This is a genomic window from Kitasatospora sp. NPDC033851 (assembly GCF_055576085.1).
In genome coordinates, this window is record NZ_JBVIRL010000006.1 from 224,117 (window position 1) to 335,202 (window position 111,086).

Below are 111,086 nucleotides of genomic sequence, written 5' to 3' on the forward strand. Positions count from 1 at the left end.
CATCTCGATGGACTGGCCGTCCGAGGACAGCACCTCCACGTTGAGGCAGAGCGACTGCATTTCCTTGATGAGGACCTTGAAGGACTCGGGAATGCCGGGCTCGGGGATGTTCTCGCCCTTGACGATGGCCTCGTAGACCTTCACGCGGCCGAGGACGTCGTCGGACTTGATGGTGAGGAGCTCCTGCAGCGCGTAGGCCGCGCCGTACGCCTCGAGGGCCCACACCTCCATCTCACCGAAGCGCTGACCACCGAACTGCGCCTTACCACCGAGCGGCTGCTGGGTGATCATCGAGTACGGGCCGGTCGAGCGGGCGTGCAGCTTGTCGTCGACCAGGTGGTGCAGCTTGAGGATGTACATGTAGCCGACCGAGACCGGCATCGGGAACGGCTCGCCGGAGCGGCCGTCGAACAGCCGGGCCTTGCCGGTGGAGTTCACCAGGCGCTCACCGTCACGGGTGAGGGTGGTGTTGTCCAGCAGGCCGGTGATCTCGTCCTCGCGGGCGCCGTCGAAGACCGGGGTGGCGAGGTTGGTGCCGCCCTGGACGGTGTCGGCGCCGATCGCCTGCAGGCGCTGGGCCCACTCGTCGGCGAGGCCGGAGACGTCCCAGCCCTGCTTGGCGAGCCACCCGAGGTGAATCTCCAGGACCTGCCCGGGGTTCATTCGGGACGGGACGCCCAGCGGGTTGAGGATGATGTCGACCGGGGTGCCGTCCTCCAGGAACGGCATGTCCTCGACCGGCAGGATCTTGGAGATGACACCCTTGTTGCCGTGACGGCCGGCGAGCTTGTCACCGTTGGTGATCTTGCGCTTCTGGGCCACGTAGACGCGGACCAGCTGGTTCACGCCCGGGGGCAGCTCGTCGCCCTCTTCGCGGTCGAAGACGCGGACGCCGATGACCTTGCCGGACTCACCGTGCGGCACCTTCAGCGAGGTGTCGCGGACCTCACGGGCCTTCTCACCGAAGATCGCGCGGAGCAGGCGCTCCTCCGGGGTCAGCTCGGTCTCGCCCTTCGGGGTGACCTTGCCGACGAGGATGTCGCCGGTGACGACGTCGGCGCCGATGCGGATGATGCCGCGCTCGTCGAGGTCGGCGAGGACCTCCTCGGAGACGTTCGGGATGTCCCGGGTGATCTCCTCGGGGCCCAGCTTGGTGTCACGGGCGTCGACCTCGTGCTCCTCGATGTGGATCGAGGAGAGGACGTCGTCCTGCACGAGGCGCTGCGACAGGATGATCGCGTCCTCGTAGTTGTGACCCTCCCAGGACATGAACGCCACGAGGAGGTTCTTGCCGAGGGCCATCTCGCCCTCGTCGGTGCAGGGGCCGTCGGCCAGCACCTGGTTGACCTCGACGCGGGCGCCCTCGTCCACGAGCACCTTCTGGTTGAAGGCGGTGCCCTGGTTGGAGCGGGTGAACTTGGCGGCGCGGTACGTGGTGTACGTGCCGTCGTCGTTGGCCACGGTGACGTAGTCGGCCGAGACCTCCTGGACGACACCGGCCTTCTCGGCGGTGATGACGTCCGCGGCGTCGACGGCGCAGCGGTACTCCATGCCGGTACCGACCAGCGGAGCCTCGCTCTTCAGCAGCGGCACCGCCTGGCGCATCATGTTCGAGCCCATGAGTGCGCGGTTGGCGTCGTCGTGCTCGAGGAACGGGATCATGGCGGTCGCGACCGACACCATCTGGCGCGGCGAGACATCCATGTAGTCGATCTCGGTGCCGGGGATGTAGTCGATCTCGCCGCCACGGCGGCGGACCAGGACGCGCGGCTCGGCGAAGGTCAGCTCCGCCGTCAGCGGGGCGTTGGCCTGCGCGATGACGTAGCGGTCCTCCTCGTCGGCCGTGAGGTAGTCGACCTGCTCGGTGACGACACCCTCGATGACCTTGCGGTACGGGGTCTCGATGAAGCCGAAGGCGTTGACCCGGCCGTACGAGGCCAGCGACCCGATCAGACCGATGTTCGGGCCTTCGGGGGTCTCGATCGGACACATGCGGCCGTAGTGCGAGGGGTGCACGTCACGGACCTCGAAGCCGGCGCGCTCACGGGAGAGACCGCCGGGGCCGAGCGCGGACAGACGACGCTTGTGGGTCAGGCCCGACAGCGGGTTCGTCTGGTCCATGAACTGCGACAGCTGGCTGGTGCCGAAGAACTCCTTGATGGAGGCGACGACCGGCCGGATGTTGATCAGGGTCTGCGGCGTGATCGCCTCGACGTCCTGGGTGGTCATGCGCTCGCGCACGACGCGCTCCATACGGGCGAGACCCGTACGGACCTGGTTCTGGATGAGCTCGCCGACGTTGCGCAGGCGGCGGTTGCCGAAGTGGTCGATGTCGTCGACCTCGACCACGATGTCGCGGCCCTCGCCGTCACGCCACTCGGTCTCGCCCGCGTGCAGCTTCACCAGGTACTTGATCGCACCGATGATGTCGGGCTCGGTGAGCACGCCGGAGTCCAGCGACTCGGCGTTGCCCAGCTTGCGGTTGACCTTGTAACGGCCGACCTTCGCGAGGTCGTAGCGCTTCGGGTTGAAGTACAGGTTCTCCAGAAGCGTCTGCGCGGCCTCGCGCGTCGGCGGCTCGCCCGGACGCAGCTTGCGGTAGATGTCCAGGAGCGCGTCGTCCTGGCCCTGGGTGTGGTCCTTCTCCAGGGTGTTGCGCATCGACTCGTACTCGCCGAACTCCTCGAGAATCATCTCGTTGGTCCAGCCGAGGGCCTTCAGCAGCACGGTGACGGACTGCTTGCGCTTGCGGTCGATGCGGACGCCGACCATGTCGCGCTTGTCGATCTCCATCTCCAGCCAGGCACCACGCGAGGGGATGACCTTGCAGGAGTAGATGTCCTTGTCGGAGACCTTGTCCAGGGTGGAGTCGAAGTACACACCCGGGGAACGGACCAGCTGCGACACGACGACACGCTCGGTGCCGTTGATCACGAACGTGCCCTTGTGGGTCATGAGCGGGAAGTCGCCCATGAAGACCGTCTGAGACTTGATCTCACCGGTCTCGTTGTTGGTGAACTCGGCCGTGACGAAGAGCGGAGCCGCGAACGTGAAGTCGCGGTCCTTGCACTCGTCAATGGAGTTCTTCGGCGGCTCGAAACGGTGGTCGCGGAAGGTCAGCGACATCGACCCACTGAAGTCCTCGATCGGGGAGATCTCCTCGAAGATCTCCTCCAGACCGGACTTGGTGGGGACGTCCAGACCGTTCTCCAGCGCCTTCTCGACCCTGGACTTCCAGGCCGCGTTGCCGAGCAGCCAGTCAAAGCTCTCGGTCTGCAGGGCCAGGAGGTTCGGGACCTCGAGGGGCTCCTTGATCTTCGCGAACGAGACGCGGAGAGGAGCGGTGGATGCGGCGGAATTGTTCGAGGCGTTGCGCGGCGCGGCCAAGAGGGGGGTCCTTCCGAGGGCTCGGAGCTCACTACGCGCGTACCAGCCGGGCCTAATTGGGCTTGGACCCGCCTCCTCGCCACTGGCCTCCGCCGGGGTCGAAACCCCAGGTCAGAGCCGCTTTGCGGAGGCGATGCCAGACCCCTTCAGGGCAACGCAAACTCCGGGCGACGAGTCACGGAGCAGCTAACAGGCAGCGCAAAGGGACAGTGTAGCCAAAGGCCACACTGCTGTCCAGCTCTGATTCGGAGACCGAATCGGAGACTCCTCCCGGTAGCCGGCGGACGCGAACGCCTGCCGGGTACTGCTCTAACTCACGTGGAGTCATTTCCCGCCGGAGCCACTGGTTATGCATCCAGCAGCGAACCAACCGGGCGGACTCGCGCCTTGAGAATCGCGCGCCGCGCCAGGGTTCGTCAAGGGCCCGCCGACGGGGCGGACCTCGCCCCGTCCATCGGTCCGGACCCCTCCCGCGTTACAGACGCCGTGGTGGGGGCCGCCCCTGACGACGGTGATCACCTTACCGCTCGCCACCGACGGTGCCGAGTGAGCGGTGGGCCACACCGGTGGGCCGCGCCGGCCCGGACGGGAAAACGGGGCCGGGCACCGCCCGGTACCCCGGGAACGCAAAAAGCCGGGCCGACCACCCGCAAGGGTGATCGGCCCGGCCGTACGCCCCCTCAGAGGGGGCGCATGATCACTTGACGGTGACCTTGGCGCCGGCACCCTCGAGGGCGGCCTTGGCCTTCTCGGCAACGTCCTTGGCAACCTTCTCCAGGACCTTGGCACCAGCGGTGTCAACGAGGTCCTTGGCCTCCTTCAGGCCGAGGGAGGTCAGGGTGCGCACCTCCTTGATGACCTGGATCTTCTTGTCGCCGGCACCGTCGAGGATGACGTCGAACTCGTCCTGCTCCTCAGCGGCCTCGGCGGCCGGGCCGGCAACGCCGGCGGCGGCAACGGCGACCGGAGCGGCAGCGGTGACGTCGAACTTCTCCTCGAAGGCCTTCACGAAGGCAGCGAGCTCGATGAGGGTGAGCTCCTCGAACTGCGCGAGCAGCTCGTCCTGGGTCAGCTTCGCCATGATGGCGTCCTTCCACTAAATCGGCAGGTGGTGCCGTATGTACGGGTTTGGCGGGCACGGGCCCGCAGCGAGGCGTGAGCCTGCCGAACTACTCGGCGGCAGCGTCCTCGGCGGCGGGAGCCGGCGTACCGGCACCGCCCTGCTCGACCTTGTCGCGCAGCGCGTCCACGGTGCGGACGAGCTTCGACGGCAGGGCCTGGAAGAGCGCGGCAGCCTGGGACTGCTTGGCCTTCAGGGCACCCGCCAGCTTGGCGAGCAGCACCTCGCGGGACTCGAGGTCCGCGAGCTTCTTGATCTCATCGGCGGACAGCGCCTTACCGTCAAGGACACCGCCCTTGATGATGAGAGCGGGGTTCTCCTTGGCGAAGTCACGCAGAGCCTTCGCCGACTCCACCGGGTCACCGGTGACGAAGGCAACAGCCGTCGGACCGTTGAACAGGTCGTCGAGCTCCGTGATCCCGACCTCATTGGCCGCGATCTTGGTCAGCGTGTTCTTCACCACGGCGTACTCGGCGTTGTCGCCGAGCGAGCGACGCAGGGTCTTGACCTGCTTCACCGAGAGACCGCGGTACTCGGTCAGCAGCGCCGCGGAGGAGCCACGGAACTTGTCCGTGATCTCGGCAACGGCAGCAGCCTTGTCGGGCCTGGCCATAGGCTTACGCCTCCTTCCGTGATGTCGAAGTCGGGCCGACCGCGAAAGTCGACCTAGGTCGCCGCGGACCGACCGGACGGAAGGAAAGCTCCTGCGAAATGCAAGGAGCCCCGGTGCGCAGGCGCACGGGGCTCGTGACGACCTCGACGGGCGTCCACGCGAGCGCGGTACCCGGAAGTCGAAGCTCCAGACACACCTGCGCGGGCTGCCTGCGACGAATCGCAGATCCTTCGGCCACCGGCTCCCTGACGGGGCGCGGCGACAACCAGCGGTCTTTGGCTTCGGTAACAGTAACGGCACCGCGCCGTCCGGGGCAAATCGCCCGGACCCCGCCCGTCCCGGGGCTCAGCGGGCCAGTGGGGAGACCGTCCGGACGCCGGTGTCCACGGTGTCCGTCTCGGCGGGCGCCTGCGCCGAGAGCAGGGCCCCGGCGAGGTCGGTGTAGAGCACCGAGTCGTCCGCCCGGCCGCTGTCCCCGTTTCCGGTGCGCTGGATCCGGACCAGCTGGTCCTTGTCGTTGAGCCAGAGGTCCAGGGTGAGCGAGAGCGAGCCGCCGGGCGCGAGCGCGGCCCGCAGGCCGTCCCGGCGGGCCTGGGTCAGCTGGGTCTGGGCGGCCGCGTACTTCTCGGCGGTGGTGGTGACCCGGTAGTGCTCGACGGTCGAGTCCTCGTACTTCTCCTCGCCGACGAAGGCGGCGTCCGTCCCGTCGGCGGTGGCCGCGGCCAGCGCCTCGACCGGGTTCAGCAGGTCGATCAGCCCGGCGTAGGGGATCTCCTTGTGGCCGTCCGGGTCCGGCGGGACGGTGAAGCGCTCCCAGTGCCTGCCGCCGTGCCGGGCCGCGGTGGCGGCGTCGCCGCCCTGGTAGGCGACGGTGTCCACGACGATCAGCTGCTCGGCGTCGCCCGGGGTGGAGCGTTTGACCTGCAGTGCCGTCTTGGGCTGCCAGAACAGCGGGCCGGATCCGGCGTCCGCACTGAGCCGGTAGCTGACCTTGGCCCGGCGGGCGGTCTGCATGGCCAGCTGGGCGGAGAGCAGCACCCCGTGCGGCGAGCGGTCGGTCGGCTTGGCCGGCCCGGTCGAGGAGGCGCCGGCCGGCGAGGCGCTGGTCGTGCTCGGGCTGCCGGACGGCGTCGCGCGCGCGTCGTCTCCCCCGCCGCATCCGCTCAGCCCGCTCGCCAGCAGGGCGACGACGACCACCGCCGCCAACCGCTGCCGTCCCGCCACGTCCGTTCCCTCCTCGCCCGGCCCCCGTCCGACGGCGGCCCTCCTCCGGCCACCATGCCACCCGCCACCGGCTCGGTCGGTGGCGGCCCCCTCGTCGGGCCGCGCGGCCCGGGCGGATCCACCGGGTCGGCCGAGTCGGGACGCGGAACGGGGAGCCGACGGCGTCGGCTCCCCGTCCGCCCGGGTCAGCTGGTGGCGTCGTCCTTCATGTACTGGTCCAGGTCGCCGAAGTCGATGAAGTCGGCCGGCTCGGACGCGATGACCGGGGTCCCGTAGTCCGAGTACGTCACGGAGACGTTCAGCGGGCCGGCCTTGGTCTCGGACCGCTCGGTCCGCTTGACCACGAGCTGGTCGGCATCGACCCAGACGTCGACCTGGTCGCTGGTGATGCCGGCCCCGGTCAGCTTCTGCTTGATCTGGTCGAGCTGGTCCGCGGTCACTCCCTGACCGCTCGCCTTGGCCATGTCGGCGACGCTGAGCGTGCCCGAGTAGTGGGTGGTGGCCTTGCCGTTCACCGTTTCCGGACCGACCTCCGCGACCTTGCCACTGGCGATCAGCGTCCGGACGCCCTGCACCGGGTCCGCGTTCTGGAGCTGGTCGGTCGAGCCGCCGGTCGCCTTGGCCATGTCGGCCTTGTCGAAGCGCACCCAGTGCGGGCCCCCACCGCTCTGGACCATCTGTCCGCCCAGGCGCATGTACATCGCGTCCTTGGTGTACAGGTACCGCACGCTGGGCCCTCCGGTCACCGGCTCCAGGACCTTGGCCATCGGCGAGCCCGACAGGTCCATCGTCAGGTCGGCTTCGAGGCCGTCGGACCAGCCGACCGCGCCCTTGCCCTTGATGGTGACCGCGCCCACCGTGATCACCTCGTCGATCTTCGCCGACTTGGCCGCGCCGGTCTTCTGGGTGACCTGCTCCAGGTAGACCGCCGGCGTCACCTTGGTCGGCTTCGAGGCGGCCTCCGACGAGGCTGCGGACGACGGCGCGCCAGCCTGCGCGCCGGCCGTGGTCGGCGCGGCCGGGGCGGCCGGGGCGGCGTTCCTGCCGTCGCCGTTGCTGTCGTTGCAAGCGGTCGCGGTCAGTGCCACAGCGGCAAGGACGACGGCGACGGCGGTCTTGCGGGTTCCAGCCATGGTTCCCCCCTTGAGAACCCCCGGGCGCGAGGTGCGCCCGGGGCGGTAGCCGGTCGTGCGGGTGGAGCCCCACGGGCTCCGGTTCACCGGCCCGGCCGGATCAGCCGAGCAGCTTGAGCAGGTCGGTCGCGTCGCCGAGGTCGGCGGCGGCGGGCGCCGTGATCGCGGAGGCCTTGCCGAGGTCCGAGTACTTGACGGTGACGGCCTGCTTCTGGCCGTTCGTGTCGCCGTACTCCTGGTACTGGACGAGCTCCTGCTTGCCGTTGAGCCAGAAGTCGAAGGTGAGGGTCTTGCCGTCCTCCTCCAGCGTCTTCTGGACGGCCTTGCGCTGGCCCTCGGGGAGCGCCGACATCCCGGCCACCAGGACGGAGGTGTCCTCGACCGCCCGCAGGTGGGTGGTCTGGACGCCGCCCAGGCTCTCCTGGCCGACCTTGGACAGCTTGCCGCCCTGGGCCGCGACGGTGAGCACGACGACCGGGTTCAGCATCTGGCCCGCCGCCACGAAGCCGTCACCGGCCTCGTTGCCGGCGGGCAGCTTGACCCAGTGCTTGCCGCCCAGGGCCGCGGCCGCGTCGCCGCCGCCGAGGTAGGCGTCCGCCCCGATCACCCGGAAACTGAGCTTCTTGCCCCCCATGTCGCCGGTCAGGTCCGCGGCGGCCTTGGCCGGGTCCTTCCAGTCGGCGTCACCGGAGCCGCCGCCCTTGGCGTCGTCCGGGGCGATCATGGTGACCTTGCCGTTGCCGGCCTTCTGCATGACCAGTGCGGAGGCGGCCAGCGCCGCCTTCGGGTCTCCGGTCAGCGCCGCCGCGATCGGGTCGCCGCCCTTGGCGTCACCGCTCTTGGCGTCGTTGCCGCCCTTGCTGCCACTGCTGCAGGCGGTGACCGCACCGAGCAGGACGGCCGTCGTCGCGACGGCCGAGGCGAGGCGCACAGCGCGCATGGAGTACCCCCGTGAGGTCCGATTCGATCCATGGAAGAGCTGATATTCAGGTCTTCTCAGGACTTTTCCCAGGCGGACTCTAACGGATGGCCCGAGCCGCCACGCACCGGATGTCCCCCTCCCGTCAGCCGCCCGCGGTAGGCGTCGCGTCTTCCGTTCCGGAGGAGGGGACATCCGTGGTGGTCACGGTGGTTCCGGCACTGCCCCGCACCGTCTCACGCAGCCTCAGCAGCCGCTCGCCGGGTCCGACCCAGACGTCGAAACCGATCGCCGTCACCCCCTGCTGCCGGCACCAGTCGACCGTCGCGGTCCGCCGCTGCGGGCTCAACTCCTCGTCCTTGCCGAAGAATTCGTCCACCGACACGGAGCCCTGGTAGTGCGCGACGGCCATCCCGTCCAGTTGCTCGCCACCGAGCGAGCCGAGTGCGACGTGCTGGGCGATCGCGTACGCGCGGCTGCCCGGTCCGGTGATCAGCGCGGTCGTCCAGCCTCCCGCGTAGCCGTCCGGATCAGGGCCGGCCGTCGGGTCCAGCGACTCGGCGCCGGCCCGGTCGGCGTGCTTGGCCGCACCGCCCTGGTACGCGAGGTCGACCGCACCGTTGCGCAGCGCCAGCTGCCCGGTGCCCGCCTCGTCGGTGACGGTCAGCTCGGCCTCGTCCCGGGGGCCCCAGACCAGGGTGCCGCTCGCGGTGCGCCGGCCGGCCGGGCCCTCCCGTACCACCTCGATCCGGGCGCCGCCGGCGTCGTCCAGTGCCTGCGCGGCCGAGAGCACCACCTGCTTGGGCGGCACGGCCGCGGGGGTGCCGGGCCTCCGGGTGTCCGGGGTGGCCAGCAGGCTGCAGCCGGTGCAGGCGCCGAGCAGCAGGAGAGCCGCCACCAGGGCGGCGGAGCGGGGGGCTGTCGGCACGGGACACTCCGTCGGTCACAGGCTCTCCACATGATCTGACCGGCAGAGCGTACGACGTCTCGGGCATCCGTTCCCATCCGAGCCGGTCCCGATCCCGCAACCGTTCCGATCGCGGCCCCGGCTCCCCGAAGGACCACGGCCCCGGAAACGACGACGGCCCCGGAAACGACGGCGGGCCCGCACCCCCGGTGAAGGGGGTACGGGCCCGCCGTACGGACTGCTCTAGAGCACTGGGGCTCAGACCGCGGCCGGGTCCTCCTCGGTGAGGAGGTTGCGGGTGCGGTTCGGGTCCACCTGGATGCCGGGGCCCATGGTGGTCGAGAACGCGGTCTTCTTGATGTAGCGGCCCTTGGCGGCGGACGGCTTGGCGCGGAGCACCTCGTCCAGCGCGGCGGCGTAGTTCTCGACCAGCTGCTCGTCGGTGAAGGAGGCCTTACCGATGATGAAGTGCAGGTTCGAGTGCTTGTCGACGCGGAACTCGATCTTGCCGCCCTTGATCTCGTTCACGGCCTTGGCCACGTCCGGGGTCACGGTGCCGGTCTTCGGGTTCGGCATCAGACCACGGGGACCGAGCACGCGGCCGAGGCGGCCGACCTTGCCCATGAGGTCCGGGGTGGCGACGACGGCGTCGAAGTCGAGGCGGCCCTTGGCGACCTCGTCGATGAGCTCGTCGGAACCGACGATGTCGGCACCCGCAGCACGCGCGGCCTCGGCACGCTCGCCGGTCGCGAAGACCAGGACCCGAGCGGTCTTACCGGTGCCGTGCGGGAGGATCACGGTGCTGCGGACCATCTGGTCGGCCTTGCGCGGGTCGACGCCCAGACGCATGGCGACCTCGACGGTGCCGTCGAACTTGGTGGTGCTGGTCGCCTTGGCGAGGCGGACGGCCTCGAGGGGGGCGTAAAGGCGCTCGCGGTCGACCTGGGCGTCCGCGGCCTTCAGGGCCTTGCTGCGCTTCATAGCTGCTCCTGAATGGTGATGGGAGTTGTGGTGTCACGGGCCTGCGCGGGCCCTACCACAAGGGACGAGAAGGGTTTCAGCCCTCGACGGTGATGCCCATCGACCGGGCGGTGCCGGCGATGATCTTCTCCGCGGCGTCCAGGTCGTTGGCGTTCAGGTCGGGCATCTTGGTGGTGGCGATGTCGCGGACCTGGGCGCTGGTGAGCTTCGCGACCTTGGTCTTGTGCGGCTCGCTGGAGCCCTTCTCGACACCCGCGGCCTTCAGGATGAGGCGCGCGGCCGGCGGCGTCTTCGTGATGAAGGTGAAGGAACGGTCCTCGTAGACCGTGATCTCCACCGGCACGATCATGCCGCGCTGCGACTCGGTCGCAGCGTTGTAGGCCTTGCAGAACTCCATGATGTTGACGCCGTGCTGGCCCAGCGCGGGGCCGACCGGCGGCGCCGGGTTGGCCGCACCGGCGTTGATCTGGAGCTTGATAAGCCCCGTGACCTTCTTCTTCTTGGGAGGCATGTCTCTCCGGGTCCTTCCGAGAGGTGATTGCTGGTGCGTGCGGAACCGGGGCGACACCCGGCCGGGAGCACACACATCGAACCAGGCTAACGCGTTCGCGCCGCTGGACCAAAACGGATCCGGGGCAGGGCGCTCGGCCCCACCCCGGATCCGAAGACCGTATGACTAGTTCTTCTGGATCTGGTCGAAGGAGAGCTCGACCGGGGTCTCCCGGCCGAAGATCTCGACCAGGCCCTTGACCTTCTTCGAGTCGGGGTTGATCTCGTTGATGGTCGCCTGCAGGGTCGCGAACGGACCGTCGGTGACGGTGACCGAGTCGCCGACCTCGAAGTCCAGCACCTGGATCTCGCTCGGCTTGATCGGCGAGGGCTTGCCGGCCTCCTTGGCCGCCTGGCGCTCGACGTCCGGGGCGAGCATCTTGACGACCTCGTCCAGGGTCAGCGGGTACGGGTCGTAGGCGTTGCCGACGAAGCCGGTGACACCCGGGGTGTTGCGCACGACGCCCCAGGACTCCGGGGTGAGGTCCATGCGCACCAGGACGTAGCCGGGGAGCTTGTTCTGGCGGATGGTCTTGCGGTCGCCGTTCTTGATCTGGACGACCTCCTCCTGCGGCACCTCGGCCTGGAAGATGTACTCCTCGACGTTCAGCGAGACGGCGCGCTGCTCCAGGTTCTGCTTCACCCGGTTCTCGTAGCCCGCGTAGGTGTGGATCACGTACCACTCGCCCGGCATGAAGCGCAGGTCCTCGCGGAACTTGGCGACCGGGTCGACCTCCTCGGCCTCCTCGGCCTCCTCGGCCTCCTCGGCGGCGGCCTCGTCGGCCTCGACCTCGTCAGCCTCAGCCTCGCCGGCCTCGGCCTCGTCGGCGGCGGCCTCGACGTCGCCCTCCACGTGCAGCGCGGCCTCCTCGGCGGGCTCACCGGCCTCGGCCTCGTCGTACGCCTCGACCTCGTCCTCGTCGCTGTCCGCGGCGTCCACGATCTGCTCGGCGGACTCTGCGTCGTCAGCCAGCTCGGCCGCGTCCAGCTCGGCGGCGACATCCGCCTCGCGGACGGTCTCGTCGGCGTCGTACAGGGGGGACTCAGACACGGTGGCTGCTTCTTTCCTGGAGATGGTGAAGGTGGCGCGCTCCGAAACCCGACCCGGCACGCTGCCGCTCGCGCGGGCGCCTGGAGAGGTCTCGGAGACTTCAACAGTACCGAGTCAACGGTAATGGCGCGTACGTCCGCCGCAGACAGCTCGACCCGGGCCGAAGGTCGGCCCGGGTCGGAAAGCTGTTTCGAAGGTGGTCGGCCGCGTCAGCCGAAGATCCAGAGGCTCATCTTGGAGAAGCCGTAGTCCAGGCCGGCCACGAAGGCCATCACGACCACGACGAACACGACCACGACGGTGGTGTAGTTGGTGAGCTCGCTCCGGGTGGGCCAGACGACCTTGCGCAGTTCGGCGATGATCTGGCGGTAGAACAGCCCCATACGGGCGAACAGGCCCTTCTTGGCCCGCTTGCCGGACTTCTTGTCGCCGGAGCGGTTGGCCCGCTTGCGGTCGCGGCGCGAGAGCGCCTTCTCCTCGCCCTCGGCAGGCGTGGTCTCGGCAGCGCCGTCGGCACCCTCGGGGTTGCCGCTCTCAGGCGTTGCGGTGGAGCCCGTGGTCTCCGTCACTCGTCCTCACCTGAATCCGGGTCCTGCCGAATCCGTCGCCGCGCACCCGATGGAGCGCGACCGGCCGGCTTAGCGGTGCTGATCGGTGCCATCTCCGCATCAAGCCCGCTCGCTCTGTGGAGCGAACGGGCTGACAACGGATCAAGCAGCAGGGCAAGAGGGACTCGAACCCCCAACCGCCGGTTTTGGAGACCGGTGCTCTACCAATTGAGCTATTGCCCTACGGTGCCTCGCGGCTCCGGTGGCGACCAACCTACCGCATCTCTCCCCGCTGTCTGCACAGACGGTGAAAGCTCCGGTCTTTTTCGGCGGGCCGTCGAGGAGCGAGTGTACGTGGTCGAGGGGTGTTTGGTCGAACCTCTTCTTCCGGGAGGACCGATCGCCCGGCGGATGTCCGGTCCGACGGGGCGCCCGCCGACGGATCGTCGGGCGCCGCGATGCGGACGGAGCCGTACGGATACTGGAACCTCGATGCCCGGTCCGTCCCGGTTCTGCGACGATGCAGGCATGAGCGCTTCCACCCCGCAGCCCGACCAGTCCATTCGCCCCGCCGACCGCCGGGTCTCCGCCCGGATCGGCGCGATCGCCGAGTCCGCGACCCTCGCCGTGGACGCCAAGGCCAAGGCCCTCAAGGCCGCCGGCCGCCCGGTCATCGGCTTCGGTGCCGGCGAGCCCGACTTCCCGACGCCGGACTACATCGTCGAGGCGGCCGTCGAGGCCTGCCGCGACCCGAAGAACCACCGGTACACGCCGGCGGGTGGCCTGCCCGAGCTGAAGGCCGCGATCGCCGCCAAGACGCTGCGCGACTCCGGCTACGAGGTGGACGCCTCCCAGGTACTGGTCACCAACGGCGGCAAGCAGGCGATCTACGAGGCCTTCGCGGCGATCCTGGACCCGGGCGACGAGGTCATCATCCCGGCCCCGTACTGGACCACCTACCCCGAGTCGGTCCAGCTGGCCGGCGGTGTCCCGGTGGAGGTCGTGTCCGACGAGACCACCGGCTACAAGGTCTCGGTCGAGCAGCTGGAGGCCGCCCGCACCGAGAACACCAAGGTGGTGCTGTTCGTCTCGCCGTCCAACCCGACCGGCGCGGTGTACACCGAGGCCGAGGCCGAGGCGATCGGCCGCTGGGCGCTGGAGCACGGCCTGTGGGTGCTCACCGACGAGATCTACGAGCACCTGGTGTACGGCGACGCCACCTTCACCTCGCTGCCGGCCCTGCTGCCCGAGCTGGCCGACAAGTGCGTCGTCGTCAACGGTGTCGCCAAGACCTACGCGATGACCGGCTGGCGGGTGGGCTGGGTGATTGGCCCCAAGGACGTCATCAAGGCCGCGACCAACCTGCAGTCGCACGCCACCTCGAACGTCTCCAACGTCGCGCAGCGCGCCGCCCTGGCCGCCGTCGCCGGCGACCTGGACGCCGTCGCCGAGATGCGCACCGCCTTCGACCGCCGCCGCAAGACGATCGTGCGGATGCTCAACGAGATCGAGGGCGTCTACTGCCCCGAGCCCGAGGGCGCCTTCTACGTCTACCCGTCGGTGAAGGGCCTGCTGGGCAAGGAGATCCGCGGCACGCGCCCGCAGACCTCCGGCGAGCTGGCGACCCTGATCCTGGACGAGGCCGAGGTCGCGGTCGTCCCCGGCGAGGCCTTCGGCACCCCCGGCTACCTGCGGCTCTCCTACGCGCTCGGCGACGCCGACCTGGCCGAGGGTGTCAGCCGGATCCAGAAGCTGCTCGGCGAGGCCCGCGACTGACGTCGGCCCGACATTCGGGATTCACCCGGTACACCGCCCTCTTTCACCCCTTCGGGGGAGGGAAAGAGGGCGGTTCCCGTTTGGGGGTCCCATACGGCAGTATCGGTGAATGGAACGCCTGTTGAACCCGCGAGACGTCAGGGGCCTCCCGAAGGCCCACCTGCACCTGCACTTCACCGGCTCGATGCGCCCCGCCACGCTGCTGGAGCTGGCCGACAAGCACGGCGTCCGGCTGCCGGAGGCGCTCAGCTCCGGTGAGCCGCCGAAACTGCGGGCCACCGACGAGCGCGGCTGGTTCCGCTTCCAGCGCCTCTACGACACCGCCCGCTCGGTGCTGCGGGACGAGGCGGACATCCGCCGGCTGGTCCTGGAGACCGCGCAGGACGAGCGGCAGGACGGCTCCCGCTGGCTGGAGATCCAGGTCGACCCGACCTCGTACGCGCCCCGGCTGGGCGGACTGATCCCCGCGCTGGAGCTGATCCTGGACGCGGTGGAGAACGCCGCCCGGGCCACCGGGGTGGGCATCCGGGTGCTGGTCGCGGCCAACCGGATGAAGTCCCCGATGGACGCCCGGACGCTGGCCCGGCTGGCCGTCCGCTACGCCGACCACGGGGTGGTCGGCTTCGGCCTCTCCAACGACGAGCGCCGCGGCTTCGCCCGGGACTTCGACCGGGCCTTCGCGATCGCCCGCAACGGCGGCCTGCTGGCCGCCCCGCACGGCGGCGAGCTGGCCGGCCCGGAGTCCGTCCGGGACTGCCTGGACGACCTGGACGCCGGCCGGATCGGCCACGGCGTGCGGGCCGCCGAGGACCCCCGGCTGATGGAGCGGCTGGCGGCCCGGCAGATCACCTGCGAGGTGTGCCCGTCCTCCAACGTCTCGCTCGGCGTCTACGAGAGCCCCGAGGAGGTCCCGCTGCGCAAGCTCTTCGACGCCGGGGTGCCGCTGGCGCTGGGCGCGGACGACCCGCTGCTGTTCGGCAGCCGGCTGGCCGACCAGTACGACCTGGCCCGGGACGTCCTGGGCTTCGGCGACGCCGAACTCGCCGAGCTGGCACGGCAGTCGGTGCGCGGCTCGGTCGCCCCGGAGGCCGTCCGCAAGGAGCTGCTGGCGGACATCGACGCCTGGCTGGCGAACGGGCACGCCCCCGCGGACGCGCCCGCCACCGCCGCCGCGACCTCGACCTCGACCTCGACCGCCTAGAGCGCGACGCCCACCATCACCGGCTCGTTCACCAGCTCCACCCCGAAGGCCTCGCGGACCCCGTCCCGGATCTCCCGGGCCAGGGCCAGCAGGTCCTCGGCGGTGGCCGAGCCGCGGTTGGTGAGCGCCAGGGTGTGCTTGGTGGAGAGGGTCGCCGGGCCGCTGCCGTAGCCCTTGCCGAAGCCCGCCTTGTCGATCAGCCAGGCCGCAGAGGTCTTGGTGCAGCCCTCCGGGGCCGGGTAGGCGGGGGCGTTCTCGGCGCCCGGGCGGGTGCGGAAGGACTCGTACTGCGCGGCCGTGAGCACCGGGTTGGTGAAGAAGGAGCCCGCCGACCAGGTGTCGTGGTCCGCCGGGTCCAGCACCATGCCCTTGCCGGCCCGCAGCTTCAGCACCGCCTCGAACGCCTCGGCCAGCGGCACCCGCTCGTCCTGCCCGACGCCGAAGTGCTTGGCCACCTCGGCGTACTTGACCGGGCTGGAGAGCCCGGCGTGGTCCGCCAGGGCGAACCGGACCCGCAGCACCACGTAGCGGTCCGGCTCGGCCTTGAACCGGCTGTGCCGGTAGGAGAACGCGCACTCGGCGTTCGAAAGCGTGACCGCCTCGCCGGTGGCGCGGTCGTACGCGACCACCTCGGTGATCGTCTGGGCGACCTCCTGGCCGTACGCGCCGACGTTCTGCACCGGGGTGGCGCCGGCCGAGCCGGGGATGCCGGCCAGGAACTCGATGCCGGCCAGGCCGTGCTCGCACACCGCCCGGGCGACCGCCTCCGACCACACCTCGCCGGCGGCCAGCTCCAGCACGGCGCCGTCCAGGACGAAGCCGGTGGTGGCGATCCGCAGCACGGTGCCGGAGAAGCCGGCGTCGCCGATCACCAGGTTGGAGCCGCCACCGAGGACCAGCAGCGGCTCGCCCGCCGCGTCGGCCTCGCGGACGGCGGCGATCACCTCGTCGTCGGTGTGGGCCGTCACCAGGCGGCGGGCCGGGCCGCCGAGCCGGAGCGTGGTCAGCGGGGCGAGGGGGGCGTCGTTTTCTACCAGCACGCCCACCAGCGTACGGGGGGAAAGCGGGCAGTTAATCGCCCGCTCACCTCCGGCCGCCCTTCCGCCGCACCGGCTCAGGCGCGGGCGGCCTCGGCCCGGTCCGCCACCGGCTGCCCGGTGGCAGCCGCAGCCGGGGCTGCGGACTTGCGCCGGCGCGGGATGAGCACCGCGGCGAGTGCTCCGGCCGCGACGGCCGCCGCGCCGACGTAGAGCGCGGGCACCAGCCCGTCCGCGAAGGCCTGCGCCGACTGGTAGCCGCCCTGCGCCGAGAACACGGCCGAGAGCACGGCGACCCCGAGCGCCCCGCCGACCTCGCGCAGCGCGTTGTTGGCGCCGGAGGCGATCCCCTGCTCCTGCGGCCGGACGCCGGCCATCACCAGTTGGGCGGTCGGGCCGAAGTAGAGGGACATGCCGATCCCGCAGATCACGATGGCGGGGACCTGCGTGAGGTAGTCGTACCCGGTGCTCCCGTCGACGACCAGGGCGAACAGCCCCAGGCCGGCGGCCTGGAGCGCCAGCCCGGCGGCCACGATCGGCCGGCCGCCGATCCGGTCGGAGACGATGCCCGCGATCGGCGAGATCAGCAACGGCATCGCGGTCCACGGCAGCATCCGGATGCCGGCCTCCTGCGGGCTGTAGTGGCCGACCCCCTGGAGGTACTGGCTGATCAGGAAGATCGAGCCGAACATCCCGAGGTACATCAGCAGGCTGGCGGCGTTGACGGCGGAGAAGGCGCGGCTGCGGAAGAGCCGCATCGGCAGCATCGGGTGGGCGGCCACGCGCTGCTCGTACCAGACGAAGGCGGCGAGCAGCACGGCGCCGCCGATCAGGGAGCCGAGGACCAGCGGGCTGGTCCAGCCGTCCGGGTTGCCGCGGATCAGGCCGAGCACCACTCCGAACATCCCGAGGCTGACCAGCACGGTGCCGGGCACGTCCAGGGCCCGGTCCGCGCCCCGGCTCTCGCCGAGCCGGAGGAAGGCCAGCGGCAGCAGGACGAGTCCGACCGGGACGTTCACCCAGAAGATCCACTGCCAGGAGAAGTGCTCGGTCAGCGAGCCGCCGATCAGCGGTCCGGCGGCGACGGCGAGGCCGCTGACGCCCGACCAGATGCCGAAGGCCAGCCCCCGCTTGGCCTCGGGCACGGCGGCGGTGAGCAGGGTGAGGGTGAGCGGCATCATCACCGCGGCGCCGACGCCCTGGACCGCCCGGGCGGCGATCAGCTCGCCGATCTCCGGGGAGAGCGCGGCCCCGGCGGAGCCGGCGGTGAAGATCGCCAGGCCGATCAGGAACATCCTGCGGCGGCCGAAGCGGTCGCCGAGGGCGGCGCCGAACATCAGCAGCACGGCGAAGCTCAGGGTGTAGGCGCTGACCGTCCATTCGAGGTCGGACAGCCCGCCGCCGAGTTCCTCGCGGATCGACGGCAGTGCGGTGGTGACCACCAGGTTGTCCAGGGCGGCCATGAAGCTGGCCGCGCTGACGATCACCAGGGTCCAGATCGCGGTCCTGCCGAGGGCCGGTTTCTCCGTCATGACTTCCCCCAGGTTTCTCTAGGTTTCCCTAGGTAGTTATTGATCAATAACTTTCATGCCCCGAAAAGAGGCCGCACGGACACCGCCGTGCGACCCGCCTACTCGGCCCCTTCGCACCCGTCGAGGCCGGTCCACATCCGGTGGTCCGGCGGGTAGCCCAGCGCCACCAGCGTGTTGATCAGCATCCCGTGGGCGAAGAACCGCGTGGCGTCCTTCATGTCGCCGCCGATCCGGATCCTGACGCGATCGAACAGGCCCTCCCACAGCCGCCGGGCGCTCTCCCCGATCTCCTCCTCGCCGGCCGCCCGGGCCGCGGACACCGAGACGTAGAGCTGCATCTGCATCATGAGCTGGTCACGGTCCTCGACCAGGCCCATGTACGCCTCGGACATCGCCTCGGCGGCCGCCTCGCCGGTCAGGCCGGCCGAGGCCTCGTCGAAGACGCGCCAGGTCTCCTCGACGCAGCGCTCGGCGGCCGCCTCGAAGATGGCCTGCTTGCCGGGGAACAGCCGGAACAGGTACGGCTGGGAGACGCCCACCCGGCGGGCGATCGCCTCGGTGGAGGTGCCCCGGTAGCCACCCCGGGCGAACTCGATCACCGCGGCACGGACGACGCTCTCGCGCCGCTCCTCCGCGCTCATCCGCATGCTCGACCTCGCCATGAGTCTCAAGTTAGTGGCCAATCACTATCTACGCAAGGCCCGCGACCGCGACCGGGATTCCGCCGTACGGCCCCGGTCACGGCCAGGTCGGTTGATCGGCCGACCAGTCGAGCCGATCATTCGGGCCGGCCCGGTCGGCCGGCCCGTCGACCCCGCCGGTCTCAGCCGAGCCGGACGATCGCCCGGGACATCCCGAGGACCTTCTGCCCGCCCGTGGTCGCCAGCAGGTCGACCTGCACCCTGCGGTCGTCCAACTTCTTGGCGACCTTGGCCGAGACCTCGATCACCGCCCCGACCCCGTCGTTCGGCACCGGCACCGGACGGGTGAACCGCACGCCGTACTCGACCACCGCGGCCGGGTCGCCGACCCAGTCGGTGACCACCCGGATCGCCTCGGCCATGGTGAACATGCCGTGCGCGATGACATCGGGCAGGCCGACCTCCAGGGCGAACTTCTCGTTCCAGTGGATCGGGTTGAAGTCACCCGAGGCGCCCGCGTAGCGCACCAGTGTGGCGCGGGTCACCGGGAAGGACTGGGCCGGCAGCTCGGTGCCGACCTCGACCTCGTCGTAGCTGATCGCCATCGCGTTCACTCCCCCGCCTCGTCGGCGGCCCGGGCCACCAGGGTCATGACCGCCGTCAGCACGTGCTCGCCGGTCCCGTCCAGCACCTCGCCACGCACGGTGAGCACGTCGTTGCCCGCCAGCGACTTGATGTTGTCGATGGTCACAACGACCGAGAGCCGGTCGCCGGCCCGCACCGGGCGGGTGTAGGCGAACTTCTGGTCGCCGTGCACGACCCGGTTGAAGTCCAGGCCCAGCTCCGGATCCCCGACCACCTGGCCGGCCGCACTGTAGGTGACCACGAACGGGAAGGTCGGCGGGGCGATCACGTCCGGGTGGCCCAGTGCCTTCGCCGCCTCCGCGTCGGTGTACGCCGGGTTGGCGTCGCCGATCGCGATCGCGAACTCGCGGATCTTCTCCCGGCCGACCTCGTACGGCTCGGTGGGCGGGTAACTCCGCCCGATGAAGGAGGGGTCGAGCGCCATGGCAGCTCCTCGGAACGCGGATGGATACGAAGCGGTCGGATACGAAAATGACTCCGGGCCACACCCCCCATGAGGGATGCGGCCCGGAGTCGAGACCTGATTCACACAGGCCCGATGCCCTACAACGAGGTCAGCGGGTCTCGCGGTGCGCGGTGTGCGAGTTGCAGCGGGGGCAGTGCTTCTTCATCTCAAGACGGTCCGGGTCGTTACGCCGGTTCTTCTTGGTGATGTAGTTCCGCTCCTTGCACTCCACGCAGGCCAGCGTGATCTTCGGGCGGACATCGGTGGCAGCCACGGGAGTGCCTTCCTTGGACAACGAATAAGAACACGACAAGAGTAGCCGACCGGGAGTGCGATCTCCCGACCGACTACGCGGGGTAGCGGTGACCGGACTTGAACCGGTGACACAGCGATTATGAGCCGCTTGCTCTACCAACTGAGCTACACCGCCACAGTGATCCGCAGCACAGCCGAAACTGACCGCTTCTCACCAGAGCCCCCATGCGGAATCGAACCGCAGACCTTCTCCTTACCATGGAGACGCTCTACCGACTGAGCTATAGGGGCGAACGAGGAAGAGATTACACGTTTCGCGCCCGGAGGTGAAATCCGTATCCCGCGGCGAAGACCGCAGGTGGGCGAGGTGCACGGACGAGCGATCCAAGGTCGGGCGTTCGATCGGCCGGTGAGGAGTGCGGCCCGACCCGATACGACTATTGCCCGCCTCCCGGCTCCCCGCCCCTGCGCGCCATAGGCTCGACGCTCATTGATCGGAATCGACTGGCCGACCGTACGGGCCGGCGCGAGAAGGAGCCGGCGATGGACAGCGCAGCCGCCGACGGGCCACACCACGGGCCCGGCCCGGCGGCCAACCCGCTCGGGCACGGCCCGGTCCTGCTGCTCACCGGCGCCCGACTGGCCGACGGGCGAGTGGTGGACGTCCGGATCAGCGGCGACCGGATCCAGGCCGTCGGCACCGTCGGCAGCCTCGGCCCGCTGCCCGCCCTGCCCGGCGCGCCCACCGTGACCACCGGCGCCCGGATCGACCTCAAGGGCTACCTGCTACTCCCGGCCCCCGCCGAGGCGCACGCCCACTACGACACGGCCTTCTCCGCCGCCCTGCCCACCCCGCCGCCGGACACCCCGGCCGACCTCACCCGCCGGGTCACCGAGGCCGCGCTCACCTCGCTCGGCTACGGCGCCACCGCCCAGCGCACCCACGTCCGGATCGGCGACGTGCACGGGCTGCGCCCGCTGGAGGCGGTGCTCACCGCCCGGCAGGCCCTGCGCGGGCTCGCCGACCTCCAGGCGGTCGCGATGCCCCGGCTGCTCACCGGCCGGGCCGGCGCGGACGGCCGGGCGCAGCTGTGCGAGGCGCTCAAACTGGGCGCCACGGCGGCTGGCGGCTGCCCGGAGCTGGACCCGGACCCGGCCGGGTACGTGCAGCTGCTGCTGGAGGCCGCCCGGGAGGCGGACTGCCCGGTGGACCTGCACACCACCGCCGCCGACGCGGCCCAACTCGCCCGGCTGGCGGGCGCCCTGGCGCCGCTGCGGCCGCGGGTGACGCTCGGGCCATGCGGCGCGCTGCCCCACGGCGCGTCGACGGTGCTGGCGACCAGCGGGGTGCGGGTGGTCTGCCTGCCGCAGAACGGCGGCTGCACCGGCCTGGAGGGCCGGGCGGCGGGCCTGCGGCCGGGCCTGCTGCGGGAGTTGACGGCGGCCCGGGTGCCGCTGGCGGCGGGCAGCGGGGCACTGCGCGACCCGTCCAACCCGGTCGGCCGGGCGGATCCGCTGGAGGCGGCGTACCTGCTGGCGGCGGGCGGGGAGTTGGAGCCGGAGGCGGCGTACGACGCGGTGGCGAACCAGGCCCGGGCGGCGCTCGGGCTGCCGCCGGTCCGGGTGGACGCCGGGTTCCCCGCGGAGCTGCTGGCGGTGCGCGGGGACAGCCTGGCCGGGGCGCTGGCGGGCGGGCACAGCCGACTGGTGGTGCACAGCGGCCGGGTGGTCAGCCGGACCAGCGCGGTACGGGAGTTCGCGGACACCGTGGCGCTGGCGCTGCCCCGGCAGTCCGGGAGCACGGAGGACTGAGGGGCGGCCGGGGCCGGGGCTCGGGGCGACCGGCTCCGAGGGCGGCCTGACCCGCAAAAGGGGCGCGCGACGGTTTGTCGCGCGCCCCTCCCCCACCTACCGGCCGTCCTTCGACGGCGGCGTGAGCGGCCCCTGGCCTCCCCCACACGGAGCAGGTCCCGCTCGCCTCGGCACCGACGCTACGCCCACGGAGCACCACCGCCGACCGGCCTTGACGCCCCCCTGTCGCCCCGCGGCCCGCTCTTGACGCCCCGTTGACACCCGGACGGCGGGACGGGCGCGCTACGGCACGTACCGGTACCCGATCCCCGGCTCGGTGAGCAGGTGCCGCGGCCGGGCCGGGTCGCGCTCCAGCTTGCGGCGCAGCCCGGCCAGGTAGACCCGCAGGTAGTTGCCGCGCCCCTCCTGGGCCGGGCCCCACACCTCGCGCAGGATCTGCCGTCCGGGCACCAGCCGGCCGGGGCTGGCGAGCAGCAGGGTGAGGATCCGCCACTCGGTCGGGGTGAGCCGCACCGGGCCGTTCGGGCCGTTCACCGCGGTGGCCGCGAGGTCCACGGTGTGGTCGCCGATCACCGGCCGGGCCGGCGGGACACCGCCCAGCGGACGGCGCAGCACCGCGCGCAGCCGGGCCAGCAGTTCGTCCATCAGGAACGGCTTGGTGAGGTAGTCGTCGGCGCCCGCGTCGAGGGCCCCGACCTTGTCGGCGGCGTCGCTGCGGCCGGAGAGCACGATGATCGGCATCGCGCTGTGGGTGCGCAGGCCGCGCAGCACGTCCATCCCGTCGAGGTCGGGCAGGCCGAGGTCGAGCAGGACGGCGTCCGGGAGCGAGTGGGCGGCGCGGTCGAGCGCCTCGCCGCCGCTGGCGGCGGTGCGGACGGCGTACTGCCGGGCGCTCAGGTTGATCCGTAAGGTGCGCAGCAGGGCCGGTTCGTCGTCGACGACCAGAATCTCACTCATACGGTGGCTCCTCCCCAGGGGCGACGGGCTCGGTGGCGACGGGCTCGGTGGCGACGGGCTCGGTGGCGACGGGCTCGGTGGCGTGCGCAGTGGCGGGATACGCGGTGGCGGCGGGCTCGGTGGCGTGCGCGGTGGCGGGGTGCGCGGTGGCGGCGGGCAGGGTGAGCAGCATGGTGGTGCCGCCGCCGGGGGTGTCCTCGACCTCCAGGCTGCCGCCCATGGCCTCGGCGAGGCCGCGGGAGAGAGCAAGCCCCAGGCCGACGCCGGTGGTGTTGTCGGTGTCGCCGAGGCGCTGGAAGGGCAGGAAGACCCGGTCGCGGTCCTCGGGGGCGATGCCGGGGCCGCGGTCGATCACCCGGAGCTCGACCTGGTCGGCGTGGTGGCTGGCGGTGACCAGGACGGGCGCGCCGGGGGCGTTGTACCGCAGCGCGTTGGTGATCACGTTGGCGAGCACGCGTTCCAGCAGCGGCGGGTCGGCGAGCACCGCCGGGGCCGTGTCCAGGTCCAGCGGCTGGACCGGCGCGTACGGATCGGGGAGGCTGTCGAGCGCCCGGGGCAGGATCTCGTCCAGGTGGGTCTCGGTGAGGTGCAGGGTGAGCGCGCCGGCCTGGAGGCGGCTCATGTCGAGCAGGTTGTCGACCAGCCGGGTGAGCTTGACCAGGGACTCGTCCGCGGTGGCGAGGAGTTCGGCCTGGTCCTCGGGCGAGAACTCGACGTCGGGGCTGCGCAGCGAGCCGACCGAGGCCAGGGCGGCGGCGAGCGGGGTGCGCAGGTCGTGGCTGACGGCGGCGAGCAGGGCGGTGCGCATCCGGTCGGCGGCCTTGATGGGTTCAACCTCGGCGGCAACCACGGCGAGCCGGTCGCGTTCCAGGGCGGCGGCGACGTGGGCGGCGAAGGCGGTGAGCACGCGCTGGTCGGCGGCGGGCAGCCGGCGGCCGGTGAGCACCAGGACGGCGTCCGCGCCGACCGGGACCTCGGTGGTCTCCTGCGGGCCGTCGTCGTCCTGGTGCTCTCCCGCGCAGTGCGCGAGCACCTCGCCGTCGGCCCGGGAGAGTAGGGCGACCGCCCGCATGCCGAAGGCCGTCCGGGACTTCTCCAGCAGGGCGGGCAGCGCGTCGGCGCCGCGCAGCACGCTGCCGGCCAGGGTGGAGAGGGTCTCGGCCTCGGCGGTGGCGCGGGCGGCCCTGCTGGTGAGCCGGCCGGCGTGGTCGACCACGGTGGAGACGGTGAGCGCGATGGCGGCGAAGACCACCAGGGAGACGATGTTGTTGGTCTCGCCGATGGTCAGGCTGTGGATCGGCGGGATGAAGTAGTAGTTCAGCAGGACCGAGGCGATCAGCGCGGCCACCAGGGCGGACATAGCGCCGCCGAGCAGGGCGACGGTGACCACGCCGAGCTGGAAGATCAGCGCGTCGGTGGTGAGGTTGATCCGGCCGTCGGCCTGGGAGAGCACGGCGGTGAGCAGCCAGGGCAGTACGAAGCCCGCCACGTAGCCGACCAGGGTGCGGCGCCGGGAGTGGCGGCGGCCGAGCGCGGGCAGTCGGCCGCGGCCGGTGAACTCGTGGGTGACCATGTGGACGTCGATGTCCTCGGAGGCGTCCACGGTGGTCTGCCCGGTGCCGGGGCCGGTCAGGAAGCGGTTGATCCGGCCGCGGCGGCTGGTGCCGAGTACCAGCTGGGTGGCGTCGTGGGCGCGGGCGAAGGCGAGCAGCGCGGTGGGGACGTCGTCGCCGACGACCACGTGGTAGCTGCCGCCGAGGGTCTCCACCAGCTGCCGCTGCTGGGCGAGCGCGCCGGAGGAGGCGCCGGCCAGGCCGTCGCTGCGGGAGACGTGGACGGCCAGCAGCTCGCCGCCGGCGGTGCGGTCGGCGATCCGGGCGGCGCGGCGGATCAGGGTCTCGCCCTCGGGGCCGCCGGTCAGCGCCACAACGACGCGTTCGCGGGTCTCCCAGACCCGGTCGATCCTGTGGCTGGCGCGGTAGTCGCGCAGGCCCTCGTCCACCCGCCCGGCGACCCACAGCAGGGCGAGTTCGCGCAGGGCGGTGAGGTTGCCGACCCGGAAGTAGTTGGAGAGCGCGGCGTCCACCTTCTCCGCCTTGTAGACGTTGCCGTGGGCCATCCGGCGGCGCAGCGCCTGCGGGGCCATGTCGACGAGTTCGATCTGGTCGGCCCGGCGGACCACCTCGTCCGGGACGGTCTCGCGCTGCGGAATGCCGGTGATCTTCTGGACGACGTCGTTCAGCGATTCCAGATGCTGGATGTTGACGGTGGTGATGACGTCGATCCCGGCGGCGAGTAGTTCCTCGACGTCCTGCCAGCGCTTGGCGTGCCGGCCGCCGGGGATGTTGGTGTGCGCCAGCTCGTCGACCAGGACGACGGACGGGCGGCGGGCGAGCGCGGCGTCGAGGTCCATCTCCTCGAACTCGGCCCCCCGGTAGGAGCGCTGGACCCGCGGCAGGATCTCCAGGCCCGCCAGCATGCCCTCGGTGTGACGCCGGCCGTGGCACTCGATGTAGCCGACCACGACGTCGGCCCCGCGCTCCTGTCTGCGCCGGGCCTCGTCCAGCATCCGGTAGGTCTTGCCGACCCCCGGCGCGGAGCCGAGGTACACCCTCAGCCGGCCGCCGCGGATGGCGGAGCCGGTGGTGAGGTCGCGGGCCATGGGCACTGCTCTTTCCGTCGAGGATCCGACAGTTGGGATGGTGCGGGCGTGGTCGTGGTTGTGAGTGCGGGTGCGGGCCTGGGTGTGGGTGTGGCGCGGCCGGCCCGGCCACGGGAGAGGTTCTCCCATGACCGGGCCGGCCAGGTCACGCAGACTTCTGACGTAGCGTCATTTCTGCTCGCCCAGAGCCTTGTTGAGTAGCACGATGTTGACCGCCTCGCTGCCGAGGAAGCCGAGCGAGCGGCTCTCGGTGTAGGTGTCGACCAGCCGGTTCAGCTTGTCGGCCGGGAGGTTGCGCTCCTTGGCGACCCGGTTGACCTGCTCCTTGGCGTAGGCCACGGAGATGTGCGGGTCGAGGCCGGAGCCGGAGGCGGTCAGCGCGTCGGCCGGGACGCTCGCCGGGTCGACGCCGTCGAACGCGGCGACGGCGGCGCGGCGGTCGTTGACGGCCTTCAGCAGGTCCTCGCTGTTCGGGCCCTGGTTGGAGGCGCCCGAGTTGTCGCCGGCGTAGCCGTTGGCGGCGGGGCGCGGCTGGAACCACTTCGGGTCCGGCTTGGCCTCCTCCTTCGGGTCGTCCGGGTTGGCCTTGGGCAGGTTGAAGTTCTGGCCGATCAGGCTGGAGCCGACTTCCTTGCCGTCGGACGTCACGATCGAGCCGTTGGCCTTGTCGCTGAACGCGACCTGGGAGATCCCGGTGACCAGCAGCGGGTAGGCGACTCCGAGGATCACGGTCAGCACGAGGAGCACGCGCAGCGCGGTGAAGTGGGTCCGCACGGCGGCGGGCAGGGGCTTGGACATGGTGGTGGACTCCTCTCTCAGCTGAGGCCGGGGATGAACTGGACGAGCAGGTCGATCAGCTTGATGCCGACGAACGGGACCACCAGACCGCCGAAGCCGTAGATCCCGATGTTGCGGCGCAGTAGCGAACTGGCGTCGGAAGGCCGGTACTTGACGCCGCGCAGGGCGAGCGGGATGAGGCCGATGATGACCAGGGCGTTGAAGATGATCGCCGAGGTGATCGCGGACTGGGGGCTGTGCAGGTCCATGATGTTGAGGTGGCTCAGGCCCGGGTAGACGCCGGCGAACATCGCGGGGATGATCGCGAAGTACTTGGCCACGTCGTTGGCGATGGAGAAGGTGGTCAGCGCGCCGCGGGTGATCAGCAGTTGCTTGCCGATCTCCACGATCTCGATCAGCTTGGTGGGGTTGGAGTCGAGGTCGACCATGTTGCCGGCCTCTTTGGCCGCCATGGTCCCGGTGTTCATCGCGACGCCGACGTCGGCCTGGGCGAGGGCGGGGGCGTCGTTGGTGCCGTCGCCGGTCATCGCGACCAGCTTGCCGCCCTCCTGCTCCTTCTTGATCAGGGCCATCTTGTCCTCGGGCGTGGCCTCGGCGAGGAAGTCGTCGACGCCGGCCTCCTCCGCGATCGCCTTGGCGGTCAGCGGGTTGTCGCCCGTGATCATGACGGTCTTGATGCCCATCCGGCGCAGCTCGTCGAAGCGTTCCCGCATGCCCTCCTTGACCACGTCCTTGAGGTGGATGACCCCGAGGACGCGGGCGGGCTCCTCACCGATCCTGGTGGCCACCACCAGCGGGGTGCCACCTGCGGCCGAGATCCCGTCGACGAGCGTGGAGACCTCGTCGCCGACCCGGCCGCCGTTGTCGGCGACCCAGGTGGAGACGGCGGCGGCGGCGCCCTTGCGGACCTGGTGGACCCCGTCGGCCTCGTCGAGGTCGACGCCCGACATGCGGGTCTGGGCGGTGAACGGGACCCAGGTGGCGTGGGTCAACTCGCCCTGGGCGCGGGCCCGCAGGCCGTACTCGGTCTTGGCGAGGACCACGATCGAGCGGCCCTCGGGGGTCTCGTCCGCCAGCGAGGAGAGCTGGGCCGCACTGGCCAGTTCGTCCGTGGAGACACCGCTCACCGCGAGGAACTCGGCGGCCTGGCGGTTGCCCAGGGTGATGGTGCCGGTCTTGTCGAGCAGCAGGGTGTTGACGTCGCCGGCGGCCTCGACGGCGCGGCCGGACATCGCCAGCACGTTGCGCTGGACCAGCCGGTCCATGCCCGCGATGCCGATCGCGGAGAGCAGCGCGCCGATCGTGGTCGGGATGAGCGCCACGATCAGGGCGACCAGCACGATCATCGACTGCGGGGCGCCCGCGTAGGTGGCCATCGGCTGGAGCGTGACGACCGCGACCAGGAAGACGATGGTCAGCGAGGCCAGCAGGATGTTGAGCGCGATCTCGTTCGGCGTCTTCTGCCGGGCGGCGCCCTCGACCAGGGCGATCATCCGGTCGATGAACGACTTGCCGGGCTCCGAGGCGATCTTCACCACGATCCGGTCGGACAGCACCTTGGTGCCGCCGGTCACGGCGGAGCGGTCGCCGCCGGACTCGCGGATGACCGGCGCGGACTCACCGGTGATCGCCGACTCGTCCACCGAGGCGACACCCTCGACGACGTCACCGTCGCCGGGGATGACCTGGCCGGCCTCGACCACCACGTGGTCGCCGAGCTGGAGCGCGGTGCCGGGGACTTCTTCCTCGTCCTGCGTGGCGGGCCAGTTGGTGAGCCGGCGGGCGACGCTCTCGGTCTTGGTCTTGCGCAGGGTGTCGGCCTGGGCTTTCCCGCGGCCCTCGGCGACGGCTTCCGCCAGGTTGGCGAAGACCGTGGTGAGCCAGAGCCAGACCGTGATCGTCCAGGCGAACACGGACGGGCTGGCGATCGCGGAGATCGTGGTGACGACCGAGCCCACCTCGACCACGAACATCACCGGATTCTTGACCATCACCCGGGGATCGAGCTTCCTCACCGCGTCCGGCAGGGACGCGACGATCAGCTTCGGGTCGAGGAGGCCGCTCTGCACTCTGTGCGGCGCGGCGGGCACGGCCTCGGTGTCGGCCGGTACGGGGTTGAGCGTGGGGGTGGACATCAGGAGGTGAGACCTTCCGCGATCGGCCCGAGAGCCAGGGCCGGGAAGTAGGTGAGGCCGACGACGATCAGGATCACGCCCGACAGCAGGCCCACGAACAGCGGCTTGTGGGTGGGCAGGGTGCCCGGGGTGGCCGGGACCGGCTGCTGCTGCGCGAGCGAGCCCGCCAGCGCCAGGACGAAGACGATCGGCAGCAGCCGGCCGAAGATCATCGCCAGTCCGAGCGCGGTGTCGTACCAGTCGGTGTTCACGGTGATGCCGCCGAAGGCCGAGCCGTTGTTGTTGGCGGCCGAGGTGAACGCGTACAGCACCTCGGAGAAGCCGTGGGCGCCCGAGTTGAGCATCCCGGCCCGCTCACCCGGCAGGGCCATCGCCACACCCGTGCCGATCAGCACGATCGTCGGCGTGGTGAGGATGTACAGCGAGGCGAACTTCATCTCCCGGCCGCCGAGCTTCTTGCCCAGGTACTCGGGGGTGCGCCCGACCATCAGGCCCGCGACGAACACCGCGACGATCGCCAGCACGAGCATGCCGTACAGGCCGGAGCCGGTGCCGCCGGGCGCGATCTCGCCCAGCATCATGTCGAAGACCGTCAACCCGCCGCCGAACGGCGTGTACGAGTCGTGGAAGGAGTTCACCGCACCGGTCGAGGTCAGCGTGGTCGACGCGGCGAACAGCGAGCTGGCGGCGATACCGAACCGCTGCTCCTTGCCCTCCATCGCGGCGCCCGCGGCCTGTAGGGCGCTGCCCTGGTGCTGCGACTCGGCGAGGGTCAGCAGGGCGGTCGACGCCACCCAGAAGAGACCCATCACCGCGACGATCGCGTAGCCCTGGCGGTTGTCGCCGACCATTCGGCCGAAGGTTCGGGGCAGCGCGAACGGGATCACCAGCAGCAGGAAGACCTCGACCAGGTTGGAGAAGCCGGTGGGGTTCTCGAACGGGTGCGCCGAGTTGGCGTTGAAGAAGCCGCCGCCGTTGGTGCCGAGCAGCTTGATGGCCTCCTGGGAGGCCACCGGGCCGCCAGGGATCTTCTGCACCTCGCCGCTGAGCGTGGTCACCTCGTGGAAGCCGTGGAAGTTCTGGATCACCCCGGAGGCGGCCAGGACCAGGGCGAACACGATCGAGATCGGCAGCAGCAGCCGCAGGTTGATCCGGACCAGGTCCACCCAGAAGTTGCCGACCCGGTCGGTGCGGTTGCGGGTGAAGCCCCGGATCAGCGCGGCCACCACCGCGATGCCGACGGCCGCCGAAACGAAGTTCTGCACCGCCAGGCCCGTCATCTGCACCAGGTGGCCCATCGCGGACTCACCCGCGTAGGACTGCCAGTTGGTGTTGGCGACGAACGAGATCGCGGTGTTCCAGGCCTGGTGGCCCTCCATCTGCGGCACGCCCAGGCTCAGCAGCAGGTAGCCCTGGAGCCGGATCAGGCCGTACAGGAACAGGACGGAGACGGCCGAGAAGGCCAGCACCGAACGCAGGTACACCGGCCACCGCTGATCGGCGTCGCCGTCGACCCCGATCACCCTGTAGATGCCGCGCTCGACTCCGAGGTGCTTGGAGGTGGTGAGCAGTTTGGCGATGTAGTCGCCCAGGGGGCGGTAGCACAGGGCCAGCGCGCCGACGAGGGCGAGGGCCTGCAGCCAGCCCGCGAGAGTGGATCCCATGTCAGAACTTCTCCGGGAAGATCAGCGCCACGACGAGATAGCCGACGAGCGCGACAGCCACGACCAGACCAGCGATGTTCTCGGCACTCACAGCTTCTCCACCCCCCGCGCGATCAGGGCGATGACGGCGAACACGGCGACCGTGACACCGACGTAGATGAGATCGGACATGGGCTCCACCAGCGTGGTTCGGGAGATGCCGCGACCTGGCCGTACGGCTCGCGCGGCGCCGGCGGACGACCGGCAGATGCAGCAAACCAGCCGTCAGAGGCGCGTTATCGAGCCCTGACGCCCTCCATACGGGTGACCGCGCCACGTTGACGGGACCTTGACGCGAATGGGTGGTGGGACGGCGAACGGGTGGTGGGGCGGTGTGCAGGTGATGGGACGGCAAACGGGTGGTGGGACGGTGTGCAGGTGGGACGGCGAACAGGTGGGACGGCGAACAGGTGGGACGGCGAACGGCCCCGGGCGGCAGGCTGCCGCCCGGGGCCGTTCACGCGGGTCTCCCCCGGTCACATCCGCATCCGCAGCCGGCAGACCACCGCGTCGGTGTGCCGGCGCAGGGCGCGGTCGATCACGGCACCGCGCCGGTTCTGCAGCGCCCGCTGGAACCAGCGGGCGGGCTCGACCTCGGGGATCAGCACGGTCAGCCGGTCGTAGACGTGCTCCGCCCCGAGCTCGTTGACGAAGTCGGCGATCGGCCGGCCCAGCCGCCGGCGGCCGTCCGGGATCTCCACCAGCGGCACGCCCGGCTGCCACAGCTCCCAGTCCCGGCGCAGCGCCTCGGCCGCGGTCGGCTCGTGCACGACGGTCACCGCCATCACCTCGTCGCCGAGCGAGAGCGCCGCCGACAGGCCGTCCCGGGTGAGCCGGGTGATCGCGGTCACCGGGACGATGACCAGGCTGCGCTGTCGGGTCACCGGGCCGGGTACGCGGCCCAGCTCCAGCCGTTCGCCGATCCGCGCATAGCTGCGGTGGATCGCCTCGAACAGCACCACCAGCAGCGGCAGGGCCACCACGATGCCCCAGGCGCCCTCGGTGAACTTGGTGCCGGTGACGACCAGGGCGGCGACGCCGGTGAGCAGCGCGCCGAAGCCGTTCAGCGCGGCCTTGCCCCGCCAGCCCGCCGGGCGGTGCAGCAGCCAGTGCCGGACCATGCCGACCTGGCAGACGGTGAAGCCGACGAACACGCCGATCGAGAACAACGGCACCAGGCTGTTGACGTCCCCGCCGGAGCCGACCAGCAGCGCCGCCGACACCGCGGCCAGGAACAACACGCCGTACCGGTACACCTGGCGGTCGGCGCGCAGCGCGAACACGTGCGGCAGGTGGTTGTCCCGGGCCAGCAGGTCCATCAGCACCGGCAGCCCGCCGAAGGACGTGTTGGCGGCCAGCCCGAGCAGGACCACGGTGGCGAACTGGACGACGTAGAAGCCGGCGCCGTGGCCGAGCGAGGCGTCGGCGAGTTGGGCGAGCACGGTGACGCCCTCGACCGGCTGGAGGTGGAAGCGCCCGATCAGCACGGCCAGGCCGATCAGCATCACGCCGAGCAGGGCGCCGAGCACGACCTCGGTGTGCTGCGCCCGCTTCACTCGCGGGGCGCGGAAGGAGGGGACGGCGTTGGCCACCGCCTCCACCCCGGTCAGCGCCGAACAGCCCGCCGCGAAGGCCTTGAGCAGTAGCAGCGCACCGACCGTGGTGGCGTTCCCGGCCAGCGCCGAGGCGTGCCCGGCGGCCGCCGCGGTGCTCGCCGGGCCGTCCCGGAACAGACCGACCACGATGATCGCCAGGATCGCGAGGACGAAGACCGCCGTCGGCGCCATGAACCAGCGCGCCGACTCGGCGATCCCCCGCAGGTTCACCGCGGTCACCAGGGCCAGCACACCCAGACAGAGCCAGACCCGCTGGCCGTACAGGCCCGGTACGGCCGAGGTCAGCGCGGCCACGCCCGCGGTCACCGAGACCGCGACGTTCAGGATGTAGTCGATCACCAGCGAGGCGGCCGCGGTCAGCGCCGTCCGGCGGCCCAGGTGCGCCTTGGCCACCGCGTAGGAGCCGCCGCCGTCCGGGAACGCCGCGATCACCTGCCGGTAGGAGGCGACCAGCACCGCCAGCAGGACGGCGATCGCCGCGGTGACCGGCAGCGTGAAGCCCAGCCCGTACGCGCCGGCGGCCGCCAGCACCAGCACGATCGACTCCGGCCCGTACGCCACCGAGGCCATCGCGTCCAGCGACAGCGCCGCCAGTCCGCCGAGCGCGCTGAGCCGGTGCCGCTCGTCGCCCGCGCCGGTATCCGGCGGCTCGGGTTCGGCCGTGACGGCCGGGGTGGTGGTGGCGCTGGACATCGGACGGAACCTCCGCGGTCGGTAGTTGCTCCGATCCTGCGGTCCGTGCGCCCGGCGCCTCCCCGGCCCTACGCGTTCCTGACGCGGCCACGAGCAGCTTTGACGGGCCCTTGACGCGCCCGCCGTCCTGCGTGGAGGGGCTGTTGGCGGGGGTGGGCGAGCCGTTTGTCCCGGCGGGCGCCGGTTGGGAAGACGATCAGCTCAGTCGAAGGACTCCCACCCCCGGGCCCCCACTCTGCTGCCTGACTCACGCAATTGCAAGCAATGTGCAAGAGCTGGGCCCGTCGGCATCCGGGCACGACAAAACAGCCCCTGATCTGCGTTTCCGCAGATCAGGGGCTGTTCTCTATCCTGTGGCTGGTGCAGGGTTCGAACCTGCGTAGCTTACGCGGCAGATTTACAGTCTGCTCCCTTTGGCCGCTCGGGCAACCAGCCAGGATTTTTGCCTTCCGGGGTGTTCGCCCCGTTCGACTTGGTAAACCATACCCGATGCCGGGGGGTGGTTCGCCACTCGATAGGCCTCGCGATGAGGCACGCGATGAGGCACGCGATGATCAAGGATCGCCACGTGCTCGCCGCGGGCGAGGGCGGGGCGGCGCTGGATAGGCTGGGGCGGCGGGCGTCCGGTGGGGCAGCCCTTGTCAGTGCAGCCAGAGCATCAAGGAGACCAACACCCATGGCCGACTCCAGTTTCGACATCGTCTCGAAGGTCGAGTGGCAGGAGGTCGACAACGCGATCAACCAGACCTCCCGTGAGATCGCGACGCGCTTCGACTTCAAGGGCGTGGGCGGCGAGATCAGCCGCTCCGGCGAAAAGATCGAGATGAAGGCCAACGGCGAGGAGCGCGTGCGCGCCATCCTCGACGTGCTGCAGACGAAGTTCGTCAAGCGCGGCCTGTCGCTGAAGGCTCTGGACGCCGCCGAGCCTCAGCTCTCCGGCAAGGAGTACAAGATCTTCGCCAACATCAAGGAAGGCATCACCACGGAGGACGCGAAGAAGGTCGCGAAGATCATCCGTGACGAAGGCCCGAAGGGCGTCAAGGCGCAGGTTCAGGGCGACGAACTGCGCGTCAGCTCGAAGAGCCGCGACGACCTCCAGGCCGTGCAGAACCTGCTCAAGAGCAAGGACCTGGACTTCGCGATCCAGTACGTGAACTACCGCTGATCGCGAACCGCCGCCAGCCACTGGCCTCCGGTCGGCGGGACGAACGGCACGGCCCCGCTCCCCGGTATTTGGGAGCGGGGCCGTTCGTGCCTGCCTCACACGGTCGGGCAGTCGTCCGAACGCAGCCACCGCACGTACGCCGAACCGCGCGCGCCGGCTCAGTCGGCCCCGGCCCAGCTCCCGGTGCTGCGGTGCGCGCCCAGGCCGACCGAGTCGAACTCGTCGACCCGGCCCTCGTCGGTGCGCGCGCCGATCCGCCGCAGGGCTCGGGAGATCGGGAGGCCCTCGGGCGGCTCGGGCTCGAACTCGCCGACGGTGAGCGGGCCGAGGACGATCCGGCCGTTCTCCCAGACCGCGGCGCACTGGGTGCCGCTGCCGCCGAAGTACTCGGCCTCGACGCAGGCGATCGGGCCGGCCTTCGACCAGGCGGCGAGCCGGAGTTCGAAGCCGTCCGCGTACCGGCCGAACCCGGCCCAGCCGGCGGGCTTCCGCACGCTGCCGTCGCCCTGGAGCGCGGTGAGGACGGCGGAGGTGACCGGGATCAGGGCCAGCCCCTGTGCCAGGGGCACCACCCGGGCCGCCGGGACCTCCGCCGCCGCCACCCTCAGCAGCTCCAATGTTCCTATCAGCGCTTGGAGTTCGTAGGCCATGCCGGCCATGGTGTCCCACCGCACTGACAGTCGGCCCGGAATTTATGATTCCGTGCCCAGTCGGAGACCGTAGAGCAGACTGAGCACCGTCAAGCACCGGGCCTCGGCCGCGAACGCCCCGGCGCCGGCGGCCGGTCACCCACTCGGGTGCGTGCCGCATGCGGCGGCCCCGGCACCCGGGTGGACTGGCCGGGTACGGCCCGCCCCGGGGCCCTCCCCCGACTCCCGCGCCGCGGCCGGCACCGGGTGCCGGACGCCCGCCGAGCGGGTCGCCGCCGCCTTCACCGCGGCCGGCCTGCACGACGTCCGCCTGGAGCTTCGCCAACTCGGGGAGGTCTTGAGGGAGTTCAAGGAGTATGGAGTTCCGGCAGAGCCCGTCCGCCCCCAGAGGGAGAACCCGTGCCCCGACCCTTCACCGTCGAGGACTACACCGCCCGGATGGTTCGGGCCGGCGCCGAGGCGACCGCCGCCGGGCTGGCCGGCCTGGTCGTCGCCGCCGGCCCCGACCTGGCCTACCTGTGCGGCTACACGCCGACCGCGATCACCGAGCGGCTGACCACCCTCGTCCTCACCGTCGGGCGCGAACCCACCCTGGTCGTCCCCACGTTGGAGCGCCCGGACGCCGAGAAGGCGGTCGGCGCCAAGGCCGTCCGGCTGCTCGACTGGTCCGACGGCGAGGACCCGTTCGCCACCGCCGGTCCACTGCTCGACCCGGCCGGGCGCTACGGCGTCTCCGACAACGCCTGGGCCATGCACCTGCTCGGCTTCCAGGCCGCGCTGCCCGGCGCCTCGTTCACCTCGCTCACCGAGACCCTGCCGATGCTGCGCGCGGTCAAGGACACCGAGGAGCTGGAGCGCCTGGCTTCGGCCGGCGGCGCGGCGGACGCCGCCTACCGCAGGATCCTGGAGGCAGCATTCGCCGGCCGCCGGGAGACCGACGTGGCTGGCGACCTCGGCGCGCTGCTCATCCAGTACGGGCACAGCCAGGTCGACTTCACGGTGGTCGGCTCCGGCCCCAACGGCGCTGATCCGCACCACGAGGCCGGCGACCGGGTCATCCGAACGGGTGACACCGTGGTGTTGGACTTCGGCGGCCTCAAGGACGGCTACGGCTCCGACACCACTCGGACGGTGCACGTCGGCACGGACGTCCCGGCGGAGGTGCGGAAGGTCCACGACCTGGTCCGGCTCGCCCAGCAGACCGCCTTCGAGGCGGTCCGCCCCGGGGTGAGCTGCCAGGAGATCGACCGGATCGCCCGCCGGGTGATCACCGACGGCGGCTACGGCGAGTACTTCATCCACCGCACCGGCCACGGCATCGGTACGACCACGCACGAACCGCCGTACCTGGTCGAGGGCGAGGAGCAGCCGCTGGTGCCCGGGATGTGCTTCTCGATCGAGCCCGGGGTCTACCTGCCCGGCCGGTTCGGGGTGCGGATCGAGGACATCGTCACCGTCACCCCGACCGGCGGCCGCCGTTTCAACAACACCCCGCACGAGCTGGGCATCGTGGCATGAGCGCGATGCCCGGCACGGCGACCGCGAGGTGGGCCGCGGTACCGACCGCGGCACCGACCGCGAGCTCGGCAGCGAGGCGGGCGGCGAGGCCGGCAGCGGCGCTGACCGGATCCGACGTTCTTACGATCCGGTCATACTTCATCCAGAGTCCTCCAAGTTTCGATTGCTAGTTTCGGTGCGCATGACCAAGACCCTCCGCCCCGCCCCGCCCCCCGTGCGGGCCGAACAACCGCGCCCGGTGCCTCCACCCCGCCCCCGCGTGACGGGCTGGTCGAGACTCCGGTTCCTGGCGTGGCCGCTCTACCTGACCGGCCTCCTCTGGTTCCTGAGCGCCGAGGGCATCCCGGCCGCCAACGACGTGCTGTTCCTCTGGCTGATCGGCGCCCTGCTGACCGCCGCCGTGCACAGCGGGCACGGCCCCCGCGGCTTCCTCCTGGTGCTGCGCGACTGGGTGCCGGTGATGGCCGTGGTCTGGGCGTACTCGCTGCTGCGCGGCTACGGCGCGCACACCCCGTGGGCCCCGCACTGGCTGCCACAACTGCGCTTCGACGAGGCCCTCGGCTTCGGCGAGACCTGGACGGTCCGGCTCCAGCACGCCCTCTACACCCCCGGTTCGCCGCACTGGTACGACTACGCGGCGATCGGCGTCTACCTCTCGCACTTCTTCGTCGTCTTCCTGCTGCTCGCCGCGCTCTGGCGACGCGCGCACCACCGGTTCCGACAGCTGCTCGCCTGCTACCTGACGCTCACCTTCGCGGGCTTCGCCACCTATCTGCTCTTCCCGGCCGACCCGCCGTGGCTGGTCGCCCAGGACGGCAACCTGCCGCACGTGACCCGGGTGGTCTGGGAGGTCATCTCGGTGAGCGGGCTGCCGCAGGCCGACTCGCTGCTGGAGAACGGCAGCCAGTTCGCCAACGATGTCGCCGCGATGCCCTCGCTGCACTCCGCCTACCCGGCGATGCTGCTGTTCTTCTTCTGGCCCACCGTCCGGCCCTGGCTGCGGGCGGTGCTGGTCGCCTATCCGCTCGCGATGACGTTCACCCTGGTCTACGGCGCGGAGCACTTCATCATCGACGTCTTCGTCGGCTGGGCGTACGCGGCCGCGGTGGTCTTCGGCCTGCGGTGGCTGCGCTGCCGCCGTACGGCGCCGGCGGAGGGCACGGCACACTTGGCCGGGTGAAGCCGCACACGCCGATGAAGCCCACCGCCGAACAGCTGCTGGCCGCCAAGGACACCACCATCCCGGACATCACCGGGCCCGGGCTGCGGGTGCTGTTCTGCGGCATCAACCCGGGCCTGTGGTCCGGCGCCACCGGACACCACTTCGCCCGGCCCGGCAACCGCTTCTGGCCCGCGCTGCACCGCTCCGGCTTCACCGGGCGCCAGTACCGGCCGGACGAGCAGGAGCAGCTGCTCGCGCTCGGCCTGGGGATCACCAACGTCGCCCCGCGCACCACCGCCAAGGCGGACGAGCTGACCGCCGAGGAACTGCGCGAGGGCGGTGCCGCGCTCCGCGACCGGGTGCTGCGGCTGCGCCCGCGGGCCCTGGCCGTCCTCGGCATCGGCGCCTACCGGACGGCCTTCGGGCAGCGACGGGCCGCGATCGGCCGCCAGCCGGAGGGCATCGGCGACACCGAGGTGTGGGTACTGCCCAACCCCAGCGGCCTCAACGCGCACTACACCCTGGACGCGTTGGCCGGGGAGTTCCGCAAGCTCAGGGAGGCCGTCGAAGCCATCGAGGGCGGCGGGGTCGGCGGGGGCGGCGAGGGCGGCGGGGGCGAAGGGGACGCGGCAGCCGTCGAGGGCTGAGCCGCCGTCGCGGGCTGGGCGGCTGCCGAGGGCCGGGCGGAGGTGAGCCCCGCCGGCAGCGGGACCTCGCGCAGCTCGCGGATCAGCGCCCGGACGGCGGCCGCCCCGGCCAGCTCGGGCGTGGTGACGTACCCGACGAAGCGGCTGGGCGGGCGCGGCCCGAGGTCGGTCACGGCGAGGCCGGCCGGGGCGCCGAGCAGCGCCGTCCGGGGCATGATCGCCATGCCGATGCCCTGGGCGACCAGCGAGAGGGCGACCGTGTCGTCCTCCACGTCCACGGTCGCGGGCGGGATCCAGTCCTGCCGCTGCCACCAGTCCCGGGTGTACGAGCCGCAGTTCTCGTCCCAGTCGACCAGCGGGAGCTCGCGCGGCGCCGGGTGGCCCTGCGGATGCGCGAGCGCGTACGTCTCCTCGTACAGGCGCGCCGCGACCAGGCCCGGGACGGGCGGCGGGCCGCTTGCGTCCAGGGTGGCGAGCCCGAGGTCGGCGCGGCCGTCGGCGACCTCCCCGGCGGTGCCGCGGCCGATCTCCCGGACGATCCGGACGTGCGTGCCGAGCCCGGGGTGGCGCTCGGCTAGCCGGGCCAGGACGGGCGGCAGCAGGTGGGCGGCGGCGCTGCGGAAGGCGGCGATCCGCAGCGTGCCGGTCAGCGGCCCCTCCGTTCCGGCACTGCGCACCTCGGGACCCATGGCGTCCAGCAGCCGCAGGATCCGGCGGGCGTACGCCAGGGCCCGGAGGCCGGCGTCGGTGGGGCGCGCGCCGTGGCGGCCGCGGTCGAACAGCACCGCGCCGAGCTTCCGCTCGCAGGCCCGCACGGCGTGCGAGACGGCGGACTGGGTGGTGTCCAGGCGGCCGGCGGCCGCCGTGAAGCTCCGCTCCTCGTCGACGGCGACGAGGGTCCGCAGCTCGTGCGGGGCGAGATCGGTCATGCGCCCGAATCTAGTCCCCGATCCATCGATCCCGTTCATGGAAGCCGCCGTTCCATCGACGTGAGCCCCTGCCCGACCGCTCCCCCGCTTCCTACGGTGATCACGTCCCGCCCGTCCTCACCCGTCCGGAGCGCCCCGATGTCCCGCCCCACCGCCCACGCCGTCCACCTGGTCTCCCGCCCCGACGGCGCGCCGACCGCCGAGAACTTCGCCTTCGTCGAGGAGGCCGTCCCGGCGCTCGCGGCGGGCGAGGCCCTCGTCGAGAACCTCTACCAGTCCGTCGACCCGTACATGCGGGAGGAGATGAACGAGGGCGGCTGGGAGCTGCACGCCCCGCTGGAGGGCCGCACCCTCGGCCGGGTGGTGGAGTCCCGGGCCGACGCCCTGCCCGTCGGGGCGCTCGTCCACCACCGCCAGGCCTGGCGCACCCACTCGGTGGTCACCGCCGAGCGGGCGAGCCTGCTGCCCGACTTCGCCGGGGTCCCGCTCAGCGCCCACCTGTCGGTGCTCGGCGGCACCGGCCTGTCCGCCTGGGTCGGCCTGACCCGGATCGCCCGGCTCCAGCCCGGCGAGACGGTGTTCGTCTCGGCGGCCGCCGGCGGCGTCGGCACCGCCGCCGGACAGCTCGCCCGCCTGCTCGGTGCCGGACGGATCGTCGGCAGCACCGGCTCCGCCGCCAAGGCCGCCCGCCTCACCGCGCACCTCGGCTTCGACGCCGCCTTCGACTACCACGACGGCCCGATCGCGGAGCGCCTGCGCGAGGCCGCCCCCGAGGGGCTGCACGTCTACCTGGACAACGTCGGCGGCGACCACCTGGAAGCCGCCATCGGCGCCCTGCGCGACCACGGCCGGATCGCCTGGTGCGGCGCCGTCGCCCAGTACGACCGCCCGCAGGACCCGCCGGCCGCGCCGCGCAACCTCTACGACGTGGTCGGCAAGAGCCTGCGGCTGGAGGGCTTCCTGGTCCGCAACCACCTCGACGCCCGGCCCGAGCTGTACGACTTCCTCGTCCCGCACCTGCGGTCGGGCGCCGTCGTCCCGGACGAGACGATCGTGGACGGCTTCGACCGCGTGGTGGACGCCTTCCTCGGCATGCTGCGCGGCGCCAACACCGGCAAGATGCTGGTCCGGATCGCCGACTGAGCCCTCCACCGACTGAGCCCTTCGGCGGGACGGACGGGCGGCAGGGCGGAGCGGCCAGGCGGCGGGGCGGACGGGCGGCGGGGCGGACGGGCGGCGGGGCGGGCCTCGGGATCACCCCGGCAGTACGGCCAGCTCGAAGGCGGCGAGCCGGGCCGGGTCGGCGACCACCTCGTAGCCGGCCACCCGGCCGTCCGCGACCGCCACCCGCAGCACCAGCCGCAGCCGCCCGGCCGGCGCGATCAGGATGCCCGGCACCCCGTCCACCAGGGCCACCGCGCCGTGGCGGGCCCGGCGGCCGAAGACCGTGGTCTCCCGGGCGACCGTCGCCGCGCCGCGGGCCACCAGGGCGCGGCCGGGCGGCAGCGCGGCCGGGTCGGCCCGGCGCACCACGTCCGGGGCCAGGACGGCCAGCAGCCCGGCCAGGTCCCCGTCCCGGGCGGCGGCCAGGAAGGCCTCCACCACCCGCCGGTGCCCGGCCAGCGGCTCCGGGGGCAGCGCGGCCGTGCCCCGCACCCGCTGCCGGGCTCGGCTGGCCAGCTTCTTGGCGGCCACCGGGGTCCGTCCGACGATCGGCGCGATCTCCTCGAAGGGCACCGCGAAGCCGTCGTGCAGCACGAAGGCGACCCGCTCGGCCGGGCCCAGCCGGTCCAGCACCACGAGCAGCACCCGGCCCACCGACTCGACCAGCAACGCCTCCCGCTCCGGGTCCGCGCCACCGCCCGCCGCGTCCGGCAGCGCCTCGCCGGTCGGCTCCTCGCGGCGCGCGGCGCGGGCCCGCAGCAGGTCCAGGCAGATCCGGGAGACCACGGTGGTCAGCCAGCCGGGCAGGTTGTCGATCTCCGCCGGGTCGGTCCGGGCCAGCCGCAGCCAGGCCTCCTGCACGGCGTCCTCGGCCTCGCCGGTCGACCCGAGCATCCGCTGGGCGATCGCCCGCAGCCGCCCGCGCTCGGCCTCGAACCGCGCCGCCGCGCCTGCGGCCGCCGCTCCGCCGGTGATCGCGTCCCCGGCCGCCGCTCCGCTGGTAATCGCGTCCCCGGCCGGCGCTCCCTCGGTGATCGCTCCCGAAATCCCGTCCCGGTCCATCGGTCACCTTTCCTCGGCCCGGCTCGTCACCGCTATGACGATCCGTCCTTCCCCGAGGTGACCAGGAGACCACCATGACCTCCACCACGCTGCTCCACCTGGACTCCAGCATCAGCCCGGCCGGCTCGGTCAGCCGCGCCCTGACCGGCCGCTTCGCCGCCGCATGGCGCGCCCGGCACGGCAGCGCCGCCCGGCACCGCTACCGCGACCTCGCCGCCGACCCGGTGCCCGCGGTGCGCGCCGGTTACGACAGCCTCGGCCGACGGACCGAACGCAAGGGCCCGCTCCCGCCGGCGGACGTCGCCGCGCTGGTCGAGAACCCGGACGAGGCGCGCGAGTGGGCGCTCAGCCGGCCGCTGATCGAGGAGCTGCGGGCCGCCGGCACCCTGCTGCTCGGCAGCCCGATGTACAACTTCACCGTCTCGACCGGCCTCAAGGCGTGGATCGACCGGGTCTCCTTCCCCGGCGCCTTCCTCGACCCGGACACCGGCGAGCGGCTGCTGCGCGGCACCCGCGTGGTGGTCGTCGCCGTCCGCGGCGGCGGCTACGGGCCGGGCACCCCGCGCGAGCACTTCGACTTCCAGCTCCCGTACCTGCGGGCGTACTTCGGCAGCCTCGGAATCGCCGAGGAGAACCTGCACGTCGTCACCGCCGAGCTCACCCGGGCCGTGGACGTTCCCGCGCTGAACGGCCTGGAGCCGCTCGCCGCCGAGTCGCTGGCGGCGGCCGAGGCCGCCGTCGACGAACTGGCCGCGACGCTCTGAGCCCGGCGGCAGGTTCGTCCACTACAGCGGGGTGACGGCCTTCAGCACCAGCAGCAGGGCCACGGCGGCGTTGAGCGCGCACAGCGCCGACGCCGCCGTCCCGATCGCGGCGACCATCGCCGCCAGGCCCGCCGGGGTCTTGGCCGGCGGCCAGTTGCGGGAGGTCGGCACCGGGCCGAGCAGCGCGGCGACCCGGCGCGGCACCGGACCGGCCGCCGCGGTCGGGGCGGCGAAGGCCGCGAAGCCGGGCGCCGGGGCGGCGTGCGAGACCAGGGCCGCCCGGGCCACCGCCCGCGCGGTGATCCGGCGGTCCCCCACGGCCTGTGCCGAGTCCTCGTCCGCCCACCGCTCCGCGCTGTACGCCACCGCGTCCTGCAGTGGCCGCAGGAAGGGGTTGACGCAGGCGGCGAGCTGGGTGGTCAGCAGGTACCGGTGGTGACGGTGGCGCAGGTGCGCCCGCTCGTGGGCGAGCAGGGCCTCCCGCTCGTCCGCCGCCAGGCCGTCCAGCATCCCGGTGGACACCACCACCCGCCCGGGCGAGCCGGGCAGCGCGTAGGCGTACGGGCTGCGGTCCGGCAGCACCGCGAGGTCACCGGTCGGCCCGGGCCGCGCGGGCAGTCCGGACAGCGCCCGCCGGGCCCGGGCGCGCACCCGCAGGTGCCGGACGAGCGTCCGGGCGCAGGCGAGGCCCACCAGCGCCAGCAGCCACATCGCGGCCGTGCCGACCGTCTCGTGGTACGGCAGCGCGGCCCGCACCTCCGGGTCTGACCAGCTGTCCGGGAGCGGGTTGCCGGGGATCTGCGCGGTGCCCACCACGCCGATCAGCCCGAGGCAGAGCACGCTGCACACCGCCATCACCGCGCTGATCACGGTCATCAGCCGGGCCGCGCCGCGCGGGTGCAGGTGCTGCTCGGTCAGGCGCGCGATCGGAACCGCGGTGAGCGGCAGGATGAGCGGGAGGAAGACGAAGAAGCCCACGGGTCAGCTCTCGCGGTCGGTCGCCGCCGGATCGGCGGAGGCGGCGTCGAGCAGCGCCCGCAGCAGTTCCTCGTCGTGCGGCAGCAGCGCAGTGACGAAACTGGCCAGGACGGCGTCCCGGTCGGCCTCCCCGTCGAGCATCCGGCGCATCCGCAGCGCCGCCAGCCCGGCGGCGTCGGAGGAGGCCAGCCACAGGTAGGAGCGGCCGGAGCGGGACCGGGAGACGGCGTTCTTGGCGTGCAGCCGGGACAGGATGGTCATCACCGTGGTGTACGCCAGGTCGCCCTCCAGGCGTTCCTGGACCCACCCCGCGCTGGCCGGGCCGGGCGCCTGCTGGAGCACCGCCAGCACCTGCGCCTCCAGCTCGCCCTGGCCGCGTCGTCGGGCCGGCGCTTCCCCGGCCGCCGGGGCGTGCCTCTCGTCTGCCATGACGGCCCACTCCCTCCGGATGCCGCGCCCGGACCGACGGGCACGGCTTCATCCTAACGAGCGGAGGGCTGCTCCGAAGCGGTCAGTGCGCGGCTCCGGGGCCGTACGGGCGGCGGCGTTCGCGGCGGCGTTCGCCGTGGCGTCAGCCGTGGCGTTCGGCGTCCCCCGCGCCGCTGCCCGCTCAGGTCCGGGCCCGCTGGGTCACCGCGATGCAGACCAGCACCACCACCGCCGTGACCGGCGCGGCGGCCGGCAGGTGCTCGCCGAGCAGGAGCACCGACCAGACCAGCGTCAGCAGCGGCTGCCCGAGCTGCAGCTGACTGGCCCTCGGCACGCCGATCCCGGCCATCCCCCGGTACCAGAGCACGAACCCGCCGAACTGCGACACCGCCGCGACGTACGCCAGCCCGGCCAGCGCCTTCGGCCCGAGCTGCACCGGCTCGGTGGCCAGCCCGAACGCCGAGGTCAGCAGCGTCACCGGCAGTGCGGCCAGCACCGCCCAGGCGATCACCTGGGCGCCCGGGAGGTCCCGGGAGAGCCGCCCGCCCTCCGCGTACCCGGCCGCGCAGATCACCAGCCCGACGAACAGGTAGAGGTCGGCGACGGTCGGCCGGCCGTGGCTCTGCAGCAGGGTGAAGGCCAGGACGGCCACCGCCCCCGCCAGCGCGGCCGCCCAGAACGCCCGGGACGGCCGGCGGCCGGTGCGCAGCGCCGCGACCACCGCGGTGGCCAGCGGCAGGACGCCGATCACCACCGCCGAATGGGCGGTCGAGGAGGTGCGCAGGGCGAGCGTGGTCAGCAGCGGGAAGCCGAGGACGCAGCCGACCGAGACCACCAGCAGGGCGGGCCAGTGCCGCCGCTGCGGCAGCGGGGCGGCGGCGGCCAGCAGGTAGAGCGCGGCCAGCGCCCCGGCCAGGACCCCGCGCAGGCCGGTCGAGGTCCACGGGCCGAAGCCGGTCAGGGACCACGCGGTGGCCGGGAAGCTGAGCGAGAAGGAGGCCACCCCGAGGGCGGCGAGAGCGGTGCCGGAGGCCGCGCCGCGCTGCGGTGCTATCGCCCGGAGCTGGGTAGCGCTATCTTGTGCCGTCATGAACGAGCGTAGCAGTGTGACCGAACTCGCCGACACCCTGCGGCGGGAGGTCGAGCGCTACCCGGAAGGACGGAAGCTGCCCGCCAGCCGGGCGCTGATGGAACGCCACCAGGTCAGCCCGGTGACGGTCTCCCGGGCCATCGCGGTCCTCGTCGCCGAGGGACTGGTGGTCTCCAGGCCCGGCGCCGGGGTCTTCCGGGCGGCGGCCTTCGCCGCGGCCCCGACCGCCCCCGCCGCACCGCCCGGCCGCACCGGCGACCTCTCCTGGCAGGAGATCGCGCTCAGCGCCGACTCCGGCCCCCGCGACCTGATCGCCGCCCCGGTCCTCGCCACCCTCCGGGTGCCGCCGCCCCACGTCATCGACCTCAACAGCGGCTACCCGCACGCCTCACTGCTGCCCGAACGCCTGCTGGCCACCGCCCTCGCCCGGGCCGGCCGGCGCCCCGGTGCCTGGGACCGCCCACCCGTCGACGGCCTCACCGAGCTGCGCGGCTGGTTCGCCCGCGACATCGGCGGCCACGGCGGGCCGATCGGCGCCGGAGACGTCCTGATCACCTCCGGCGGGCAGGGCGGGCTCACCGTCGCCATGCGCTCGCTGGCCGCGCCCGGCGCGCCGGTCCTGGTGGAATCGCCGACGTACCCGGGCATCCTGGCGGTCATCCGGGCCGCCGGGCTGCGGCCCGTCCCCGTCCCGATCGACGCCGACGGCGTCCGCACCGACCTGCTGGCGGACGCGTTCGCGGCCACCCGGGCCCGGGTCCTCGTCTGCCAGCCGCTGTTCCAGAACCCCACCGGCGCGGTGCTCTCACCCTCACGGCGGGAGGAGGTCCTGCGGATCGCCCGGGCGGCCGGGGCCTTCGTCGTCGAGGACGACTTCGCCCGGCTCCTGGTCCACGCGGACGCCCCCGCGCTGCCGCGCCCGCTCGCCGCCGACGACCGGGACGGGGTCGTGGTGCACCTGCGCTCGCTCACCAAGGCCGCCTCCCCCAACCTGCGGATCGGCGCCCTCACCGCCCGCGGCCCCGCCCTGGCCCGGCTGCGGGCCACCCAGGTGGTGGACAGCTTCTTCGTGCCCCGGCCGCTCCAGGAAGCGACGCTGGAACTGGTCGCCGACCCCGCCTGGGCCCGCCACCTGCGCACCCTCGGCACCGAACTGCGCGACCGCCGCACCGCCGCCGTCGCCGCCCTGCACCGCGAGCTGCCCGGCCTCCTCACCATCCACCGCCCCGGCGGCTACCACCTGTGGCTGCGCCTCCCGGACGGCACCGACGACGGCGCCCTCACCGCCGCCGCCCTGCGCACCGGCGTCCAGATCACCCCCGGCCGCCCCTACCACCCCGCCGAACCCCAGGCGCCCCACGTCCGCCTCAGTTACGCCGCCGCGGAGAGCCCCGCCCGGGTGGCCGAGGGCATCCACCGCCTCCGACTGGCCTACGAGGAGACCGCCGGCTGAACCCGGGTGGCGCAGGGGCCCGCCCAGGCCTCGCCGCGCCCCCTGACCCCTGCAACCGCGGGTGGCGGTCGGCTACCGCCCGTACCCCGCCATCCGCTCCAGGCGGGCGATGCGCTCCGCCATCGGAGGGTGGGTGGAGAAGAGCCTGGCGCCGGCCTCGCCGGGGCGGAAGGGGCTGGCGATCATCATGTGGCTCGCCGTCTGGAGCTGCGGCTCGGGCGGCAGGGGGAGCCGGCGGGTGCCGTCGTCGAGCTTCCGGAGGGCGCCGGCGAGGGCGAGCGGGTCGCCGGTGATCCGGGCGCCGTCGGCGTCGGCCTGGTACTCGCGGGAGCGGCTGACCGCCATCTGGATCAGTCCGGCCGCGAGCGGTCCGAGGATCATGATGGCGAGCACCCCGAACAGCCCGGGCCCGTCGTCGTCCTCGTCGCGCCCGAACGGGATCAGCCAGGCGAAGTTCACCAGGAACATCACCACCGAGGCGAGCGCCCCGGCGACCGAGGAGATCAGGATGTCCCGGTTGTAGACGTGGCTCAGCTCGTGCCCGAGCACGCCCCGCAGCTCGCGCTCGTCCAGGAGCCGCAGGATGCCCTCCGTGCAGCAGACCGCCGCGTTGCGCGGGTTGCGGCCGGTGGCGAAGGCGTTGGGGGCCGGGGTCGGGGAGATGTAGAGGCGGGGCATCGGCTGGCGGGCGGCCGTGGAGAGCTCGCGCACGATCCGGTACAGCTGCGGCGCCTCGAACTCGCTGACCGGCCGGGCCCGCATGGCGCGCAGCGCGATCCTGTCGCTGTTCCAGTAGGCGTAGGCGTTGGTCCCGAGGGCGATCAGCAGGGCGATCACGAAGCCGGTGCGGCCGAAGAAGCTTCCGATCACCAGGATCAGCGCGGAGAGGCCACCGAGCAGGACGGCGGTCCTCAGTCCGTTGTGCCGGCGGTGCACGTCAGGCCCTCCATTGGTGCGGTGGGGAAGCCCTTGCCTCGTCCCTCTTGCCCGGTCAACGGGCGGGGCCTGGGACCTTGTTCCCTTGTGACCGACGCGACACCGCCGCGCCGCTGCACTGCCGCACCGCCGCACCGCCCCGCCGGGGCGGGCACCGGCTCAGAACAGCGAGCCGCCCGCGACCTGCAGGACCAGCTGGGGCGCCACCGACAGGACCACCGCGACCGAGGCGGTGAGCCCCAGGGTCGCGGTCAGGCTCGCGGGCAGGCGCTGCTCGGCCTCGACCACGGCGCCGCCCGCCGGCCGGTCCGCCGCCGGGGCGAACAGCCGGGCCGTCCACAGCAGGTAGTAGTACAGGGCGACGACCACGTTGGCGGCCATCACCACGGCCAGCCAGCCCAGCCCGGCGTCGACGGCCGCGCGGAACACCACGACCTTGCCGAACAGGCCGATCACGCCCGGCGGCAGTCCGGCCAGGCAGAGCAGGAAGAAGGCGAGTGCCAGCGCCGTCCAGCGGCGGCGGGCGAACAGGCCGCGGAAGTCGTCCACGCTGGTCCCGGCCCGGCGGCCGACCGCCGCGACCACCGCGAAGGCGCCGAGGTTCACCACGCCGTAGATCAGCGCGTACGCGGCGGTGGCGCCGAGCTGGTCGCTCCCGGTGGGCGCGTAGCCGGCCGCGGCGAGCGGCACCAGCAGGTACCCGGCCTGGCCGACCGAGGACCAGGCGAGCAGCCGCACCGCGCTGTACCGGGTGTCGAAGCGCTGCCGCAGCGCGCCGACGTTGCCGACGGTCATGGTGACGGCGGCCAGCACCGCGAGCGCCGCCCCCCAGGTGTGCGCGTACGGCCGGAAGGCGATGGTGGTGGCGAGGGCGAGCCCGGAGAGCCCGGCCGCCTTGCCGACCACCGACAGGTAGCCGGCCACCGGCAGCGGTGCGCCGGTGTAGGTGTCGGGCACCCAGAAGTGGAACGGGACTGCGGCGACCTTGAACGCGAAGCCGACCAGGGTCAGCACCGCGCCCGCCTCGGCCAGCGGCTTGAGCTGCGCGGGGGCGTGCTCCAGGCCCTGGGCGACGGCGGCGAGGTGCAGGCTGCCGCTCGCCGCGTAGACGAAGCCGATGCCGAGCAGCATCACGGCGGTCGCGGTCACGGAGGAGACGAAGAACTTGAGCGCGGCCTCCGCGCCCCGGCCGTCCCGGCGCAGCGCGACCAGGGCGAAGGCGGGCAGCGAGGCGACCTCCAGGGCGATCACCAGGGTGGCGAGGTCGCGGGAGGCGGGCAACAGGGCGGCGCCGGTGGCGCTGGAGAGCAGCAGGAACCAGTACTCGCCGCGGGGCAGCTTCTCGTTCTCGACGGTGTGGGCCGAGAGCAGCGCCGCGATCAGCGCGCCGCCGAGGACGAGCAGCTGGAACACCAGGGCGAAATGGTCGGCGACGTAGGAGCAGCCGGCGTTGTCAGTGCCGCCTGCTACGTTCTGCACACAGAAGGTCGCTCGGGGTGACCCACCGGTGAGGGGAAGAAGCGCGATGAGGGCGAGGGCGAGTCCGGCCACGGTGAGGCGGCCGAGCCACTTCTTGTGCCGCTCGGGCAGGAACAGGTCCGTGACCAGCACGGCGAGGGCGGCCACGGCGGCGATCAGCGGGGGCGCGATCGCCACCCAGTCCACGGACTGGATCAGGCTGCCCGGGTTGGCTACGGCGAGGGAGGTCACAGTGTGCTGCCCCGTGGAGTGAGGTCCGAGTGCGGCGGTCTGGGCTGCGAGCACGGTCAGCCACCCCCGAGGAGGTGCTTGACGGCGGGGTTCGAGAGGCCGAGCAGCAGCGCGGGCCAGAGGCCGGCGAGCAGGGTGAGCGCGGCCAGCGGCGTCCAGCTGACGGCCTCGTACGGGCGCAGGTCGGCCACCTCGGCCACCGGCGCGGGCTGCTCGGGGTCACCCATGCAGACGCGCTTGACGACGATCAGCAGGTAGGCGGCGGTGAGGAGGGTGCCGAGGCCGGCCAGGACCATGTAGGTGACGAAGGCGGGGCGCGACAGGGCGTCGGCCGGGTCGAACGCGCCGAACATGGCGAGCAGCTCGCCCCAGAAGCCGGCCAGGCCGGGCAGGCCGAGGCTGGCGACGGCGGCGAAGGCGAGCAGCGCGCCGAGTCGCGGCGCCCGGCCGTACAGGGCGGCGCCGGTGGCGCCGGAGAGGGTGTCGAGGTCGGCGGTGCCGTAGCGGTCCTTGAGCGCACCGACGACGAAGAACAGCAGGCCGGTGATCAGGCCGTGGGCGATGTTGGCGAACAGTGCGCCGTTGACGCCCACCGGGGTGAGGGAGGCGATGCCGAGCAGCACGAAGCCCATGTGGCCGACGGAGGAGTACGCGATCAGGCGCTTGAGGTCGCCCTTGGATCCGGGGCGGGCCAGCGCCAGGCAGGCGAGTGATCCGTAGACGATGCCGACGGCCGCGAAGGCGCCCAGGTAGGGGGCGAGCGTGGCGGTGCCGTCCGGCACGACCGGGAGGAGGACGCGGACCAGACCGTACGTGCCCATCTTCAGCAGCACACCGGCGAGCAGCACCGAGCCCACCGTCGGGGCGGCGGTGTGCGCGTCGGGGAGCCAGCTGTGCAGCGGCCAGGCGGGGGCCTTGACGGCGAGCCCGACCAGGATCGCCAGCGCGGCGATCACCTGGGTGGTGTGGCTCAGTCCGCTGCCGTGCGCGGCGGCCAGGGCCTGCATGTCGAAGGTGCCGGCCTTGCTGCCGATCAGCAGGAAGCCGAGCAGCATCACGGCCGAGCCGAGCAGCGTGTAGAGGATGAACCGGTTGGCGGCCGGGGCCTTCGCGCCGCTCCCCCAGCGGGCGATCAGGAAGTACATCGGGATCAGCACGATCTCGAAGGCCAGGAAGAAGAGCAGGAGGTCCAGCACCGCGAAGGTGGCGAGCATGCCGACTTCGAGGAGGAGGAACAGCCCGACGAAGGCCTGCGCGGACGGACGGGGCTCATCGGGGACTCCGCCCCGGGCCTCCCCGTTCGGCAGCCGCTTCTCCGAGTACAGCGCGCAGAGGAAGGTGAGCAGCGCGGTCAGCACGATCAGCGGCAGCGAGATGCCGTCCACGCCGAGGTGGAGGCGCACGTGCAGGGCCGGGATCCAGGACACGTCGGTGGTGGCCTGCATCCGGGCGGGTTCGTCGTGGTCGAAGCCGGCCGCGAGGGCGACGGTGAGCAGGAGCACCGCGCCGGTGACGACAGTGTTCAGCCGCAGCGCCCGCCGGTCGGCGGCGGCCCGGTCCGGCCCGAACACCGGCGCCAGGGTGAGCGCGGCGCCGAGCAGCGGCAGCACCAGGAGGGCGATGAGGACTGCGTTCATCGGGGGCTCCTACGTGCGGCGGTCGAGGGGACGGAGGTGAAGGACAGCACCGGCTACACCGCCACCAGGACGGCCAGCAGGACGACGGCGGCCAGCAGGGCGCTGAGGTAGGTCTGCGCGTTGCCGGTCTGCGCGAGCCGGACGGCCCGGCCGAGCAGGTTGGCGCCGATCCCGCTGCCCTGCACGTAGCCCTCGACGACCTCGCGGTCGAGGAAGCGGACCAGCCGGGCGGCGGCAACAACCGGTCGGACGAACAGCGCCTGGTACAGCCGGTCGACGCCGAAGCCGTGCCGGGCAGGGCCGAACAGCGGGCCGAGCAGGGTGCGCCCGGGGTCGGCGACGATCACCTCGGCGGCCGGCGCTCCGGCCTGCTCGGGCACCCGGCCGGCGGCGGCCGGAGCCGGCCTGCCGGTGCCCAGCCGGGCGGTCGCCGAGCGCCAGGCGCCGTACGCCGCGAGCACGCCGACCACGGCGAGCCCGGTGCCGGTGACGGCGGTGACCCCGGTGGGTCGCAGCGAGCCGCCGTCCAGCAGCGCGGGCAGCCAGTCCGAGCGCAGGCCGGCGATGCCGAAGCCCATGGTCGGGACGGCGAGCACCCAGAGCGGCCAGCGCATCGCGGGCGGCTCGGTGCTGCCCGGGTCGGCCTCGTCCAGCTCGGGCGAGTACGGCGCGTCGGCCTCGTGGTCGGCCACGACAGTGGCCCGGTCGGCGGCGGGCAGCACCTGCGGTGCGGCAGCGGCGGCACCGGCCGGGCTGTGGAACGCCACCAGGAAGAGCCGGGTCGCGTACGCGGCGGTGAGCAGCGCGGTGAGCGCGGCGGAGATCAGCACGATCCACCCGGCGACCTGCGGCACCGCCGAGGCCGGGCCGAGCCCGTTGGTGAGCGCCTCGCCCTTGGCGGCGTGCTCGGCGGCGGTCAGCACCGCCTCCTTGCTGAAGAAGCCGGAGAACGGCGGCAGCCCGATCAGGGCGATCAGCGCGATGCCCATCGTCCAGTAGGCGTCCGGGACGCGCTTGCGCAGCCCCGGGATCCGGGACATCGCGGAGATCGAGTTGGTGTGCGCGGCGTGGATCACCACACCGGCGGCCAGGAACAGCAGTGCCTTGAACGCGCCGTGGCTGACCAGGTGGAAGACGGAGGCCTCGCGGTCGCCGCTGGCCAGCGCGCCGGCCATGTAGCCGAGCTGGCCGACGGTGGAGTAGGCGAGCACCCGCTTGAGGTCGTCCTGGGCGAGCGCGCACAGCGCCGAGCCGATCATCGTCACGGCGGCCATCACCGCGAGCACGACCAGCGCCGCGCCGGACAGCAGGAAGACCGGCATCAGCCGGGCGACCAGGTAGATGCCGGCCGCGACCATGGTGGCGGCGTGGATCAGCGCGGAGACCGGCGTGGGGCCGGCCATGGCGTCCGGGAGCCAGGTGTGCAGCGGGAACTGCGCGCTCTTGCCGGCGACCCCGGCGAGCAGCAGCAGCGCGATCAGCGTCGGGTGCCCGAGCTTGCCCTCGCCCGCGGCGGCCAGCACGTCCGTGATCCGGAAGCTGCCGGCGTCCGCGCCCAGCAGGAAGATCCCGAACAGGAAGGGCACGTCGCCGAGCTTGGTGACCAGGAAGGCCTTGAGCGAGGCCGAGCGGGCGTCCGCGCTCTCCCAGTGGTGGCCGATCAGGAAGTACGAGCAGAGGCCCATGACCTCCCAGCCGACCAGCAGCACGATCAGGTCGCCCGAGTAGACCACCAGGAACATCGCCGCGGTGAACAGCGAGACCAGCGCCGCGTACGAGGGGTAGCGCGGGTCCTGCTTCAGGTACGCGGTCGAGTAGACCTGGACGCAGGTGGCGACCAGGCCGACGAGCACCGAGATCAGCGAGCTGAAGCCGTCCAGGTGGAGGGCGAGCGTGATGTCCGGGCCGCCGGTCGGGGTGAGCCGGGTGGCCGCGTCGAGGGTCTGGCCGGTGCCGAGCTGGAGGGCGACCACCAGGGCGAGCACGGCCGAGACGGAGACCGGGACGATCGCCAGCGGCCGGGCCAGCCCGGGCGCCTTCTTGCCGGTGGCCAGGGTCGCGGCCGCGCCGAGCGCGGGCAGCACGGGGACGAGTACGGGCAGGGCGAGGTTCATGCGGCGGCCTGGCCCTTCAGCGCCTCGGCTCCGGTCGGCGTCTCCTCGGCGGCGAGCGACTCGGCCGGGTCGCCGAGCGCGGTGGCCCGGTCGATGTCCGCCGTGCCCCGGGCCCGGAACAGCAGCAGGACGATGGCGAGCCCCAGCCCGATCTCGGCGGCGGCGACGGTGATGGTGAACAGGGTGAGCGCCTGTCCGGCGTGCAGCGAGTCGCGCAGCCAGGCGTCGAAGGCGACCAGGTTGAGGTTGACGGCGTTGAGCATCAGCTCGACCGACATCAGTACCAGGACGGCATTGCGCCGGGCGAGCACGCCGTACACGCCGACGCTGAACAGCAGCGCGGCGAGGACGACGGGGTAGGCGAGGTGCATCAGCTCTTCTCCTCCGGCTCGGCGGAGGCCGACTCGGCGGCGGCCTGCTCAGCGGCGGCCTGCTCGGCGGCGGCCGGCGCGGCCGGCTTGGGCGCGGTCGCGGCGACCGTCCCGTTGGACCCGACCGGCCGTCCTGCGCGCAGCTTGCCCGCCCGGGGCACCGGCACCCGCCGCTTGTCCCCGCGCGACAGCACGATCGCGCCGACCAGCGCCGCCAGCAGCAGGACGGACAGTGCCTCGAAGGGCAGCACCCAGTTCCGGAACAGGCTCGCCCCGGTGACGGCGGCGGAGCCGCCGCCCGCGCCGAGGTCGATCCAGGAGGTCCGGAAGGCGTCGACGACCAGCGTGACCAGCGTCCCGGCCGAGGCCAGCGCCACGACCAGGGCCACCCAGCGGTTCTTGGAGTCGGCGTCCGGCGAGCGCCTGATCGGCGCCTTGGTGAGCATCAGCCCGAACAGCACCAGGACGACCACCGAGCCGAGGTAGATCAGCACCTGCACCCAGGCGATGAACTCGGCCGTGAGCAGCAGGAACTCCACCGCCAGCCCGCCGAGCGCGACGACCAGCCAGAGCGCGGCGTGCACCAGCTGCTTGGTGGTGACGGCGACCACGGCCGAGCCGAGCACGGCGATGCCGACCAGCAGGAAGACGATCTCCTGCCCGGTCGGGGACAGGAACGAACGGGCGGCCGGCTCCAACGAGCCGGTCGCCGCGAGAAGCGTGGCGGCGGTACTCATGCGTCGTCACCCTTCTCTTCCAGCGCCGCGGCGGCTGCGGCCAGCTTGTCCGCGGCCTTGCGCGCGGTGGCGATCTCCTTGGGGTCCTCGGCCGCCGGGTCCAGCGCCGGCGGCGCCGGGACGGTCCACATCCACTCGCGGAGCTTGTCCCGCTCGTGGGTCAGCTCGTGGATGTCCGTCTCGGCGTACTCGAACTCCGGCGACCAGAACAGCGCGTCGAAGGGGCAGACCTCGATGCAGATCCCGCAGTACATGCAGAGCGAGAAGTCGATGGCGAACCGGTCCAGCACGTTGCGGGTGCGGGCCCGGGCGTTCGGCTCGGCGGCCGGCAGCGTCTCCTTGTGGGAGTCGATGTAGATGCACCAGTCCGGGCACTCGCGCGCGCAGAGCATGCACACCGTGCAGTTCTCCTCCAGCAGCGCGATGACGCCGCGCGAACGCGGCGGCAGCACCGGCTGCACGTCGGGGTACTGCGCGGTGACGCTCTTCTTCGTCATCGTCCGCAGCGTCACGGCCAGCCCCTTGGCGAGGCCGATACCCGGAAAACTCATGAGATCGCCACCTTGATGATGCCGGTGAGGGCCAGCTGGACCAGGGCGAGCGGGATCAGCACCGTCCACGCGAAGCGCATCAGCTGGTCCTCGCGCAGCCGCGGGTAGGTGACCCGCAGCCAGATGACCACGAAGGCCAGCGCGAAGGTCTTGAGGATCATCCAGAGCCAGCCGAGCTGGTCCGCCATCGGCCCGTGCCAGCCGCCCAGGAAGAGCACCGCGGTCAGCGCGGACACCACCAGGATGCCCACGTACTCGGACAGCAGGAACAGCGCGAACCGCAGACCGGTGTACTCGGTGTACGCGCCGAAGATGATCTCCGAGTCGGCGACCGGCATGTCGAACGGCGGGCGCTGCAGCTCGGCCAGACCGGCCGTGAAGAACACGAACGCGCCGATGACCTGCCAGGGCAGCCAGTACCACTGCCAGGAGTCCACGATCCCGGGCAGCGAGAGGGTGCCCGCGGCCATCGCCACCGAGGCCGCCGCCAGCACCATCGGCAGCTCGTACGACATCAGCTGCGCGGCCGTGCGCAGACCGCCGAGCAGCGAGAACTTGTTCGCCGAGGCCCAGCCGGCCATCAGCTTGCCGATCACGCCGACGCCCATCACGGCCAGCACGAAGAACAGCCCGGCGTCGATCGCCTGGCCGACGAAGCCGTTCGGGCCGACCGGGATCGCCAGCAGGACGAAGAGGTACGGCAGCAGCGAGACGGCGGGCGCCAGCTGGAAGATCCGGCGGTCCGCCCCGGCCGGGACGATGTCCTCCTTCTGCGCGAACTTCACGCCGTCCGCGACGAGCTGTGCCCAGCCGTGGAAGCCACCCGCGTACATCGGGCCGAGCCGGCCCTGCATGTGCGCCATGACCTTGTGCTCGGTCTGGCCGATGACCAGCGGGACGACCAGGAAGACCACGAGGGTGGCGACGCAGCGCAGCACGGTGTCGAGCAGGTTCACGCGCCGTCTCCGTCCCGGTCGGCCGGGGCGGCCGCCGTCTCGTCCTTCTGCTCCGGCTCGCCGGGCTGCTCCGCGGGCTCGTCGCCCGACGGCGCCGGGGGCCGGTCGCCCGACGGCTTCTCGTCGTGGGCCGGCACCGGGTTGTGCCAGGGCGCGTCGGAGGACGAGGGCCGCGCGGGGGCCGGACGCTCCGGCGCGGCCTCGTCGGCGGTCTGGCTGACCGACCCGTCGGAGACCGACCGGACTCGCCGCGGCCGGTCCGCCCGCACCGCGGGCGTCTCCTCGGCGGGAACGGCGGGAGCACCGGAAGCGGGAGCGGGAGCACCGGAAGCAGCGGGAGCGGCGTCGGAAGCGGCCTGGCTCGCCGAGCCCTCCGCCACCGAGCGCGTCCGCCGCGGCCGGTCGGCCCGTACGGGCGCGCCCTCGGCGGCGCCACCGGCGGCACCGGTGGCACCGGCAGCAGGGGCGGCGCCACCGGCGGCAGCGGCCGCCCGGGGCGTGCGCGCCGCCGCGCCCGCCGCCCGCGCACCGCGCGCGGGCCGCTCGGCGACCGGCGGCAGGGTGCCCTTGAGCGGCCCCCACTCGTTCGGGTCCGGCACACCGGCCGGCTGCATCTTGCGCCGGGCCGGGCCGCCGCCGTGGTCCGACTCGCCCGGCTCCTTGGCGCCCGGCCAGTCCTTGGCGACCCGGGCGGCGAGCACGAACTCCTTGCGCAGCGGGTGCCCCTCGAAGCCGTCCGGCAGCAGCAGGGTGGCCAGGTAGGGGTGCCCGGGGAAGTCGATGCCGAACATCTCGTGCGTCTCGCGCTCGTGCCAGCCGGCACCGGCGTAGACGGAGACGGCGGTCGGCAGTGCCGCCTTGTCGCGCGGCACCTTGGTGCGCAGCGCGAGGTGCCGCACGCCCGGTGCCTCGACGGCGGCCAGGTGCGCGACCACGGAGAAGCCCTCGGCGAGTTCGTCGACGGCGCTCAGCCAGTCGAAGAAGCCCAGGCCCAGGACGTCCCGGGCGTTGGTGAGCGCCTCGATCCAGTTCTCGGCCGGGACGTCGACGGTGATCAGCCCGTACGCCTCGGCGCCGGTCGCCCACTCCCCGACCGACGCCGCGTACTGCTCGGCCGTGGTCACGAGGCCCCTCCCTCACTCGAAGGCCCGGCCTCACTCGAAGACCCGGCCGAAGACCCGGCCTCGGAACCGGCCGCAGCCGTGGGCCCCGCCACCAGCGGGCGGCGCAGCGCCGCCGCGGGCGCGGTGTACCGGTCGGGCAGGGACTCCTCGGCGATCTTCTCCTGCAGCTTGAGGATGCCCTGGAGCAGCGCCTCGGGCCGGGGCGGGCATCCGGGCACGTAGACGTCGACCGGGATGATCTGGTCCACGCCCTTGGTGACCGAGTACGAGTCCCAGTAGGGCCCGCCGGAGTTGGAGCAGGCGCCGAAGGAGATGACGTACTTCGGCTCGGGCATCTGCTCGTAGAGCCGCTTGACGGCCGGGGCCATCTTGTCGGTGACCGTCCCCGAGACGATCATCAGGTCCGCCTGACGGGGACCCGGCGCGAACGGGATGACGCCCATCCGGATGAAGTCGTGCTTGGCCATGGACGCGGCGATGAACTCGATCGCGCAGCAGGCCAGGCCGAAGTTGAAGCACCAGAGGCTGTAGCGGCGACCCCAGTTGAGCACCACCTTGACCGGGTCCGGCGCGAGCCGGGCCAGCGGTCCGATGCCGCGGCGCTCGACGGCGCCGGGGCGGGCGGGGTCCGGCAGTCCGAGCGGGACGGGACCGCCCTGGGCGCCGTGCGAGTGGGAGTGCGTCACGTCCATTCCAGAACGCCCTTCTTCCAGGCGTAGAGCAGCCCGACTGCGAGGAAGCCGATGAAGAGGAACATCTCGATCAGCGTTCCGGCGCCGTACCCGGCGGTGGCGAAGACGGTCGCCCACGGGAACAGGTAGATCGCGTCGACCGCGAAGATCACGTACAGGAAGGCGTACACGTAGTAGCGGATCTGGGTGTGCGCCCAGTCCTCGCCCACCGGGTCCACGCCGCACTCGTAGGCGAGGAGCTTCTCGGGCGAGTAGACCACCGGCCGCAGCAGGCGGTTGGCGGTGAACGCCACGGCGACGAACAGCACCCCGACGACGGCCAGCACGCCCATCGCGGCGTACGCGTCGAAGTAGCCGCTGCCGACCGCCGGGTCGGCCGCGACGACAGCCGCGTGCTGCCCCTCCATGCCTTCGCCTCCACCTCGGCCGTGAATCCGCCCCTCAAGGCAGTTCTACGACGTTTCCTCTCACGGTCATAACCACGGTCGTCACCGCGGTCCTGACCACGGTCCCGACCACGGTCTCAACCGGGATCACAACCATGGCCAATGCGTGAGTCTAAGGGGACGGCTCGGCTCCACCCGAACCCTGCCCGTTCCGCAAGACGGCCCGTGGACACCCCGGTGAACGCCCGGCGTCCGGGACGGGGGTGGGGATAACCCCCGGCCGGGAAGATGTATCACCCCCATGGCACCCACCGCCCCCGGTTGGAGAAGCTTGGTCCAGTCGCACGATCAAGAGGACGGTAGATCCGGATGAAGCCGCTGCACCGCCGCGCCGAGGACACCATCGATGAGCAGGACGCTCGGATGGAGCGCCCATCGCTGTACGGCGCACGGATGTGGCGCCAGGCGGGGCACCTGCTGCTCAACCTGCCGCTGGGCATCGTCGGCTTCGTCCTCGCCGTGCTCACGCTCTCGGTCGGCCTGGGGCTGTCCGTCACCGTGGTCGGCCTGCCGCTGCTGGCCGCCGGGCTGGCCGCCCAGCGTTCCCTGGGCGCCCTGGGCCGGCGCCGGGCGCGGACGGCGTACGGCTCCGCGATCGACGAGCCGGAGCCGGTGCAGCCGCGCCGCCCGGGCGTGGTCGGCTACACCATCGCGCACGTCACCGACCTGCTGAACTGGCGCACCGCGCTCTACAACGTGCTGATGCTGCCCTGGGGCATCCTCAGCTTCGCCCTGACCCTGGTCTCGGTCCTGGTGCTGTGGCCGGTGCTGCCCTGGGTGATCCGCGGCATGGCCGCGATCGACCGGATCCTGATCGAGTCGCTGCTCTTCCCGGGCGCCCTGGCCGAGCGGGTGCGCGAGCTGGAGGACGACCGCGGCACGGTGGTCGACACCGCCGCCGCCGACCTGCGCCGGATCGAGCGCGACCTGCACGACGGGGCCCAGGCCCGGCTGGTGGCGCTGGCGATGGATCTCGGCATGGCCAAGGAGCGGCTGCGCGAGGTGGAGTCCGAGGAGGACGTGGTGGCCGCCACGAGGATGGTCGACAACGCGCACGGCGAGGTGAAGCTGGCCTTGCAGGAGCTGCGGGACCTGGCCCGCGGCATCCACCCGGCGGTGCTCACCGACCGCGGTCTGGACGCCGCGCTGTCCGCGGTCGCGGCCCGCTGCACCGTCCCCGGCGGGGTCAAGGTGAACGTCGACCTGACCGGCCGGGACGGTGAGCCGGAGCGCCCGGACTCGGCGGTCGAGGGCATCGCCTACTTCACCGTCAGCGAGCTGCTGACCAATGTCTCCAAGCACGCCGGAGCCCGCACCGCCTCGGTCGACGTCTGGCGCTCGGACCACCAGCTGATGGTGCTGGTCCAGGACGACGGCAAGGGCGGCGCGGCCCCGTACCCGGGCAGCGGTCTGGCGGGGCTGGCCGAGCGGGTCCGCGCGGTGGACGGGGTCTTCCTGGTGGAGAGCCCGAAGGACGGCCCGACCTCCGTCACCGTCGAGCTGCCCTGGCACACCCGCACTGCCCGCCGCTGACCCCGCCGCTGACTGTCCGGACGGGCGCCGGGCCCCCGTCGAGGCAGTGACGGGGGCCCGGCGCCGGTCCGGTACGGCGGGCGGGCCGCGGAACCCTTGCGCGGCGTGCGGCCCGGCGGCGCCGTACCGGGGTTACGGGGTTGCCAGCTGGCCGAGGGTGACGTCGGCGGTCTGGGTGTTGCCGTCCCGGGTGTAGGTGACGGTGACCTTGCTGCCGGGGGTGAGCGAGGCGAGCGTGGTGGTGAGCGCGTTCAGGGAGTCGACCGGGGTGTCGCCGATCTTGGTGATGACGTCCCCGGCCTGCAGCCCCGCCGAGGCGGCCGCGCTGCCCGGGCTGACCGCCACGATCACCGCGCCGGCCGGCTGGAACTGCTGGTTGAAGCTGGTCCGGGCGGTGATGCCGAGCGCGGCCCGGCCGGAGTTGGTGACCTTGCCCTGCTTGATCAGCTGGTCGGTGATGTTGGTGATGGTGGACGCCGGGATGGCGAAGCCGATGCCGGGGGCGGCCGCGCCGTTGGCCTCGGGTTCGGTCGCGGCGAGCGTGTTGATGCCGATCACCTGGCTGTCCAGATTGACCAGCGCGCCGCCGCTGTTGCCCGGGTTGATCGCGGCCGAGGTCTGCACCATGTTGCCGATGGTGGCGCCCGGCGAGCTGCCGCCCTGGGGCTCGGAGACGGTCCGTCCGGTGGCCGAGACGATGCCCTGGGTGACGCTGCTGGAGAGCCCGAGCGGGCTGCCCATGGCGAGGGTGATCTGGCCGAGCTCGACCTTGCCGGAGTCGCCGAAGGTCGCGGGCTTGAGGCCGCTCGGCGGGCTGGCCAGCCGGATCACCGCGAGGTCGGAGTCGGGGTAGCTGGCGACCAGGCTCGCGTCCAGCGACTTGCTGGTGTTGGCGAGGGTCACGGTGAAGGTGGTCGCGGTACCGACCACGTGGGCGTTGGTGACGATGTCGCCCTTGTTGTCGTAGACGATCCCGGAGCCGAGGCTGTCGCCGGTGGTGATCTGCACCACCGAGGGCAGCACGTCGGCGATCACCTTCTGGTACGCGTCCTGCAGCTGGTTCCCGCTCGACGTGGGGGGCGAGGAGGCCTGCTTGGTGCCGGATCCGGACGCGCCGGACGCGGGCGAGGACGACGAGGAGGAGGCGGAGGAGGACGAGCCGCTGCTACACCCGGCCAGGGCCAGCGCGGCGGTCACCGCGACCGGTGCCAGCAGCCGCGCCTGCGCCGTCCTGGGCCCGGTGGGCCGGGGCCCGGTCGGCCGGGGGCGGGTGTGTTCCTGCTTACGGCTCACCTGGCTGCCTCCGATTCGTCACCACGCCGAGGGCGCGGGCATGAGAGCACGGAAATCTTTGTCAGCATTTCACCGGTTTATCCGGTTCGCTGGCCGGACTCGCCCGGAAAGCCGACCTAAACCGAACACCTAGGATTCGCCGCATGACTTGGTTGATCACCGGCGGTGCCGGATACATCGGCGGGCACGTCGTCCGCCAGCTGCTCGACGCCGGTGAGCGCGTCGTGGTCCTGGACGACCTGAGCACCGGCGACGCGTCCCGCCTCCCGGCCGGGGTCCCCCTGGTCGAGGGCTCCACCCTGGACCGCGCCGTCCTGGACGCCGCGATCCGCGAGCACGGCGTCCAGGGCGTCCTGCACTTCGCCGCCAAGAAGCAGGTCGGCGAGTCGGTCGAGCAGCCGTTCCTGTACTACCGCGAGAACGTGATCGGCCTGCAGACCGTCCTGGAGGCCGCCGCCGAGGGCGGGGTCAAGCGCTTCCTGTTCTCCTCCTCCGCCGCGGTCTACGGCATGCCGGACGTCGACCTGGTCACCGAGTCCACCCCCTGCGCCCCGATGAGCCCGTACGGCGAGACCAAGCTCGCCGGCGAGTGGCTGGTCGCCGCGGCCGGGAAGGCCCACGGCATGTCCACCGTGGCCCTGCGCTACTTCAACGTGGCCGGCGCCGCCTCCCCCGAGCTCTCCGACGCCGGGGTGTTCAACCTGATCCCGATGGTCTTCGAGCGGCTCACCGCCGGCGAGGCCCCGCGGATCTTCGGCGCCGACTACCCGACGCCGGACGGCACCTGCGTGCGCGACTTCATCCACGTCTCCGACATCGCCTCGGCCCACGTGGCGGCCGCCAAGCGGCTGGCCGCGGACCCGGCCGGGACCACCACGCTGGTGCTCAACATCGGCCGCGGCGAGGGCGTCAGCGTCCAGGAGATGCTGGCGGTGATCGGCGAGGTCACCGGCTACGACACCACCGCCGAGGTGACGCCGCGCCGCCCCGGCGACCCCGCCCGGGTGGTGGCCTCCGCCGACCTGATCCACCGCGAGCTGGGCTGGAGCGCGCGCCACGGCGTGGCGGAGATGGTCGCCTCCGCGTGGGACGGCTGGTGCGGCCGCCACCCCGAGGCCCGCAAGGCCTGACGGCCCCGGGTCCGACGGCCCGGCGGGGCGGCGGGGCCGGTGCCCCGCCGCCGGCCCACCCCAGCCGGCCCACCCCAGCGGGCGGGCACGGCTCAGCGGGCAGGCACCGCCGTGCCGTAGAAGGCGTCCAGCGCGTACACGCAGCGGTCCTTGGAGCCGACGAAGACCCGGCCGCCGACCGCCACCGGTGAGCCGGTGAGCTCGCCCTTGGTGCCGAGTTCCCAGCGCAGCTGACCGCTCGCCAGGTCCAGGGTGTGCAGCGAGTGGTCCCGGCTGCCCAGGTGCACCAGCCCGTCGGCCACCGCCGGGGAGCCGACGATCTCGCCGCGCGCGGTGTAGCGCCAGCGCTCCCGGCCGGTCGCCGCCTCGAAGGCGTACAGCACCTCGCCGCTGCCGACCAGCACCATGCCGTCCCCGACGACCACCGGCTCGGCGCCCTGGCGGCTGCCGGTGACCCCGCGCCAGCGGTCCAGGCCGGTGGCCGCGTCCAGCGCGTAGACGGTGCCCAGGTAGTCGGCCACGTAGACGGCGTCGGCGTCCAGGGCGGGCGGGGTGAACAGCACCACCGGGGCCTCGAAGCGCCAGCGCTCGACCCCGCTGGCCGCGTCCAGCGCGTACACCCGGGTGCCGGCCGTGACGTACAGCACGCCGCCGCGCTCGACCGGGTGCGAGGGCACGTCCTCGCCGACCTGGAAGGACCAGCGCAGGCCCGCGCCGCGCGGGTCGACGCAGCGCAGCCGTCCGGCGCCGTAGTAGTAGGCCGCGCCGCCCAGCAGGACCGGGCCGGACTGCGGGTTCTCGTAGTCCTGCTGGGCGTCGTCGGCGCGCCACAGTTCGGCGCCGTTGGCCGCCGAGCGCAGCTGGACGCCGCCGCCCCTGATGCCGCAGCAGAGCACGCCGTCGGCGGCGGAGAGCGAGTAGACCCAGCCGTCCAGCGAGGTGCGCCAGCGCTCGGTGCCGTCCGCGGCGTCCACGGTGTACAGGTGCGGGCCGTCCGCGGCGTGCGCCCGGCCGGCGTCCACCGCGAGCGCCCAGGCGACGTCGCGGGTCTTGTAGCGGCGCTCGCCGGAGCCAATGTCCAGCGCGTGCACCTCGAAGCTGGAGACGAAGAGCATGCCGTCGGCGACCACCGGGGTACCCCAGACGTCGTTGGACATCCGGAACCGCCAGGGGCGCCAGCGGGCGGCCGGGGCCGGCGGGGTGGGGGCCTGGACCGGCTGCGGCGGCGCGGTGGGGGCCGCCCGGCGGACCCAGTCGGTCGCGGCCGGGGCGGTGTTCGGACCGGGCTGCTCGTGCTCGGCCCGCGGCCCCGGGCCTATCCGTACCGAGGCGCCGGACAGCTGCACCTCGACGGCGCCGCCGCCCGTCGGCGCGCGGTGCTTGTTCGGGGAGGCGATCTTCGCGGTCGGGATCTCGGCGTCGGAGGCCTGGCCCGGCCGCGGCGCGGTGTGCACCGGCCCGGCCGGCGGCTGCCCGTGCCGGACGCCCGGGTCGGTGCGCGGGTCGGCGGCCCCGTGGGACTGCGGCGGGACCAGCGGCGGCGGGGGCGTGTACGACGGCGCAGGCGCCTGCGGCGGCTGCGGCGGCTCGGCCTGGACTGGCCGCGGCGGGGCCGGCTGGCGACGGCCGCGCTTGCGCTCGATCAGCTCCAGCGCGTTGGCCGGCAGCCAGTCCCCGGCCTCGCCGGAGGCGTCGTCCCGGGAGAAGAGGTGCGGGGCCAGTTCGGCCTGGATCTGCGCCGGCGTGGGCCGGTGCTCGGCCGCCTGCTGCATGCAGGCCCGGACCAGGTCCATCAGCTCGGGCGGCATGCCGGTCAGGTCCGGCTCCTCGCGCAGCAGCTGGAACACCGTCTCGACCGGGTTGGAGCCGCGGAAGGGCGGGTGCCCGGTGGCGCAGAAGACCATCAGCGAGCCGAGCGAGAAGACGTCGCTGGCGCCCCGGACGGTCCGGCTGTCCCGGGCCTGCTCGGGGGACATGTAGGCGGGGGTGCCCACCGCGACGTTGGTCATGGTGAGCCGGGTGCTGGAGACCCCGGCCGCGATGCCGAAGTCGATCACCTTCGGGCCGTCCTCGACCACCAGGACGTTGGAGGGCTTGAGGTCGCGGTGGATCAGCCCGGCCGCGTGGATGGACTGCAGGGCCTCCGCGATGCCGGCGACCAGCCAGCGGGTGGCGTCCACCGGCAGCGGGCCGCAGTCCTCGACCAGGTCCTCGAGCGAGGGCGCCGGGATGTACGCCGTGGCGAGCCAGGGCACCCGGGCGTCCGCGTCGGCGTCCACCACGGCCGCCGTGTAGAAACCGCCGACCGTCTTGGCGGCCGCGATCTCCCGCGCGAAGCGAACCCGGAACAGCTCGTCCTCGGCCAGCTCCCCCCGGACGGTCTTGATGGCCACTCGTCGCCCGGACGCGGACCGCGCCAGGTAGACCAGCCCCATCCCACCCGCGCCGAGCCGCCCCAGCACCTCGAAGGGCCCGATCCTCCTCGGATCGTGCGCCGTCAGCTGGTCCACTCCGCTGCCACCTCCCCGTTGTCCGCACCCGCCGCGTGGTGCCGGACCCGATTCTCCAACGCCGCCCGGCGCATCTCCAACCTCCCCCGCCCGGAGAGCACCGCCGGGCGCCCCCGCCGCCGGGAACGGAACGGCTGGATTCTGACGCCCGCTCCGGCTGCGGCTTGCACCCGGAGCTCCGGACCGTCCACTTCGGGACGGCTCCGGACCCCTCACCAATCGTCACGTTCTGTCACCCGACCACCCCTCAGCGGACTCGCCGTCACGCTGTGAGATCAAAAGCACACGGGGGGGCTTCAACAGGGGCTTCGAGGCCCGGCGAATATCCGTCCGAAGTGGTTGATGCCGCTATACCAACCCCCGTGCGGAGTAATAGTCGCATCACCGAATCGCGCCAAGATCGTGCCACGGTAAGCTGACGGCATGACAGGACAAGTTCGCACCGTCGACGGTCGCGTCGCCGGGCGACGCGGACAGGAGACGCGGCAGAAGCTGCTCGACTGCCTCCGCGAGATGCTCAGCACGTCGCCCTATCGGGACGTCAAGGTCATCGACGTCGCCCGTATGGCGGGTACCTCCCCCGCGACCTTCTACCAGTACTTCCCGGATGTCGAGGGCGCAGTCCTCGAAATCGCCGAGGAAATGGCCAAGGACGCCGACACCCTCAAAGAGCTGGTGGCCGGAAAGTCCTGGGCAGGGAAGTCCGGACCGACCACTTCGGAAGAACTGGTCGACGGATTCCTCGCCTTCTGGCGCAAGAACGACGCCATTCTCCGAGTGGTCACGCTCGGTGCCGCCGAAGGGGACAAGCGGTTCTTCAAGATCCGCATGACCGTCCTCAACGCGGTCGCCAAGCCGCTCGCAGAGGCCGTCAAGGAACTCCAGGCGAAGGGTCAGGCCGACAAGTCGCTCGACCCGAACGCCGTCGCCGGGGCCCTGGTCTCGCTGCTCGCTTCGGCGGCCGAGCACCAGAAGGCCTTCACCTCCTGGGGCGTCAAGGTCAAGGACCTCAAGCCCAACCTCGCTCCCCTGGTGTACCTGGGCGTCACCGGCAAGAAGCCGCCCAAGTAGACCGACCAACCGACCCACCATCCGCTCCGCGCGCAGCCCCGGCCTCCTGTCCGGGGAACGACGGACGGCGGCCGTGTCCTCGGGGGAGGTCCGCCGACGTACCGCACGCGCGCCAGACATGCCGGTGGGCGGGCACCCCCTCGTACGGGGTGCCCGCCCACCGGCATTCGTCTGTCAGGGCTCCTTACGGCCCGCCTCCCTGCCCGCCCCGAGCGGCGTCACGGGCGAGCGGGCGAACTCCCGCCCCGAGCCGCGTCACCAGCGAGCGGGCGAACTCCCGCCCCGAGCCGCGTCACCAGCGAGCGGGCGAACTCCCGCCCCGAGCCGAAGGGGCGCGCCGGTGCCGAAAGGGAGAAGCGACAAGCGAGGCACGAGCGCCGGAGCGCCGACCGTCGGCACCGGGTCAGAGCGCCCCGGAGGCGAGCGGGCGATTCAGGGGCAGCGCACGACCTGACCGGCGTACGCCAGGCCGCCGCCGAAGCCGAAGAGCAGGACCGGGTCGCCGGGCGAGAGCTCGCCGCGCTCGACCAGCTTGGAGAAGGCCAGCGGGATGGAGGCGGCCGAGGTGTTCCCGGAGTCGACCACGTCCCGGGCCACCACCGCGTCGCCGAGGCCCAGCTTGCGGGCGATGGCGTCGATGATCCGCAGGTTGGCCTGGTGCGGGACGAAGCCCTTCAGTTCGGCCGGGTCGATCCCGGCCCGCTCGCAGGCCTGCCGGGCGAGCGGGGCGAGCTGGGTGGTGGCCCAGCGGAAGACCGACTGGCCCTGCTGGCTGATCACCGGGTCCCAGCCGGTGATCACCACGGCGTCGCCCTTCTCCGGCTCGGAGCCCCAGACCACCGGCCCGATACCGGGCTCGGCGCCCTCCTCCTGGGCCTCGACCACCGCGGCACCCGCGCCGTCGCCGAAGATCACGCAGGTGGAGCGGTCGGTCCAGTCGAGCGTGTCGGACATCCGCTCGGCGCCGATCACCAGCGCGCGGCGGGACGCGCCGGCCCGGATCGCGTGGTCGGCGGTGGCCAGGGCGTACGAGAAGCCGGAGCAGACCGTGTTGATGTCGTACGCGGCGGGCGAGCGCACGCCCAGCCGGGCGGCCACCGCGGCGGCGGTGTTGGGACTGCGCTCGATCGCGGTGCAGGTGGCGACGACGACGAGGTCGATCTCCTCAGCCGTCCGGCCGCTGTTGGCGAGCGCCTTCTGGGCGGCCTCGGCGGCGAGGTCGACCAGGGTCTCGCCTTCGGCGATGTGCCGGGTGCGGATGCCCACCCGGCTGCGGATCCACTCGTCGTCGGTGGCGACGAGCGCCGCCAGGTCGTCGTTGGTGAGGACCTTGGGGGGCTGGTAGTGCCCGAGTGCCACAATGCGAGAACCGCTCATGCTGCCATGGAACCGGGTTACCCGCTGGTCAGCGGGGCACGACCGGCGACAGGATCCGCACCGGCGATCTGTAGGGGATCAACAACGGCCGTTGGGGCGCTTGGGGTCGCGCGTGTGCCAGGTAGCGCGTGTGCCGAGGTCGCGCGTGCCGAGGTCAGGCGGCCAGCGTCGCCGTGTCCCCCATCACGATGACCGGGTGGGCGGCCGGGTCCAGGGTTCGTATCAGCTCGGCCATCTTGTCCTCGGGGATCGACACGCAGCCGTGGGTGGGGCCGTCGTGGTCCACGTGGAGCCAGATGCCGCCGCCCTTCTTGGAGCCCATCGGGCGGCGCATGTCGAGCGGAGTGCTGCCGGCGACGCGGTTGTAGTTGATCGCGACCACGTAGTCGAAGGAGCCGGCCAGCTGGTCGCCGAAGAAGCCGGTGCCGGAGACCACGAAGCTCGGGTCCTTGTCGTACGGGATCTTGCTGCCCGGGTCGTCCTTGCGGCCGCCCGCGTCGGTGAGGCTGAAGACGCCGATCGGGCTGCGCAGGTCGCCCTCGTTGTGGTCGGCGGTCCAGCCGTTCTTGCCGTTGTGGCCCTGCCAGGTCTCGCCGGCCAGCCAGCGGCCCTCGGGGGTGCGGGTCCAGAGGACGACGGTGTTCTTGTCGGTGTTCTTGTCCGTGCCGGAGGCGACCAGGACCTGGGCGGTCTCGGCGGGGATCTTCGCGGTGAACGTGGCACCGAGGCCGGGTATCGCGGCCACCGAGGCGTCCGGGCGGGCCTGGCTGCGGCCGGCGGCCTGGGGGGCGGCCTGCCGGTCGGAGGCGGCCTGGACGGCCGCGGGGGCCGGGGCGGGCTGGTCGGGCTTGCTGACGCCGTCGGGGCCGGGGCCGTCGGCGGCGGTGAGGCCGGGCTTGGCCTCGTCCTGGCCGACGGTGTACCAGCCGGCGGCGGCCGCGACCAGCAGGGCGGTGCCGGCCATCACGGCCTTGCCGTGACGTTTCTGCTTCGCCTTGCGCCGCCGGCCCCGGTTGGCCGCCCGGCCGCCCGCAACGGGCGTGGCCGCGACGGGGGTGGCGGCGGGCACGACGGGGGCGAGGGGCTCGGGGGTCGGCTCGCAGGCGGCCGGTTCGGGCGCGTGGACGGCCGGTTCCGGCGCGGGCTCGTACGACGGGAACGGCTGGTCGTACGCCTCGAAGTACCCGTCAGGGGCCTGCTCGTACGACTGCTCGTACGACTGCTGGTGCGGCTGGTCGTAGGGCTGCTGGTCGTAGGGCTGCTGGTCGTAGGGCTGCTGATAAGGCTGCTCGTACGGCTGGTACACGCCGTAGCCGTACTCCTGCCCGGCGGGCTCCTGGTACGGCTGCTGCGCGGGCTCCTGGTAGGGCTGCTGAACCGGCTGCGCGTACGGCTGGTACGTGCCGTACGGCGCCTCGTGCGACTGCTGCGGCACCCCGTACACCGGCTCTTGCATCGGCTCGTACGGCGGGTACTCGGTGGCGCGATGGGAACCGGACATGCGGTCGATCCTGCCAAACGCCCTACCCGTTGGTAAACCCGGGTCGCGTGCGGAGGCCGTGAAGGCACCGCCGCCCGGGCCGGAGTGCGGCCCGGGCGGCGGGAGAGTGCGCTGGTCGGAGGGCAGGTCAGAGGCGCATCGCCTGCGGGGTCTCACGGCGCGTCAGGTCCGGGCCCTCGTACTCGCGGATGATCTCGTAGCGGGTGTTGCGCTCGACCGGGCGGAAGCCGGCGTCGCGGATCAGGCCGAGCAGGTCGTCGCGGCCGAGCTTGTTCGGGGTGCCGAAGTTGTCCGCGTCGTGGGTGATCTTGTACTCGACGACCGAGCCGTCCATGTCGTCCGCGCCGTGGCTGAGCGCCAGCTGGGCGGTGGTGACGCCGTGCATCACCCAGAAGACCTTGACGTGCGGGACGTTGTCGAAGAGCAGCCGGGAGACCGCGAAGGTCTTCAGCGCCTCGGCGCCGGTGGCCATCTCGGTGCGGGCCATCAGCTTGTTGCGCACGACGCCGTCCTTGGAGTCGTGGAAGTCGTGCTGGTAGCGCAGCGGGATGAAGACCTGGAAGCCGCCGGTCTCGTCCTGCAGCTCGCGCAGCCGCAGCACGTGGTCCACCCGGTGACGGGGCTCCTCGATGTGGCCGTACAGCATGGTGGCCGGCGTCTTGAGGCCCTTGCTGTGCGCGAGGCGGTGGATCCGCGACCAGTCCTCCCAGTGGGTGTCGTGGTCGACGATGTGCTGGCGGACCTCCCAGTCGAAGATCTCCGCGCCGCCGCCGGTCAGCGACTCCAGGCCGGCGTCGATCAGCTCGTCCAGGATCTCGTCGGCGGACAGGCCGCTGATCTTCTCGAACCAGTGGATCTCGGTGGCGGTGAAGGCCTTCAGCGAGACGGTCGGCAGGGCCGCCTTCAGCTCCCGCAGCGAGCGCGGGTAGTAGCGCCACGGCAGGGTCGGGTGCAGACCGTTGACGATGTGCAGCTCGGTGAGGGAGTCGACCTCCATCGCCTTGGCGAGGCGGACGGCCTCCTCGATGCGCATCGTGTAGGCGTCCTTCTCGCCCGGCTTGCGCTGGAACGAGCAGTACGCGCAGGACGCGTTGCACACGTTGGTCATGTTGAGGTGGCGGTTGACGTTGAAGTGGACGACGTCGCCGTTCTTCCGCGTCCGCACGTGGTGGGCCAGACCACCCAGCCAGGCCAGGTCGTCGCTCTCGTAGAGCGCGATCCCGTCCTCGCGGGTCAGCCGCTCACCCGCGTAGACCTTCGCCTCCAGCTCGCGCTTGAGCCCTGCGTCCATGCGGTGACCCGCCTCCTCCGACTTCGATTCCTTGCCGGAACGAGCGTACGCCTATGCGGAGAGCAGCTCGGCGAGCAGTGCGGGTTCGATGTTCCCGCCGCTGACCACGGCCGCCACCGACTGGCCCCCGGTCTCGGCGGCGCGGTGGAAGTACGCGGCCGGGGCGACCGCCCCGGAGGGCTCGGCGACCAGCCTGCCGCGGCGGGCCAGCAGGGCGACGGTGGCCCGGATCTCGTCCTCGGTGACGGTGACGATGTCGTCCACGTAGGCGGTGATGTGCTCGTACGGCAGCACGCCGACGGACGGGGTGCGCAGGCCGTCCGCGATGGTGCGGTAGGTGTCGGCGACCGGCCAGGAGAGCCGGCGCCCGGCCCGCAGGCTGGCCTGGGCGTCGGCCGCCAGCTCGGGCTCCACGCCGATCACCCGGATGCCCGGGCGGGTGAGCTTGAGCGCGGCCGCCGTCCCGCCGATCAGCCCGCCGCCGCTGACCGGCACCAGCACGGTGTCCAGCTCCGCCGGGGCGTCCTCGGCGATCTCCAGACCCACCGTGCCCTGGCCCGCGATGATGAACGGGTCGTCGTACGGCGGCACCCAGACGTAGCCGTGCTTCTCGGCGAGCTCGCCGGGCAGGGTGTCCCGGTCCGCCGGGGACACCAGCACCACCTCGGCGCCGAACCCCCGGGTGGCCTCCACCTTCACCGCCGGCGACGTGTCCGGCATCACGATCACGGCCTTGATGCCGAGCAGCTGCGCCGCGTACGCCACCGCCTGCGCGTGGTTGCCGCTGGACTGGGCGACCACGCCGCGGGCCCGCTCGTCCGCCGTCAGCGCGGCCAGCCGGTTGTAGGCGCCGCGGGTCTTGAAGGCCCCGGTCGGCTGGAGGTTCTCCGGCTTCAGCCAGAGCCGCCGCTCCCCCTCGGCCGCCCAAGGGGCGGGAACCAGCGGGGTGCGCACGGCGACCCCCGCGATCCGCTGCCGAGCTGCGCGCAGCTCCTCCAGACCGACCAGTGCCATGCGTCACTCTCCTACAGGAGGAAGTTCACTCACCCGGTTTTCCCACTTCGTGGAGAGTACGACGGTGGTGCGGGTCCGGGCCACGCCCTTGGTGCCCGAGATCCGCTTCACCACCGACTCCAGGCCGGCCACGTCGGCCACCCGGACCTTGAGCATGTAGGAGTCGTCGCCGGCGATGAACCAGCAGTCCTCGACCTCGTTGAGGTCCTTCAGCCGGAACGCCACGTCCTCGTGGTCCGCCGCGTCCGTGAGCTGAAGGCCGATCAGGGCCGTGACGCCGAAACCGAGCGAGGCCGGGTTGACCGTCGCGCGGTACCCCGTGATGACCCCGGCCTGCTCCAGGCGGTTGATCCGGTCCGTGACGCTCGGGCCGGAGAGTCCGACCAACCGGCCCAGCTCGGCGTAGGACGCACGGCCGTTCTCCCGGAGCGCCTGGATGAGCTGTCTGTCCACCGTGTCCATATACCGTCCGCGTCCTTCCGAACCTCTCCAGACCCACAGATCATTATCCGGATTCAAAGGCGCCGTGCGCCGACCGACCCGGATATCGCAGAGAAGATACTCTCCCGCCCTCGGTCTCCTTACTCCCCCTCAGCCGAAGCGCCCCCATTCCCGTCCGCTCGGCGGGCGGCCGCGCCCAACTCGCCCTCCCAGCGCAGGTACAGGGAATGCGGCACGCCGACGGCGTCCAACACCCGTCCGGCCACGAAATCCACGAGTTCGCGCACGGTGGAGCCGCCGGCGTAAAAACCGGGCGAAGCGGGCAGGACGACCGCGCCCTGCGCGTCGAGCTCCACCAGGTGCTTCAACGTCACCCCGTTGAGTGGCGTCTCGCGCACGCACACGACGAGCGGGCGGCGCTCCTTGAGGGTGACACTGGCGACCCGCTGCAGCAGGTCCTTGCTCAGGCCCAGCGCGATCCCGGCCACCGCGCCGGTGGTCGCGGGCACCACCAGCATGCCCTTGGCCGGGTACGAGCCGCTGGACGGGCCGGCCGCGAAGTCCCCGGCGGGCCAGTAGCGGACGTCGTCCAGGCCGTCCTCGGGGCCCTCCACGCCCAGCCAGGCGGCCAGGTCGGCGCGCCAGTGGGCGTCCCGGAAGGAGATGCCGGTCTCGTCCAGGATCGTCAGCCGGGCGGCCCGGCTGACGATCAGGTCCACCGCCTCACCGGCCGCCAGCAACCCCCGGATCACCGAGGCCGCGTACGGCGTCCCCGACGCGCCCGAGACCCCGACCACCCACGGCTGACGCTTCGCATGTCCCATGGGGCATTTCTATCCGGCTTCACCCGGCGGAGCCGCATCCGCGGTCGCCCCTGGAAGGATGGGGGCATGGCAGCGACCCTCGTCGACCTCACCCATCAGGTGACCACCGCGATGCCGGTCTACCCCGGCGATCCGGCCGTCCTGCTGGAGCCCGCACTCACCACCGCCACCGCCGGGGTGAACGTGCTGGCCCTGCACCTCGGCTCGCAGTCCGGGACCCACGTGGACGCGCCGTACCACGTGGACGTCACCTGGCCGACCCTGGACGGCCTGCCGCTGGAGCGGTTCACCGGGCCCGCCGTACTCGCCGACCTGCGCGGGCTGGAGCCCCGGACGGCCGTCACCCCCGACCTGCTGGCGCCCGCGCTGGAACGGGCCGCGGACTCCGGCGAGGGCACCGTCCTGCTGCTGGCCACCGGCTGGGCCCGGCACTGGGGCACCGACGCCTACCTCGCCCACCCCAGCCTGACCCCGGCCGCCGCCGAGGCGATCGTGGCCGCCGGGGTGCGGACGGTCGGGGTGGACGCGCTCAGCGTCGACCCGACGCCCGACCCGGGCCCCGGGGACCCCGCGGTGGCCGCCCTGCTGGCCGACCTCACCGACGAGCACGACCAGGACACCGCCGCCGAACCGTCGCTCGCCGCGCACCGGGTGCTGCTGGGGGCGCCCGGCGGCGGGGTGATCGCCGAGAACCTGACCGACTTGCGGGCGCTGCTGGAGGCGCAGGAGGCCGGCCGGCCGGTGGCGGTCTCGCTGTTCCCGCTGCGGCTGGTCGCGGCGGACGGCGCCCCGGTACGGGCGGTGGCCCGGCTGGGCTGAGCCGCAGCCGGTCGCCGCCGCGCGCACCTCACTTGGTCTAGACCATCCCCCGGTGGCGCCAGTACGCTGTCCGCCCATGGCTGAGATCATCGGAGTGATCGAGCGACTCTGGCGCTACCCCGTGAAATCCACCGGCGGCGAGCGGCTCGACTCCGTCGAGGTGGACGAGCGCGGCCTGGCCGGCGACCGCCTCTACGCCGTCCGCGACGCGACCGGGAAGCTCGGCTCCGGCAAGAACACCCGCCGCTTCCGCCGGATGGACGGCCTGCTCCGCCTCTCCGCCCGCCTCGGCCATCGGATCGACGGGCCCGAACTGTTCGACCCGCTCGGCCGCCCGGTCGACCGGCCGACCGCCTTCCTGCGCGCCTACCTCCAACGCGAGGACGTCGAACTCGCCCGCGAGGACGCCGTCTCGCACTTCGACCGGCTGCCGGTCAGCGTGCTCAGCACCGCCACCCTGGACTGGGTGCGCGAGACCGTCCCCTTCGCCGCCGTCGACGAACGCCGCTTCCGGCCCAACATCGTGCTGCGCACCCCGCCCGGCACCCCGCCCTTCGTCGAAGACGCCTGGCTCGGCCGCCAGGCCCACGGCGGGGCCCCGGACAGCGCCCGGCTCGCCTTCGTCACCTCCAGCGAACGCTGCCCGATGACCGGCGCCCCGCAGCCGGGACTGCCGCACGCACCCGAGATCCTCAAGGCCGTCGTGCACGCCCACGACGGCCGCCTCGACGCCCTCGCCGAGGTCGCCGCCCCGGGCCGACTCCGCGTGGGCGATCGGCTGACACTGGACTGACGAACCGTCAACTCGTGCTGCGCGGCGGGCCGATCAGGCAGAAGGGGTGCCCGGCGGGGTCGGCGTAGATGCGCCAGCGGCCGGCGTCGTGGAGGTGGGTGGCACCGAGGGCGAGGACGTCGCGGTGGGCGGCGGCCAGGTCCTCGACGTCGATGTCGAGGTGGGCCTGGGCGGGGTGCTCCGGGTCGGGCCAGCGCGGCGGGCGGTGGTCGGCGACGCCCTGGAAGCAGAGCACCGCGCCGCCGTCGAGGTGCAGGGTGGACCAGTCCGTGTCCAGCGACCAGCGCGGGTCCGGGCGGTCCACCTCGCCGCCGAGCAGGGCGGCGTAGAAGCGGGCGAGGATCGCCGGATCCGGGCAGTCGAGCACGAGGCACTGCAGTTTGCCGATCACGGTTCTCCTCGGGCCTGGTTGCGGCCCTCGGATTCTGCCCCGGGGAGGGCGACCGCCCGCAGGTAGGAGTCGACGAAGAGGTCGATGGACTCCGCCAGCGAGGGCAGACCGGCGCCGAGGGCGGGTTCGAGCACCGGCCGCAGCAGGATGTGGGTGATCAGCGGGCCGAACAGCAGCTGGACCAGCACCGGGAGCGGCAGTGGCCGCAGCCGTCCGGCCTCGATGTGCGGCCGCAGCAGCCGGTCGAGGCCGTCGAACATCCGCGGCAGGTTGGCCGCCATCATCTTCGCGGCGGGACCGTCCGGGCGGCTGAACAGGTCGGCGAGGACGGCCGGGACGATCCGGGGCTCCTGGGCGAAGGCCGCGGCAAAGGTGTCGTAGAACGCCCGGACGGTGTCCGCGAGGCGCTCCGGCGGGTCGGCCGCCAGGGCCTCCAGGTCCGGCAGTGGGCCGTAGTGCTCGAAGACGGCGGCGAGCAGACCGTCCCGTCCCTCGAAGACGGTGTGCAGGCTGGGCAGCGAGCACCCGGCCCGGTCGGCGACGGCGTCCAGGGTGATTCCGGCGAGGCCGCGCTCGGCCACCAGCAGGGCCGCCGCCTCGATCGCGCGCTCGCGCACCGGCGGCCGCCCGCCCGGGTCGACCCCGGCCTGCCGGACCGCTTCGTCCAGCGCCGCGCGGGAGCCGCCGAGCCGACGCAGCAGTGTGCTGCGGGAGATGCCGGCCGCCGCGGCGATCGCCGTCAGCGGGACGTCGGCGACGTCCTGGCCCCGCTCCTTCGCCGCCGCGACAGCGGCCGCCACCAGATCCTTCATGTGAAGCATCGTACTACTTGACACCTGAGACGGTTCCAGAGAGTCTATTAATGCAAGTTCCACACGGACAGTGATCTGTCGAACACTGAAGGGAGACGGCCATGAGCGTCGTGATCTCCGGGGGCGGTCCGGCCGGAATGATGATGGGCCTGATGCTGGCCCGCGCAGGAATCGAGGTGACGGTGCTGGAGAAGCACGGGGACTTCCTGCGCGACTTCCGCGGCGACACCGTCCACGCCTCCACCGTGCGACTGATGGACGAACTCGGCCTGGGCCGGGAGTTCGCCGCACTGCCGCAGAGCCGGCTCGGCAACATGGTGGTGCCCGTGCCCGGAGTCGGCCCGGTCGCCCTGAGCGCCTTCGAGCGGCTGCGCGCGCCGTACGACTACATCGCGATGATCCCGCAGTGGGACCTGCTCGACTTCCTCGTCGCGGCGGCGCAGCGGGAACCCACCTTCACGGTGCGGATGAACACCGAGGCGACCGGCCTGCTCCGGGAGGGCGGCCGGGTGGTCGGCGTGCGGTACCGCACCCGGGACGGCGAGGAGGGCGAACTGCGCGCCGCGCTCACCGTCGCCGCCGACGGACGGCACTCCACCCTGCGCCAGGAAGCCGGACTGCAGCCCGAGGAGTACCCGGTGCCCTTCGACACCTGGTGGTTCCGCCTCCCCCGGCACGCCGACGAGCAGGCCGCGCCGCCCAACCTCGCCCCCGGCTTCGGGCACGGCGACATGGCGCTGAGCCTCACCCGCGACGACTACTTCCAGATCGCCTACTTCAGGGCCAAGGGCACCGACCCCCAGCTGCGCGCCGAGGGCATCGAGCGCTTCCGCGAGCGGATCGCCCGGTTGCTCCCCCAATACGCCGACCGGGTCGACCAGTTGACGAGCCTGGACGACGTCCACCTGCTCGACGTCAAACTCAACCGGCTGGACCGCTGGTACGCCGACGGACTGCTGCTGATCGGCGACGCCGCCCACGCGATGTCCCCGGCCGGCGGGGTCGGCATCAACCTGGCCATCCAGGACGCCGTCGCGGCCGCCACCCTGCTCGCCGAACCGCTGCGGCGCGGCCGCCCCACCGTCGCGGCCCTGGCCCGGGTGCAGCGCCGCCGGTGGCGGCCGACCGTGATCATGCAGCGCCTGCAGCGGGTCCTGCACCGCGTGATGTTCGAGCCCGTCCTCACCGGCCGCCGGGTCGGCCCGCCCACCCAGCTGGTGCTGCTCGCCCGCTACGTCCCCGGCTTCCCGCTGCTGCTGTCCCGCATGGTCGCCTTCGGCCCGCTGCCCGAGCACGCCCCGGCCTTCGCCCGACGACCGGCGGCGTGAGCCGGCGGGCCGCCGGGAATGACCGATGGCATGACGATCCCTCACCGCTCGACCGGCACCGGCGACCACCACGTCCTGGTCCTGCACGACTGGTTCGGCACCAGCGTGGGCTGGGGCCCGTTCCTCGACTACCTCGACGGCGGCGCCTTCAGCTACGCCTTCCTCGACTACCGGGGCTACGGCGAACGCAAGGACGTCCCCGGCGACTACACGCTCGCCGAGATCGCCGCCGACGCGCTCGCCCTCGCCGACCAGCTCGGCTGGGACCGCTTCTCGGTGGTCGGCCACTCGATGGGCGGCAAGGCCGCCCAGCAGGTGCTCGCCGAAGCCCCGCTGCGGGTCCGCAAACTGGTCGGCCTGGCTCCGGTGCCCGCGGGGGCCTACCCGCTGGACGAGGCCGGCGAGGCGCTGTTCTACGGCGCCGCCGAGGACCGGGAGAAGCGGCTCACGATCCTCGACCTCGTCACCGGGCGACGAGCCGGCCGGGTCTGGCTCGACCGCATGGTCGACCAGTCCCTGCACCTGTCCACGCCCGAGGCCTTCGGCGGCTACGCCCGCGACTGGACCACCGCCGACCTCGAGCACCGGATCAGCGGCCACCCCGTCCCGGTCAAGGTGATCGTCGGCGAACACGACCTCGCCCTCACCGCCGACGTCATGCGCGGCACCTGGCTCAGCCACTACCCCAACGCCGAGCTGGAGGAGCTCGGCGGCACCGGCCACTACCCGATGTACGAGGCACCGGTGGCCCTGGCCGCCTCCCTGGAGGGCTTCCTGCACAACTGAGGCCCCGGCTGCGCAGCGCAGGAAGTCGGCGGGGCCGACTTCCTGCGCCTGGAGTGGCGCAACGGATCGGGATCAGCAGGCGGGGCGCAGGGTGAGTCTGCGGGCGGCGAGGAGGGCGGTGCGGGCGATGGCGGCACCGGTGCGGGCGGTGGCCGGGTCGGGGACGGGTCGCCGGGGGACGAGGCCGGCGCAGGGGCGGCAGATGCCCGGGCTGGGCACGGGGGCGCGGCACTCGCGGCATTCGGTGCGCGGGGGCGGGGCGACAGCCGGACGGCCCGGTGGGGGCAGTTTGCGCTTCAGGCGATTGCGGAGGATGCCGACCGGGGAGTGCACGGGCTGCGGGAGGCCGGGGACGAGGGCCTGGGTGAGGTCGGCCTCGGTGGCGCCGCGCGCCAGCCACTCGGCGACGAGGGGTGCGAGGGCGAGGGCCTCGCGCTCGCCGAGGCGCAGGCGGGGCTCTCGGCGGATGACCCGGTAGAGCGCGGCGACCGCCTCCTGGACCTGCGGGTCGGGCGGTGGCGTCAACTCCTCTGCGGGGAGGGTGGGTACTTCTTCCGGGTGACGATCTCGTTCGGAAGAACGGTGAAGCTGCGCGTCCGGACGCTACGATGAATGTGCATGGGGAGTGTTGGCTCCTGGTGCCGGGCCCCGGGGTGTTCCAGCACCGCCGGGGTCAACTCTTTCCGCGTACGCCACGGAACGTAACACGTCGATCGCGCCCCGTGTTAACCGGATTGACGAATAGTCAGCGCTCGAAGCGCCAGGGGGCGCACGGGATTTGGGCGCGCGCCGGGTAGACGATGGCGCATGGACTCTGGACCCGTACGCATGGGGTGTCTCATGTTCCTCGCTTACGTTCGATACATGACAGATAAGCGAGTTGACGACACGTCGCCCGTGCTGGTGGTCGGCGCCTCCGGGACGGTCGGACGGCACGTCGGGCTGCAGCTCGTGGCCGCCGGGGTGCGGGCGCGGACCCTGACACAGCGGGCCCTGCTCGGCCCGATGTCCCTGGAGGCGGCAGCGCAGGGCGTCGGCGCGGTCCTGCTGGGGTGGCCGTTCCCGACCCCGGAGGGGGCGGCGGAGGCCGTCGGGGTGCTCGCCCGGGAGGTCGGGCGAGTGGTGTTCCTGTCATCGGCCGTCCCCGGCCGACCGGACGGCACGATCGAGACGCTGCTCGCCGGGAGCGGGGTACGGCACACCGTGCTGCGGGCGCACGGCTTCGCCACCGCGCTGCAGTGGTCGGAGGAGATCAGGGCCGACGGCGCGGTGCGGGGCTACGGCGGTACGGCCGGGCTGAACCCCGTGGACGAGCGGGACATCGCGGCCGTCGCCGTCCGGGCCCTGGTCGAGGACGGCCACGACGGCGCCCGGTACGTCCTCACCGGCCCCGACTCGCCCACGCAGGCGGAACAGGTGAGCATCATCGGCAAGGCCGCAGGCCGCCCGGCGCGCTGGCAGGAGATCCCCCGCGAAGCCGCCCGCCACCGCATGCTCTGCACCGGCCGGCCCCCGGCCATCGCCGACGGCGCACTGGACTTCATCCACGCCCGCATCACCGCCCCCGAGCCGGTGACGACAACCGTCCAGGACCTCACCGGCCACCCGGCCCGCAGCTTCCACACCTGGGCAACGGACCACGCCGCCCTGTTCCGCTGAACGCGGCGGGACGTCACGCAGGCCGCAGCCTTCGCCGGCGTCACGGTGAAGACCATCCGGGCTGGGGGGAGCCGCACTCATCCTCGACCGGTACGTCGAGTTCGGCGGTGACGGCGGTGCGGAGCGCGTCGTGTGTGGGGCCGAGGGCGTGCTGCGGGTCCTGCCAGTGCGTGGGCGGGTAGAGCCACACCGGGCGCTGGACGAGGTGGGCGGGCTCCCAGTCGTAGCGGGGCCAGATGTGGGCGTGCAGGAACGGGTCCTTGTTGCCCAGGATTTCGAGGTTGACCCGGCGGAAGGCCGGATCGGCGGCGCGGCACGCCCGTTCGACGGCCTCGCCGAGGCGGTCGAGGTCGGCGAGGTACGCGAGGCGGCGCGGGCGGGGCAGGTCGCTGAGACGTTCCGCACCCGGCGTATCGGTCAGCAGGACCGAGTAGCCGGGCAGGAACTGGACGTCTCCGATGACGGCGAAGCCGGCGTCCAAGCGCCGCAGCACGGTGGGGTTCTCGCCCCGGAGCGCACTGCCGATGCGGTCGGCGCGCCAGTCGGCCGCCCGTAGCTCGACGCCTTGCGCATCATCTCGAAGCAAGGATCAGATTCCGAGGCCGCGAATGATCAGGTCCAGCAGGGCGAAGACGAACAGCGAGATGCCCACGAACCCGTTGGTCTGGAAGAACGCCCGGTTGAGCTTCGACAGGTCGTTCGGCTTGACGATGGTGTGCTCGTACAGGAAGGCGCCCGCGACGACCACGAGGCCGACCCAGAACGCCACTCCGGCGCCCGTCAACAGCGCGAACCAGCCCAACAGGAGCGTTGTCAGGACGTGGCACACGCGCGCGCCCCGGATCGCCGCCGGGATGCCGAAGCGGGCCGGTACGGACCGCACGTCTCCCTGCCGGTCGGATTCGACGTCCTGGCAGGCGTAGATGAGGTCGAAGCCGCCGATCCAGATGCCGACGGCCACGCCGAGGACGACGGCCTCCCAGGACCACGTGCCCGTCACCGCGAGCCAGGCGCCGACCGGCCCCATGGCCTGGGCGAGGCCGAGGATCGCCTGGGGGAAGTCGGTGAACCGCTTGCCGTACGGGTAGACGACCATCGGCACGACGGCGACCGGGGCGAGGGCCAGGCAGAGCGGGTTGAGCATGGCGGCCGCGCCGAGGAAGACCACCAGCGCGACGGCGGACCCGGCGTACGCGGTCTTCAACGACACCGCGCCGGTGACGAGTTCGCGCGAGGCGGTGCGCGGGTTGCGGGCGTCGATCTCGCGGTCGATGATCCGGTTGGCGGCCATGGCGAAGGTCCGCAGCCCGACCATGCACACGGTGACGACGAACAGCTGCCCCCAGTGCACCCGCTTGTCGGCGAGGAACATGGCCGTCAGTGCGGCGATGTACGCGAAGGGCAGGGCGAAGACCGAGTGCTCGATCATCACCAACCGCAGGAACGCCTTCGTACGCCCCGGGGTTTCGACAGCGGCCGTGCTCACAGCCCGTACTCCTTCCAGCGACGCGAGACCAGCGCGGCGGTGGCCGGGTCCGAGGAGACCATCTCCGGCCAGCCGCCGTCGCGGGTGTAGCCCTCTTCGGGCAGTTTGCGGGTCGCGTCGATGCCGGCCTTGCCGCCCCAGAACTGCTGGTAGGAGGCGTGGTCGAGGTGGTCGACCGGGCCTTCGACGACGGTGAGGTCCCGGCTGTAGTCGACGTTGCCGAAGGCCCGCCAGGCGACTTCCTGGTAGTCGTGCACGTCGCAGTCGGCGTCCACCACGATGATCAGCTTGGTCAGCGACATCATGTGGGCGCCCCAGATCGCGTGCATCGTCTTCTGGGCGTGCTTGGGGTACTTCTTGTCGATCGAGACGATCACGCAGTTGTGGAAGCCGCCGGCCTCGGGCAGGTCGTAGTCGACGATGTCCGGGATGATGATCTTCAGCAGCGGCAGGAAGAACCGTTCGGTGAACTTGCCCAGCGGGCCGTCCTCCGTCGGGGGGCGGCCGACCACGATGGACTGCAGGATCGGGCGGCGGCGCATCGTCACGCAGTCGATCGTGAGCGCCGGGAACGGCTCCTGCGGGGTGTAGAAGCCGGTGTGGTCGCCGAACGGGCCCTCGGGCAGCATCTCGCCGGGCTCCAGCCAGCCTTCCAGCACGACCTCGGCGTCGGCGGGCACCTGCAACGGGACGGTCTTGCAGTCGACCATCCGGACCCGCTCGCCCGCGATGAAGCCGGCGAAGAGGTACTCGTCGATGTCGCCCGGCAGTGGCGCGGTGGCGGCGTAGGTGACGGCCGGCGGGCAGCCGAAGGCGATCGCGACCGGGAGGCGCTCCCCACGACGGGCGGCCACCGCGTAGTGGTTGCGGCTGTCCTTGTGGATCTGCCAGTGCATGCCGATGGTGCGGCGGTCGTGCCGCTGGAGCCGGTAGAGGCCCAGGTTGCGGATGCCGCTGTCCGGGTCCTTGGTGTGGGTGAGGCCCAGGTTGAAGAAGGAGCCGCCGTCCAGCGGCCAGGTGAAGAGGGCGGGCAGCTCGTCCAGGTTGACGTCGTCGCCGGTGAGGACGACTTCCTGCACCGGGGCGTCGCCGGACTTCACGTTCCGGGGCGGGACGTGCGCCATGGAGGCGAGCTTGCCGAAGGCGTCACGGAAGCCGGTGAAGCCTTGCGGCAGTTCGGGCTTGAGCAGGCCGGCGATCTTCTCGGAGATGTCGTCGGGGCCCTTGAGGCCGAGCGCCTTGGCCAGGCGCTGCTCGGTGCCGAAGACGTTCATCGCGAGCGGCATCGACGAGCCCTTGACGTTCTCGAAGAGCAGCGCGGGGCCCTTGGCCTTCTGCACGCGGTCGACGATCTCGCCGATCTCCAGGTGGGGATCCACCTCCGCCTTGATGCGCTTGAGGTCGCCTTCGCGGTCGAGGGCCCGGAGAAACGAGCGGAGATCGTCGTATGCCATGCCTGTCAGTATCCGCCACCAGATAGCCTGGCTTGCGTCAAGGGCCCCGGGAAGGCGCCCGCCAATGCCGCCCGCTGGGGGGAGCTCGCAGCCATGTTGCGGATTCTGCTGACCATCGTCCTTCCGCTCGCGCTCTGGGTGTGGGCGTTCGTCGACTGTCTGACGACGCCCGAGGACGAGGTGAGGCATCTGCCGAAGGTGGTCTGGGTGCTGATCGTGCTGCTCTTCCCGCCGCTCGGCCCGATCGCCTGGCTGATCGCCGGCAAGCAGCGCTTCCTGCGGGCCGCGACCGCCGACGGCTACCCGGGGTACCCGGCCGCCGACGGCCCGGGGCGGCCCGCCGCGCGTGGCGGGCGTCCGCTCGCGCCGGACGACGACCCGGAGTTCCTCGCCTCGTTGAAGAAGAGCGACAAGGACCACGAGTCCATGCTCAAGGAATGGGAGGCCGATCTGCGCCGCCGGGAGCGGGAGCTGCGCGACCGCGACGAGCCGGAGGACGGCCGAAAGAGCTGATCACGGGGGTTCTCACGATCCCTCCAACGGCCCACCCGGGCGACCTCGGGTGGGCCGTGGCCTTTTTGGCGCTTCCCTACGACTGAACGCCGTCTCACGCGGATGGCCTCGATCCGGGCGCCCGGCTTGAGTGGACCTTGAGCGGCACCCCAGATGACCGACCTACATTACTGAGGGACGGCCCTGACCTGCGCTTTTGTTCATGCTCAGATCATCGGACCATCATCTGCCCGACAACCCCCGGTATTCGAACGAACACCCAGCGCTCCGGCTCCGACCCGCCCGCTTCTGTGCAAGCCTGACAGCTAAACGAACCCGACCTTGTACGGAATCGACGCCGAAACCAGCGCACGGCCCCTCGTACAGTCATAAGTGAAGAAAGTGATTCGCGGCCGGGGGCACAGCAGACGTTGGCTGTCGGACAGTTCCCTCACCCTTGGAGTGGTTCGAGATGACGGTTGTGCATGAGGCGCCGGTCGACGGCGAGGTTCCCGAGGTCTCGGCCGACGCCCGCGGTCGGGTCGCCGAGCTGCACGAGCTGCGCGAGAAGGTCCGCCGCGGCCCCAGCGACAAGGCCACCGAGGCCCAGCACGCCAAGGGCAAGCTGACCGCCCGCGAGCGCATCGAGCTGCTGCTGGACGAGGGCTCCTTCTGCGAGGTCGAGCCGCTGCGCCGGCACCGCGCCCAGGGCTTCGGCCTGGAGGCCAAGAAGCCGCACACCGATGGCGTCGTCGTCGGCTGGGGCACCGTCCACGGCCGCACCGTCTTCACCTACGCGCACGACTTCCGGATCTTCGGCGGCGCGCTGGGCGAGGCCCACGCGCAGAAGATCCACAAGATCATGGACATGGCCATCGCGGCCGGCGCGCCGCTGGTCTCGCTGAACGACGGCGCCGGCGCCCGCATCCAGGAGGGCGTCACCGCGCTGGCCGGCTACGGCGGCATCTTCCAGCGCAACACCAAGGCCTCCGGCGTCATCCCGCAGATCTCGGTGATGCTCGGCCCGTGCGCCGGCGGCGCCGCGTACTCCCCCGCGCTGACCGACTTCGTCTTCATGGTCCGCGAGACCTCGCAGATGTTCATCACCGGCCCGGACGTGGTCCAGGCGGTCACCGGCGAGAAGATCAGCCAGAACGGCCTCGGCGGCGCGGACGTGCACGCCGGCGTCTCCGGGGTGGCCCACTTCATCTACGACGACGAGCAGTCCTGCATCGAGGAGGTCCGCTTCCTCCTGTCGATGCTGCCGCAGAACAACCGCGAGATGCCGCCGTCCGTGGTGAGCGAGGACCCGGTCGAGCGGCGCAACGACGGCCTGCTGGACCTGGTGCCCGCCGACGGCAACCGCCCGTACGACATGCGCAAGGTGATCGAGGAGATCGTCGACCACGGCGAGTACCTGGAGGTCCACGAGCGCTGGGCCACCAACGTGCTGTGCGTGCTGGCCCGGGTCGACGGCCACGTCACCGGCATCATCGCCAACCAGCCGCAGTCGCTGGCCGGCGTGCTGGACATCCACGCCAGCGAGAAGGCCGCCCGCTTCGTGCAGATGTGCGACGCCTTCAACATCCCGCTGGTCACCCTGCTCGACGTCCCCGGCTTCCTGCCCGGCGTCGACCAGGAGCACGGCGGCATCATCCGCCACGGCGCCAAGCTGCTGTACGCGTACTGCAACGCCACCGTGCCGCGCATCTCGCTGATCCTGCGCAAGGCCTACGGCGGCGCCTACATCGTGATGGACTCCCGCTCCATCGGCGCCGACCTGTCCTACGCCTGGCCGACCAACGAGATCGCCGTCATGGGCGCCGAGGGCGCGGCCAACGTCATCTTCCGGCGCGAGATCAACGCCGCCGAGGACCCGGACGCCATGCGCGCCCAGAAGATCAAGGAATACAAGAGCGAGCTGATGCACCCGTACTACGCGGCCGAGCGCGGCCTCGTGGACGACGTCATCGACCCGGCCGAAACCCGCCAGGTGATCGCCTCCGCCCTGGCCATGCTCCGCACGAAGCACGCCGACCTGCCCAGCCGCAAGCACGGCAACCCGCCGATGTAGCAGCGCGGTTCACCGCAGCAAGCCCTACCGAGCACGGCACCGAGCACCGCAGCGGGCACCACCTCAGACCACAGCAACCGGGGGAGAAACCAGAACATGACCGCTTCCGCCGAACCCCTCGTCCGCATCGTCCGCGGCAGCCTCACCGACGAGGAACTCGCCGCCCTGACCGCCGTCCTGATCTCGCGCGCCGCCGCCGCGCAGCAGGCCGCCGCCTCCGCGCCGATCGAGCCGATCGCCAACTGGCAGCGCCTGGAGCGCCGTCCGGCCTACTACTCGCCGGTCAGCTGGCAGCAGGCCGCCTGACGGCCCGCGGCTTCCGCCGACGGCCGGTCACCCCCATCGGGTGACCGGCCGTCGGCCGTTCCCGGGGAGCGGGCGCACCCTTCGCGTCCGTCCGGTCCGCCCCGGTGCGCCTCGGGCCGGGAACAGCCGACCGGCGGCTCGGTAGGATGCCTACTGGACGGTATGCCTCCGCCGCCCCGTCGGCCCCATAGGATCGGCCGCTGCCGAGGTACCAGAACTTTCCAGGGAGGCTGCGATGGCCAGGCAGGCCCGCGCGCTGGCGACCCGCCAGGCGGTACTCCTCGCGGCGGCCGAGGTGTTCGACGAGCGCGGCTACGCCGCCGCCACGATGTCCGAGATCCTGGACCGCGCCGGCGTCACCAAGGGCGCGCTGTACTTCCACTTCCGCTCCAAGGAGGAGTTGGCGCTCGCCGTCATCGAGGGACAGGGCGCCTGGATCACCGGCTGGGAGCCGTCCTCGGACAGCTCGGTGCAGAACCTGATCGACCTCGGGTACGCCTTCGCCCGCGCGCTCCAGGACGACCCGCTGGTGCGCGGCAGCATCCGGCTGACCATCGAGCACGGCAGCTTCACCCAGCCGCAGATCGCCGCCTACCAGGGCTGGATGGACCTGGTCCGGGAGCTGCTGGAGCACGCCAGGGACGCCGGCGACCTCCACCCGGGGATCGACCTGGTCGCGGCCTCCGGGGTGATCACCGGGGCCGTCACCGGGATCCAGCTGAGCTCCCAGGTGCTGGCCGACCGGCAGGACCTGATCCAGCGGATGGCCGACCTGTGGACGCTACTGCTGCCCGGCCTGGTCCAGCCGCACGCGCTCGCCCGGCTGAGCGTGGCCGAGCGCTCCTGACCGCGCGCCCGGATCGGACCCGGGCCGGGCCGGTCAGAGCCGGTAGCCGGCCCGGTTCTCCGCCGCCACCAGGGCCGGCAGCGCGGCCGTCCACACCCGGCGCACGGCCTCCGGCCGGGGCCGGTCGGTCTCCTCGCCCGCCAGCAGCACCTGGCCGGCCGCCACCGCGGTGAGCAGCTCGGCGGTGGCCGCCAGGTCCACCCCGGGGCGCAGCTCGCCGGCCTGGGCGGCGCGGTCCAGCAGGCGGTGGACGACCGCGGTGAGACTGCGCCAGGTGGCGTCGGGGCCGGGCGGGCCGGGCGGGAAGGCGTTCCGGCGCGGGCCCTGGCGGCCGAGCCGCACGCCGGCCCGCACCACCAGGTCCTCGCGCAGCATCCGGGCCAGCTCGTGCGAGAAGTCGATCAGCCCCTGGAGGGCCGGGCCGTCGGCGCGCAGGGCACGCAGCGCGGCCGAGCCGATCTCCCGCCCGGCGGCGCCGCGCACCCCGTCGGCGAGGGCCTGCTTGGACACGAAGTGGAAGTAGAGGGCGCCCTTGCTGACCCCGGCGCGGCGGCTGATGTCGACCAGGCTCGCGGCCTCGAAGCCCACCCGCGCGAAGGTCTCCGCGGCGGCGAGCAGCACGGCCTGCCGGGTCCGCCCAGCCCGTTCCTGCTTGACCACTGGCCCCCTCCGGACTCGACCGGGCGTGATCCCCTCCCCGCCCGGCTGCTGTCGGCGCGCCCCCTGCCGGGAGCGACGCTCGCATGCGGACGGCCGCGACCGAAACCGCATGGTTGGTATCTAATCTAGCGCGTGCGTCGCCCCCGCCGTCCAGCGGGGACGGCCCCCCGCCCAAGGTCTGCGGTCATCCGTAGGGCATTGCCCCAGCCCACGGGGCGGGTAGCGTGAGCGGGCCGGGCTGCGCGGCCGGGGCACCCCAGTCGCTGAACACAAACCGGGTGGTCTGTATGTTTTGCTCGGGCGTCCATGGCGGCCGCTCGACCGACACCCTGGGAGCGGGGGCCAGTCATGCCATCGATCGTAGAGCCGGACCCCCACGGCGCGTACGCCCACCCCGGACCCGGCCTCGGCCCCGGTTCCGGCTACGACTTCCACGACCGGACCGTCTCCCGGCACCTGGTGCACCGCGCCTCGGTGTCCGAGGTCCTCCTCACCGGCTGGCAGGCCACCGGCCCGTACGACTTCCTGCTCGGCGCCCAGTGGCCCCGGCTGCACGGCTTCTACCGGCTGCCCGGGGACCGCTACCACGACCCGGTGCTGATGGCCGAGACCGTCCGGCAGGCCGGGCTGCTGATCGGCCACGCCGGGTTCGGGGTGCCGCGCGGCCATCACTTCGTCATGGACGACCTCTCCTACGCCCTCGCCGAGCCCGGCCTGCCCGGCCTGGCCGTCACCTCCGCCCCGGCCTCGCTGATGCTCGCCGTCGGCTGCGAGGACGTCCGGATGCGGCACGGCCGACTGGTCTCCCTGCGGGTGCACGCCGAGGTCACCCGGGACGGCCGACCGATCGGCCGGGGCTCGGGCCAGCTGCGCGTGCTCTCCCCCGCCTCGTACGCCCGGCTGCGCGGCCCCGGACGGCACGCCGTCGCCCCGCCGCGGCCGCCGGCCCCCACCGCGCCCGAACTCGTCGGCCGCGCACAGCCCGCCGACGTGGTGCTCAGCCCGACCCTGCGACCGGACACCTGGCTGCTGCGCGCCGACGCCACCCACCCGGTGCTCTTCGACCACGAGCTGGACCACGTGCCCGGGATGCTGGTGCTGGAGGCCGCCCGGCAGGCCGCCCAGCGGCTGCGCCACCCCGAGCCGGTGGTGCCGGTCGAGCTGGTGACCTCCTTCGACCACTACATCGAGCTGGACCGGCCCTGCTTCGTCCGGGCCGTCCCCGAGCCGGCGGCGGACGGCCGCCGACTGCCCGTACGGGTCCAGCTGATCCAGGACGGGCGGACGGCGGCCGAGTGCCGGCTGCTCACCGAGCCCCTGGACGGGCCGCTGGACGGGCCCGCCGAGGGCCCGACGGTGCCGGCCCGGCGGGACGCCCTCGACGGCCGCACCGCCGCGCCGGGCCTCGGCAGCACTCGGCTGCCGCTGGCCAGTTGACCCCCGCTACGCGGCCACCAGCGCCGATGACGGCCGCCGCCCGGCGTGCATCACGCTGAGGTTGGTCGCCAGCCTGACCGGGTCCTGGGCCAGCCAGAGCCGCAGCGCCGCCCCCAGGGCGGCACTGGCCGACTCGATCCGGACGTCGGTGATCTGCGCGATCCGGGCCGCGCCGGGCACCAGCAGGTCCGCCAGCGCGGACGGCAGCCAGACCGTCAGGGCACACGGTGCGGGCATCGCGAGCGCCCCCAGCAGCCGGTAGGCGTCCCCCGGCGCGCTCAGCGTGGGAATGATGTCCAGCAGAGCGTCGGCCACCACCTCGGACACGTCGCTCCGGTGTCCCTGGGCGAGCCGGCGGAGCAGCATGCGCTCGGCGGCGGTGATTCGGACGGTCAGCATGACCTCTTCGCACTCCATTGCGCGATTTCCTCCTCAGTTCCCTCTCGCGCCGACCGGCGGCCGGCACGAACTACCCCTGTCACACCTCGGCCCGGCTACCCTTCTGCGGAGAGCCGGGCCGGTGGGTGGTTGCGCCCCGGTCAGATCCCCGCGTACGAGTGCTTGCCGGTGACGAAGATGTTCACGCCGTAGAAGTTGAAGAGCCAGAAGGCGAAGGCCGCCAGCGCCAGGTAGGCCGCCTTGCGTCCCTTCCAGCCGGCCGTCGCCCGGGCGTGCAGGTAGCAGGCGTAGGCGACCCAGGTGATGAACGACCAGGTCTCCTTCGGGTCCCACTCCCAGTACTTGCCCCAGGCCGCCTCGGCCCAGATCGCGCCCGCGATGATGGTGAAGGTCCAGAGCGGGAAGACCAGGGCGTTGATCCGGTAGGACAGCTTGTCGAGGGTGGAAGCGGCGGGCAGCCGGCGCCAGACCGACGCCGGGGTGCCCAGCGGGCCGGTGGTCAGACCGGCCGCGATCCGCTTGTCGAAGGAGTCCTTGCCGAGGTAGAGCAGCGTGGCGATGAACGCCGCGTAGAAGGCGCCGCCGCAGAAGATCGCGGTGGAGACGTGGATCGCCAGCCACGGCGAGTGCAGCGCCGGGACGAGCTGGTCGGAGTCGGTGTACAGCATCGACGTGGCGATGCCGAGCGTCAGCAGGACCGCGATGGTGACCGGCAGCCCGAGCCAGCGGACGTTCTTCCGCGCGGCCAGCAGCACGATGTACGCCGCCGCCATGGCCAGCGCGAAGGCGCAGGAGAACTCGTACATGTTGCCCCACGGCCAGCGGGACACCGAGAGGCCGCGGGTGATCACGCCGCCCGCGTGCAGCAGGGACCCCAGGACGGTGAGCGAGACCGCGATCCGGCCGGCCAGGTCGGCCTTCTCGCTGGTGCCGGCCGCGCCCGGGCCGTCCACCTCCTCCTCGCCGCGTCCGCTGGTGACCACCGTCGCGCCCTCGCCCGCCAGGGCGGTGCGGGTCAACGTGGTGGTGCCACCGTTGGCGCCCGCGACGGTCACCGTGACCTTCTTGCCGCCCTTGGTGCCGGCGGCGGCGACGGTCTCGGCCAGGTTCCCCGACTGCTCCTTCGAGCGGACCGCGACGGCGCCCTTGCTGCCGAAGGTCCACTCGAAGATCTGGGCGAACATGGCGATCGTGTAGACCACCATCGCCGAATAGATCAGCTTGTTGGAGAGGTCGGCCAGGTGTGGGTCGACCCCCGAGGCGAGATGCACCGTCTACTCCTTGGAGTTCTGGTCGGCGGGGACTGCGGGGTCTGCGGGGTCTGAGGCCTCGGCCTCGGTGTCAGCGGATCCGGCGGCGGCTTCCTCGCCGTCCGGAGCCGGGGTGTCGTCCTCGTGCTCGTGCTTGTGCTCGTCCTCGCCCTCGGAGGCGGGGGCGGGGGCGGGGGCGGGGGCGTCGTCCTCCTCGGAGGCGGGGGCGTCGTCCTGGAGGTCCACCGCGAGCTCGGCCAGCTCCTCGGCGATCTTCGCCGACTCGCTGCGGCCCAGCCCGGCCAGCTCCACCTGGGTGCCGCCGCCCGGCAGGGCGACCGCCCGCACCCAGATCCGGCGGCGCTGCACGAACAGCGAGCCGATCAGGCCGAGGATCGCCAGCACCGCACCGGACAGGGCGATCGCGTTGCCCGGGCGGTGCGAGACGTCGAAGCTGGCCCAGCGCTTGTAGCCCTCGAAGGTGACGGTGCCGTAGCCGTCCGGCAGGTCCCACGCCTGGCCGGGCCTGAGCCGGATCTTGGCGGGCTGGCCGTCCTGGGTCAGCTGGGTCATCTTCCGCATGTTGAGCTGGTAGATGTTCTGCGGGAGGCCGGAGTCGGTGCCCAGGTCGCCCGCGTAGGCGTTCAGGACCAGCTCCGGCGCCGCGTCGTCCGGGAACAGCGAGATCGGACCGGTGCCCTCGAAGCTCACCGGCGCGGTCGGCAGGAAGAAGCCGCTGAAGCCGAGCTGGGTCCGCTGGCCGTCCTTCTCGCCGTAGTCGGAGACCTTCACGACGCCGGTGGAGGTCTGGTTGGCGTCCTGCGGGAGGAACGGCGTGGCGCCGCTGTAGACGACCTCGCCCTTGGCGTTGCGGACGGTGACGACCGGGGCGAAGCCGTGGCCGATCAGGTAGACCTTGCTGCCGCCGATCTCCAGCGGGTGGTTGACCTCGATCGTGGACTTCTTCAGCTTCGACGCGTCACTGCCGGTCGCGTACTCGACGTTCGCGGTGAACTGCCGGGCGGCGCCGATCTGGGAGCCGCTGGCCTGGAACTTCGCGGTGAAGGTGTCCAGCTTCAGGTAGAAGGGGTCGAGGTCGTCGCTGCCGTAGAACCGGGTGCCGTTGAAGTCGTCGAGCTGGGTGATGGTGTTGGAGTAGCCCTCGCCCTCGACCATCAGCTTGCCGCCGGTGCCCGAGGCCAGGCTGGCCCAGGCGAAGCCGCCGAGCAGCGCGAACAGCGACAGGTGGAAGAGCAGGTTGCCGACCTCGCGCAGGTAGCCCTTCTCGGCGGCCACCGCGCCGCCGGACAGGTCGGCGCGGAAGCCGCGCTTGCGCAGCAGCCGGTGTGCGGCGGCGTTCACCGTGTCGGCGTCCGCCTCGGTGCGCCAGGCCGCGTGCACCGGCATCCGGGTCAGGTTGCGCGGCGCGGCCGGCGGCTGGGCGCGCAGCACGCCGACGAACTGCCAGGTCCGCGGGACGATGCAGCCTGCCAGCGAGACGAACAGCAGGATGTAGATCGCGGAGAACCAGACCGAGCTGTAGACGTCGAACAGCTGGAGCTTCTCGTAGATCGGCGCGACGGTGCCGTGCTGCGCCTTCCACGCCTCGACCTTCAGCTGCCCCTGGCCGTTCTGGTACTGCGGGATCAGCGAGCCGGGGATGGCGGCCAGCGAGAGCAGGAAGAGCAGGATCAGGGCGACCCGCATCGAGGTCAGCTGACGCCACATCCAGCGCGCCCAGCCGAACGCCCCTATGCCGGTCGGTCCGTCGGACTCGACCGGCGCGGAGCTGAGCCGCTCGGCGGCGAGGTCGTCCGGCGCCGGGGGCTGCTCGGTCTCGGTCGTGGTGTTGCTCACGGTCAGATTCCGATCGAGGAGTCGGCGGTCCAGGACTGCAGTTCGCTCATCCAGGAATCCCAGATCCCGGTGACGAGCAGCAGACCGACCACGACGAGCATGCCGCCGCCGATCCGCATGACGAGCGGGTAGTGCCGCTTGACCCACCCGAAGGCGCCCAGTGCCCGGCGGAAGGCCACCGCGGCCAGGATGAACGGTACGCCGAGGCCCAGGCAGTAGAAGGTCATCAGCATGGCGCCGCGCGCGGCGTCGGCCTGGTTCAGGGCCAGGTTCTGGACGGTCGCGATGGTCGGGCCGAGGCAGGGCGTCCAGCCGACGCCGAAGACCACGCCCAGCAGCGGGGCGCCCAGCAGACCGACCGCCGGACGGCGGTGGGAGCGCACCTCGCGCATGCTCAGGCCGGGGACGAGGCCCATGAAGGCGAGGCCCATCACGACGGTCACCACGCCGAGGACCATCGAGATGACGCGCTTGTGCTCCTGCAGGGTGTCGCCGAACTGGCCGAACAGCGCACCGCCGGAGACGAAGACCGCGGTGAAACCGAGGATGAAGAGCGTCGCCCCGAGCGCCATCCGGCCGCGCCGCACGCCGCGCGCGTCCGCGAGGTCGGCCGCGGAGAAGCCGGTCACGTACGACAGGTAGCCCGGGACGAGCGGCAGCACGCAGGGCGAGAAGAACGACACCAGGCCGGCCGCCAGCGCGATCGGCGCGGCCACCAGCAGCGCTCCGCTCTGGAGGGTGCCGGTGTTGTCGGCGAGCTGCTGCGGCAGGCTCACTGCTTCTGCTCCACGACCACCGGCTGCAGGATCGACTCCAGCGCGTCCTCGGTCGTGCCGCCGACGGCGCGGGCGGCCAGCTTGCCGTCGCGGTCGACGATCAGGGTGGTCGGGATGGACTGCGGGTTGAGGCTGCCCTTGGGGAACTTGAGCAGCTGGGTGCCGGCCGGGTCGAAGATGCTCGGGTAGGTGACACCCTGCTCCTGCTCGAAGCGGACGGCGTTGGTCTTCTCGGTGTCCCGGGTGTTGACGCCGAGGAACTGGACGCCCTGGTCCTTGTACTTGTCCGCGACGGCCTGCAGGCTCTTCGCCTCGGCCCGGCAGGGCCCGCACCAGGAGCCCCAGACGTTCAGCACGACGACCTTGCCCCGGTAGTCGGAGAGCTTGGTCTGGCTGCCCTCCAGGGTCTCCCCGGAGATGTCCGGCGCGTCCCCGCGCTTGCCGGCGTCCGCCTTCGACAGGTTGGTGCCCTTGACCGTGACGAAGCCGACCTGGCCCGCGCCGCCGCCGGACGAGCCCGAGGAGGAACAGCCGGTGAGGGCGAGCGCAGCGGCCGCGGCGGTGGCGGCGGCGGCTGCGGCGACACGGGGACGGGGGCGCGCCATGGCAGACATGTGAAAAGTTTCGCATGGAGTTCCGGGCAGGTTCGGGGGGGTCCTGCCTTGCGCGTCGCACCCCCTCTGACCTGCGACGAAATCGGATCACCCGGCGCTCGCCGGGTGACCCGAAGTCATACTTACGCACCGCTTACGGAGGCGCTCGCGAGTGTCAGGCGCCGAAGCTCTTGCCCACCGGCTTGTCGCCCTTGCGGCCCTTGCCCACCAGGTGCGCGGGCAGCAGGTCGCGGGCCGGCTCGCGGTAGCCGACCGAGACGATCTTGTCGCCCTCGAAGGTGAAGCTGGTCAGCGAGGCCAGCGAGCACTGCCGGTTGCGCGGGTCGTGCCAGAGCCGGCGGCGCTCGACGAAGGACCGGACGATCCAGATCGGCAGCTGGTGGCTGACGCAGACCGCCTCGTGCCCGCGCGCGGCGTCCCGGGCGGCGCCGAGCGCGCCCATCATCCGCACCACCTGGTCGAGGTACGGCTCGCCCCAGGAGGGCTTGAACGGGTTGGTGAGGTACTTCCAGTAACCCGGGTTGCGCAGCGAGCCGTCGCCGACGCCGAAGGTCTTGCCCTCGAAGATGTTCTCGGCCTCGATCAGCCGCGCGTCCGCCGCGACGTCCAGGCCGTGCGCCTTGGCGATCGGCTCGGCGGTCTCCTGGGCCCGCTCCAGCGGCGAGGCCACCACGTGGGTGATGTCCCGGCCGGCCAGGTCCTCGGCCACCCGGTCGGCCATCCGCCGGCCCAGCTCGGACAGGTGGTAGTCCGGCAGCCGCCCGTACAGGACGCCCTCCGGGTTGTGCACCTCACCGTGCCGCATCAGGTGGACGACGGTGATCTCTTTGGCGCTCACTTCTCAACTGCTCCTGGGGCTCGGGGTGGACTGGGCCGTGGCGGCCGGTCTCGCGACCGGGCCGTGGCGACTAGGCCGTGGCGGCGGCAGCGGCGCGCGCGGCGACCGGCAGGGCGGCGGCGATCCGCTCGATCGCCCGCTCGTCGTGGGACGCCGAGACGAACCAGGACTCGAACGCGGACGGCGGCAGGTAGACGCCCTCGGCCAGCATCGCGTGGAAGAAGGCGGTGAAACGGTACGCCTCCTGGGCCTTCGCCTGGTCGTAGTCGGTCACGGCGGCGTCGGTGAAGAACACCGAGAACATGTTCCCGGCGGTCTGCAGCCGGTGCGCCACGCCCTCCTTGGCGAGCGCCTCGGCGACCAGGCCGGACACCTCGGCGGCGACGGCGTCCACCTTCGCGTACACCTCGTCGGTGCAGCCGCGCAGCTGGGCCAGGCCGGCCGCGGTGGCGATCGGGTTCCCGGACAGGGTGCCCGCCTGGTAGACCGGGCCGGCCGGGGCCAGGTGCGCCATCACGTCGGCGCGGCCGCCGAAGGCCGCGGCCGGGAAGCCGCCGCCCATGACCTTGCCGAAGGTCAGCAGGTCCGGCGCCCAGCCCTCGTTCGCGGCCTCCAGGCCGTACCAGCCGGCCTTGGAGACGCGGAAGCCGGTCATCACCTCGTCGGAGATGAACAGCGCGCCGTTGTCCCGGCAGAGCCGGGCCAGGCCCCCGTTGAAGCCGGGCAGCGGCGGGACGACGCCCATGTTGCCGGGCGAGGCCTCGGTGATCACACAGGCGATCTCGCCCGGGTGCGCCGCGAAGGCCTGCTCGACGGCGGCCAGGTCGTTGTACGGCAGCACGATGGTGTCGCCGGCCTGGGCGCCGGTGACACCCGGGGTGTCCGGCAGGCCGAAGGTCGCCACACCGGAACCGGCGGCGGCCAGCAGGGCGTCCACGTGACCGTGGTAGCAGCCGGCGAACTTCACCACCTTCGCCCGGCCGGTGAAACCGCGGGCCAGCCGGATCGCGGACATGGTGGCCTCGGTGCCGGAGGAGACCAGGCGGACCTGCTCGACCGGGGCGACCCGGGCGACGATCTCCTCGGCCAGCTCGACCTCGCCCTCGCCGGGCGTGCCGAAGGAGGTGCCGCGGGTGACGGCCCGCTGGACGGCGTCGATCACCGCGGGGTGCGCGTGGCCGAGGATCATCGGACCCCACGAGCACACCAGGTCGACGTACTCGCGGCCGTCGGCGTCGGTCAGGTAGGGGCCGGTGCCGGACACCATGAAGCGCGGCGTGCCGCCGACCGCGCGGAAGGCGCGCACCGGGGAGTTGACGCCGCCGGGCGTCACCACGGAGGCGCGATCGAACAGCGACTGGGACTGGGGGGCTTCGTACGGGTAGCTCACGGGAGACATGGTCTCAAATCGTGTCCTTGCCCTCTGCATGTCGGACCCGATCATCTGGAACGATGATCCGGGCACCGTTGTCTGTACGGTTGTCCGTACAGTCCGTACGGACGGGGCCGCTGAGCGCTCCGGAGGACGGACCAGTCAGACTGTGTACACAGAGTGCGCGAGCGCTCCGGTTTGTGTACAGGGGTGTGGAGAGGACTGCCGCGTACCGCGAGTGGGTACGGCGGCGCATGACGGGTAAGGAGCACGTCCGGAGGGACGCCGGACGTGCGGGGGTCTGTCGATTCCGGCGAATTCCGGTGAGGATGGTCCGAGTGTCCGAGGCGCAGGACGGTTACGACGAGGCCGCGGGGGGCTCCCGCAGGCCCGCCGAGACCGCACGCGGGGGTACGGGAGCGGGTACGGGACGTGGTCGCCGCGGCGGCGAGAGGCGGGGTGAGGGACGCGTGGGGGTGACGTACAAATACTTCGGCGCCCCCGACCGCGCCACCGCCGCCAGAGTCCCCACCGCCCTCGGCCCGGGCGGACTCGGCCTGGACGCCGGCGAACTCGGCTCGCTGGGGCGGCTCGGCGACCTGATGGAGACCAGCGGCTCCCCCACCGGCCACCTCTCCACCAAGATCAAGCCGGAGACCATGAGCGCCATGGTCCTCACCGGGATCCAGGGCGTCCCACTGCACCAGGTGCCCCCGCTGGAACTCGTCGTGCTGCACCCGGACTACGCCGTCGTCCAACTCCCCCACAACGTCGTCGAACCGCTCCGCAAGGCGGACGAGACCGAGCTCGGCGCCGCCGCCTTCATCTGGTCCACCGTGCCGGACCGGCGCGGGCCGCGGGACGCCTTCGTGATCTACAGCATGCTGCACGAGTGGCAGGACTTCGCCAACCGGCTGCACGACGCCGGGCACCAGCTGTACTGCCTGGTCTGGCCGTAAGGCCACCCGTGACGCCGCTCGCAACACCGGCCGTGACGCCGACCGCGGCAATGGCCGCAGCGCCGCGCCCCGAACCGCTGGACACGGGCCGGGGTGAGGCGAGTCGACTTGACATCAATTCTCTTCGGTGGCGGTCGACTTGAGCACGGTGGCGGCGACCAGCAGCGCCGCGGTGAGCAGGCCGGCGGCGATCCCGAAGGCGAGCCGGAAGCCGCCGGCAAGGGCGTCGGCGCCGGCCTGCCCGGCCGCGGCCAGGGTGGCGGTGCGGCCGTCGGCGAGGGTGGTGAGGACGGCGACCCCGAGCGCGCCGCCGATCTGCTGAGTGGTGTTGAAGAGGCCGGAGGCGGCGCCCGCGTCGTCCGGACCGGCGCCCGACATGCCGAGGACGGCGAGGGTGGAGAGCACCAGGCCGCCACCGCCGACGAGCAGCATGGTCGGCAGCAGGTGAACGGCGTAGTCGGCGTCGGCGGGCAGCCGGGCCAGCAGGCCGAGCGCGGCGACCAGCAGGGCGAGACCGGCCGGCAGGACGCGGCGCTCGCCGAAGCGCGCACTCAGCCGGGCCGAGAGCAGCAGGGACACCGCGCCGATGGCGACCGCGGCCGGCAGCATCGCGAGGCCGGTGGCGGCGGCCCCGTAGCCGAGGACGTTCTGCAGGTAGAGGGCGACCAGGATCTGGAAGCCGAACATCCCGGAGATGGTCAGGACCTGGACGAGATTGGCGCCGGAGACGTTGCGGGAGCGGAACATCCGCAGCGGCAGCAGCGGCTGGTCGGCCCGGCCCTCGTGCCACAGGAACGCGGCCAGCAGGGCGACGGCGAGCGCGCCCAGGCCGAGGGTGCGGGCGGAGGCCCAGCCGTGCTCGCCGGTGCCGACGATCGTGTAGACGCCGAGCATCAGGGCGGCGGTGATCAGCGCGGCGCCGAGGGCGTCGGCGCCGGCCCGCAGGCCGGGGCCGCGCTCGGACTCCAGCACCCGGACGGCGAGCAGGGCGGCGGCGATGCCGAGCGGCAGGTTGATCAGGAAGATCCAGTGCCAGTTGAGGGCCTGGGTGAGGACCCCGCCGAGCACCTGGCCGATCGAGGCGCCGGCCGCACCGACGAAGCTGAACGCGCCGATCGCGCGGCCGCGTTCGCGCGGTTCGGGGAAGAGCGTGACGATCATGCCGAGGCTGACCGAGGAGGCGAGCGCGCCGCCGACGCCCTGGAGGAAGCGGGCGCCGATCAGCAGCCCGGGGCTGGTGGCGACGGCGCAGAGCAGCGAGGCGGCGGTGAAGACGGCGAGCCCGGCGACGAAGACCCGCTTGCGGCCGATCAGGTCGCCGAGCCGGCCGGCCAGCAGGAGCAGGCCGCCGAAGGCGATCAGGTAGGCGTTGACGGTCCAGGTCAGCCCGGACGGCGAGAAGCCGAGGTCCTCCTGGATGGCCGGCAGGGCCACGGTGACGATCGAGCCGTCCAGGATGATCATCAGCATTCCCGCGCAGAGCACCGCGAGGGCGAGGGTGCGGGAGCGGGCGGGGGTGGCGAGGGCCGCGAGGGGTGCGGCCGGGGCGTGCGTGGTCATGGCGGTTCTCCCGGTTCGTCGAGTACCGAGTAGAACGCTATCAGATTGTTTTGTTCGGGACTATCTATCTCGGGATCAGGTGTGCGAGGTGCTCGGCGAAGTGGGCCTACCCGCGGGAACGACGGGCCCGGCGTACGGTGCGGTCGCTCTCCACCGGCTCCGCGAGAGGGCCGTCCACCAGGTGCGACAGCGCCGAGACGAACACCTCGCGCTCGGGCTGCGGCAGCGACTCCAGCACCTCACGGTGCACCCGGTCCGCGATCGCGGTGCCCTGCACCACGGCGCGGGCGCCCGCCTCGGTGACGGAGATGACCCGGGCCCGGCGGTCGGTCGCCGACGGGCGGCGCTCGGCCAGGCCCGCCTTCTCCAGCTCGTCCACGGTGACCACCATCGTGGTCTTGTCCAGGTCGCTCAGCTCGGCCAGCTGGATCTGGGTGCGTTCGGCCTCCTGCGCGTGGAACAGCACGCAGTACGCGCGGGGGGTGATCCCGAGCTCGGTGAAAGCGGCCGACATGCGCGTGGCCAGCACGTGGCTCGCGTGGTCCAGCAGGCCGGAGATGTCGCGGATCTGCCGTACGGGCGGGGTCGTCGTCATACGTCCGAGGTTAGCAACGGCCCGTCTGCTGCCGGATGATCCCGTTGCCAACCAACGCCGGGTCTACGGAATGCCCAACTCGAACAGCGCATACCCGGCGTACCACCCGGCCGCGATCACGGGCATCGCGAACAGCCCGACCAGCGAGGACACCCGCACCCGGCGCAACGCGAACGCCAGGCCGATGCAGAGCGGGAAGGCCGGCAACAGGTACCGCGAGATGTTGCCGAAGATCTGGTTGCTGCTCAGCGCGGTGGCGATGGTGAGCGCGGTGTAGACCCACAGGACCAGCGGCGGCCGGGCCCGCCAGAGCAGCACCAGCAGTCCGGGCAGGGCCATCAGCAGGGCGATGGCGATCAGGTCCGGGACGGGGTTGGACTGCCAGAAGTCCCAGTGGCCGGTGATCACGTCCATGATCGTGCGGAGCGTGGAGGCACCGCCGTCGAAGTAGCGGTTCCACGCGCCCCGCTGGAGCTTGAAGTAGCCGCCCCAGTCGCCCATCTTCCAGCCGACCCAGGCGACGAAGCCGATCAGGCCCCACGGGGTGATCAGCATCGCGGTCAGCGGACGGGCCACCCCGTCGGTCCGGCGCACCAGCGCGACCAGCGCGGCGATCGACACGGCGGCGATCAGCGCGGCGGCGGTCGGCCGGTTGAGGCCCGCCACCAGCGCCAGCAGACCGGCCGTCAGCCAGCGGTGGGTCATCACGCAGTAGCAGGCCCAGGCGGACAGCGCCACGAACAGCGAGTCCGAGTAGACCGCCCACTCCACGCCGGAACCCGGGAACAGGCCCCAGATCACCGCGGCCGTCACACCCGCCCGGAAACCGCCGAGCCGCTCGGCGATCGCGAAGATCCCGGCCGCCGCGACCAGCGAGGCGAGCACCGAGACCACGATCCCGGAACCGTACGAGCCGAGCCCGGTGACCGCGCCGACCAGCCGCATCAGCCACGGGTAGAGCGGGAAGAAGGCGGCCGAGTTCTCGTAGTAGGTGGCCAGCGGGAAGCCGTGCAGCGGAATCAGCTGCGGGTCGTACCCGTTGTCGGCGATCCGCTGGTACCAGACGCCGTCCCACGTGCTCAGCACGTCCCAGGGGTTGGCGCCGCCGCCGCGCCCCGGCTGCTTCTTCAGGTAGTCGCCGGTGTGCGAGAGCAACAGCATGAAGACGGTCAGGCCGATGGCCTTGACCACCGCGTACGCGCCCAGCGCGGGCGCGAACCGGTCCACCAGCGCCCCGAACCGCCCGGGCCGCTGGGCCGTCCGCTCCTCGGACGGCGCCGGCGTCGCCGCGGCGGACGCCCCGGGCTCGGTGCTGGACGACTCGGTGCTCGATGCCGTGCTCATCTGCTCTGGGTACTCCCCGCCCCGCTCGTGGTCCGCGCGGCTCCGGCGCAACGATTTTCCCGTGAGCCTACGGCACACCCCCGGCGGGAAAACCGCTGGCGCCCCGGCGGCGGCGCCCGCGACGATTCCGGGTATGCCGAGCACCCCGCCGACCCGCCGGATCCGGGCCGCCCACACCGCCGACACGATCACCGTCTACCAGGCGTTTCCACCGGAGATCGCCGAGCCCGCGGCGGCCGACGGGCGGTTCCCGGAGGCGTTCAAGCGTGACCGGATGACCTGGATCAAGCCGTCGTTCCTCTGGATGATGCACCGCAGCGACTGGGGAAGGAGCCCCGGGCAGGAGCGGGTGCTGGCGCTGGAGATCAGCCGGGAGGGCTTCGACTGGGCGCTGGAGCAGGCGGTGCTGAGCGCCTACACCGGCCGGGTGCACGACTCGCAGGCCGCGTGGAAGCGGGAGCTGCGGCACAGCCCGGTCCGGGTGCAGTGGGACCCGGAGCGCGACCTCCACCTGCGGCCGCTGGACCACCGGGCGGTCCAGGTCGGACTGCGCGGCGAGGCGGTGCGGCGGTACGCGGACGAGTGGATCCGGCGGATCTCGGACGTCACCGAGCTGGCCGGGCGGGTGCGGCTGGAGCGGGACCCGGCGCTGCTGCCGGTCGAGACGCCGTACCCGGTGGGTGCGGCCGTCGCCGCCCGGTTGGGGGCGGCGACGGCCTGAGCGGTGCCCGGGGGGTCAGCCCTGGACGTAGACGATGCCGAGCTTGGTGAGCTGCCAGAGCTGGTTGGCGGCGCCGGTGTCGGTGGCCAGCTCGACGTAGGGGTTGCCCTTGGCGTCGAGGGTGCTGCCGGCTGCCAGGACCCTGCTCTGGTCCTGGGAGTCGGCGATCTTGTAGCGGCCGTCGCCGGCCGGCTTGAACACCCAGTGCTGGTTGCCGCCGCCGTTGCAGCGCCACTGCTGGATCCGGGTGCCGGGGGCGGTGGCGGCCGCGTTGGCGTCCAGGCACATGTCGCGGTTGCCGCTGAAGTCGAGTTCGTAGCTGCCGCCGGCCTTGGCCTCCAGCACGAAGGACTGGTTCAGCCCGCCGCCGGCCGGATAGCTGATGGCGGCCCGGCCGTTGGTGGAGTCGCCGTAGGTGCCGCCGCCGGTGAGGTCCAGGGCGTTGCCGGTGCCCGCGTTGGTCAGCTGGTACCAGGCGCCGTCCTCGGGGCCGTCACCGAAGGGTTTCCCGGGGGTGAGCGGCTGGATCGACGTGGTGTTCTGCTGGTTGAGCGTGCAGTAGGCCTGCGTCAGTTCGGGCCGGGCGTAGAACTGGCCGAGGCAGACGCCCTCGCCGCGGTAGCCGGCCACCCGCAGGTGGTACGACTGGCGGACCATGTTCATGCACAGGCCGGGGATGCCGATCTGCGAGTCGCAGCCGTTGCGCACCCACTCGGAGAGGTTGATGACGTCCCCGTTCGAGTACTCGTACGGGGAACTGGTCCACTCCGCGCAGACCTCGTGCCCGAAGGCGACCCGCCGCTGGTCCAGGTACCGGACGCCGGGCACCTGTTCGGCCGCGCCGCGCAGCGCGTCGCTCAGGGTCGGGACCACCCAGTTGTGGCCCCAGGCGAGGTCCTCGGGGAAGGCCGGGCAGCCGTCGGCGACCTTGCCGAGGTAGTCGTTGCGCCGGATGTCCGGGGTGATCGGGTTGAAGTACGACTGGTAGACCAGCTGGTACGAGGAGTCGGCGTAGCCGGCCTTGCGCATGGTCTGCCGGATGTTCTGCAGCGCCGCGACGACCTTGGGCTGGACGCCCTTGGCCCGCCGGAGGATCTCGTCGCTGCCGATGGTGTCGCGGCAGCCCTGGTCCTTGGGGACCGGGAAGTACTGCGCCAGGCAGTGCATCATGATGCCGCTGAAGTCGAAGTCGTCGTTGGCGCCGATCGTCACCACGACCAGCTTGACGTCGTACTTGGACGCCGCGTCGGCGAGCTTGACGTCCTGTTTGGGCTCGCCGAAGTCGCCGCTGCCCGCGCCGGTGATCTTCGCCAGCTCGGGGTCGCTGACCAGGTCGCCGGTCTGGGCGCCGGAGCAGGCGAGGTCGATCGGGGTGACCCCGGGGATGTCGGTGACGAAGATCTCCGACTTGGGGTGCCGGTGGCAGTAGTCGGTGGGGCTGTCGGTGTCCGGGAAGTAACCGTCGCCGGTGTCGGTGCCGGCGCCCTCCCCGGAGATGGCGCTGTCGCCGAGGGCGACGACCGCTGCCGGTTTGACGGCGCCGGGTGCCGGGGCGGGGGCGGAGTCGGCGAGGGCGGCGGGGGCGCCGGCCAGGCCGAGGGTGGCTATGAGGGCGCCGGTGGCGAGCGCCGCCGACAGGCGGGACCTGATCACACGCGACTCCTTGCGGGGTGGGGAACCGCCCGGCCGGGTGGGCGCCGAGCGGCGCGGACCAAGGGGAGAGCAGGAAGGTGAGCAGGACTCGGATTCTAGGTACTGACAAGTAGTCCAACAAGACTTCTGACACGCAGTCCGCGTGACCGCGCGACCACCGGAACGTGCGGGCACAGAAAGAAGAGCCGCCGTTCCGCGCCCCAGGAGGGAAACGCGCAACGGCGGCTCTCACCGGCCGAACCGGGTGTGGACTCAGCCCACGTTGGCGCAGTGGTTGCCGAACGCGGGGTTCAGCAGGCCGGCGGCGTCGACGGTGTTGCCGCACAGGTTGAGCGGGATGTGGATCGGCACCTGGATCTGGTTGCCGGAGATGACACCGGGGGAACCGGCGGCAACACCCTCGGCGCCGGAGCTGGCCATCGCGGTGCCGGCGCCGGCGGCCACGATGCCCACCACGGCCGCGCCGACGGCGGCGGTCTTCTTGATGCTCATGTGAGCCTCCTGACTGTTCAACAGAGATGCACGGGGAGTGCGACATCAAGAACGACACCCGTCCGGACCGGTTGCGACGGTGCGCGCACTGTCACCCGTCCGGAGCAGCGGAGCCTCTGACCGGCATTCGGGTGATCGACGGGCCGGACCGTTTCCCCCCGCGCGCCGCCTCGTTCTCCCTGGCGAAGACGATCCAACCGGCCCTACTCAATGAAATCGAGTACCGCCCATGCGCAGCTCGCCCACGGCCCGTCGGCACCGAGGCCACCGGCAAGTCGGTCGACGTGGCGGGCCCCCCAAGAACCCGGCGTTCGACGACACCGCCTGAACGCCTGACCGGGAATTCCCGGTCGCGCCTTTGTCCGAATCGTTCCCGGCCGCGCGGAAATCGTTCGCGAGGCACCGGAAACAACGCGGCGGCTGCGTCGACGCCCGAGCCATGGGCGGAACACGCCGGTGTGCGCCGTCGGAGTGACAATCACGGCGATCCCTGAAGCCATCAGGCGAGTATTCGTGCTCGCCCGGCTCCCGACATTTCCCTTCCGTCGGGCAGAAACTCGGAGGAAATTCATGCGTAACCTCAAGAAGGCCGCCGCCCTGTCGCTGGCCGCCACCGGCCTGGTGCTCGGTGCCGCCGGCGGCGCGTTCGCCAGCGCGGGCGCCGAGGGCGTCGCCGCCGGCTCCCCCGGCGTGCTCTCCGGCAACCAGATCCAGGTGCCGATCCACGTGCCGATCAACCTGTGCGGCAACAGCATCAGCGCGGGCGGCCTGCTGAACCCGGCGTTCGGCAACACCTGCGTCAACGCCGGCTGAACCGGCGGTCGCCGCACCGGCGACAGCTGATTCACCGAGCACGTGCCGCGCTCCGCAGCGCCGGGGGGCGGCACGCTCCAACCATGTGTGATCGAGGAGATCAACCCCCATGCAGAACGTGAAGAAGGTCGCCATCCTCTCCGCCGCCGCCGCCGGCCTGGTGCTGGGCGCGGCGGGCTCCGCCGCCGCCAGCGCGGGCGCCGAGGGTGTGGCCGCCGGCTCCCCCGGCGTGCTCTCCGGCAACCAGATCCAGGTGCCGATCCACATCCCGCTCAACCTGTGCGGCAACACCATCAGCGCGGGCGGCCTGCTGAACCCGGCGTTCGGCAACAGCTGCGCCAACGTGGAGATGCACCCGAAGCCCGCGGACGACTGCTGATCCCCGATCGGCACGTGTTCCGGCCGAACTGCCCCCCGACCAGCCGGCCGGGGGGCAGTTCGGCATCCCCGGGCGACTTCCGACCGTCCGGGACACCGATCCACCGAAGGGTGATCCGCATGGTTTCGATGAAGAGCGGGGCGGGCCTGGCCGCCGCCGTCGGCGCGGCAGTACTGCTCGGCGCCGGTTCCGCGCAGGCCGCCACCGCCTCGGGCCAGCCGCCCGCGGCGGGCCCGGCCTCGCTGGCCAAGACCGACGTCGGGCAGGCACTGAACGGGACGACGGCCGGGCTCGGCTACGGCGTCGCGCCGCTCAAGAGCCTGCGCCTGGACCCGTGGGCCAACTCCTCGGCCGACGTGCTCAACAACGGCGCGACCGTCCAGCCGGACCAGGGCCTGGCCCCGGTCGGCACCGGCACGCTGACCGGTCCGCTGAGCGCGGGCGGCGGCGTCAAGGACCTGCCGCTGGTCGGCGGGCTGACCGGCGCCCTGCCGGGCTGAGCCGTCGGGCGCACCAGGAGCCCGGGACCCCGCTCGCGCGGCGGGGTGCCGGGCTCCTGGTGCGCCCGACGGCTGGTCAGAGCTGGGTCAGGCCGGTCAGCCCGGCCTACTGCAGCACCCCGGTGGCGGTCGCGGTGGCGGCTGCGGGGTCGGACAGTCCGGTCTGCTGCACCACACCGGCGGTGGTGGCGGCGGTGGTCGCCGTCAGGTCGTTCACCTCGTCGGTGACGGAGAGCCGCTGGTCGTCGCCGCCGAGGCTCGCGCTGGCCCCGGGGACGGCCTGCACGGCGCCGGTGAGCAGCCTCGGGTCGACCTCGCCGACCTTGAGCCGGCCGTCGGCGAGCTGGCCGGCGCCGTCCTGGGCGAGCGAGAGCGGCTTGCCGAGGCTGAGGCCGGGGGTGTCGGCGTGCAGCGGCGCGGTCGGGGCGTCCAGCAGCACCTGGCCGAGGTCGGCGCCCTGGTCGACCAGCGGGAGCGGCAGCTCGGCCTTGGCGCTCGGGCCGACCTTGCCGGTGCTCAGCTGGGGGACGATCCGCTCCGGGACCAGCTCGGTGCTGGTGCTGGTGGTCCGGCCGGGCACCGGCGGCATGAGCAGCGAGGTCGGGATGCCGGCCGAGACATGGCTGCCCAGCGGGGTGAGCGGCACGTCCGCGGGGACCTGCTGGGTGGCCAGCGCGTCCTCCAGGGCTCCGACGTGGTCGAGGCCGACCGGGGCGGCGCAGGCCGGTCCCTGGGAGGCGAGCATGCCCGCACCGACCGCCAGCAACATCGCGCCGGCCCGCTTGGAGAACTTCATGCTTTTCACCGTTCTGCTGTCCGTACTGGGGTTCACTGAGGAACGGCTACGCGGGCGCAGCCGGAAAACAATCTGTCTCAACGAGTGACCGGGAGCGCGGATTGCGCCGGTTAACTGGTTCGGCCCAATAATCCGACCGGAAACCCCCTGTCGCCGCGCCTCCCGGACTCTTTTCAAAAATCCCCGTAACCTTCCGTGCCGTCATTCTTTGATCTGGACGTCAGTGACTGCAGACCGGGTCTGAGCGTTCGTTCTACGCGTTGTACGCACGGAAACCAAGAGCATTTCAGAGAGGGATCTCCCCATGATCCAGAAGTCCTTCGCCGCCGCCGGCCTGGCCGTCGCCGCGCTGGCCGCCGCAGCCGCGCCCGCCTCGGCCATCGGTGACGCGGACGGCGCCGCCGCCTCCATCGAGGGCAACGGTGGCACCAACTTCACCGGCACGGTCGGCAACAACAGCCCGAACTTCCACTTCCTGGACAACGCGAACATCTGCCTGCCCGAGATCCACAACATCGCCGTGAGCGGGGTCGGTCTGGCCATCCCGGTCGAGGTCCCGATCGCCAACAGCGGTGGCAGGCAGTACTGCACCCAGGGCCAGGGCACCCAGAGCCACGGCGACGCGGGCGTCTCCCACCTGGTCGGCTGACGCCCCCCCAGAACTGCACTCCCCTGCAGGGCCCCTGAACCACCCTTCGAATCGTCCCCCGATTCACCCTTCGAGAGGAAAAACCGGAAATGATCAAGAAGTCCCTCGCCGCCGCCGGCCTGGCCGCCGCCGCCATCGCGATGTCCGCGGGCTCGGCCTCCGCCATCGTCGACTCGGACGGCGCCGCCACCACGGTCCAGGGCAACGGCGGCACCAACCAGACCGGCACCCACGGCAACGGCAGCCCGAACTTCCACACCCTGGACAACCCGAACATCTGCCTGCCCGAGATCCACAACATCGCCATCGCCGCTGCCGGTGCCGCGGTTCCGATCGAGGTGCCGATCCTGAACAGCACCCCGAAGCAGATCTGCAACGTCGGCCAGAACACCCAGTCCTCGGGCGACGCGGGTATCTCGCACCTGATCGGCTGATCAAGGGGCACCGCACGGACGGAGGGCCCGGGGAGGAAGGTCTCCCCGGGCCCTCCGGGCTTGGCGGACGAAGTGTCCGGTCGGCCGCAGCAGCGGACCGGCCGGGTGACCGGCCGTCCGGCCCGGCGGGGCGTCGGGCCGAGCGGCCGGATGTGAACACGTGTCAGAGCGCCCGTGCGGGCGCTCCCAGAGAGAGGGCAGATCCATGAAGAGCATGCTGGCCAAGGCCGCGCTGACCGCCACCGCCGCGCTGGCACTCGCCGGTGCCGCCACCCCCGCCTTCGCCCACGTGGGCCTGGTCGGCGGCGGCGCGGTCGTCGCCACCGCCGACGAGCCGTTCGTGGCCGGCGAGGGCTTCGGCCTCGCCCACACCAGCAACACCACCGCGGGCGGCTTCGGCTGCGGCGCCGCCACCTCCACCGACCTGACGGGCCGCGGCGAGGGCTTCGCCCACGTCAACGGCTGGGAGTAGAACCCGGAAGGCCGGGCCGCCCCCGACGGGGAGCGGCCCGGCCTTCTGCGCTTGGTCCGCCCGCCCCGAGCACCCCCGAGGCGAGCGGGCGAGTCCCCGCCCCGAGCACCCCCGAGGCGAGCGGGCGAGTCCCCGCCCCGAGCACCCCCGAGGCGAGCGGGCGAATGACAGCTATTTCAGCATCGCGGCGGCCTCGACGGCCCAGTAGGTGAGGATCTGCTCGGCGCCGGCCCGGCGGATCGAGGTGAGCGTCTCCATGATCATCCGCTCCCGGTCGATCCAGCCGTTCGCGGCGGCCGCCTCGACCATCGCGTACTCGCCGGACACCTGGTACGCGGCGACCGGCACCGGGGAGGCGTCGGCGACCTGGCGCAGGATGTCCAGGTAGGCCATGGCCGGCTTGACCATCACCAGGTCGGCGCCCTCGGCGAGGTCCTGCTCCAGCTCGCGCAGCGCCTCGCGGGCGTTGGCCGGGTCCTGCTGGTAGCTCTTGCGGTCGCCCTTGAGCGAGGATCCGACGGCCTCGCGGAACGGGCCGAAGAAGGCCGAGGCATACTTGGCGGTGTAGGCGAGGATGCCCACGTCCTGGTGGCCGGCCTCGTCCAACGCCCGCCGGACGACGGCGATCTGACCGTCCATCATGCCGGAGGGGCCGACCAGGTGGACGCCGGCGTCGGCCTGCACCCGGGCCATCTCGGCGTAGCGCTCCAGGGTGGCGTCGTTGTCCACGCTGCCGTCGGCGGCCAGCACGCCGCAGTGGCCGTGGTCGGTGTACTCGTCCAGGCAGAGGTCCGACATGACCACCAGCGAGTCGCCGACCTCGGAGACCACGTCCCGGATCGCCTGCTGCAGGATGCCGTCCGGGTTGGTGCCCTCGCTGCCGATCGCGTCCTGCACCTGCGGGACACCGAACAGCATGACGCCGCCCAGGCCCGCCTCGGCCGCCTCCACGACGGCCTTGCGCAGGGTGTCCCGGGAGTGCTGGACCACGCCCGGCATCGAGCTGACCGCGACGGGCTCGCTGACGCCCTCGCGGACGAACAGCGGCAGGATCAGCTCCGCCGGGTGCAGCCGGGTCTCGGCGACCAGGCGGCGCATCGCCGGGCTCTGCCGCAGTCGGCGCGGGCGTACGTACGGGAATTCAGCGGACACGGCTTCTCTCTCCGAACGGTTGTGCAGTGCCGGGGGCGACGGCTCGCCGCCCCCGGCCGGGGTTGGGGCGGGCCCTCAGCGGGCCTTGCGGCGCGAACCGGGACGGCGCTCGCTGGGCCGGTAGACCGGTTCACCGGCGGCCGTCGCGGTGTCGCGGCGCTTGGCCCCGAAGTCTGCCAGGGCCTGGGCCAGCGCGGCGGCCGACGGAGCCGGGGCCATCACATCGACCCGCAGGCCGTGCTCCTCGGCGGTCTTGGCGGTGGCCGGGCCGATGCAGGCGATGACCGTGACGTTGTGCGGCTTGCCCGCGATGCCGACCAGGTTCCGGACGGTCGAGGACGAGGTGAACAGCACCGCGTCGAAGCCGCCGCCCTTGATCGCCTCACGAGTCTCGGCCGGCGGCGGCGAGGCGCGCACCGTCCGGTACGCCGTCACGTCGTCGACCTCCCAGCCGAGCTCGACCAGGCCGGCCACCAGGGTCTCGGTGGCGATGTCGGCGCGCGGCAGCAGCACCCGGTCGATCGGGTCGAAGACCGGGTCGTACGGCGGCCAGTCCTCCAGCAGACCGGCGGCGGACTGCTCGCCGGAGGGCACCAGGTCCGGCTTCACGCCGAAGTCCACCAGGGCCTGCGCGGTGGTCTCGCCGACCGCCGCGACCTTGATCCCGGCGAACGCGCGGGCGTCCAGGCCGTACTCCTCGAACTTCTCCCGGACGGCGCGCACCGCGTTCACCGAGGTGAAGGCGATCCACTCGTAGCGGCCGGTGACCAGGCCCTTGATGGCCCGCTCCATCTGCTGCGGGGTGCGCGGCGGCTCGACCGCGATGGTCGGCACCTCCTGCGGCACCGCGCCGTACGAGCGCAGCTGCTCGGACAGGCCGGTGGCCTGCTCCTTGGTGCGCGGCACGAGGACGTTCCAGCCGAACAGCGGCTTGGTCTCGAACCACGAGTGCGAGGCCCGGTGGGCGACCTGCTCGCCCACCACGGCTATCACCGAGGTGGCCGGGTCGACCGGGGCGGAGACCGGCGAGGGCAGCACCCGGGCGGCCTTCAGGTCGGCCGCGATGCCGGCCAGCGTGGAGGTGAAGGTCCGCTGGCGGGTGGTGGTGCCGGAGAGCGTCGCGCTGAGCGCCGAGTCCGGCTTGCGCCCGTTGGAGACCAGCGCGTTGGCGGTGGCCGGCAGCTGGCCCAGGGTGGTGCGGACCACCAGGGTGGTCTCCGGTGCGCCCAGGTCCACCGGGCCGCCGGACAGCAGCTGGGCGCCGTCCACGAAGCGCACGTCGGTGCCGGCCCCGACGCGCAGCGGGACGCCCGCGTAGGCCGGGACGCCGACCGACTGGGCGACGCCCGGGATCACCTCGAAGGGGATCCCGTCGCCCGCGCAGCTGAGCATCTCCTCGGCGGCGCAGCCGTCCAGGCCCGGGTCGCCGTCGACGGTGCGGACCACGTGCTTGCCCGAGCGGACGGCCTCGGCGACCACCTTGGCCAGGTCGAAGTCGATGCCCTCGACGGCCGGGGTGTGCACCTGCACGGCGGCCGGACAGTGGCTGCGCACGGCGGCGGCGGTCAGCGGGTCGGCGACCAGGACGTCGGCCGTGGACAGCACCTCGACCGCGCGCAGGGTCAGCAGGCCCGGGTCGCCGGGGCCCGCGCCCAGGAAGGTGCACCGTCCGGTGGCGGGCTGCCCTGCGGGGAACAGGGCGTCGGTGGCGGCGGTGGGGCTCATCGGGCTCGCTCCCCCATCAGGGTGGCCGCGCCCGCGCCGAGCAGCCGGTCAGCCAGCGCGCGGCCGAGGGCCGCCGCCTGCTGCTCGGCGGTCTCGTCGAGGACGATCGGACCGTTGGCGGACATCTTCAGCAGGGCGGAGCCGTCGGGGTCGCCGACCACGCCGTCCAGCCGCAGTTCGTTCTGCCGGCCCCAGGTGGCCAGCGCGGCCACCGGCGCCGAGCAGCCGGCCTCCAGGGTGGCCAGCAGGGCGCGCTCGGCGGCCACGGCGACCCGGGTGGGGGCGTGGTCCAGGGCCGCGAGCGCGGCGGTCAGGGCCGTGTTCCCGGCGGTGCACTCGATCGCGAGCGCGCCCTGGCCGGGGGCCGGGATCATCAGCTCGGGGTCGAGGTGCTGGGAGATCTCGGCACTGCGGCCGAGCCGGTTCAGGCCGGCCGTCGCCAGCACCACCGCGTCCAGCTCGCCGTCGGTCACGTAGCCGATCCGGGTGTCCACGTTGCCGCGGATCGCGACGGTCTCCAGCTGGGCGCCGCGGGCGGTGGCCCAGGCGTTCAGCTGCGCCATCCGGCGGGGCGAACCGGTGCCGATCCGGGCCGGGCGGCCGGCGCCGGCCAGCTTCTCGACCAGCTCGTCCAGGTTCAGGCCCTCGGCCGCGACCAGGGCGTCCCGGACGTCCTCGCGCTCGGGGACGGCGGCCAGCACCAGGCCCGCGGGGGCGGCGGTGGGCAGGTCCTTGAGCGAGTGCACGGCGAAGTCGATCCGGCCCTCCAGCAGCGCGTCCCGCAGCGCGGAGACGAACACGCCGGTGCCGCCGATCTGCGCCAGCGCCTCCCGGGAGGTGTCGCCGTAGGTGGTGATCTCGACCAGCTCGACAGGGCGCCCGGTGACCCTGGTCACCTCGCGGGCCACCATGCCCGACTGGGCCATGGCGAGGGCGCTGCGCCGTGTGCCGAGCCGCAGGGGTGCGGCGGCGGAGGGCTGCTCCGTGATCGGTTGACCATTCATGAGGTGATCGTCCCGGTGGTACTCGTGGGATGGCTGACGGTTCATCTGGTGCCCCCGGCGGAGGGCTGGGGCGCGCCGCCGACGGGCGTTCCGGACACGGCGTGCACGGCCGCCGGGTCGAGGTCGAAGAGCTCGCGCAGTGCCTCCGCGTAGGAGGCGCCGCCGGGCTCGGCGGCCAGCTGCTTCACCCGGACGGTCGGGGCGTGCAGCAGCTTGTCGACGACGCGGCGGACGGTCTGGCCGATCTCGGCGCGGGAGCGCTCGTCCAGGTCGGGCAGCCGGGACTCCAGCCGGCCCAGCTCGGCGGCGACCACGTCGGAGGCCATCGAGCGCAGCGCGACCACGGTCGGCGCGATCCGGGCGGCCCGCTGGGCGGCGCCGAAGGCGCTCACCTCGTCGGCGACGATCCGGGTGACCTGGTCGACGTCGCCGGCGCCGGGGGTGGCGGCGTGCGCGTGGGAGAGGCTCTCCAGGTCGACCAGCAGGGCGCCGTCCAGCTCGTGCACGGCGTGGTCGACGTCGCGCGGCATGGCCAGGTCGAGCAGGGCGAGCGGCTCGGCGGCCGAGCGGAGGGCGACGGCGGCGGCCACGTCCTCGGCCTTGACCACCACGCCGGCCGCGCCGGTGCAGGAGATCACCAGGTCCACGTCGGCCAGCGCCTCCGGCACCTTGGCGAGGTCCAGGGTGCGGGCCACGTCCGGGCCGAGGATCTCGACCAGCCGCTCGGCGCGGGCCGGCGTCCGGTTGGCGATCAGCAGGTCGGTCACGCCGGAGCGGATCAGGGTGGCGGCGGCCAGCGAGCTCATCGAGCCGGCGCCGACCACCAGCGCGCGCTTGCCGGCGATCTCGCCCGCGCCCGCCGCGACCTGCTCCAGGCCGAAGGTGACCAGCGACTGGCCGGCCTTGTCGATGCCGGTCTCGCTGTGCGCCCGCTTGCCGACCCGCAGCGCCTGCTGGAACAGCTCGTTCAGGCCGCGCCCGGCGGTGTGCTCCTCCTGGGCCTTGGCCAGGGCGTCGCGCAGCTGGCCGAGGATCTGGCCCTCGCCGACCACCATCGAGTCCAGGCCGCAGGCCACCGAGAAGAGGTGGTGGACGGCGCGGTCCTCGTAGTGGACGTACAGGTGGGAGGTCAGCTCCTCCAGGTCCACCCCGCTGTGGTGGGCCAGCAGCAGCGACAGCTCGGCGACGCCGGCGTGGAACTTGTCCACGTCCGCGTACAGCTCGATCCGGTTGCAGGTGTTCAGCAGCGCGGCTTCGGCGACGGTCGCGGTGGCGGCCGCGTCGTGCAGCAGCCGGGTCGGCACGTCACCGGTCAGCGCGGCGCGCTCCAGCACCCCGACCGGGGCCGTGCGATGGCTCAGCCCTACGACGAGAAGGCTCATGCCCGCCCCCCACAGCTCTCGGTGTTCATGCGGGCATCACCGCGGAGAGATCCCCGTCGCCGCCCTTGGCGGACTTTCCCTTGGCCGGCTCGACCGGGTCCTTGGCCGCCGACTCGGCGGTGCCGCGGCCCTTGCCGTTGCCGCCGGCCGCACGGCGCAGCTTGGCGGCGGCCGCGCGGACCGGGCCGGGGGCGCGGTCGAGGACCGACTCGGCGCGGTCGTCCGGCTCCTCGCCGGCCTTGCGCTGCTCGTGGAAGGCCAGGATCTGCAGCTCGATGGAGAGGTCCACCTTGCGCACGTCCACGCCGTCCGGGACGGTCAGCACGGTCGGGGCGAAGTTCAGGATGCTGGTGACGCCCGCCTCGACCAGTCGGTCGCACACCTGTTGGGCGGCGCCGGGCGGGGTGGTGATCACGCCGATGGAGACGTGCTGGCTCTCGACGATCGACTCCAGCTCGTCCATGTGGCGCACCGGCAGGCCGGCCGCGCTGGTGCCGACCACGTTCGGGTCGGCGTCGAGCAGGGCGGCCACCCGGAAGCCTCGGGAGGCGAAGCCGCCGTAGTTGGCGAGGGCGTGGCCGAGGTTCCCGATGCCGACGATGACGACCGGCCAGTCCTGGGTCAGGCCCAGCTCGCGGGAGATCTGGTAGACGAGGTACTCGACGTCGTAGCCGACGCCGCGGGTGCCGTACGAGCCGAGGTAGGAGAAGTCCTTGCGCAGCTTCGCCGAGTTCACGCCGGCCGCCGCGGCCAGCTCCTCGGAGGAGACGGTCGGCACCGAGCGCTCGGAGAGCGCGGTGAGGGCCCGCAGGTAGAGGGGCAGGCGGGCGACGGTCGCCTCCGGGATGCCCCGGGCACGCGAGGGTCGGCGCGCGGCGCCCTGGTCGGGCGTCTGCGAACTGCTCTGTGGTGATCGGCCGATTGCCACGGTGCTCCTGTGGGTGAAGCTGGGCTTTGGCAGCCAGGCTATGCGTTTGTGAACGTGTGCACAAAGATGGTGTCCGTTTTGTCCCCGCACAGTGATGCGCATCACGCCGTCGAACCCATAGCACCGGCCTGCGTCAGCACCACCTCCGGGGCCCGGGAACCGGGCAGCCAGGGGCCGTACGGCGCCTCCCGGCGCAGCAACGGGACGGCCTCGCCGGACGGGCGGGAGCGGGCCCGGCCCAGCCGCGGCCAGGGCACCCGGGCCGCCTCGCGCAGCGGGCCCGCCCAGTCGTCCGGCGGACAGGACGTGGCGCCCAGGCAGTACCGCAGCAGCTCGGCGGTCACCCGGGCGTCGCCCAACGCGGTGTGCGCCGGGTACCAGCCGAGGCCCGCCGCCTCCACGCAGGCCGCCAGGCCGTGACTGCGGGCCTCCGGCAGGTGGGCGCCGGCCAGCCGCATCGTGCACAAC

Annotated in this window: 105 protein-coding genes, 4 tRNA genes and 1 pseudogene (2 of these 110 running past the window's edge); 31 read left to right on the top strand and 79 right to left on the bottom strand. The window is 72.5% G+C overall.

Annotated features, from left to right (window positions below; translation table 11 throughout):
* The 12 genes from rpoB to ACZ51D_RS14670 form a co-directional block, all read right to left on the bottom strand.
* Positions 1–3,387, bottom strand: partial view of a DNA-directed RNA polymerase subunit beta gene (rpoB, locus tag ACZ51D_RS14615; RefSeq protein WP_360494918.1) — the 5' portion only. It extends 90 nt beyond the left edge of the window; the window shows 3,387 of its 3,477 coding nt (coding positions 1–3,387); it begins with the start codon at positions 3,385–3,387; the stop codon falls past the left edge of the window.
* 697 nt (positions 3,388–4,084) lie between these two features.
* Positions 4,085–4,468, bottom strand: a complete 384-nt coding sequence (gene rplL / locus ACZ51D_RS14620) for a 50S ribosomal protein L7/L12 (RefSeq protein WP_360494915.1) — start codon at positions 4,466–4,468, stop codon at positions 4,085–4,087.
* Between the two features lie 88 nt (positions 4,469–4,556).
* The gene (gene rplJ / locus ACZ51D_RS14625; RefSeq protein ID WP_045693068.1) at positions 4,557–5,120 is read right to left on the bottom strand and encodes a 50S ribosomal protein L10; all 564 of its coding nucleotides are present in this window, start codon (positions 5,118–5,120) and stop codon (positions 4,557–4,559) included.
* A gap of 345 nt (positions 5,121–5,465) precedes the next feature.
* Positions 5,466–6,344, bottom strand: coding sequence for an SCO4651 family lipoprotein (locus ACZ51D_RS14630; RefSeq protein ID WP_465616133.1), 879 nt, complete (start codon positions 6,342–6,344; stop codon positions 5,466–5,468).
* Between the two features lie 185 nt (positions 6,345–6,529).
* Positions 6,530–7,477 carry an SCO4651 family lipoprotein gene (locus ACZ51D_RS14635; RefSeq protein WP_465616131.1) on the bottom strand — a complete coding sequence of 316 codons (948 nt, stop codon included), beginning with the start codon at positions 7,475–7,477 and terminating at the stop codon, positions 6,530–6,532.
* 100 nt (positions 7,478–7,577) lie between these two features.
* On the bottom strand, positions 7,578–8,417 hold the full coding sequence (locus ACZ51D_RS14640) for an SCO4651 family lipoprotein (protein WP_465616129.1): 840 nt from the start codon (positions 8,415–8,417) through the stop codon (positions 7,578–7,580).
* 124 nt (positions 8,418–8,541) lie between these two features.
* Entirely contained in the window at positions 8,542–9,324 is a 783-nt protein-coding gene (locus ACZ51D_RS14645) for a hypothetical protein (protein ID WP_465616127.1), read from the bottom strand.
* A 237-nt stretch (positions 9,325–9,561) separates the two neighbouring features.
* Entirely contained in the window at positions 9,562–10,284 is a 723-nt protein-coding gene (gene rplA / locus ACZ51D_RS14650) for a 50S ribosomal protein L1 (protein ID WP_360494901.1), read from the bottom strand.
* Between the two features lie 76 nt (positions 10,285–10,360).
* On the bottom strand, positions 10,361–10,795 hold the full coding sequence (gene rplK, locus ACZ51D_RS14655) for a 50S ribosomal protein L11 (RefSeq protein ID WP_360494898.1): 435 nt from the start codon (positions 10,793–10,795) through the stop codon (positions 10,361–10,363).
* 165 nt (positions 10,796–10,960) lie between these two features.
* Positions 10,961–11,884, bottom strand: a complete 924-nt coding sequence (gene nusG / locus ACZ51D_RS14660; protein ID WP_465616124.1) for a transcription termination/antitermination protein NusG — start codon at positions 11,882–11,884, stop codon at positions 10,961–10,963.
* A 209-nt stretch (positions 11,885–12,093) separates the two neighbouring features.
* Entirely contained in the window at positions 12,094–12,453 is a 360-nt protein-coding gene (secE, locus tag ACZ51D_RS14665) for a preprotein translocase subunit SecE (protein ID WP_360494892.1), read from the bottom strand.
* Positions 12,454–12,602: 149 nt separating this feature from the next.
* A tRNA-Trp gene (locus ACZ51D_RS14670) sits at positions 12,603–12,675 on the bottom strand.
* Positions 12,676–12,960: 285 nt separating this feature from the next.
* On the opposite strand from ACZ51D_RS14670, the gene ACZ51D_RS14675 reads away from it, so the two are divergent.
* Positions 12,961–14,208 carry a pyridoxal phosphate-dependent aminotransferase gene (locus ACZ51D_RS14675; protein ID WP_465616122.1) on the top strand — a complete coding sequence of 416 codons (1,248 nt, stop codon included), beginning with the start codon at positions 12,961–12,963 and terminating at the stop codon, positions 14,206–14,208.
* A gap of 109 nt (positions 14,209–14,317) precedes the next feature.
* Complete coding sequence (locus ACZ51D_RS14680) at positions 14,318–15,409, top strand: adenosine deaminase (RefSeq protein WP_465616120.1); 1,092 nt, start codon at positions 14,318–14,320, stop codon at positions 15,407–15,409.
* Here the strand turns inward: ACZ51D_RS14680 and ACZ51D_RS14685 are convergent.
* The 8 genes from ACZ51D_RS14685 to ACZ51D_RS14720 form a co-directional block, all read right to left on the bottom strand.
* Positions 15,406–16,449 carry a UDP-N-acetylmuramate dehydrogenase gene (locus tag ACZ51D_RS14685; RefSeq protein WP_465616118.1) on the bottom strand — a complete coding sequence of 348 codons (1,044 nt, stop codon included), beginning with the start codon at positions 16,447–16,449 and terminating at the stop codon, positions 15,406–15,408. The genes ACZ51D_RS14680 and ACZ51D_RS14685 overlap by 4 nt on opposite strands.
* A 74-nt stretch (positions 16,450–16,523) precedes the next feature.
* Positions 16,524–17,978, bottom strand: coding sequence for an MFS transporter (locus ACZ51D_RS14690; protein ID WP_465616116.1), 1,455 nt, complete (start codon positions 17,976–17,978; stop codon positions 16,524–16,526).
* 98 nt (positions 17,979–18,076) lie between these two features.
* A complete protein-coding gene (locus ACZ51D_RS14695; protein WP_465616114.1) occupies positions 18,077–18,640 on the bottom strand; it encodes a TetR/AcrR family transcriptional regulator in 564 nt (187 codons plus the stop codon).
* Between the two features lie 161 nt (positions 18,641–18,801).
* Positions 18,802–19,224: a MaoC family dehydratase gene (locus ACZ51D_RS14700; RefSeq protein WP_465616112.1), complete on the bottom strand. Its 423-nt coding sequence runs from the start codon at positions 19,222–19,224 to the stop codon at positions 18,802–18,804.
* A 5-nt stretch (positions 19,225–19,229) separates the two neighbouring features.
* Positions 19,230–19,688: an FAS1-like dehydratase domain-containing protein gene (locus ACZ51D_RS14705; RefSeq protein ID WP_465616110.1), complete on the bottom strand. Its 459-nt coding sequence runs from the start codon at positions 19,686–19,688 to the stop codon at positions 19,230–19,232.
* A 130-nt stretch (positions 19,689–19,818) separates the two neighbouring features.
* Complete coding sequence (gene rpmG / locus ACZ51D_RS14710; RefSeq protein WP_006604855.1) at positions 19,819–19,983, bottom strand: 50S ribosomal protein L33; 165 nt, start codon at positions 19,981–19,983, stop codon at positions 19,819–19,821.
* Between the two features lie 83 nt (positions 19,984–20,066).
* Positions 20,067–20,139: transfer RNA gene (locus ACZ51D_RS14715), tRNA-Met, on the bottom strand.
* 43 nt (positions 20,140–20,182) lie between these two features.
* Positions 20,183–20,255: transfer RNA gene (locus tag ACZ51D_RS14720), tRNA-Thr, on the bottom strand.
* Between the two features lie 252 nt (positions 20,256–20,507).
* On the opposite strand from ACZ51D_RS14720, the gene ACZ51D_RS14725 reads away from it, so the two are divergent.
* Positions 20,508–21,776 (top strand): amidohydrolase family protein, encoded by a 1,269-nt coding sequence (locus ACZ51D_RS14725; protein ID WP_465662449.1) that lies wholly within the window; start codon positions 20,508–20,510, stop codon positions 21,774–21,776.
* Between the two features lie 282 nt (positions 21,777–22,058).
* On the opposite strand, the gene ACZ51D_RS14730 is transcribed toward ACZ51D_RS14725, so the two are convergent.
* The 8 genes from ACZ51D_RS14730 to ACZ51D_RS14765 all read right to left on the bottom strand — a co-directional run bounded on the left by ACZ51D_RS14730 (position 22,059) and on the right by ACZ51D_RS14765 (position 32,775).
* Entirely contained in the window at positions 22,059–22,733 is a 675-nt protein-coding gene (locus tag ACZ51D_RS14730; RefSeq protein ID WP_465616106.1) for a response regulator, read from the bottom strand.
* Positions 22,726–25,395 (bottom strand): ATP-binding protein, encoded by a 2,670-nt coding sequence (locus ACZ51D_RS14735; protein WP_465616104.1) that lies wholly within the window; start codon positions 25,393–25,395, stop codon positions 22,726–22,728. Before ACZ51D_RS14735 ends, ACZ51D_RS14730 begins: the two co-directional genes overlap by 8 nt.
* 168 nt (positions 25,396–25,563) lie before the next feature.
* A complete protein-coding gene (gene kdpC, locus ACZ51D_RS14740) occupies positions 25,564–26,193 on the bottom strand; it encodes a potassium-transporting ATPase subunit KdpC (protein ID WP_465616102.1) in 630 nt (209 codons plus the stop codon).
* 17 nt (positions 26,194–26,210) lie between these two features.
* A complete protein-coding gene (kdpB, locus tag ACZ51D_RS14745) occupies positions 26,211–28,328 on the bottom strand; it encodes a potassium-transporting ATPase subunit KdpB (protein WP_465616100.1) in 2,118 nt (705 codons plus the stop codon).
* Entirely contained in the window at positions 28,328–29,992 is a 1,665-nt protein-coding gene (kdpA, locus tag ACZ51D_RS14750) for a potassium-transporting ATPase subunit KdpA (protein WP_465616098.1), read from the bottom strand. Before kdpA ends, kdpB begins: the two co-directional genes overlap by 1 nt.
* Position 29,993: 1 nt before the next feature.
* Positions 29,994–30,083 (bottom strand): K(+)-transporting ATPase subunit F, encoded by a 90-nt coding sequence (gene kdpF / locus ACZ51D_RS14755; protein WP_045693083.1) that lies wholly within the window; start codon positions 30,081–30,083, stop codon positions 29,994–29,996.
* A 424-nt stretch (positions 30,084–30,507) separates the two neighbouring features.
* Positions 30,508–32,340 carry an APC family permease gene (locus ACZ51D_RS14760; protein ID WP_360495437.1) on the bottom strand — a complete coding sequence of 611 codons (1,833 nt, stop codon included), beginning with the start codon at positions 32,338–32,340 and terminating at the stop codon, positions 30,508–30,510.
* A gap of 354 nt (positions 32,341–32,694) precedes the next feature.
* A tRNA-Tyr gene (locus ACZ51D_RS14765) sits at positions 32,695–32,775 on the bottom strand.
* 241 nt (positions 32,776–33,016) lie between these two features.
* Between ACZ51D_RS14765 and ACZ51D_RS14770 the strand changes: the two genes are divergently transcribed.
* Complete coding sequence (locus ACZ51D_RS14770; protein WP_360496056.1) at positions 33,017–33,505, top strand: YajQ family cyclic di-GMP-binding protein; 489 nt, start codon at positions 33,017–33,019, stop codon at positions 33,503–33,505.
* A gap of 158 nt (positions 33,506–33,663) precedes the next feature.
* Here the strand turns inward: ACZ51D_RS14770 and ACZ51D_RS14775 are convergent, their stop codons facing one another.
* On the bottom strand, positions 33,664–34,155 hold the full coding sequence (locus tag ACZ51D_RS14775) for a hypothetical protein (protein ID WP_465616094.1): 492 nt from the start codon (positions 34,153–34,155) through the stop codon (positions 33,664–33,666).
* A 438-nt stretch (positions 34,156–34,593) separates the two neighbouring features.
* Here ACZ51D_RS14775 and ACZ51D_RS14780 point away from each other — a divergent pair, with 438 nt between their 5' ends.
* From ACZ51D_RS14780 to mug, 3 genes are all read left to right on the top strand, one after another.
* Positions 34,594–35,673 (top strand): M24 family metallopeptidase, encoded by a 1,080-nt coding sequence (locus ACZ51D_RS14780; protein ID WP_465616368.1) that lies wholly within the window; start codon positions 34,594–34,596, stop codon positions 35,671–35,673.
* Between the two features lie 181 nt (positions 35,674–35,854).
* The gene (locus ACZ51D_RS14785) at positions 35,855–36,853 is read left to right on the top strand and encodes a phosphatase PAP2 family protein (RefSeq protein WP_465616092.1); all 999 of its coding nucleotides are present in this window, start codon (positions 35,855–35,857) and stop codon (positions 36,851–36,853) included.
* A gap of 14 nt (positions 36,854–36,867) precedes the next feature.
* Positions 36,868–37,482 (top strand): G/U mismatch-specific DNA glycosylase, encoded by a 615-nt coding sequence (gene mug / locus ACZ51D_RS14790; protein WP_465662522.1) that lies wholly within the window; start codon positions 36,868–36,870, stop codon positions 37,480–37,482.
* A gap of 68 nt (positions 37,483–37,550) precedes the next feature.
* Here the strand turns inward: mug and ACZ51D_RS14795 are convergent.
* Positions 37,551–38,411, bottom strand: a pseudogene (locus tag ACZ51D_RS14795) (LysR family transcriptional regulator); the annotation flags it as partial.
* Between the two features lie 138 nt (positions 38,412–38,549).
* Between ACZ51D_RS14795 and ACZ51D_RS14800 the strand changes: the two are divergent.
* Positions 38,550–39,554 carry an NADP-dependent oxidoreductase gene (locus ACZ51D_RS14800; RefSeq protein WP_465662450.1) on the top strand — a complete coding sequence of 335 codons (1,005 nt, stop codon included), beginning with the start codon at positions 38,550–38,552 and terminating at the stop codon, positions 39,552–39,554.
* Between the two features lie 111 nt (positions 39,555–39,665).
* On the opposite strand, the gene ACZ51D_RS14805 is transcribed toward ACZ51D_RS14800, so the two are convergent.
* Complete coding sequence (locus ACZ51D_RS14805) at positions 39,666–40,637, bottom strand: sigma-70 family RNA polymerase sigma factor (protein ID WP_465662452.1); 972 nt, start codon at positions 40,635–40,637, stop codon at positions 39,666–39,668.
* Positions 40,638–40,711: 74 nt separating this feature from the next.
* On the opposite strand from ACZ51D_RS14805, the gene ACZ51D_RS14810 reads away from it, so the two are divergent.
* On the top strand, positions 40,712–41,401 hold the full coding sequence (locus ACZ51D_RS14810; RefSeq protein WP_465662453.1) for an FMN-dependent NADH-azoreductase: 690 nt from the start codon (positions 40,712–40,714) through the stop codon (positions 41,399–41,401).
* A 21-nt stretch (positions 41,402–41,422) separates the two neighbouring features.
* On the opposite strand, the gene ACZ51D_RS14815 is transcribed toward ACZ51D_RS14810, so the two are convergent.
* From ACZ51D_RS14815 to ACZ51D_RS14825, 3 genes are all read right to left on the bottom strand, one after another.
* Positions 41,423–42,379 carry a M48 family metalloprotease gene (locus ACZ51D_RS14815; protein WP_360495460.1) on the bottom strand — a complete coding sequence of 319 codons (957 nt, stop codon included), beginning with the start codon at positions 42,377–42,379 and terminating at the stop codon, positions 41,423–41,425.
* A 3-nt stretch (positions 42,380–42,382) separates the two neighbouring features.
* A complete protein-coding gene (locus ACZ51D_RS14820; protein WP_360495463.1) occupies positions 42,383–42,808 on the bottom strand; it encodes a BlaI/MecI/CopY family transcriptional regulator in 426 nt (141 codons plus the stop codon).
* A gap of 181 nt (positions 42,809–42,989) precedes the next feature.
* Entirely contained in the window at positions 42,990–43,898 is a 909-nt protein-coding gene (locus ACZ51D_RS14825; RefSeq protein WP_465616084.1) for a DMT family transporter, read from the bottom strand.
* Between ACZ51D_RS14825 and ACZ51D_RS14830 the strand changes: the two genes are divergently transcribed.
* The gene (locus ACZ51D_RS14830; RefSeq protein ID WP_465662455.1) at positions 43,897–45,351 is read left to right on the top strand and encodes an aminotransferase-like domain-containing protein; all 1,455 of its coding nucleotides are present in this window, start codon (positions 43,897–43,899) and stop codon (positions 45,349–45,351) included. The two genes, ACZ51D_RS14825 and ACZ51D_RS14830, sit on opposite strands and share 2 nt — an antisense overlap.
* 72 nt (positions 45,352–45,423) lie before the next feature.
* Here the strand turns inward: ACZ51D_RS14830 and htpX are convergent, their stop codons facing one another.
* The 11 genes from htpX to ACZ51D_RS14885 all read right to left on the bottom strand — a co-directional run bounded on the left by htpX (position 45,424) and on the right by ACZ51D_RS14885 (position 56,586).
* Complete coding sequence (htpX, locus tag ACZ51D_RS14835; protein WP_465662457.1) at positions 45,424–46,287, bottom strand: zinc metalloprotease HtpX; 864 nt, start codon at positions 46,285–46,287, stop codon at positions 45,424–45,426.
* Between the two features lie 159 nt (positions 46,288–46,446).
* Positions 46,447–47,997 (bottom strand): NADH-quinone oxidoreductase subunit N, encoded by a 1,551-nt coding sequence (locus ACZ51D_RS14840; protein WP_465616078.1) that lies wholly within the window; start codon positions 47,995–47,997, stop codon positions 46,447–46,449.
* Between the two features lie 56 nt (positions 47,998–48,053).
* The gene (locus tag ACZ51D_RS14845) at positions 48,054–49,634 is read right to left on the bottom strand and encodes a complex I subunit 4 family protein (protein WP_360495477.1); all 1,581 of its coding nucleotides are present in this window, start codon (positions 49,632–49,634) and stop codon (positions 48,054–48,056) included.
* 53 nt (positions 49,635–49,687) lie between these two features.
* On the bottom strand, positions 49,688–51,748 hold the full coding sequence (locus tag ACZ51D_RS14850; protein ID WP_465616075.1) for an NADH-quinone oxidoreductase subunit 5 family protein: 2,061 nt from the start codon (positions 51,746–51,748) through the stop codon (positions 49,688–49,690).
* The gene (gene nuoK / locus ACZ51D_RS14855) at positions 51,745–52,119 is read right to left on the bottom strand and encodes an NADH-quinone oxidoreductase subunit NuoK (RefSeq protein WP_360495483.1); all 375 of its coding nucleotides are present in this window, start codon (positions 52,117–52,119) and stop codon (positions 51,745–51,747) included. Before nuoK ends, ACZ51D_RS14850 begins: the two co-directional genes overlap by 4 nt.
* Positions 52,119–52,856 (bottom strand): NADH-quinone oxidoreductase subunit J family protein, encoded by a 738-nt coding sequence (locus ACZ51D_RS14860; RefSeq protein ID WP_465662459.1) that lies wholly within the window; start codon positions 52,854–52,856, stop codon positions 52,119–52,121. Before ACZ51D_RS14860 ends, nuoK begins: the two co-directional genes overlap by 1 nt.
* Positions 52,853–53,407 (bottom strand): NuoI/complex I 23 kDa subunit family protein, encoded by a 555-nt coding sequence (locus ACZ51D_RS14865; RefSeq protein WP_465616071.1) that lies wholly within the window; start codon positions 53,405–53,407, stop codon positions 52,853–52,855. Before ACZ51D_RS14865 ends, ACZ51D_RS14860 begins: the two co-directional genes overlap by 4 nt.
* Positions 53,404–54,363, bottom strand: coding sequence for an NADH-quinone oxidoreductase subunit NuoH (gene nuoH, locus ACZ51D_RS14870; RefSeq protein WP_465616069.1), 960 nt, complete (start codon positions 54,361–54,363; stop codon positions 53,404–53,406). Before nuoH ends, ACZ51D_RS14865 begins: the two co-directional genes overlap by 4 nt.
* On the bottom strand, positions 54,360–55,487 hold the full coding sequence (locus ACZ51D_RS14875) for an NADH-quinone oxidoreductase subunit C (RefSeq protein ID WP_465662460.1): 1,128 nt from the start codon (positions 55,485–55,487) through the stop codon (positions 54,360–54,362). Before ACZ51D_RS14875 ends, nuoH begins: the two co-directional genes overlap by 4 nt.
* Positions 55,484–56,179, bottom strand: a complete 696-nt coding sequence (locus tag ACZ51D_RS14880) for an NADH-quinone oxidoreductase subunit B (protein WP_465616065.1) — start codon at positions 56,177–56,179, stop codon at positions 55,484–55,486. The genes ACZ51D_RS14875 and ACZ51D_RS14880 overlap by 4 nt, the downstream gene beginning before the upstream one ends.
* A complete protein-coding gene (locus tag ACZ51D_RS14885; RefSeq protein ID WP_465616063.1) occupies positions 56,170–56,586 on the bottom strand; it encodes an NADH-quinone oxidoreductase subunit A in 417 nt (138 codons plus the stop codon). The genes ACZ51D_RS14880 and ACZ51D_RS14885 overlap by 10 nt, the downstream gene beginning before the upstream one ends.
* A gap of 402 nt (positions 56,587–56,988) precedes the next feature.
* Between ACZ51D_RS14885 and ACZ51D_RS14890 the strand changes: the two genes are divergently transcribed.
* Complete coding sequence (locus ACZ51D_RS14890; protein ID WP_465616364.1) at positions 56,989–58,158, top strand: sensor histidine kinase; 1,170 nt, start codon at positions 56,989–56,991, stop codon at positions 58,156–58,158.
* 132 nt (positions 58,159–58,290) lie between these two features.
* On the opposite strand, the gene ACZ51D_RS14895 is transcribed toward ACZ51D_RS14890, so the two are convergent.
* Positions 58,291–59,451 (bottom strand): S1C family serine protease, encoded by a 1,161-nt coding sequence (locus ACZ51D_RS14895; protein WP_465662462.1) that lies wholly within the window; start codon positions 59,449–59,451, stop codon positions 58,291–58,293.
* A gap of 143 nt (positions 59,452–59,594) precedes the next feature.
* Here ACZ51D_RS14895 and galE point away from each other — a divergent pair, with 143 nt between their 5' ends.
* Positions 59,595–60,581, top strand: a complete 987-nt coding sequence (gene galE, locus ACZ51D_RS14900; RefSeq protein WP_360495500.1) for a UDP-glucose 4-epimerase GalE — start codon at positions 59,595–59,597, stop codon at positions 60,579–60,581.
* Between the two features lie 92 nt (positions 60,582–60,673).
* On the opposite strand, the gene ACZ51D_RS14905 is transcribed toward galE, so the two are convergent.
* Positions 60,674–63,091: an outer membrane protein assembly factor BamB family protein gene (locus ACZ51D_RS14905; RefSeq protein ID WP_465616057.1), complete on the bottom strand. Its 2,418-nt coding sequence runs from the start codon at positions 63,089–63,091 to the stop codon at positions 60,674–60,676.
* A gap of 423 nt (positions 63,092–63,514) precedes the next feature.
* Here ACZ51D_RS14905 and ACZ51D_RS14910 point away from each other — a divergent pair, with 423 nt between their 5' ends.
* Positions 63,515–64,162, top strand: coding sequence for a TetR family transcriptional regulator (locus ACZ51D_RS14910; RefSeq protein ID WP_030055725.1), 648 nt, complete (start codon positions 63,515–63,517; stop codon positions 64,160–64,162).
* A 432-nt stretch (positions 64,163–64,594) separates the two neighbouring features.
* Here ACZ51D_RS14910 and ACZ51D_RS14915 read toward each other — a convergent pair whose 3' ends face one another.
* The 6 genes from ACZ51D_RS14915 to ACZ51D_RS14940 form a co-directional block, all read right to left on the bottom strand.
* Positions 64,595–65,539 carry a beta-ketoacyl-ACP synthase III gene (locus tag ACZ51D_RS14915; RefSeq protein WP_360495506.1) on the bottom strand — a complete coding sequence of 315 codons (945 nt, stop codon included), beginning with the start codon at positions 65,537–65,539 and terminating at the stop codon, positions 64,595–64,597.
* A 154-nt stretch (positions 65,540–65,693) separates the two neighbouring features.
* Entirely contained in the window at positions 65,694–67,040 is a 1,347-nt protein-coding gene (locus ACZ51D_RS14920) for a L,D-transpeptidase family protein (protein WP_465662464.1), read from the bottom strand.
* A 127-nt stretch (positions 67,041–67,167) separates the two neighbouring features.
* Positions 67,168–68,331: an aminofutalosine synthase MqnE gene (mqnE, locus tag ACZ51D_RS14925; RefSeq protein ID WP_360495512.1), complete on the bottom strand. Its 1,164-nt coding sequence runs from the start codon at positions 68,329–68,331 to the stop codon at positions 67,168–67,170.
* Positions 68,332–68,382: 51 nt separating this feature from the next.
* Entirely contained in the window at positions 68,383–69,345 is a 963-nt protein-coding gene (locus ACZ51D_RS14930) for a threonine ammonia-lyase (protein WP_360495515.1), read from the bottom strand.
* Between the two features lie 3 nt (positions 69,346–69,348).
* Complete coding sequence (locus ACZ51D_RS14935; protein WP_030055719.1) at positions 69,349–69,807, bottom strand: Lrp/AsnC family transcriptional regulator; 459 nt, start codon at positions 69,805–69,807, stop codon at positions 69,349–69,351.
* 119 nt (positions 69,808–69,926) lie between these two features.
* Positions 69,927–70,610: a UbiX family flavin prenyltransferase gene (locus ACZ51D_RS14940; protein ID WP_465662467.1), complete on the bottom strand. Its 684-nt coding sequence runs from the start codon at positions 70,608–70,610 to the stop codon at positions 69,927–69,929.
* Positions 70,611–70,676: 66 nt separating this feature from the next.
* Here ACZ51D_RS14940 and ACZ51D_RS14945 point away from each other — a divergent pair, with 66 nt between their 5' ends.
* Positions 70,677–71,429: a cyclase family protein gene (locus tag ACZ51D_RS14945; protein ID WP_360495521.1), complete on the top strand. Its 753-nt coding sequence runs from the start codon at positions 70,677–70,679 to the stop codon at positions 71,427–71,429.
* 76 nt (positions 71,430–71,505) lie between these two features.
* Entirely contained in the window at positions 71,506–72,222 is a 717-nt protein-coding gene (locus ACZ51D_RS14950) for an MOSC domain-containing protein (RefSeq protein WP_465662468.1), read from the top strand.
* A 7-nt stretch (positions 72,223–72,229) separates the two neighbouring features.
* Here ACZ51D_RS14950 and ACZ51D_RS14955 read toward each other — a convergent pair whose 3' ends face one another.
* Together ACZ51D_RS14955 and ACZ51D_RS14960 are read right to left on the bottom strand one after the other, a co-directional pair.
* Complete coding sequence (locus tag ACZ51D_RS14955; RefSeq protein WP_465662470.1) at positions 72,230–72,613, bottom strand: VOC family protein; 384 nt, start codon at positions 72,611–72,613, stop codon at positions 72,230–72,232.
* Complete coding sequence (locus ACZ51D_RS14960) at positions 72,610–73,425, bottom strand: TetR/AcrR family transcriptional regulator (protein ID WP_465616041.1); 816 nt, start codon at positions 73,423–73,425, stop codon at positions 72,610–72,612. The genes ACZ51D_RS14955 and ACZ51D_RS14960 overlap by 4 nt, the downstream gene beginning before the upstream one ends.
* Before the next feature lie 101 nt (positions 73,426–73,526).
* Here ACZ51D_RS14960 and ACZ51D_RS14965 point away from each other — a divergent pair, with 101 nt between their 5' ends.
* Together ACZ51D_RS14965 and ACZ51D_RS14970 are read left to right on the top strand one after the other, a co-directional pair.
* A complete protein-coding gene (locus ACZ51D_RS14965) occupies positions 73,527–74,753 on the top strand; it encodes an FAD-dependent oxidoreductase (RefSeq protein ID WP_465616039.1) in 1,227 nt (408 codons plus the stop codon).
* Positions 74,754–74,783: 30 nt separating this feature from the next.
* Positions 74,784–75,539, top strand: a complete 756-nt coding sequence (locus ACZ51D_RS14970) for an alpha/beta fold hydrolase (protein ID WP_465616037.1) — start codon at positions 74,784–74,786, stop codon at positions 75,537–75,539.
* A 72-nt stretch (positions 75,540–75,611) separates the two neighbouring features.
* On the opposite strand, the gene ACZ51D_RS14975 is transcribed toward ACZ51D_RS14970, so the two are convergent.
* Positions 75,612–76,064, bottom strand: coding sequence for a hypothetical protein (locus ACZ51D_RS14975; RefSeq protein ID WP_465662472.1), 453 nt, complete (start codon positions 76,062–76,064; stop codon positions 75,612–75,614).
* A 339-nt stretch (positions 76,065–76,403) separates the two neighbouring features.
* Here ACZ51D_RS14975 and ACZ51D_RS14980 point away from each other — a divergent pair, with 339 nt between their 5' ends.
* A complete protein-coding gene (locus ACZ51D_RS14980; RefSeq protein WP_465616034.1) occupies positions 76,404–77,198 on the top strand; it encodes a Rossmann-fold NAD(P)-binding domain-containing protein in 795 nt (264 codons plus the stop codon).
* Between the two features lie 40 nt (positions 77,199–77,238).
* Here ACZ51D_RS14980 and ACZ51D_RS14985 read toward each other — a convergent pair whose 3' ends face one another.
* The 3 genes from ACZ51D_RS14985 to ACZ51D_RS14995 are packed head-to-tail and all read right to left on the bottom strand — an operon-like array spanning position 77,239 to position 80,138.
* Positions 77,239–77,784: a diadenosine tetraphosphate hydrolase gene (locus ACZ51D_RS14985; protein ID WP_465662474.1), complete on the bottom strand. Its 546-nt coding sequence runs from the start codon at positions 77,782–77,784 to the stop codon at positions 77,239–77,241.
* A gap of 3 nt (positions 77,785–77,787) precedes the next feature.
* On the bottom strand, positions 77,788–78,684 hold the full coding sequence (mqnP, locus tag ACZ51D_RS14990; RefSeq protein ID WP_465662476.1) for a menaquinone biosynthesis prenyltransferase MqnP: 897 nt from the start codon (positions 78,682–78,684) through the stop codon (positions 77,788–77,790).
* On the bottom strand, positions 78,681–80,138 hold the full coding sequence (locus ACZ51D_RS14995; RefSeq protein WP_360495557.1) for a menaquinone biosynthesis decarboxylase: 1,458 nt from the start codon (positions 80,136–80,138) through the stop codon (positions 78,681–78,683). Before ACZ51D_RS14995 ends, mqnP begins: the two co-directional genes overlap by 4 nt.
* A 93-nt stretch (positions 80,139–80,231) precedes the next feature.
* On the opposite strand from ACZ51D_RS14995, the gene ACZ51D_RS15000 reads away from it, so the two are divergent.
* The 4 genes from ACZ51D_RS15000 to ACZ51D_RS15015 all read left to right on the top strand — a co-directional run bounded on the left by ACZ51D_RS15000 (position 80,232) and on the right by ACZ51D_RS15015 (position 83,857).
* On the top strand, positions 80,232–80,651 hold the full coding sequence (locus ACZ51D_RS15000) for a PLD nuclease N-terminal domain-containing protein (protein ID WP_465616029.1): 420 nt from the start codon (positions 80,232–80,234) through the stop codon (positions 80,649–80,651).
* A gap of 451 nt (positions 80,652–81,102) precedes the next feature.
* Positions 81,103–82,704 (top strand): acyl-CoA carboxylase subunit beta, encoded by a 1,602-nt coding sequence (locus ACZ51D_RS15005; RefSeq protein ID WP_465616027.1) that lies wholly within the window; start codon positions 81,103–81,105, stop codon positions 82,702–82,704.
* A 96-nt stretch (positions 82,705–82,800) separates the two neighbouring features.
* Positions 82,801–83,010, top strand: a complete 210-nt coding sequence (locus tag ACZ51D_RS15010) for an acyl-CoA carboxylase subunit epsilon (RefSeq protein ID WP_465616025.1) — start codon at positions 82,801–82,803, stop codon at positions 83,008–83,010.
* A 235-nt stretch (positions 83,011–83,245) separates the two neighbouring features.
* The gene (locus tag ACZ51D_RS15015; RefSeq protein ID WP_465662477.1) at positions 83,246–83,857 is read left to right on the top strand and encodes a ScbR family autoregulator-binding transcription factor; all 612 of its coding nucleotides are present in this window, start codon (positions 83,246–83,248) and stop codon (positions 83,855–83,857) included.
* Between the two features lie 33 nt (positions 83,858–83,890).
* Here the strand turns inward: ACZ51D_RS15015 and ACZ51D_RS15020 are convergent, their stop codons facing one another.
* The gene (locus ACZ51D_RS15020) at positions 83,891–84,517 is read right to left on the bottom strand and encodes a ScbR family autoregulator-binding transcription factor (RefSeq protein WP_465662478.1); all 627 of its coding nucleotides are present in this window, start codon (positions 84,515–84,517) and stop codon (positions 83,891–83,893) included.
* Between the two features lie 348 nt (positions 84,518–84,865).
* On the opposite strand from ACZ51D_RS15020, the gene ACZ51D_RS15025 reads away from it, so the two are divergent.
* Positions 84,866–85,954, top strand: a complete 1,089-nt coding sequence (locus tag ACZ51D_RS15025; RefSeq protein WP_465662479.1) for a ScbA/BarX family gamma-butyrolactone biosynthesis protein — start codon at positions 84,866–84,868, stop codon at positions 85,952–85,954.
* 6 nt (positions 85,955–85,960) lie between these two features.
* Here ACZ51D_RS15025 and ACZ51D_RS15030 read toward each other — a convergent pair whose 3' ends face one another.
* The 7 genes from ACZ51D_RS15030 to hemL all read right to left on the bottom strand — a co-directional run bounded on the left by ACZ51D_RS15030 (position 85,961) and on the right by hemL (position 93,087).
* A complete protein-coding gene (locus ACZ51D_RS15030; RefSeq protein ID WP_360495578.1) occupies positions 85,961–86,371 on the bottom strand; it encodes a hypothetical protein in 411 nt (136 codons plus the stop codon).
* A gap of 122 nt (positions 86,372–86,493) precedes the next feature.
* Positions 86,494–87,624, bottom strand: a complete 1,131-nt coding sequence (ccsB, locus tag ACZ51D_RS15035; protein ID WP_360495581.1) for a c-type cytochrome biogenesis protein CcsB — start codon at positions 87,622–87,624, stop codon at positions 86,494–86,496.
* A 3-nt stretch (positions 87,625–87,627) separates the two neighbouring features.
* Entirely contained in the window at positions 87,628–89,460 is a 1,833-nt protein-coding gene (gene resB / locus ACZ51D_RS15040) for a cytochrome c biogenesis protein ResB (RefSeq protein WP_465662481.1), read from the bottom strand.
* 2 nt (positions 89,461–89,462) lie between these two features.
* Positions 89,463–90,236: a cytochrome c biogenesis CcdA family protein gene (locus tag ACZ51D_RS15045; protein ID WP_360495587.1), complete on the bottom strand. Its 774-nt coding sequence runs from the start codon at positions 90,234–90,236 to the stop codon at positions 89,463–89,465.
* Entirely contained in the window at positions 90,233–90,850 is a 618-nt protein-coding gene (locus ACZ51D_RS15050) for a TlpA family protein disulfide reductase (RefSeq protein WP_465662482.1), read from the bottom strand. Before ACZ51D_RS15050 ends, ACZ51D_RS15045 begins: the two co-directional genes overlap by 4 nt.
* 154 nt (positions 90,851–91,004) lie before the next feature.
* Entirely contained in the window at positions 91,005–91,655 is a 651-nt protein-coding gene (locus ACZ51D_RS15055) for a histidine phosphatase family protein (RefSeq protein WP_465616362.1), read from the bottom strand.
* Positions 91,656–91,758: 103 nt separating this feature from the next.
* Positions 91,759–93,087: a glutamate-1-semialdehyde 2,1-aminomutase gene (hemL, locus tag ACZ51D_RS15060; protein WP_465662484.1), complete on the bottom strand. Its 1,329-nt coding sequence runs from the start codon at positions 93,085–93,087 to the stop codon at positions 91,759–91,761.
* A 449-nt stretch (positions 93,088–93,536) separates the two neighbouring features.
* Here hemL and ACZ51D_RS15065 point away from each other — a divergent pair, with 449 nt between their 5' ends.
* A complete protein-coding gene (locus ACZ51D_RS15065) occupies positions 93,537–94,019 on the top strand; it encodes a hypothetical protein (protein ID WP_121174810.1) in 483 nt (160 codons plus the stop codon).
* 114 nt (positions 94,020–94,133) lie between these two features.
* On the opposite strand, the gene ACZ51D_RS15070 is transcribed toward ACZ51D_RS15065, so the two are convergent.
* The 3 genes from ACZ51D_RS15070 to ACZ51D_RS15080 form a co-directional block, all read right to left on the bottom strand.
* On the bottom strand, positions 94,134–95,579 hold the full coding sequence (locus ACZ51D_RS15070; protein ID WP_465662486.1) for an MFS transporter: 1,446 nt from the start codon (positions 95,577–95,579) through the stop codon (positions 94,134–94,136).
* A 106-nt stretch (positions 95,580–95,685) separates the two neighbouring features.
* Positions 95,686–96,174: a MarR family winged helix-turn-helix transcriptional regulator gene (locus ACZ51D_RS15075; RefSeq protein ID WP_360495600.1), complete on the bottom strand. Its 489-nt coding sequence runs from the start codon at positions 96,172–96,174 to the stop codon at positions 95,686–95,688.
* Positions 96,175–96,237: 63 nt separating this feature from the next.
* A complete protein-coding gene (locus tag ACZ51D_RS15080) occupies positions 96,238–97,518 on the bottom strand; it encodes a hypothetical protein (RefSeq protein WP_465616010.1) in 1,281 nt (426 codons plus the stop codon).
* 133 nt (positions 97,519–97,651) lie between these two features.
* Between ACZ51D_RS15080 and ACZ51D_RS15085 the strand changes: the two genes are divergently transcribed.
* A complete protein-coding gene (locus ACZ51D_RS15085; protein ID WP_465616008.1) occupies positions 97,652–98,239 on the top strand; it encodes a DUF4291 domain-containing protein in 588 nt (195 codons plus the stop codon).
* Between the two features lie 15 nt (positions 98,240–98,254).
* Here ACZ51D_RS15085 and ACZ51D_RS15090 read toward each other — a convergent pair whose 3' ends face one another.
* Together ACZ51D_RS15090 and ACZ51D_RS15095 are read right to left on the bottom strand one after the other, a co-directional pair.
* Positions 98,255–99,892 (bottom strand): RICIN domain-containing protein, encoded by a 1,638-nt coding sequence (locus tag ACZ51D_RS15090; RefSeq protein WP_465616006.1) that lies wholly within the window; start codon positions 99,890–99,892, stop codon positions 98,255–98,257.
* A gap of 252 nt (positions 99,893–100,144) precedes the next feature.
* Entirely contained in the window at positions 100,145–100,384 is a 240-nt protein-coding gene (locus tag ACZ51D_RS15095) for a chaplin (RefSeq protein ID WP_465616004.1), read from the bottom strand.
* Between the two features lie 570 nt (positions 100,385–100,954).
* On the opposite strand from ACZ51D_RS15095, the gene ACZ51D_RS15100 reads away from it, so the two are divergent.
* From ACZ51D_RS15100 to ACZ51D_RS15110, 3 genes are all read left to right on the top strand, one after another.
* Positions 100,955–101,197: a chaplin gene (locus ACZ51D_RS15100; RefSeq protein ID WP_465662487.1), complete on the top strand. Its 243-nt coding sequence runs from the start codon at positions 100,955–100,957 to the stop codon at positions 101,195–101,197.
* A gap of 109 nt (positions 101,198–101,306) precedes the next feature.
* On the top strand, positions 101,307–101,576 hold the full coding sequence (locus ACZ51D_RS15105; RefSeq protein ID WP_465616000.1) for a chaplin: 270 nt from the start codon (positions 101,307–101,309) through the stop codon (positions 101,574–101,576).
* Between the two features lie 119 nt (positions 101,577–101,695).
* A complete protein-coding gene (locus ACZ51D_RS15110) occupies positions 101,696–102,076 on the top strand; it encodes a hypothetical protein (RefSeq protein ID WP_465615998.1) in 381 nt (126 codons plus the stop codon).
* Between the two features lie 106 nt (positions 102,077–102,182).
* On the opposite strand, the gene ACZ51D_RS15115 is transcribed toward ACZ51D_RS15110, so the two are convergent.
* The gene (locus ACZ51D_RS15115; RefSeq protein ID WP_465662488.1) at positions 102,183–102,872 is read right to left on the bottom strand and encodes a hypothetical protein; all 690 of its coding nucleotides are present in this window, start codon (positions 102,870–102,872) and stop codon (positions 102,183–102,185) included.
* Positions 102,873–103,176: 304 nt separating this feature from the next.
* Here ACZ51D_RS15115 and ACZ51D_RS15120 point away from each other — a divergent pair, with 304 nt between their 5' ends.
* From ACZ51D_RS15120 to ACZ51D_RS15130, 3 genes are all read left to right on the top strand, one after another.
* Positions 103,177–103,521 (top strand): rodlet layer protein, encoded by a 345-nt coding sequence (locus ACZ51D_RS15120; RefSeq protein WP_280675437.1) that lies wholly within the window; start codon positions 103,177–103,179, stop codon positions 103,519–103,521.
* Positions 103,522–103,610: 89 nt separating this feature from the next.
* A complete protein-coding gene (locus ACZ51D_RS15125; protein ID WP_465662490.1) occupies positions 103,611–103,955 on the top strand; it encodes a rodlet layer protein in 345 nt (114 codons plus the stop codon).
* Positions 103,956–104,160: 205 nt separating this feature from the next.
* Entirely contained in the window at positions 104,161–104,427 is a 267-nt protein-coding gene (locus ACZ51D_RS15130; protein WP_465615992.1) for a hypothetical protein, read from the top strand.
* Between the two features lie 171 nt (positions 104,428–104,598).
* Here the strand turns inward: ACZ51D_RS15130 and hemB are convergent, their stop codons facing one another.
* The 6 genes from hemB to ACZ51D_RS15160 all read right to left on the bottom strand — a co-directional run.
* The gene (gene hemB / locus ACZ51D_RS15135; RefSeq protein ID WP_465662491.1) at positions 104,599–105,579 is read right to left on the bottom strand and encodes a porphobilinogen synthase; all 981 of its coding nucleotides are present in this window, start codon (positions 105,577–105,579) and stop codon (positions 104,599–104,601) included.
* Between the two features lie 75 nt (positions 105,580–105,654).
* The gene (locus tag ACZ51D_RS15140; protein WP_360495638.1) at positions 105,655–107,304 is read right to left on the bottom strand and encodes a bifunctional uroporphyrinogen-III C-methyltransferase/uroporphyrinogen-III synthase; all 1,650 of its coding nucleotides are present in this window, start codon (positions 107,302–107,304) and stop codon (positions 105,655–105,657) included.
* Positions 107,301–108,308 (bottom strand): hydroxymethylbilane synthase, encoded by a 1,008-nt coding sequence (gene hemC / locus ACZ51D_RS15145; RefSeq protein ID WP_465662493.1) that lies wholly within the window; start codon positions 108,306–108,308, stop codon positions 107,301–107,303. Before hemC ends, ACZ51D_RS15140 begins: the two co-directional genes overlap by 4 nt.
* 41 nt (positions 108,309–108,349) lie before the next feature.
* A complete protein-coding gene (locus ACZ51D_RS15150) occupies positions 108,350–109,690 on the bottom strand; it encodes a glutamyl-tRNA reductase (protein WP_360495644.1) in 1,341 nt (446 codons plus the stop codon).
* Between the two features lie 25 nt (positions 109,691–109,715).
* The gene (locus tag ACZ51D_RS15155) at positions 109,716–110,618 is read right to left on the bottom strand and encodes a redox-sensing transcriptional repressor Rex (protein ID WP_360495647.1); all 903 of its coding nucleotides are present in this window, start codon (positions 110,616–110,618) and stop codon (positions 109,716–109,718) included.
* Between the two features lie 101 nt (positions 110,619–110,719).
* Positions 110,720–111,086, bottom strand: partial view of a 3'-5' exonuclease gene (locus ACZ51D_RS15160; protein WP_360495650.1) — the final stretch only. 380 nt of this gene lie beyond the right edge of the window; 367 of the gene's 747 nt are visible here — the last part of the coding sequence; its start codon lies beyond the right edge, outside the window — the gene reads right to left on this strand; its stop codon occupies positions 110,720–110,722.

What these genes read in the sequence shown, in the direction of transcription:
- ACZ51D_RS14915 (WP_360495506.1), bottom strand. Translation starts at nt 65,539, where the DNA reads ATGAGCGGTTCTCGCATTGTGGCACTCGGGCACTACCAGCCCCCCAAG.
- ACZ51D_RS14920 (WP_465662464.1), bottom strand. Translation starts at nt 67,040, where the DNA reads ATGTCCGGTTCCCATCGCGCCACCGAGTACCCGCCGTACGAGCCGATG.
- ACZ51D_RS14825 (WP_465616084.1), bottom strand. Translation starts at nt 43,898, where the DNA reads ATGACGGCACAAGATAGCGCTACCCAGCTCCGGGCGATAGCACCGCAG.
- ACZ51D_RS14810 (WP_465662453.1), top strand. Translation starts at nt 40,712, where the DNA reads ATGACCTCCACCACGCTGCTCCACCTGGACTCCAGCATCAGCCCGGCC.
- ACZ51D_RS15125 (WP_465662490.1), top strand. Translation starts at nt 103,611, where the DNA reads ATGATCAAGAAGTCCCTCGCCGCCGCCGGCCTGGCCGCCGCCGCCATC.
- ACZ51D_RS14940 (WP_465662467.1), bottom strand. Translation starts at nt 70,610, where the DNA reads ATGGGACATGCGAAGCGTCAGCCGTGGGTGGTCGGGGTCTCGGGCGCG.
- ACZ51D_RS14705 (WP_465616110.1), bottom strand. Translation starts at nt 19,688, where the DNA reads ATGGCGCTCGACCCCTCCTTCATCGGGCGGAGTTACCCGCCCACCGAG.
- ACZ51D_RS14850 (WP_465616075.1), bottom strand. Translation starts at nt 51,748, where the DNA reads ATGAACCTCGCCCTGCCCGTACTCGTCCCCGTGCTGCCCGCGCTCGGC.
- ACZ51D_RS14945 (WP_360495521.1), top strand. Translation starts at nt 70,677, where the DNA reads ATGGCAGCGACCCTCGTCGACCTCACCCATCAGGTGACCACCGCGATG.
- ACZ51D_RS15005 (WP_465616027.1), top strand. Translation starts at nt 81,103, where the DNA reads ATGACGGTTGTGCATGAGGCGCCGGTCGACGGCGAGGTTCCCGAGGTC.
- ACZ51D_RS15025 (WP_465662479.1), top strand. Translation starts at nt 84,866, where the DNA reads ATGCCATCGATCGTAGAGCCGGACCCCCACGGCGCGTACGCCCACCCC.
- ACZ51D_RS14805 (WP_465662452.1), bottom strand. Translation starts at nt 40,637, where the DNA reads ATGGACCGGGACGGGATTTCGGGAGCGATCACCGAGGGAGCGCCGGCC.
- nuoK (WP_360495483.1), bottom strand. Translation starts at nt 52,119, where the DNA reads ATGCACCTCGCCTACCCCGTCGTCCTCGCCGCGCTGCTGTTCAGCGTC.
- ACZ51D_RS15000 (WP_465616029.1), top strand. Translation starts at nt 80,232, where the DNA reads ATGTTGCGGATTCTGCTGACCATCGTCCTTCCGCTCGCGCTCTGGGTG.
- ACZ51D_RS14780 (WP_465616368.1), top strand. Translation starts at nt 34,594, where the DNA reads ATGGTTCGGGCCGGCGCCGAGGCGACCGCCGCCGGGCTGGCCGGCCTG.
- ACZ51D_RS15050 (WP_465662482.1), bottom strand. Translation starts at nt 90,850, where the DNA reads ATGTCTGCCATGGCGCGCCCCCGTCCCCGTGTCGCCGCAGCCGCCGCC.
- ACZ51D_RS15030 (WP_360495578.1), bottom strand. Translation starts at nt 86,371, where the DNA reads ATGGAGTGCGAAGAGGTCATGCTGACCGTCCGAATCACCGCCGCCGAG.
- ACZ51D_RS14730 (WP_465616106.1), bottom strand. Translation starts at nt 22,733, where the DNA reads ATGAGTGAGATTCTGGTCGTCGACGACGAACCGGCCCTGCTGCGCACC.
- ACZ51D_RS14640 (WP_465616129.1), bottom strand. Translation starts at nt 8,417, where the DNA reads ATGCGCGCTGTGCGCCTCGCCTCGGCCGTCGCGACGACGGCCGTCCTG.
- rplL (WP_360494915.1), bottom strand. Translation starts at nt 4,468, where the DNA reads ATGGCGAAGCTGACCCAGGACGAGCTGCTCGCGCAGTTCGAGGAGCTC.
- ACZ51D_RS15110 (WP_465615998.1), top strand. Translation starts at nt 101,696, where the DNA reads ATGGTTTCGATGAAGAGCGGGGCGGGCCTGGCCGCCGCCGTCGGCGCG.
- ACZ51D_RS14735 (WP_465616104.1), bottom strand. Translation starts at nt 25,395, where the DNA reads ATGGCCCGCGACCTCACCACCGGCTCCGCCATCCGCGGCGGCCGGCTG.
- ACZ51D_RS14700 (WP_465616112.1), bottom strand. Translation starts at nt 19,224, where the DNA reads ATGGCGATCAGCTACGACGAGGTCGAGGTCGGCACCGAGCTGCCGGCC.
- ACZ51D_RS14680 (WP_465616120.1), top strand. Translation starts at nt 14,318, where the DNA reads ATGGAACGCCTGTTGAACCCGCGAGACGTCAGGGGCCTCCCGAAGGCC.
- ACZ51D_RS15115 (WP_465662488.1), bottom strand. Translation starts at nt 102,872, where the DNA reads ATGAAGTTCTCCAAGCGGGCCGGCGCGATGTTGCTGGCGGTCGGTGCG.
- ACZ51D_RS15120 (WP_280675437.1), top strand. Translation starts at nt 103,177, where the DNA reads ATGATCCAGAAGTCCTTCGCCGCCGCCGGCCTGGCCGTCGCCGCGCTG.
- ACZ51D_RS15130 (WP_465615992.1), top strand. Translation starts at nt 104,161, where the DNA reads ATGAAGAGCATGCTGGCCAAGGCCGCGCTGACCGCCACCGCCGCGCTG.
- ACZ51D_RS15015 (WP_465662477.1), top strand. Translation starts at nt 83,246, where the DNA reads ATGGCCAGGCAGGCCCGCGCGCTGGCGACCCGCCAGGCGGTACTCCTC.
- ACZ51D_RS14935 (WP_030055719.1), bottom strand. Translation starts at nt 69,807, where the DNA reads ATGGACACGGTGGACAGACAGCTCATCCAGGCGCTCCGGGAGAACGGC.
- ACZ51D_RS14635 (WP_465616131.1), bottom strand. Translation starts at nt 7,477, where the DNA reads ATGGCTGGAACCCGCAAGACCGCCGTCGCCGTCGTCCTTGCCGCTGTG.
- ACZ51D_RS15100 (WP_465662487.1), top strand. Translation starts at nt 100,955, where the DNA reads ATGCGTAACCTCAAGAAGGCCGCCGCCCTGTCGCTGGCCGCCACCGGC.
- ACZ51D_RS14800 (WP_465662450.1), top strand. Translation starts at nt 38,550, where the DNA reads ATGTCCCGCCCCACCGCCCACGCCGTCCACCTGGTCTCCCGCCCCGAC.
- galE (WP_360495500.1), top strand. Translation starts at nt 59,595, where the DNA reads ATGACTTGGTTGATCACCGGCGGTGCCGGATACATCGGCGGGCACGTC.
- ACZ51D_RS14950 (WP_465662468.1), top strand. Translation starts at nt 71,506, where the DNA reads ATGGCTGAGATCATCGGAGTGATCGAGCGACTCTGGCGCTACCCCGTG.
- ACZ51D_RS14830 (WP_465662455.1), top strand. Translation starts at nt 43,897, where the DNA reads ATGAACGAGCGTAGCAGTGTGACCGAACTCGCCGACACCCTGCGGCGG.
- ACZ51D_RS15075 (WP_360495600.1), bottom strand. Translation starts at nt 96,174, where the DNA reads ATGACGACGACCCCGCCCGTACGGCAGATCCGCGACATCTCCGGCCTG.
- ACZ51D_RS14845 (WP_360495477.1), bottom strand. Translation starts at nt 49,634, where the DNA reads ATGAACGCAGTCCTCATCGCCCTCCTGGTGCTGCCGCTGCTCGGCGCC.
- kdpC (WP_465616102.1), bottom strand. Translation starts at nt 26,193, where the DNA reads ATGTCCAAGCCCCTGCCCGCCGCCGTGCGGACCCACTTCACCGCGCTG.
- kdpA (WP_465616098.1), bottom strand. Translation starts at nt 29,992, where the DNA reads ATGGGATCCACTCTCGCGGGCTGGCTGCAGGCCCTCGCCCTCGTCGGC.
- kdpB (WP_465616100.1), bottom strand. Translation starts at nt 28,328, where the DNA reads ATGTCCACCCCCACGCTCAACCCCGTACCGGCCGACACCGAGGCCGTG.
- ACZ51D_RS14995 (WP_360495557.1), bottom strand. Translation starts at nt 80,138, where the DNA reads ATGGCATACGACGATCTCCGCTCGTTTCTCCGGGCCCTCGACCGCGAA.
- ACZ51D_RS14785 (WP_465616092.1), top strand. Translation starts at nt 35,855, where the DNA reads ATGACCAAGACCCTCCGCCCCGCCCCGCCCCCCGTGCGGGCCGAACAA.
- ACZ51D_RS15140 (WP_360495638.1), bottom strand. Translation starts at nt 107,304, where the DNA reads ATGAGCCCCACCGCCGCCACCGACGCCCTGTTCCCCGCAGGGCAGCCC.
- ACZ51D_RS14725 (WP_465662449.1), top strand. Translation starts at nt 20,508, where the DNA reads ATGGACAGCGCAGCCGCCGACGGGCCACACCACGGGCCCGGCCCGGCG.
- ACZ51D_RS14820 (WP_360495463.1), bottom strand. Translation starts at nt 42,808, where the DNA reads ATGGCAGACGAGAGGCACGCCCCGGCGGCCGGGGAAGCGCCGGCCCGA.
- hemC (WP_465662493.1), bottom strand. Translation starts at nt 108,308, where the DNA reads ATGAATGGTCAACCGATCACGGAGCAGCCCTCCGCCGCCGCACCCCTG.
- ACZ51D_RS14910 (WP_030055725.1), top strand. Translation starts at nt 63,515, where the DNA reads ATGACAGGACAAGTTCGCACCGTCGACGGTCGCGTCGCCGGGCGACGC.
- hemL (WP_465662484.1), bottom strand. Translation starts at nt 93,087, where the DNA reads ATGTCTCCCGTGAGCTACCCGTACGAAGCCCCCCAGTCCCAGTCGCTG.
- ACZ51D_RS14880 (WP_465616065.1), bottom strand. Translation starts at nt 56,179, where the DNA reads ATGGACGTGACGCACTCCCACTCGCACGGCGCCCAGGGCGGTCCCGTC.
- ACZ51D_RS14675 (WP_465616122.1), top strand. Translation starts at nt 12,961, where the DNA reads ATGAGCGCTTCCACCCCGCAGCCCGACCAGTCCATTCGCCCCGCCGAC.
- ACZ51D_RS15085 (WP_465616008.1), top strand. Translation starts at nt 97,652, where the DNA reads ATGCCGAGCACCCCGCCGACCCGCCGGATCCGGGCCGCCCACACCGCC.
- ACZ51D_RS15070 (WP_465662486.1), bottom strand. Translation starts at nt 95,579, where the DNA reads ATGACCACGCACGCCCCGGCCGCACCCCTCGCGGCCCTCGCCACCCCC.
- rplK (WP_360494898.1), bottom strand. Translation starts at nt 10,795, where the DNA reads ATGCCTCCCAAGAAGAAGAAGGTCACGGGGCTTATCAAGCTCCAGATC.
- ACZ51D_RS15095 (WP_465616004.1), bottom strand. Translation starts at nt 100,384, where the DNA reads ATGAGCATCAAGAAGACCGCCGCCGTCGGCGCGGCCGTGGTGGGCATC.
- ACZ51D_RS14965 (WP_465616039.1), top strand. Translation starts at nt 73,527, where the DNA reads ATGAGCGTCGTGATCTCCGGGGGCGGTCCGGCCGGAATGATGATGGGC.
- ACZ51D_RS14860 (WP_465662459.1), bottom strand. Translation starts at nt 52,856, where the DNA reads ATGAGTACCGCCGCCACGCTTCTCGCGGCGACCGGCTCGTTGGAGCCG.
- ACZ51D_RS14865 (WP_465616071.1), bottom strand. Translation starts at nt 53,407, where the DNA reads ATGAGTTTTCCGGGTATCGGCCTCGCCAAGGGGCTGGCCGTGACGCTG.
- ACZ51D_RS14960 (WP_465616041.1), bottom strand. Translation starts at nt 73,425, where the DNA reads ATGAAGGATCTGGTGGCGGCCGCTGTCGCGGCGGCGAAGGAGCGGGGC.
- ACZ51D_RS15080 (WP_465616010.1), bottom strand. Translation starts at nt 97,518, where the DNA reads ATGAGCACGGCATCGAGCACCGAGTCGTCCAGCACCGAGCCCGGGGCG.
- rplJ (WP_045693068.1), bottom strand. Translation starts at nt 5,120, where the DNA reads ATGGCCAGGCCCGACAAGGCTGCTGCCGTTGCCGAGATCACGGACAAG.
- ACZ51D_RS14980 (WP_465616034.1), top strand. Translation starts at nt 76,404, where the DNA reads ATGACAGATAAGCGAGTTGACGACACGTCGCCCGTGCTGGTGGTCGGC.
- ACZ51D_RS14885 (WP_465616063.1), bottom strand. Translation starts at nt 56,586, where the DNA reads ATGGAGGGGCAGCACGCGGCTGTCGTCGCGGCCGACCCGGCGGTCGGC.
- ACZ51D_RS14695 (WP_465616114.1), bottom strand. Translation starts at nt 18,640, where the DNA reads ATGGCGAGGTCGAGCATGCGGATGAGCGCGGAGGAGCGGCGCGAGAGC.
- ACZ51D_RS15055 (WP_465616362.1), bottom strand. Translation starts at nt 91,655, where the DNA reads ATGCGGCACGGTGAGGTGCACAACCCGGAGGGCGTCCTGTACGGGCGG.
- ACZ51D_RS14890 (WP_465616364.1), top strand. Translation starts at nt 56,989, where the DNA reads ATGGAGCGCCCATCGCTGTACGGCGCACGGATGTGGCGCCAGGCGGGG.
- mqnE (WP_360495512.1), bottom strand. Translation starts at nt 68,331, where the DNA reads ATGGACGCAGGGCTCAAGCGCGAGCTGGAGGCGAAGGTCTACGCGGGT.
- ACZ51D_RS14690 (WP_465616116.1), bottom strand. Translation starts at nt 17,978, where the DNA reads ATGACGGAGAAACCGGCCCTCGGCAGGACCGCGATCTGGACCCTGGTG.
- ACZ51D_RS15150 (WP_360495644.1), bottom strand. Translation starts at nt 109,690, where the DNA reads ATGAGCCTTCTCGTCGTAGGGCTGAGCCATCGCACGGCCCCGGTCGGG.
- ACZ51D_RS14970 (WP_465616037.1), top strand. Translation starts at nt 74,784, where the DNA reads ATGACGATCCCTCACCGCTCGACCGGCACCGGCGACCACCACGTCCTG.
- ACZ51D_RS14760 (WP_360495437.1), bottom strand. Translation starts at nt 32,340, where the DNA reads ATGTCCAGCGCCACCACCACCCCGGCCGTCACGGCCGAACCCGAGCCG.
- ACZ51D_RS14930 (WP_360495515.1), bottom strand. Translation starts at nt 69,345, where the DNA reads ATGGCACTGGTCGGTCTGGAGGAGCTGCGCGCAGCTCGGCAGCGGATC.
- ACZ51D_RS15105 (WP_465616000.1), top strand. Translation starts at nt 101,307, where the DNA reads ATGCAGAACGTGAAGAAGGTCGCCATCCTCTCCGCCGCCGCCGCCGGC.
- mug (WP_465662522.1), top strand. Translation starts at nt 36,868, where the DNA reads ATGAAGCCCACCGCCGAACAGCTGCTGGCCGCCAAGGACACCACCATC.
- ACZ51D_RS14770 (WP_360496056.1), top strand. Translation starts at nt 33,017, where the DNA reads ATGGCCGACTCCAGTTTCGACATCGTCTCGAAGGTCGAGTGGCAGGAG.
- ACZ51D_RS15010 (WP_465616025.1), top strand. Translation starts at nt 82,801, where the DNA reads ATGACCGCTTCCGCCGAACCCCTCGTCCGCATCGTCCGCGGCAGCCTC.
- rplA (WP_360494901.1), bottom strand. Translation starts at nt 10,284, where the DNA reads ATGAAGCGCAGCAAGGCCCTGAAGGCCGCGGACGCCCAGGTCGACCGC.
- ACZ51D_RS14775 (WP_465616094.1), bottom strand. Translation starts at nt 34,155, where the DNA reads ATGGCCTACGAACTCCAAGCGCTGATAGGAACATTGGAGCTGCTGAGG.